This is a genomic window from Achromobacter sp. 2789STDY5608621 (assembly GCF_001299375.1).
Classification (GTDB): Bacteria; Pseudomonadota; Gammaproteobacteria; order Burkholderiales; family Burkholderiaceae_B; genus Achromobacter; species Achromobacter insuavis.
Genome location: NZ_CYTU01000027.1, coordinates 1 through 91,456, shown reverse-complemented (window position 1 = coordinate 91,456; position 91,456 = coordinate 1). Strand labels below are relative to the sequence as shown.

At 70.9% G+C, this 91,456-nt stretch carries 73 protein-coding genes; 34 read left to right on the top strand and 39 right to left on the bottom strand.

What is annotated here, in order from left to right; genetic code table 11:
- Window positions 1-55: 55 nt before the first annotated feature.
- The 5 genes from pdeM to AOZ53_RS22160 all read right to left on the bottom strand — a co-directional run bounded on the left by pdeM (window position 56) and on the right by AOZ53_RS22160 (window position 7,567).
- On the bottom strand, window positions 56-718 hold the full coding sequence (gene pdeM, locus AOZ53_RS22180; protein ID WP_054489378.1) for a ligase-associated DNA damage response endonuclease PdeM: 663 nt from the start codon (window positions 716-718) through the stop codon (window positions 56-58).
- A complete protein-coding gene (locus AOZ53_RS22175) occupies window positions 702-3,158 on the bottom strand; it encodes a ligase-associated DNA damage response DEXH box helicase (RefSeq protein ID WP_054489377.1) in 2,457 nt (818 codons plus the stop codon). The genes pdeM and AOZ53_RS22175 overlap by 17 nt, the downstream gene beginning before the upstream one ends.
- The gene (locus AOZ53_RS22170; RefSeq protein WP_054489375.1) at window positions 3,155-4,759 is read right to left on the bottom strand and encodes an ATP-dependent DNA ligase; all 1,605 of its coding nucleotides are present in this window, start codon (window positions 4,757-4,759) and stop codon (window positions 3,155-3,157) included. Before AOZ53_RS22170 ends, AOZ53_RS22175 begins: the two co-directional genes overlap by 4 nt.
- A gap of 48 nt (window positions 4,760-4,807) precedes the next feature.
- Window positions 4,808-5,812 (bottom strand): ligase-associated DNA damage response exonuclease, encoded by a 1,005-nt coding sequence (locus AOZ53_RS22165; protein WP_054489373.1) that lies wholly within the window; start codon window positions 5,810-5,812, stop codon window positions 4,808-4,810.
- Window positions 5,813-5,929: 117 nt separating this feature from the next.
- Window positions 5,930-7,567 carry an ABC transporter ATP-binding protein gene (locus AOZ53_RS22160; protein ID WP_054428793.1) on the bottom strand — a complete coding sequence of 546 codons (1,638 nt, stop codon included), beginning with the start codon at window positions 7,565-7,567 and terminating at the stop codon, window positions 5,930-5,932.
- Window positions 7,568-7,712: 145 nt separating this feature from the next.
- On the opposite strand from AOZ53_RS22160, the gene AOZ53_RS22155 reads away from it, so the two are divergent.
- The 10 genes from AOZ53_RS22155 (at window position 7,713) to AOZ53_RS22110 (ending at window position 21,592) form a co-directional block, all read left to right on the top strand.
- Window positions 7,713-9,791 (top strand): DUF8189 domain-containing protein, encoded by a 2,079-nt coding sequence (locus AOZ53_RS22155; RefSeq protein WP_054489371.1) that lies wholly within the window; start codon window positions 7,713-7,715, stop codon window positions 9,789-9,791.
- A 170-nt stretch (window positions 9,792-9,961) separates the two neighbouring features.
- The gene (locus tag AOZ53_RS22150; protein WP_054489368.1) at window positions 9,962-12,103 is read left to right on the top strand and encodes a hydantoinase/oxoprolinase family protein; all 2,142 of its coding nucleotides are present in this window, start codon (window positions 9,962-9,964) and stop codon (window positions 12,101-12,103) included.
- Window positions 12,100-13,803, top strand: a complete 1,704-nt coding sequence (locus AOZ53_RS22145) for a hydantoinase B/oxoprolinase family protein (protein ID WP_054489366.1) — start codon at window positions 12,100-12,102, stop codon at window positions 13,801-13,803. Before AOZ53_RS22150 ends, AOZ53_RS22145 begins: the two co-directional genes overlap by 4 nt.
- A gap of 70 nt (window positions 13,804-13,873) precedes the next feature.
- Window positions 13,874-15,460 carry an ABC transporter substrate-binding protein gene (locus tag AOZ53_RS22140; protein WP_054428797.1) on the top strand — a complete coding sequence of 529 codons (1,587 nt, stop codon included), beginning with the start codon at window positions 13,874-13,876 and terminating at the stop codon, window positions 15,458-15,460.
- Complete coding sequence (locus AOZ53_RS22135; protein ID WP_054489364.1) at window positions 15,457-16,440, top strand: ABC transporter permease; 984 nt, start codon at window positions 15,457-15,459, stop codon at window positions 16,438-16,440. Before AOZ53_RS22140 ends, AOZ53_RS22135 begins: the two co-directional genes overlap by 4 nt.
- A gap of 22 nt (window positions 16,441-16,462) precedes the next feature.
- Window positions 16,463-17,347 carry an ABC transporter permease gene (locus tag AOZ53_RS22130; RefSeq protein ID WP_054428799.1) on the top strand — a complete coding sequence of 295 codons (885 nt, stop codon included), beginning with the start codon at window positions 16,463-16,465 and terminating at the stop codon, window positions 17,345-17,347.
- Between the two features lie 121 nt (window positions 17,348-17,468).
- Entirely contained in the window at window positions 17,469-17,858 is a 390-nt protein-coding gene (locus tag AOZ53_RS22125; RefSeq protein WP_054489362.1) for a BlaI/MecI/CopY family transcriptional regulator, read from the top strand.
- Complete coding sequence (locus tag AOZ53_RS22120) at window positions 17,855-19,558, top strand: M56 family metallopeptidase (protein ID WP_054489360.1); 1,704 nt, start codon at window positions 17,855-17,857, stop codon at window positions 19,556-19,558. The genes AOZ53_RS22125 and AOZ53_RS22120 overlap by 4 nt, the downstream gene beginning before the upstream one ends.
- 38 nt (window positions 19,559-19,596) lie before the next feature.
- Window positions 19,597-20,424, top strand: a complete 828-nt coding sequence (gene blaOXA / locus AOZ53_RS22115) for an OXA-364 family class D beta-lactamase (RefSeq protein ID WP_054476513.1) — start codon at window positions 19,597-19,599, stop codon at window positions 20,422-20,424.
- A 13-nt stretch (window positions 20,425-20,437) separates the two neighbouring features.
- Complete coding sequence (locus AOZ53_RS22110) at window positions 20,438-21,592, top strand: acyltransferase family protein (RefSeq protein WP_082385735.1); 1,155 nt, start codon at window positions 20,438-20,440, stop codon at window positions 21,590-21,592.
- On the opposite strand, the gene AOZ53_RS22105 is transcribed toward AOZ53_RS22110, so the two are convergent.
- Window positions 21,570-23,195 (bottom strand): NRAMP family divalent metal transporter, encoded by a 1,626-nt coding sequence (locus tag AOZ53_RS22105; protein WP_054428803.1) that lies wholly within the window; start codon window positions 23,193-23,195, stop codon window positions 21,570-21,572. The two genes, AOZ53_RS22110 and AOZ53_RS22105, sit on opposite strands and share 23 nt — an antisense overlap.
- A gap of 416 nt (window positions 23,196-23,611) precedes the next feature.
- Here AOZ53_RS22105 and AOZ53_RS22100 point away from each other — a divergent pair, with 416 nt between their 5' ends.
- The 9 genes from AOZ53_RS22100 to AOZ53_RS22060 all read left to right on the top strand — a co-directional run bounded on the left by AOZ53_RS22100 (window position 23,612) and on the right by AOZ53_RS22060 (window position 30,422).
- Window positions 23,612-23,938: an ArsR/SmtB family transcription factor gene (locus tag AOZ53_RS22100; RefSeq protein ID WP_054489358.1), complete on the top strand. Its 327-nt coding sequence runs from the start codon at window positions 23,612-23,614 to the stop codon at window positions 23,936-23,938.
- A 15-nt stretch (window positions 23,939-23,953) separates the two neighbouring features.
- Window positions 23,954-24,454, top strand: a complete 501-nt coding sequence (locus AOZ53_RS22095; protein ID WP_054476369.1) for an arsenate reductase ArsC — start codon at window positions 23,954-23,956, stop codon at window positions 24,452-24,454.
- A gap of 4 nt (window positions 24,455-24,458) precedes the next feature.
- Complete coding sequence (gene arsB / locus AOZ53_RS22090) at window positions 24,459-25,538, top strand: ACR3 family arsenite efflux transporter (protein ID WP_054489354.1); 1,080 nt, start codon at window positions 24,459-24,461, stop codon at window positions 25,536-25,538.
- 3 nt (window positions 25,539-25,541) lie between these two features.
- On the top strand, window positions 25,542-26,714 hold the full coding sequence (locus AOZ53_RS22085) for an MFS transporter (RefSeq protein ID WP_054489352.1): 1,173 nt from the start codon (window positions 25,542-25,544) through the stop codon (window positions 26,712-26,714).
- A 29-nt stretch (window positions 26,715-26,743) separates the two neighbouring features.
- Window positions 26,744-27,472, top strand: coding sequence for an arsenical resistance protein ArsH (arsH, locus tag AOZ53_RS22080; protein ID WP_054489350.1), 729 nt, complete (start codon window positions 26,744-26,746; stop codon window positions 27,470-27,472).
- A gap of 98 nt (window positions 27,473-27,570) precedes the next feature.
- Window positions 27,571-28,047, top strand: coding sequence for a hypothetical protein (locus AOZ53_RS22075; protein ID WP_054428809.1), 477 nt, complete (start codon window positions 27,571-27,573; stop codon window positions 28,045-28,047).
- 138 nt (window positions 28,048-28,185) lie between these two features.
- Window positions 28,186-28,704, top strand: a complete 519-nt coding sequence (locus tag AOZ53_RS22070; RefSeq protein ID WP_054428810.1) for a sigma-70 family RNA polymerase sigma factor — start codon at window positions 28,186-28,188, stop codon at window positions 28,702-28,704.
- A 2-nt stretch (window positions 28,705-28,706) separates the two neighbouring features.
- On the top strand, window positions 28,707-29,459 hold the full coding sequence (locus AOZ53_RS22065) for an anti-sigma factor family protein (RefSeq protein ID WP_231689726.1): 753 nt from the start codon (window positions 28,707-28,709) through the stop codon (window positions 29,457-29,459).
- Window positions 29,460-29,654: 195 nt separating this feature from the next.
- Window positions 29,655-30,422, top strand: a complete 768-nt coding sequence (locus AOZ53_RS22060) for an alpha/beta fold hydrolase (RefSeq protein WP_054489348.1) — start codon at window positions 29,655-29,657, stop codon at window positions 30,420-30,422.
- 65 nt (window positions 30,423-30,487) lie between these two features.
- On the opposite strand, the gene dsbG is transcribed toward AOZ53_RS22060, so the two are convergent.
- From dsbG to AOZ53_RS22045, 3 genes are all read right to left on the bottom strand, one after another.
- Window positions 30,488-31,261 (bottom strand): thiol:disulfide interchange protein DsbG, encoded by a 774-nt coding sequence (gene dsbG / locus AOZ53_RS22055; protein ID WP_054489347.1) that lies wholly within the window; start codon window positions 31,259-31,261, stop codon window positions 30,488-30,490.
- 131 nt (window positions 31,262-31,392) lie between these two features.
- Complete coding sequence (locus AOZ53_RS22050) at window positions 31,393-31,893, bottom strand: hypothetical protein (protein WP_082385734.1); 501 nt, start codon at window positions 31,891-31,893, stop codon at window positions 31,393-31,395.
- A complete protein-coding gene (locus AOZ53_RS22045) occupies window positions 31,884-32,825 on the bottom strand; it encodes a DMT family transporter (protein WP_054428814.1) in 942 nt (313 codons plus the stop codon). Before AOZ53_RS22045 ends, AOZ53_RS22050 begins: the two co-directional genes overlap by 10 nt.
- Before the next feature lie 322 nt (window positions 32,826-33,147).
- On the opposite strand from AOZ53_RS22045, the gene AOZ53_RS22040 reads away from it, so the two are divergent.
- Window positions 33,148-34,053: a LysR family transcriptional regulator gene (locus AOZ53_RS22040; RefSeq protein ID WP_054489345.1), complete on the top strand. Its 906-nt coding sequence runs from the start codon at window positions 33,148-33,150 to the stop codon at window positions 34,051-34,053.
- A gap of 12 nt (window positions 34,054-34,065) precedes the next feature.
- On the opposite strand, the gene AOZ53_RS22035 is transcribed toward AOZ53_RS22040, so the two are convergent.
- Window positions 34,066-34,977 (bottom strand): LysR family transcriptional regulator, encoded by a 912-nt coding sequence (locus AOZ53_RS22035; protein WP_054476274.1) that lies wholly within the window; start codon window positions 34,975-34,977, stop codon window positions 34,066-34,068.
- A gap of 248 nt (window positions 34,978-35,225) precedes the next feature.
- Here AOZ53_RS22035 and AOZ53_RS22030 point away from each other — a divergent pair, with 248 nt between their 5' ends.
- The gene (locus tag AOZ53_RS22030; protein ID WP_054489343.1) at window positions 35,226-35,588 is read left to right on the top strand and encodes a hypothetical protein; all 363 of its coding nucleotides are present in this window, start codon (window positions 35,226-35,228) and stop codon (window positions 35,586-35,588) included.
- 2 nt (window positions 35,589-35,590) lie between these two features.
- Here the strand turns inward: AOZ53_RS22030 and AOZ53_RS22025 are convergent, their stop codons facing one another.
- The 6 genes from AOZ53_RS22025 to AOZ53_RS22000 all read right to left on the bottom strand — a co-directional run bounded on the left by AOZ53_RS22025 (window position 35,591) and on the right by AOZ53_RS22000 (window position 52,622).
- Complete coding sequence (locus AOZ53_RS22025; protein ID WP_054489341.1) at window positions 35,591-36,169, bottom strand: RNA polymerase sigma factor; 579 nt, start codon at window positions 36,167-36,169, stop codon at window positions 35,591-35,593.
- On the bottom strand, window positions 36,166-48,888 hold the full coding sequence (locus AOZ53_RS22020) for a filamentous haemagglutinin family protein (protein WP_082385733.1): 12,723 nt from the start codon (window positions 48,886-48,888) through the stop codon (window positions 36,166-36,168). Before AOZ53_RS22020 ends, AOZ53_RS22025 begins: the two co-directional genes overlap by 4 nt.
- Window positions 48,889-49,026: 138 nt before the next feature.
- The gene (locus tag AOZ53_RS22015) at window positions 49,027-49,983 is read right to left on the bottom strand and encodes a FecR family protein (protein ID WP_054489337.1); all 957 of its coding nucleotides are present in this window, start codon (window positions 49,981-49,983) and stop codon (window positions 49,027-49,029) included.
- Complete coding sequence (locus tag AOZ53_RS22010; RefSeq protein ID WP_054489335.1) at window positions 49,980-50,498, bottom strand: RNA polymerase sigma factor; 519 nt, start codon at window positions 50,496-50,498, stop codon at window positions 49,980-49,982. The genes AOZ53_RS22015 and AOZ53_RS22010 overlap by 4 nt, the downstream gene beginning before the upstream one ends.
- A 36-nt stretch (window positions 50,499-50,534) precedes the next feature.
- Entirely contained in the window at window positions 50,535-51,173 is a 639-nt protein-coding gene (locus tag AOZ53_RS22005; protein WP_197286510.1) for a secretin and TonB N-terminal domain-containing protein, read from the bottom strand.
- 177 nt (window positions 51,174-51,350) lie between these two features.
- Entirely contained in the window at window positions 51,351-52,622 is a 1,272-nt protein-coding gene (locus tag AOZ53_RS22000; protein ID WP_231690661.1) for a flavin monoamine oxidase family protein, read from the bottom strand.
- 307 nt (window positions 52,623-52,929) lie between these two features.
- Between AOZ53_RS22000 and AOZ53_RS21995 the strand changes: the two genes are divergently transcribed.
- Window positions 52,930-53,625 carry a response regulator gene (locus AOZ53_RS21995; protein WP_054489330.1) on the top strand — a complete coding sequence of 232 codons (696 nt, stop codon included), beginning with the start codon at window positions 52,930-52,932 and terminating at the stop codon, window positions 53,623-53,625.
- Window positions 53,622-54,824, top strand: a complete 1,203-nt coding sequence (locus AOZ53_RS21990; RefSeq protein WP_054489328.1) for a sensor histidine kinase — start codon at window positions 53,622-53,624, stop codon at window positions 54,822-54,824. Before AOZ53_RS21995 ends, AOZ53_RS21990 begins: the two co-directional genes overlap by 4 nt.
- Here the strand turns inward: AOZ53_RS21990 and AOZ53_RS21985 are convergent.
- Window positions 54,812-56,302 (bottom strand): serine hydrolase domain-containing protein, encoded by a 1,491-nt coding sequence (locus AOZ53_RS21985; RefSeq protein ID WP_054489326.1) that lies wholly within the window; start codon window positions 56,300-56,302, stop codon window positions 54,812-54,814. The genes AOZ53_RS21990 and AOZ53_RS21985 overlap by 13 nt on opposite strands.
- Window positions 56,303-56,642: 340 nt before the next feature.
- On the opposite strand from AOZ53_RS21985, the gene AOZ53_RS21980 reads away from it, so the two are divergent.
- From AOZ53_RS21980 to AOZ53_RS21960, 5 genes are all read left to right on the top strand, one after another.
- Window positions 56,643-57,845, top strand: coding sequence for a lipase family protein (locus AOZ53_RS21980; RefSeq protein WP_054489380.1), 1,203 nt, complete (start codon window positions 56,643-56,645; stop codon window positions 57,843-57,845).
- Window positions 57,846-58,074: 229 nt separating this feature from the next.
- Window positions 58,075-58,566, top strand: coding sequence for a sigma-70 family RNA polymerase sigma factor (locus AOZ53_RS21975; protein ID WP_054489324.1), 492 nt, complete (start codon window positions 58,075-58,077; stop codon window positions 58,564-58,566).
- A 6-nt stretch (window positions 58,567-58,572) separates the two neighbouring features.
- Entirely contained in the window at window positions 58,573-59,553 is a 981-nt protein-coding gene (locus AOZ53_RS21970; RefSeq protein ID WP_054489322.1) for a FecR domain-containing protein, read from the top strand.
- A gap of 115 nt (window positions 59,554-59,668) precedes the next feature.
- Window positions 59,669-62,032 (top strand): TonB-dependent siderophore receptor, encoded by a 2,364-nt coding sequence (locus AOZ53_RS21965; RefSeq protein WP_054489320.1) that lies wholly within the window; start codon window positions 59,669-59,671, stop codon window positions 62,030-62,032.
- A gap of 13 nt (window positions 62,033-62,045) precedes the next feature.
- Window positions 62,046-63,155, top strand: a complete 1,110-nt coding sequence (locus AOZ53_RS21960) for a PepSY-associated TM helix domain-containing protein (RefSeq protein ID WP_054489318.1) — start codon at window positions 62,046-62,048, stop codon at window positions 63,153-63,155.
- A 19-nt stretch (window positions 63,156-63,174) separates the two neighbouring features.
- Here the strand turns inward: AOZ53_RS21960 and AOZ53_RS21955 are convergent, their stop codons facing one another.
- Genes AOZ53_RS21955 through AOZ53_RS21930 form a run of 6 tightly spaced genes read right to left on the bottom strand, consistent with a single transcriptional unit; the run spans window position 63,175 to window position 68,788 of the window.
- Window positions 63,175-64,299 (bottom strand): aminotransferase class V-fold PLP-dependent enzyme, encoded by a 1,125-nt coding sequence (locus AOZ53_RS21955; protein WP_054489316.1) that lies wholly within the window; start codon window positions 64,297-64,299, stop codon window positions 63,175-63,177.
- Between the two features lie 30 nt (window positions 64,300-64,329).
- Window positions 64,330-64,737, bottom strand: coding sequence for a RidA family protein (locus tag AOZ53_RS21950; protein ID WP_054428823.1), 408 nt, complete (start codon window positions 64,735-64,737; stop codon window positions 64,330-64,332).
- Window positions 64,734-65,510 carry an amino acid ABC transporter ATP-binding protein gene (locus AOZ53_RS21945; RefSeq protein WP_197286509.1) on the bottom strand — a complete coding sequence of 259 codons (777 nt, stop codon included), beginning with the start codon at window positions 65,508-65,510 and terminating at the stop codon, window positions 64,734-64,736. The genes AOZ53_RS21950 and AOZ53_RS21945 overlap by 4 nt, the downstream gene beginning before the upstream one ends.
- Before the next feature lie 11 nt (window positions 65,511-65,521).
- Complete coding sequence (locus AOZ53_RS21940; RefSeq protein WP_180180190.1) at window positions 65,522-66,583, bottom strand: amino acid ABC transporter permease; 1,062 nt, start codon at window positions 66,581-66,583, stop codon at window positions 65,522-65,524.
- A gap of 4 nt (window positions 66,584-66,587) precedes the next feature.
- A complete protein-coding gene (locus AOZ53_RS21935; RefSeq protein ID WP_156333475.1) occupies window positions 66,588-67,763 on the bottom strand; it encodes an ABC transporter permease subunit in 1,176 nt (391 codons plus the stop codon).
- Window positions 67,764-67,771: 8 nt separating this feature from the next.
- Window positions 67,772-68,788, bottom strand: coding sequence for an amino acid ABC transporter substrate-binding protein (locus AOZ53_RS21930; protein ID WP_054428827.1), 1,017 nt, complete (start codon window positions 68,786-68,788; stop codon window positions 67,772-67,774).
- A gap of 176 nt (window positions 68,789-68,964) precedes the next feature.
- Between AOZ53_RS21930 and AOZ53_RS21925 the strand changes: the two genes are divergently transcribed.
- Window positions 68,965-69,924, top strand: coding sequence for a LysR family transcriptional regulator (locus AOZ53_RS21925; protein WP_054489311.1), 960 nt, complete (start codon window positions 68,965-68,967; stop codon window positions 69,922-69,924).
- 29 nt (window positions 69,925-69,953) lie between these two features.
- Window positions 69,954-70,385 carry a ribose 5-phosphate isomerase B gene (rpiB, locus tag AOZ53_RS21920; RefSeq protein ID WP_054489309.1) on the top strand — a complete coding sequence of 144 codons (432 nt, stop codon included), beginning with the start codon at window positions 69,954-69,956 and terminating at the stop codon, window positions 70,383-70,385.
- Between the two features lie 7 nt (window positions 70,386-70,392).
- Here rpiB and AOZ53_RS21915 read toward each other — a convergent pair whose 3' ends face one another.
- From AOZ53_RS21915 to AOZ53_RS21890, 6 genes are all read right to left on the bottom strand, one after another.
- Complete coding sequence (locus AOZ53_RS21915; protein ID WP_054428830.1) at window positions 70,393-71,175, bottom strand: anti-sigma factor family protein; 783 nt, start codon at window positions 71,173-71,175, stop codon at window positions 70,393-70,395.
- Window positions 71,172-71,696: an RNA polymerase sigma factor gene (locus AOZ53_RS21910; protein WP_054428831.1), complete on the bottom strand. Its 525-nt coding sequence runs from the start codon at window positions 71,694-71,696 to the stop codon at window positions 71,172-71,174. Before AOZ53_RS21910 ends, AOZ53_RS21915 begins: the two co-directional genes overlap by 4 nt.
- A 76-nt stretch (window positions 71,697-71,772) precedes the next feature.
- Window positions 71,773-73,254, bottom strand: a complete 1,482-nt coding sequence (locus tag AOZ53_RS21905; RefSeq protein WP_054489307.1) for a YncE family protein — start codon at window positions 73,252-73,254, stop codon at window positions 71,773-71,775.
- Window positions 73,244-73,699 carry a DUF305 domain-containing protein gene (locus AOZ53_RS21900; RefSeq protein ID WP_054428833.1) on the bottom strand — a complete coding sequence of 152 codons (456 nt, stop codon included), beginning with the start codon at window positions 73,697-73,699 and terminating at the stop codon, window positions 73,244-73,246. Before AOZ53_RS21900 ends, AOZ53_RS21905 begins: the two co-directional genes overlap by 11 nt.
- 67 nt (window positions 73,700-73,766) lie before the next feature.
- The gene (locus tag AOZ53_RS21895; protein ID WP_054489305.1) at window positions 73,767-75,215 is read right to left on the bottom strand and encodes an amidase; all 1,449 of its coding nucleotides are present in this window, start codon (window positions 75,213-75,215) and stop codon (window positions 73,767-73,769) included.
- A gap of 11 nt (window positions 75,216-75,226) precedes the next feature.
- On the bottom strand, window positions 75,227-76,219 hold the full coding sequence (locus AOZ53_RS21890; RefSeq protein WP_054489303.1) for a Bug family tripartite tricarboxylate transporter substrate binding protein: 993 nt from the start codon (window positions 76,217-76,219) through the stop codon (window positions 75,227-75,229).
- A 78-nt stretch (window positions 76,220-76,297) separates the two neighbouring features.
- On the opposite strand from AOZ53_RS21890, the gene AOZ53_RS21885 reads away from it, so the two are divergent.
- Both AOZ53_RS21885 and AOZ53_RS21880 read left to right on the top strand, forming a co-directional pair.
- A complete protein-coding gene (locus tag AOZ53_RS21885; protein WP_054479196.1) occupies window positions 76,298-77,248 on the top strand; it encodes a LysR family transcriptional regulator in 951 nt (316 codons plus the stop codon).
- A 60-nt stretch (window positions 77,249-77,308) separates the two neighbouring features.
- Window positions 77,309-78,100 carry an IclR family transcriptional regulator gene (locus AOZ53_RS21880; protein ID WP_054428837.1) on the top strand — a complete coding sequence of 264 codons (792 nt, stop codon included), beginning with the start codon at window positions 77,309-77,311 and terminating at the stop codon, window positions 78,098-78,100.
- 37 nt (window positions 78,101-78,137) lie between these two features.
- Here AOZ53_RS21880 and AOZ53_RS21875 read toward each other — a convergent pair whose 3' ends face one another.
- From AOZ53_RS21875 to AOZ53_RS21830, 10 genes are all read right to left on the bottom strand, one after another.
- On the bottom strand, window positions 78,138-79,709 hold the full coding sequence (locus AOZ53_RS21875) for an ABC transporter substrate-binding protein (protein WP_054489301.1): 1,572 nt from the start codon (window positions 79,707-79,709) through the stop codon (window positions 78,138-78,140).
- A gap of 96 nt (window positions 79,710-79,805) precedes the next feature.
- Window positions 79,806-81,008 (bottom strand): pyridoxal-phosphate-dependent aminotransferase family protein, encoded by a 1,203-nt coding sequence (locus AOZ53_RS21870; protein WP_231690469.1) that lies wholly within the window; start codon window positions 81,006-81,008, stop codon window positions 79,806-79,808.
- Window positions 81,005-81,742: a class II aldolase/adducin family protein gene (locus AOZ53_RS21865; RefSeq protein ID WP_054428839.1), complete on the bottom strand. Its 738-nt coding sequence runs from the start codon at window positions 81,740-81,742 to the stop codon at window positions 81,005-81,007. Before AOZ53_RS21865 ends, AOZ53_RS21870 begins: the two co-directional genes overlap by 4 nt.
- An 18-nt stretch (window positions 81,743-81,760) precedes the next feature.
- Window positions 81,761-82,744: an alpha/beta hydrolase fold domain-containing protein gene (locus tag AOZ53_RS21860; RefSeq protein WP_054428840.1), complete on the bottom strand. Its 984-nt coding sequence runs from the start codon at window positions 82,742-82,744 to the stop codon at window positions 81,761-81,763.
- A 47-nt stretch (window positions 82,745-82,791) separates the two neighbouring features.
- Window positions 82,792-83,718, bottom strand: coding sequence for a 2-hydroxyacid dehydrogenase (locus AOZ53_RS21855; RefSeq protein ID WP_054489299.1), 927 nt, complete (start codon window positions 83,716-83,718; stop codon window positions 82,792-82,794).
- Window positions 83,719-83,732: 14 nt separating this feature from the next.
- Complete coding sequence (locus tag AOZ53_RS21850) at window positions 83,733-85,382, bottom strand: ABC transporter ATP-binding protein (RefSeq protein ID WP_082380625.1); 1,650 nt, start codon at window positions 85,380-85,382, stop codon at window positions 83,733-83,735.
- A 5-nt stretch (window positions 85,383-85,387) separates the two neighbouring features.
- Window positions 85,388-86,251, bottom strand: a complete 864-nt coding sequence (locus AOZ53_RS21845) for an ABC transporter permease (RefSeq protein WP_054428843.1) — start codon at window positions 86,249-86,251, stop codon at window positions 85,388-85,390.
- Between the two features lie 12 nt (window positions 86,252-86,263).
- Window positions 86,264-87,205 (bottom strand): ABC transporter permease, encoded by a 942-nt coding sequence (locus AOZ53_RS21840; RefSeq protein ID WP_054489297.1) that lies wholly within the window; start codon window positions 87,203-87,205, stop codon window positions 86,264-86,266.
- A 15-nt stretch (window positions 87,206-87,220) separates the two neighbouring features.
- The gene (locus AOZ53_RS21835) at window positions 87,221-88,804 is read right to left on the bottom strand and encodes an ABC transporter substrate-binding protein (RefSeq protein ID WP_054428845.1); all 1,584 of its coding nucleotides are present in this window, start codon (window positions 88,802-88,804) and stop codon (window positions 87,221-87,223) included.
- A 60-nt stretch (window positions 88,805-88,864) separates the two neighbouring features.
- Entirely contained in the window at window positions 88,865-90,298 is a 1,434-nt protein-coding gene (locus tag AOZ53_RS21830; protein ID WP_054428846.1) for an amidase, read from the bottom strand.
- Window positions 90,299-90,645: 347 nt separating this feature from the next.
- On the opposite strand from AOZ53_RS21830, the gene AOZ53_RS21825 reads away from it, so the two are divergent.
- Entirely contained in the window at window positions 90,646-91,173 is a 528-nt protein-coding gene (locus AOZ53_RS21825) for a sigma-70 family RNA polymerase sigma factor (RefSeq protein WP_054489295.1), read from the top strand.
- 2 nt (window positions 91,174-91,175) lie between these two features.
- A partial coding sequence (locus AOZ53_RS21820; RefSeq protein WP_231690662.1) for a DUF4880 domain-containing protein occupies window positions 91,176-91,456 on the top strand: 281 nt, incomplete at its 3' end.

Sequence of the window (91,456 nt, the reverse complement as noted above, 5' to 3'; positions counted from 1 at the left end):
AGGCGCAGCAGGCGTAGCGGGCGCCCGCCTCCCGCGCGGTCCCGGACCCGGCCCGTCAACGCGGGCGCCCGCCGACCTCGATCGCGACGCCTTCGACGCAGGCGACGATGCGCCCGTCATCGCCGCTGGCGGGATGGCCGCCGGTGAAGTCCGAGAACGCCGGCAGGATCGCAAGGCCAGGGCGCAGCCAGAACGCCGGCCAACTGCGCGGCACGCCGCGCACGGACGTCTTCGGATGCACGTGGCCCGCGATGACGTGCAGGCCGGCTGGGGACGCCCGCGGAACATGGCTGAACAGGAACGGGCCGTCGATGCAGGTCTCGCCAAGCTGCCGCACGCCAAACGTCGGACCGTCCAGGGCGCGGTCATGATTGCCCGCCAGCACGGCGATCTCCAGTGCGGCCCGATCCCGCCGCCACGCCATCCACGTGTCGCGCCACCCCGCCTGCCCGGCGGGTCCGTGCAACAGGTCGCCCACGATCCACAGCTCGCGGGCGGCGGTGCGCGCGATCACCTCCGCCAGGCGGTCCAGGTCGCCGCGCGTGGCGCCGCTGGGCACCGCGATGCCCGCGCGCCGGAACACATGGCTCTTGCCCAGGTGCAGGTCGGCGATGATCAGGCGCGATCGCGCGGGCCAGAACAGCGCCCGCGTCCCCAGCAGCCACATCGGCTCGTCGCCCAACAGCGTCTGCAACGCGCCCTCAGGCAACGCGTTCATAGCGCTTCTCCAGTTGCTGCGCGGCACGCCTGACGCGCGCCTGCCAGGTCTCGGTGCTGAGTTGCCCGCGCATGCTTTCGGTCCACAGCGGGAACGACAAGGGCGTCAGCGCGCGCGGCTCGCACAGCGCCAGCTCGCGCCGCTGACAGTCGTGCAATGCCGCCAGCAGGCGCGGCGCCTCCAGTTGCAGCTCGAAGACCTCTCGCTCCGCTTGCGCCAGCAGCAGGTGGTCAGGGTCGTAGCGGCGCAGGACGTCGTAGAGCAGGCCGCTGGACGCCTGCACCTGGCGCAGCGAACGCGCCGCCTGGCCGGGCAGCGACGGCGTCAACAGGCCCGCCACGCGCGCGATCTCGCGGAACTGCCGACGCGCCATCTCGCCCAGGTTGACGCCATCGCGCAGGTCCTCGGCCATGTTGGCGGGGCTGAGCAGCTGGCGCAACAGCGCGTCGTCCAGCGCGGCCGGCTCGGCCAGCGTCAGCATCAGCCCGTAGTCGTTGACGGTGTAGGAAATCGTGTTGGTCTGCCTGCGGCCCCAGCGCAGCGCGATCATTGCCGCGATGCCTTCGTGCACGGCGCGGCCGGCGAACGGAAACAGGAACAGATGCATGCCGCGCCGCGTGCCGATGCGTTCTGCCACCAGCCGCCCCCGATCCGGCAATGCGCTGGCCTGCGCCTGGATCCGCAGCAGCGGCGCGACCGCGCGCATCTCCGGATGCGTGCCGGGGTGCGAATACAGGCTCTCCACTTCGCTGGCCAGCTGCGTCGACAAGGGCATGCGGCCGCCCTGCCAGGTCGCGACCGGACCATCGCCGCCCTTGGCGCGGCGCACGTAGGCGACCATGCCTTCCAGCCGCACCAGTTCCAGCGTGCGGCCGGCGAACTGGAAGCGGTCGCCGCGCCGCAGGCGCGCCAGGAAGCCTTCTTCCACCGAGCCCAGGCTGCCCCCGCGCAGGTACTTGACGGCCACGGCGCCGTCGGCGGTGATGGTGCCGATGGACAGGCGATGGCGGAACGCGACGCGCCGGTCGTGCACGCGATAGCGGCCGTCGTCGTCGCGCACGACCCGTTGATAATCCGGATACTTGGCCAGCGCGCGGCCGCCCTGCACGATGAAGTCCAGCACCGCCTGCCAGGTCGCGCGATCGAGCCCGGCATAGGCGTGCGTGCCGCGCACTTCCTGGTACAGCGCGTTGGCGTCGAAGCCGCCGCCGAGCGCCAGCGTGACGGCGTGCTGGGCCAGCACGTCCAGGCTGCCGACCGGCGGCGGCCGGGATTCGATCTCGCCGCGCGCGATGGCCTGCCGGGCGGCGGCGTACTCGATCAGTTCGAGCGCCTGCGCCGGCACGCACACCACGTTGCCGGACTCGCCCGGCCGGTGCCGGGCGCGGCCTGCGCGTTGCAACAGGCGCGCCACGCCCTTGGGGCTGCCGATCTGCAACACCTGGTCCACCGCCGGAAAATCCACGCCCAGGTCCAGGCTGGAGGTGGCCACCACGCAGCGCACCGCGCCGTCGCGCAGGCCCTGCTCCACCGCCGCGCGCAGCTTGGGATCGAGCGAACCGTGGTGCAGCGCCAGGGTGCCCGGCGCCTCCGGCCAGATCGATTCGAGCGCGCGATGCCAGAGCTCGGCCTGCGCGCGGGTGTTGGTGAACAGCAGTGTCGCGCGCACGTCGAACAGGCGCTTGAAGACCCGTTCCAGCTGCGACAGCCCCAGGTGCCCCGCCCACGGCAGGGCGCGGCTGCGTTCGGGCAACAAGGTCGATATCTGGATCCTGCGCGGCCGCGCGCCCGCCACCAGCGCGCTGTCGGGCGCGTGCGGCAGCAGCACGGCGCGGGCCTGGTCCAGGTTGCCCAGCGTGGCCGACAGGCCCCAGGTGCGCGCGCCGGGCGACAGGCGGCGCAGGCGCGCCAGGCACAGCTGCAGCAGCACGCCGCGCTTGTTGCCCAGCAGCTCGTGCCATTCGTCCACCACGATGCCGCGCAGAGCGCGAAAGCGCTGCGACGCATCGGCGTAGGACAGCAGCAGCGCCAGGGACTCGGGCGTGATGACCAGTACGTCCGCCTTGCCCTGCCGCGCCAGGCGCTTGTCGCGCGCGCTGGCGTCGCCGGTGCGCAGCGCCACTGTCCAGGTCAGGCCCTGGTCGGCCGCCGTCTGCGCCAGGGCGCGCGTGGTGTCGGCGGCCAGCGCCCGCAGCGGCGTGACCCACAGCACGCGCGGCCCCTCGCCCGCCGCCGCGGGCGCCGGCGCCGGGTCGGCCAGCGCCTCCAGCAGCGGGCCGCCGAATGCCGCCAGGGTCTTGCCGCTGCCGGTGGGCGTATGCAGCAGGCCGGATTCACCGGCCAGATAGCGCCGCCAGGTTTCGCGCTGGAACGCGGCGGGCTTCCAGCCGCGTGCCGCGAACCATGCCAGCAAGGGGCCGTCCCGCTTCGCGGCGCTCATCGCGCCAACGCCTTCAGGGTATCGAGCCGGTCGGCCTGGTCGGCGCGCTTGTCATGGCGCCAGCGCAGGATGCGGGGAAAGCGTACCGCCACGCCGGACTTGTGCCGCCGGGACAGGTTGACGCCCTCGAAGCCCAGCTCGAACACCTGCACCGGGTCGACCGAGCGCACCGGGCCGAAGCGTTCGCGCGTGTGGGCGCGCAGCCAGCGGTCCAGTTCAAGGATCTCCTTGTCGTCCAGGCCCGAGTAGGCCTTGGCGATGGGCACCAGCGCGTCGCCGTCCCACAGGCCGAAGGTGTAGTCGGTGTAGAGCGTGCTGCGGCGGCCGTGGCCGGACTGCGCGTACAGCAGCACCGCATCGATGGTGAGCGGATCGATCTTCCACTTCCACCAGTCGCCGCGCCGCCGGCCGGCCTGGTAGGGCGCGCCGCGGCGCTTGAGCATGAAGCCCTCCACGCCGCGCTCACGCGATTGCGCGCGCAACGCCTGGGCCTCGTCCCAGCTTGCCGGCGCCACCAGCGGCGACAGGCCCAGGCGCGGGTCGGCGCGCTCGCGCAACAGCGCTTCCAGCCGCGCGCGGCGCCCGGCCTGCGGCGCGTCGCGCAGGTCGGCGCCGTCCAGCTCCAGCAGGTCGTACGCGAGCAAGCGCACCGGCGCCTCGGCCAGCCACCGGGGCCCGGGCTTGAGCCGCTGGATGCGGGTCTGCAGGGCCGAGAACGGCATCGGATCGGCGCTGTCTTCCTGCCAGGCCAGCAATTCGCCGTCGATGACGCAATCCACCGCCAGCGCGGCCGCGGCGGCCTCGACTTCCGGGAAGCGGCCGTCCAGGCGCTCTTCGCCGCGCGACCACAACGCCACCTCGCCGCGCCGCCGGATCAGTTGCGCGCGGATGCCGTCCCACTTCCACTCCAGCAGCCAGTCGTCGATCGGACCCAGCAGCGCCGGGTCGCCCTCCAGCGGCGAGGCCAGGAAAAAGGGATAGGGCTGCTGGCGGTCTCCCGGCAGTTCGTCGGCGCTGAGCAGGTCGCGCAGAAACGCGGGGCTGGGCGACCATGCGCCCAGCATGCGCTGCGCGATGCGGGCGATGGGCACGCCCGACAACTCCGCCAGCGCCTGCTGCACCATGCGTTGCGACACGCCGACGCGCAGCGCGCCGGTCAGCAGCTTGTTGAAGACCAGGCGCTCGATGTAGGGCAGGCCCCGCCAGGCCGCGACGATGACTTCGCGGCGCTCGGCCTCGTCGCGGTTGGCGACCGGCACCAGGATCTCCTCGATCCAATCGGCCAGGCCGCGCTCGGGCGCGGCAATGCGCGGATCGGGCACCAGCAGCGCCAGCGTCTCGGCCAGGTCGCCGACCTGGTCGTAGCAGGCGTCCACCAGCCAGGGCGCGGTGTCGGAGGCGGTCGCGGCCCATGCGCGCAACTCGCCGACGGCGGCGATCTTGCGGCGCGCGCTGCTGATCTTGCCGCCCGCCAGCAGGTACAGGGCCCAGGCCGCGTCGCGCGGCGGCGCATCGCGGAAGTACGCCAGCAGCGCCGCGCGCTTGTCCAAGGTGGCGGTGCTGCGGTCCAGTTCCTGATACAACGCCGCGAATCGCTTCATGCCTGGGTCCGTTCCCCTGTCGCTACGAAAATGGCGCGGCGCGCCGTCCTAGTCGTCTTCGCCATATTGCGTGGCCAGCGTCTCGGCGGCGATGCCGGATTCATTCAGCGTGCGCACCAGCGCGTCGGTGTCGCCATGCGTGGCGATGACGCGGCGGGCGCCGGTCTGGCGGATCGTGCGCAGCAGATCGGGCCAGTCGGCATGGTCCGACACGACGAAGCCCCGGTCCATGTTGCGTCGGCGCCGGTTGCCGCGCAGCCGCATCCAGCCGGACGCGAAGCCGTGCTGCGCCTTGCGGAAGCGCCGCAGCCACGCGCTGCCGGCCGCCGACGGCGGCGCCAGCACCAGCTCGCCAGCAAATCCCGTGCCCGCGGCCGCCGGCGCGCTGTCCGCGTCGATGACCAGGCGCGTGTCGGGCAGCGCGATGCCGGCCTCGCGGTAGACGTCCACCCCCGCGGCAATCGCGCCATGCAGGTAGACGGGCCGGTCGACGAACGGCATCAGTTCGGCCAGCACCCGCTGCGCCTTGCCCAGCGCATAGCAGTAGAGAATGGCCGCCTCGCCGCGCGCGGCGCAATGGTCGCGCCACTGGACGATGTCGCGCGCCACCTCCACGGTGTCCGGCCAGCGATAGATCGGCAGGCCGAAGGTGGCTTCGGTGATGAAGGTGTCGCACGGCACCACCTCGAACGGCGCGCAGGTGGGATCGGGCTGGCGCTTGTAGTCGCCCGACACGACCCAGACCTGGCCGTCGACCTCGATGCGTACTTGCGCGGAGCCCAGCACGTGGCCCGCGGAATGCAGCGAAACGCGCGCCCGGCCCAGCGTGAACGGCTCGCCATAGGCGTGGACGCGGTAGTCCTGCTCACGCAGTCGCCATTGCAGGATGGGCAGGCCCTCGGCGCTGGTGTGGTAACAACCCATGCCGGCGCGGGCGTGGTCGCCATGGCCATGCGTGAGGACAGCCACGTCCACGGGGCGCCAGGGGTCGATGTAGAACCCGCCCGCGGCGCAGTACAGGCCCTCCGGACGCAATTGGACGATGTCGGCCATGGATGCTCTCCCGCCGGGATGGGCGCGACTCGCGCGGGGCGCGCGAAACGCGGCACGGCATCAGTCGGTTATACCGCGAATGCCGCGCCTGGCCAAAGCCGCCAGGCCGCCAGGCCGCTACGCCGCCCGCCGCGCGGCGGCCTCGGCCGGATCCCAACCCCGGCCCGGCACCGCCGCCAGCAATGCCTGGGTATAGGGATGCGAGGGTTGGCCGAAGACCTCGGCGCACGGCCCCTCCTCCACCACCTTGCCGTCCTTCATGACCGCAACGTGGTCGCACACCTGCGCCGCGACCCGCAGGTCGTGGGTGATGAACAGGATCGACAGGCCCAGTTGCTCGCGCAGGCGCGCCAGCAGCGCCAGCACCTGCGCCTGCACCGAGACGTCCAGCGCCGACACCGGCTCGTCGGCGATCAGCACGCGCGGCCGCATCGCCAAGGCCCGCGCCAATCCCACGCGTTGCCGCTGTCCGCCCGAGAACTCGTGCGGATAGCGGTTGATCGCGTCCGGCGACAGGCCGACCAGTTCGAACAATTCGCGCGCCTGGGCCCAGGCCTCGCGCCGCGGCATGCCATGCACGATGGGTCCGCGCGCGACGATCTCGCCCACGCGCTGGCGCGGATTGAGCGAGCCATAGGGGTCCTGGAACACCATCTGCACTCGCCGCGCATGCGCGCGCCGCGCGCCGGCGCCCTTGAAGGCCAGCGGTTCGCCCGCCAGCGTGACGGCGCCCGCGTCGGGCGGCGCCAGCCCCAGCAGGGTGCGCGCCAGGGTCGACTTGCCCGAGCCGCTTTCGCCGACGATGCCGAGCGTGCCGCCTTCGCGCAGCGTCAGCGACACGCCATCGAGCGCGCGCGTCTCGCGCCCCGGCTGGTTGAACCAGCCGCGCTTGCGGTAGGTCTTGGTCAGCGCCACCGTCGTGAGGATGGCGGGCGCGTCGGGCGCGACCGGCGTGCGCGCCGCGGCCGGCGCCAGCGGCGGCACCGCCGCGATCAGGGCGCGCGTGTACGGATGGCGCGGATGCCGCAGCACCTCGTCGGCGCGGCCGCTCTCCACCAGTTCGCCGCGCTGCATGACGGCGACGCGGTCGGCGATCTCGGCCACCACGCCGAAGTCATGGGTGATGAACAGCACCGCCGTGCCCTTGCGGCGTTGCAGGTCATGGATCAGGTGCAGGATCTGCGCCTGCGTGGTGACGTCGAGCGCCGTGGTCGGTTCGTCGGCGATCAGCAGCGCCGGCTCCAGCGCCAGCGCCATGGCGATCATGGCGCGCTGGCGCTGGCCGCCGGACAGTTCGTGCGGATACGCGCCCAGCGCCAGCGCCGGGTCCGGCAGACGCACCGAATCCAGCAGGCCCAGCGTGCGGCGGCGGATCTCGGCGCCGGACAGGCGCGTGTGGGTGCGGAACACTTCCGCGATCTGGTCGCCGATGGTGCGCAGCGGATTGAGCGCCGTCATCGGCTCCTGGAAGATCATGCCGATGCGCTGGCCGCGCAGGCGGCGCATCGCGGCCGGGGACAGGCGCAGCAGGTCCTCGCCTTCCCACAGCACCTGTCCGCCGCTGGCGCGCACGCCCTGCGGCAACAGGCCCAGGATGGCGCCGGCGGTCAGCGATTTTCCGGACCCGCTCTCGCCGACGACGCACACGATCTCGCCGGCGTTGACGGACAGGGACAGGTCATGGAGCGCGTGCGGCCGGTCGGCGCCGGCCGGCAGGTCCACCGTCAGGTTCTGGATGCGTAGCAGTTCGGTCATGGGAGGCCGATGGTAAAGCGCGCGGCGACAGCGGCTAACGACAGATCGGCGATTAGCAAATTCCCGCCGCGTGATCCCGCGGACCGGACTTGTTAAGATGCCCGCAACGGCAGATTCTTGCCCTTGCCCACAGGAGCAGCGCCCCTTGACGCGGATCCTCACGACCTTGCTCTCCCGCCTCGGCCAGGCGCTGCTGCTCGCCTGCCTGGCCTGCTCCGCCGCGTTTGCCGCCCCGCCCACCCTGGCGCAATGCAACGGCATCAAGGATCTGGCCGTCGTCGCCCACCTGGATGACGACCTGCTGTTCATGAACCCGGACATCGCGTCCAACGTCGCCGCCGGCGGCTGCGTGCGGGTGATCTACCTGACCGCCAGCGATGCCGGCGAGGGCGACACCTACATGCTGGGCCGGGAGCGCGGCGTGCGCGCGGCCTATGCCTACATGGCGCGCCAGCCCGACCTGTGGAAGGAAAGCGCGGGCCATGCGGGGCAACGGCAGATCGCGCGTTTCACCCTGTCCGGCAACCCGCGCGTGCAGCTGTGGCACCTGCGCCTGAAAGACCCGTGGCTGGGCAAGGGCTGGGGCAGCCTCACGCCGCTGAGCCGCACCGAGTCGGAACCGGGACAGACGGTGGACACGTTGGGGCCGTATCCGGAGGTCTACTCGCGCGAACAGCTGATCGACACCCTGGCCGAGCTGATCCGCCAGTACCAGCCGACCACGGTGCGGCACCTGGACGACACCATCAGCGTGCCCTACACGCAGCTGTGCTGGCGCTGCGCCGGCCACGGGCACCCTGACCATATCGCCAGCGCGCGGCTGGTCCGCGCCGCCATGCTGCGCGCGCCCGGCAACTACGCCGAGATCGGCTACATCGACTACCCCAGCCAGGAACGCGCCAGCAACCTCGCCGATAACGAGATCGCCAGCAAATCGATGATCTTCCAGCACTATGCCTGGAACGACTACCACTATTGCGCCGGCCCCACCGGCTGCAAGGAGCCGGCCGGTCCCGCGGCCGCCTGGGTGCAACGCGCCTACTACGTCTCGCGCCAGGACATGCCGCCGCAGATCTATCCGGACGGACGCAACGGCCTGGTGGTGTTCGCCGCCGGCGAGACCAACGCCGCCGCCAACCGCTGGGACTCCGGCCAGCGCCGCTGGCAGAGCCTGGGCGGCCGCACCGGTGGCCCGCTGGTGACATTCGGCCACGCCGACGGCACCGCCGGCCTGATGGCGCGCGATCCGCTGGGCGGCGTGTGGGCCAACAAGCAGCGCCACGATGGCACCTGGCAGGGCTGGCAGGCCCTGGCCGGCGTGCGCGTCAGCCAGATTCCGGCCGTGGCGCCGCGCGGCGAAGCCGCCGCCGTGGCGCTCGGCTACGACGGCCTGCTGCACTGGATCGCGCCGACCGGCATCGACGGCAGCTGGGCCCCGTGGCAAAGCCTGCCGCCGCTGGACGGCGCCACCGGCGCGCCCGCGGTCGTGCGCGGCGATGACGGCCGCTACATCGTCTTCGCGTCGGCCGGCGGCGGCCAGCTGTTCTACACGCGCCAGTTGCCGGCGCGCAAGGGCCAGCGCCCCGAGTGGCACTCCTGGCGCCGCGTGCAGGCGCCCCAGGCCGCCGGCGGACTGGCCGCGATCCGCAACCACGAGCACCGCGTCGAACTCTATTTCCGCCAGCGCGCCAACAATCACCTGACGCGGCTGGAAGAAGCCGGCGACACCACCGACCTGGACATGGAATGGAGCGCGCCGACCGACCTGGGCGTGCCCTACATCGGCCGCCCCGCCATCGACGCCGATGCGCAGGGCAACGTGATCGTGGCGATCCTGGAACGCGCTGACGGACCGCTCTGGCTAGTGGAACACGGCAAGCCGGCCAGGCTCGACGCCGAGGCCGCCTCGCCGCCGGCCATCCACCTCATCGACGGCACCTTGTACGTCGTCGCGCGCATGGCGGGCGGGCCCCAGCGCTACCAGGTGCTGTCGCGCCGCGACGGCGTCTGGGCCGCCAGCCTGACCCTGGACGGCATGCCCGCCACCGGCGGCGGCCCGTTCGCGACCCTGGCCGCGCGGCCCGCCGACCTGCCCAAGCTGGGCGCCAACGACGCCCAGAACGCGGTCGTGGTGCGGCCCTCCGCCACCGAACCCGGCACCCTGACACAGGAAGCGATGCCCACGCAGGCCTCGCGCGCCGCCACACCGACCCGCACGCAATGAAGGGCGGATTGCCGGCACGGTAGTCCGCCCGGCGATGGGCGACCGGCGGGACACCCGGCCGCGCGGGCTGGCGGCCGGCTAACGCGGAATCCGCATATCGACATGCGAAAAACGTCCTTCTGGCGGCTGCCGTGACTGCTTAGGATCAGGGTTTTTCCTTCCCTGCCCTCATGCCCCACTCCCCCTCTGAGTCCGCCTCGACGGCGCCGGTGCGCGTTGCCGTCGACGTCGGCGGCACGTTCACCGATATCGTCCTCGAACAGGAACCGCGACGCTGGTCGGCCAAGCTGCTGACCACGCCCGACGCGCCCGAAACCGCCGTGCTGCAAGGCATCGAAGAGCTGCTCGGCCAGGCCGGCCTGGCGTGGCCGCGGGTCGACCTGCTGATCCTGGGCACCACGCTGGCCACCAACGCGCTGATCGAGCGCAAGGGCGCCCGCACCGCGCTGCTGACGACCGCGGGTTTCCGCGACCTGGTCGAGATCGGCCTGGAAGACCGCTTCGCGCAGTACGACATCTTCCTGGACAAGCCCGAACCGCTGGTGCCGAGGCCCTGGCGCTTCGGCGTCACCGAGCGCGTCGATGCGCACGGCCAGGTGCTGACGCCGCTGGACGAGGCCCAGGTGGTCGCGCTGGCCGGCGAACTGACCCGCGCCGGCATCGAGAGCGTGGCGGTGTGCCTGCTGCACAGCTATGCCCACCCCGGCCACGAGCGCCGCATCCGCGAGCTGCTCAAGGCGCACGCGCCGCAGCTGTGGGTGTCGCTGTCTTCCGACGTCTGCGCCGAGATCCGCGAATATCCGCGCCTGTCCACGGTCAGCGCCAACGCCTATGTGCAGCCGCAGGTGTCCGGCTACCTGCGCCGGCTGAACGACGCGGCGCGCCAGCGCGGGCTGCGCGACGAACCGTTCCTGATGACCTCGGGCGGCGCCATCGCCACCCTGCAGACCGGCATCGACGAACCGGTGCGGCTGGTGGAATCGGGCCCCGCGGGCGGCGCCATCCTGGCCCAGCACATCGCCGAACAGACGGGCGCGGCGCGCGCGCTGTCGTTCGACATGGGCGGCACCACCGCCAAGATCTGCTACATCGACGACTTCGAGCCACAGGTCAGCCGCAGCTTCGAATTCGGCCGCGTGCACCGCCACTTGAAAGGCTCGGGCCTGCCGATCCGCATCCCGGTGATCGAGATGGTGGAGATCGGCGCCGGCGGCGGCTCGATCGCGCGCGTCAACCACCTGGGCGTAGTGCAGGTCGGCCCGGACAGCGCCGGCTCCTCGCCCGGCCCCGCCGCCTACGGCAATGGCGGCGAGCTGCCCACCGTGACCGACGCCCACGCGCTGATCGGCACCGTCACGCCCGAGCGCTTCGCGGTCGGCAAGGTCAGCCTGCAACCCGAGCGCGCGCGCCAGGCCATCGAGACGCACCTGGCCGGCCAGGCCGGGCTGGAGGCGCCACAGGCCGCCCAGGCCATCATCGAAGTGGTCAGCGAGAACATGGCCAACGCCGCCCGCGTGCACGCCTCCGAGTTGGGCAAGGCGGCCGAGGAGCACACGCTGATCGCCTTCGGCGGCGCCGCGCCGCTGCATGCCGCCGGACTGGCGCGCAAGCTCGGCATCGGCCGCGTCATCATCCCGGAATCGGCGGGCGTCGGTTCGGCGGTCGGCTTCCTGTGGGCGCCGATCGCCTACCAGGCGGTGCGCAGCTTCCACCAGCGGCTGGCCGACATCGACCATGCCGCGGTGCAGCGCCTGCTGGACGAACTGACCGCGGGGGTCGACACGGTGGTGCGGCGCGCCGCGCCCGACGCGCCGCTGCATCACAAGCGCGTGGTGTTCATGCGCTACAGCGGCCAGGGCCACGAGATTGCCGTGGACTTGCCGGACGGCCCCTTCGACGCCGCCGCCAGCGCGCGGCTGGGCGCCGCCTTCGCCGAACGCTACGCCCAGCTGTATGGCCGCAGCCTGCCGCACGTGGCGCCCGAGGCCGTCAGCTGGTCGGTCGCCGCCCAGGCCGGCGAGCGCCGCGCGCGGCCCCAGGACCACATCGCCAGCGGCCCGGGCACCGCCGCGCGCCAGGCCGGCACGCGCCGGCTGTATGACTTCGAGCGCAACGACTGGATCGAGGTGCCGACCTACGAACGCCAGGCGCTCGACGCCGAGCAGACACTGAGCGGCCCCGCCCTGGTCGTGGAAGACGAGACCACCACTTTCGTGCCCGCGGGCTTCGAGGCACGGCGCAGCCGGCTCGGCTCGCTGGTGCTCGATGACATCAAGGCGGCCGCCGCGCGCGCCGCAAAGGACCCCGCATGAGCACCCCGCAACACACGCCCCAGCAACGCATCCGCTTCCAGCTGGCCTGGAACCGGCTGCTGTCGGTGGTCGAGGAACAGGCCCAGGTGCTGATCCGCTCGGCCTTCGGCACCGCCACGCGCGAGGCCGGCGATCTGTCGGCCGGCGTTTTCCTGCCCGACGGCCGCATGATCGCCCAGGCCGTCACCGGCACGCCCGGCCACGTCAACGCCATGGCCGAATCGGTCAAGCACTTCCTCAAGGTGTTTCCGCCGGAGACCCTGAAGGACGGCGACGTGCTGCTGACCAACGACCCATGGAAGGGCACCGGCCACCTGTTCGACATGACCATGGTCTCGCCGGTGTTCCACGACGGCGCGCTGGTGGCGCTGTTCGCCTCGACCCTGCACGTGATCGACATCGGCGGCATCGGCAGCAGCGCCGACGGCCTGGAGGTCTATCACGAAGGCCTGTTCCTGCCGATCCTGCGCTTCTTCCACCAGCACCAGGTGGACCCCGGCGTGCTGGCCATCATCCGCGCCAACGTGCGTGAGCCGGAGCAGGTCGAGGGCGACCTGTACGCGCTGGTGGCCTGCAACGACATCGGCGGCCGCCGCCTGAAGTCGCTGCTGACCGAGTTCCAGCTGGCCGACCTGGAATCGCTGGGCGGCTACGTCATCGAGCAGTCGGCGCAGGCCATGCGCCAGGCCATCGCCGAATGGCCGCAGGGCACCTGGCACAACACGCTGGTGATCGACGGCTACGACGCGCCGATCACGCTGCAGGCCAGCGTGACGGTGGGCGATGGCAAGATCCTGGTGGACTTCGACGGCACCTCGCCCAGCGTGGCGCGCGGCATCAACGTGGTCAAGGCCTATACCGACGCCTACACCTCGTTCGGCATCCGCTGCCTGATCGGCGCCGACGTGCCCAACAACGCCGGCTCGCTGTCGCTGGTGGAGGTGGCGGCGCCCGAAGGCTCGATCCTGAACGCCCGCTTCCCGGCCGCCGTGACGGCGCGCCACATCATCGGCCAGCTGCTGCCCGACGCCGTGTTCGGCGCGCTGCGCCAGGCGCGGCCCGACCAGGTGCCGGCCGAGGGCGCCTCGTCGCTGTGGAACCTGCACCTGGTCGGCGGCGAACCGCTGGCCGGCGCCACGCAGGAGGAACAACAGGCGCTGCTGGCCGGCCCGCGCTTCAACGCGGTCAGTTTTTCCACCGGCGGCACCGGCGCGCGCCCCGGCAAGGACGGGCTGTCCGTCACCTCGTATCCCAGCGGCGTGCGCAACGTGTCGCTGGAGATCCTGGAAAGCGCCAATCCGCTGGTGTTCGAACAGAAGGAATACCGCGCCGATTCCGGCGGGCCGGGCACGGTGCGCGGCGGCCTGGGCCAGACCATCGTGGTGCGCCACGCCGATCCGCACGCGGCCATGATCATCGCCGCCGCCTTCGATCGCGTGGTGCATCCGGCCCGCGGCGCGCTCGGCGGGCAAGCGGGCGCCGGCGGCGCGCTGGGGCTGGCCTCCGGCACGGGCCTGCGCGCGAAGGGCCGCCAGCTGGTGCCGGCCGGCGAACGCCTGGTGGTGCACACCCCGGGCGGCGGCGGACTGGGCGACCCGGCCCGCCGCGACGCCGCGCGCGTCGAGCGCGACGTGCGCTACGGCCTGGTCAGCGTGGAGCAGGCCGGCAGCGCCTACCAGCACGACGGCGCGCCCGCCTGACCGCTCCCTTTTCCTGGATCGCCCCGGGCGCGTCCCGGGGCCCATCTCATCCCCTGTTTTCGCGACGATCATGAAGCCAACCCGCCGTTCCTTTCTCAGCCTGACCCTTGCCGGCCTGCTGCTGGCCGCCAGCCCGTACACCCATGCGGAACCCACCCGCGGCGGCACGCTGACGCTGCTGCTGCCGTCCGAACCCACCGCGCTGGTCACCGTGGGCAACGTCGCCACGCCGATCCTGAGCGTCAGCGCCAAGGTCACCGAAGGCCTGCTCAAGTACGACTACGACCTGAACCCCGAGCCGCAGCTGGCCACCGCCTGGAACATCAGCCCCGACGGCACCGTGTACACCTTCACGCTGCGCCAGGGCGTCAAGTGGCACGACGGCAAGCCGTTCACGGCGGCGGACGTGGCCTTCTCCATCGAGCTGCTCAAGAAGATCCACCCGCGCGGCCGCAACACCTTCGCCAACGTCACCGCCATCGAGACGCCCGACGACCACACCGTGGTGCTGCGCCTGTCCAAGCCGGCGCCCTACCTGATCCGCGCCTTCGTCGCGACCGAAACGCCGATCATCCCCAAGCACATCTACGAAGGCACCGATCCGCTGACCAACCCGGCCACCTCGGCGCCGATCGGCACCGGCCCGTACAAGTTCAAGGAATGGGTGCGCGGCAGCCACATCGTCTACGAGCGCAACCCGGACTACTGGGACAAGCCCAAGCCCTACATCGACCGCCTGATCGTGCGCATCGTCGCCGACCCGGCGGCGGCCGCCATCGCCTTCGAGACCGGCACGGTCGACCTGGGCTACCGCACGCCCGTGCCGCTGGCCGACCTGGCGCGTCTCAAGGCCGTGCCGTCGCTGCGCTTCGAGACCAAGGGCAACAGCTACTCCTACAACGTCACGCGCCTGGAATTCAACCTGGACGATCCGCACTTCAAGAACGAGAAGGTGCGCCAGGCGGTGGCCCACGCCATCGACCGCAACGTCATCCTGAAGGTGGTGAACTACGGCGTCGGCCAGGTGGCGTATTCGCCCATCGCGCCGGGCCTGAAGACCTACAACGACCCGACGCCCACGCCCTACCCCTTCGACCTGAAGCGCGCCAACGCGCTGCTGGACGAGGCCGGCTATCCCAAGGGCGCCGACGGCGTGCGCTTTCGCGTGACGCTGGACTACAACCCGATCGGCGCCGACGGCCCGCGCCTGGCCGACTACCTGCGCACCACGCTGGCGCGCGTCGGCGTCGCGGTGACGGTGCGGGCGCAGGACGCCTCGGCCTTCATCAAGCGCGTCTACACCGACCGCGACTTCGCCTTCACCACCAACGGCGCCAGCAACCTGTTCGACCCCACCGTCGGCGTGCAGCGGCTGTACTGGTCGAAGAACTTCATCAAGGGCGTGCCGTTCTCCAACGGCACGCACTACCAGAACCCGAAGGTGGACCAGTTGCTGGAAGCCGCCGCGGTCGAGAACGATCCGGCCCGCCGCGTGCAGCTGTTCAAGGAGTTCCAGCAGATCGTGGCGCGCGAGGTGCCCGACCTGAACCTGTACCAGCCGGAGTTCATCACCATCGCCAACCAGCGCGTGCATGACCACTCGCTGACGGCCGACGGCGTCGAGTCCAACCTGGCCGACGTCTATCTGCAGCCATGACGGCGCATCGTTCCCTGCGGGTGCTGGGCCGCTCGCTGCTGCAGGCCATCCCCACCGTCATCGGCGTGGTGCTGCTGAGCTTCTTCCTGCTGCAGGCGGTGCCGGGCGACGCCGCCGACGTGATCGCGGCGGAGTCCGGCTCGGCCACCGAGGCCAGCGTGGCGGCGCTGCGCAGCCACTTCGGGCTGGACCAGCCGGTGCTGCAGCAGCTGGGCGCCTACCTGCGCGACCTGGCCACGCTCAACCTGGGCGTGTCGCCGCGCTACAACCTGCCGGTGTCCGAGCTGATCTTCAGCCGGCTGGGCAACACGGTGCTGCTGATGGGCAGCGCGCTGGCCTGTGCGCTGGCGGCCGGCATCGCGCTGGGCGCGGTCATGGCCAGCTTCGCCGGCCGCTGGCTCGACCGCGTGCTGTCGCTGGCGGCGCTGCTGCTGTATTCCACGCCCGGCTTCTGGCTCGGGCTGATGGCCATCATCCTGCTGTCGGTGAAGCTGGGCTGGCTGCCGCCCGGCGGCGTGTCCACCATCGGCTCGGGCGCCACCGGCTGGGCCTACGCGCTCGACGTGGCGCGCCACCTGGTGCTGCCGACGCTGGCGCTGACCGGCTTCTACGTCGCCATCTTCGCCCGCCTGACGCGCGCCTCGATGCTGGAGGTGAACCGCCAGGACTTCGTGCGCACCGCCCACGCCAAGGGCCTGACGCCGCGCGCCGTGGCGCTGCGCCACGTGCTGCGCAACGCGCTGATTCCCGTCACCACCGTGGCCGGCCTGAACGTCGGCACGCTGCTGGGCGGCGCGGTGGTGGTGGAGACCGTGTTCAGCTGGCCCGGCCTGGGCCGGCTGGCCTACGAGTCCGTGATGGCGCGCGACTACGTGGTGCTGCTGGGCATCCTGGTGCTGTCGTCACTGCTGGTGATCCTGGCCAACATCATCGTCGACCTGCTGCAGACCCTGCTCGACCCGCGCATCCGCGTGCGCTGACCCCTTCATTTCCCGATTCACGATGACCGTTCAATCCGCTTCCGCGCCGGCGCCGGCCGCCCCCCTGCCCCGGCTGCGCCGCGGCGCGCTGGGCCGCCTGCTGGCCAACCCGGCCGCCGTGGCCGGCGCGCTGCTGCTGCTCCTGATCCTGCTGGCCGCGCTCACCGCGCCGTGGGTGTTTCCGCACGACCCGCTCGACATGGTGGGGCCGCCCATCCTGTGGCCGGGGCAGGACCACGAATTCTGGCTGGGCACCGACACCATGGGCCGCGACGTGGCCGCCGGCCTGGCGCATGGCGCGCGGGTGTCGCTGACCGTGGGCGTCACCGCGGCGCTGCTGAGCCTGGTGATCGGCATCGCCATCGGCGCGGCGGCCGGCTACTTCGGCGGCTGGGTCGACGTGGTGTTGATGCGCGTGACCGAGCTGCTGCAGACCATTCCGGCCTTCTTGCTGGTGGTGGTCATCGTGGCGATCGCGCGGCCCTCGGTGACGGTGATCGCGCTGTCGATCGGCGTGGCCTCCTGGCCGGTGGTGGCGCGGCTGGTGCGGGCCGAATTCCGCACCCTGCGCGAATCCGAGTTCGTGCAGGCGGCCCGCAGCCTGGGCTTCAGCCACGCCCGCATCGCCCTGCTGGAGATCCTGCCCAATGCCCTGCCACCGGTGATCGTGACGACGTCGGTGCTGGTGGCCAACGCCATCCTGATGGAATCGGCGCTGTCGTTCATGAACATGGGCGATCCCAATGCGGTGTCGTGGGGCAGCATGATCGGCGACGCCCGCGAGATGCTGCGCACCGCCTGGTACCTGGCGGCGCTGCCGGGCGTGTCCATCATCCTGACGGTGCTGTCGCTGAACCTGCTGGGCGATGCCCTGAACGACGCCTTCAATCCGCGACTGTCGCGCTGAGGCCTCGTCGGCCCGGCGCGGCGGCGGCGCGTCGGCGGCGAAAGGGGCGGAAGAAACGGAAGTAGACAAACTTTTCTAGAACATTTATTCTAGATCGGCCTTTTGTCGACTTCCCCGCTTCATGACCGCCTCCCCTTCCGCCACCGCCAAGCCCACCAGCGCCGAACTCGACGTGTTGCAGGCGCTCTGGGAAACCGGCCCCGCCACCGTCAAGCAGGTCCACGCCGCGATGGCGGCCGGGCGCGACAGCCTGACCTACGCCAACGTGCTGCGGCTGATGCAGATCATGCACGGCAAGGGCCTGCTGACGCGCGACGAAAGCGAACGCTCGCACGTCTACGCCGCCGCCCAGAGCCAGAAGGCGACCCAGGGCGGCCTGATCAAGGACCTGATCGGCAAGGCCTTCGCCGGCTCCGGCAAGGCGCTGGTGCTGGCCGCCCTGCGCGAAGGCCATGTCAGCAGGAAGGACCGCGCGGAAATCGAAGCCCTGCTGCGCGACGACAAGCTGTGACCGACTTTCTGCTGGCCACGGCCTGGACCCTGGGCGGCAGCCTGCCGGCGCTGGCCTGGAAGATCCTGTGCCTGCACGCCGCCACGCTGGCGCTGCTGGCGCTGACGCGCCCCGACGATGCCCGGCTGCGCTACGCGCTGCTGGGCGCGGCGTTGTTCGCCGGCGTGGGCCTGGGCGTGACCGACGTGGCGCTCGCCTGGCGCGGCCTGCCGCCCCCGCTGCCCGCCGCGGCCGCGACGGAAGCGGCCGCCACGGTCTGGCCGCTGTGGCTGGCGCTGGCCTGGCTGGCCGGCTGCGCGCTGGCGGCGCTGCGGCTGCTGTTCGGACTGGCCTGGTTGCGCGGCGTGCTGCGCGCCAGCCAGCCCTGGCAAGATCCCGCCTGGCAGGCGCGCGTGGCGGACATGGCGCACCGCCTGCGGCTGTCGCGCACGGTCGGCCTGCGCGTGGCGCGCCACCTGTCCACGCCGGTCACCGCCGGCTGGCTCAAGCCGGTGATCCTGGTGCCGGCCTCGCTCGTCACCGGCATGCCGGCGGACCTGCTGGCCGCGCTGCTGGCGCATGAGCTGGCCCACGTGCGGCGCCACGATTACCTGGTCAACCTGCTGCAGCACGCGGCCGAGGTGCTGCTGTTCTTCCATCCGTCGATCTGGTGGCTGTCGCGCCGCCTGCGGATCGAGCGCGAGCGCATTGCCGACCAGATGGCCGCGGCCCTGATCGGCGGCCCCATGCCGCTGGCGCGCGCCCTGCACGCGCTGGAACGCGCCAACGATGCGCCGGCGCCGGTGGCGCCCGCCGCGCGCGACGGCGACCTGCTCGACCGCATCCGCCGCCTGGTGCGTCCCGACACGCTCGCCGCCCGCCGCGCGGTGGCCCTGCCCGTGCTGGCCATGTCGTGCGCGCTGGCCGGCTTCGGCGCCTGGTCGGCGCTGACGACGGGGCCGGCGCAGCCGCTGTCCGCGCAGCAGGCGCAACGCCTCATGGCGCGCCTGCCCGCGGTCCAGGCGCTGATCGCGGCCAGCGGCGCCTCCCACGTGCTGGTGCTGGACACCCGTTCGGGCGCGACGCTGCTCGGCCGCGCCGAGAACGACGCCGTGCCGATCGCCTCGCTGACCAAGCTGATGACCGCCATGGTGGTGCTGGACACCGCGCCGGACCTGTCGCGCGCCATCCGCATCGATGAGCGCGACGCGCGCGCCACCGCCGCGGGCGCCGCCTCGCCGCTGCCGGTGGGCGCCAGCGTGACGCTGGACACGTTGCTCAAGCTGGCGTTGATGGCCTCGGACAACCGCGCCGCCCACGCCCTGGCCCGCACCTATCCGGGCGGCGAGGCGGCCTTCGCCCAGGCCCTGCGGCGCAAGACCGCGGCGCTGCATCTGGAACACACCACGCTGGAAGAGCCGACCGGCCTGTCGTCCGCCAATCGCGCCAGCGCCGCCGACGTCGGCCGCATCGTCAGCGCGGCCGCCGCGTATCCGCAGATCGCGCGCGACACCACCACGCCCGCCGAGACGGTGGCCGCCGCCGGCGGCTCGCTGCGCTATCGCAACACCAATCCGCTGGTCGGCGCGCAGGGCTGGGACATCCGCCTGTCCAAGACCGGCGCCTCGACCGAGGCCGGACGCTGCCTGGCCATGCGCATCCACATCGACGACCGCGACCTGACGCTGGTCCTGCTCAACGGCCGCGCCGACCGCGCCTGAACGCACTTTCCGTTTTTCCCCACCACGCTTCATCGATCATGACCGTTCGACGTTTTTCGTGCGCCCTGGGCGCAGCCCTTTCCCTGTCCGCGCTGGCGGGCGCCCCCGCCCGCGCCGCGGTTTTGTGCACCGTGGTGGCCGACGCCGCCGACGGCCGCATCGTGTTCCAGCAAGGCACGCAGGCGGCCTGCGCCGAGCGCTACACGCCGGCCTCGACCTTCAAGCTGCCGATCGCGCTGATGGGCGTGGACGCGGGCATCCTGCAAGGCCCGCACGCGCCGGTCTGGAACTACCAGCCGGGCTACCCCGACTGGGGCGGCGACGCCTGGCGCCAGCCGACGGACCCGGCGCGCTGGATCAAGTATTCGGTGGTCTGGTATTCGCAGCTGACCGCCAGGGCGCTGGGGCAGGAGCGCTTCCAGCGCTACGCCTCGGCCTTCCAGTACGGCAACGAGGACGTCTCGGGCGAGCCCGGCAAGCACAACGGCCTGGATGGCGCGTGGATCAACTCGTCGCTGCGCATTTCGCCGCTGGAGCAACTGGCGTTCCTGCGCAAGCTGGTCAACCGGCAATTGCCGCTCAAGCCCGCGGCCTACGATCTGGCCGAGACGCTGTTCGACGTCGGCGAGGCCGGCGGCTGGCGCCTGTATGGCAAGACCGGCACCGGCTCGCCGGGCAGCAACGGCGTCTACACACCGGACAACGCCTACGGCTGGTTCGTCGGCTGGGCGCGCAAGGACGGCCGCCAGCTGGTGTTCGCCCGCCTGCTGCAGGACGAGAAGGCCACCAGGCCCAACGCCGGCCTGCGCGCCCGCGATGACCTGATGCGCGACTGGCCGGCCATGGCCGACGCGCCCCGCCAGTAGGCCGGCGCCGAGCATGAACGCCGCCCCCCGCGATGACGCCATCGACATGCTGCGCGGCCTGTCGATCCTGCTGGTGCTGCTGCATCATTTCAACATCGCCTATCCGCTGCGCGACACGGCGCTGGCCGGGCTGCCCGGCTGGCCGCTGCCGCTGGCGCTGGCGCGCAACGGCAATTACGGCGTGACGATCTTCTTCGTTATCTCGGGGTTTCTCATCACCCGCAACGCGCTGGAGCGCTGGGGCCGCCTGGACGCCATCCGGCCGGCGCCGTTCTGGCGGCTGCGCGTGGCGCGGCTGCTGCCGACGCTGGCATTGACGCTGGCGGCGGTGGACGCGCTGGCGCTCGCTGGCCTGCCGCTGTTCGGCAACCGGGCCGGCAGCGCGGTCTCGCTCTGGACCACCAATGCCGCCGCGCTCGGCGCCTGGATGAACGTGCTGGTCATCCGCGAAGGATGGATCAACTACGCGCTGGGCGTGATGTGGTCGCTGTCGGTGGAGATGGCCTTCTACCTGCTGTTTCCGCTGGCCTGCGCGCTGCTGCGGCGCGAGGCGCGGCTGGCGCCGCTGGCCGCCGCGCTCGTGATCGCCGGGCCGCTCTACCGGCTGGCCCACCAGGGAGACAGCGAGGCCTACCTGTATGGCTACCTGGCCTGCTTCGATGCCATCGCCATCGGCTGCGTCGCCGCGGCGCTGTCGCGCGGCCGCGCATGGCCGGCATCGCGCTGGCCCGGGATCCGCCCGCTCGTCGGCAGCGCCATGGCGCTGCTCTACCTGGCATGGCCGATCAGCCAGAGCAACGTCCTCGGCGCCAGCGCCATGGCGCTGGGCGCGGCCCTGCTGCTGCCGGGCCAGCCCGCGACGGGGCCGGCCGCGCCCGGCCTGGCGCGGCGCGCGCTGATGCGTTGCGGACGCGACTGCTACGAGATCTACCTGCTGCATCTGCTGGTGCTGGGCCTGCTGCGCACCTGGCTGCCCGCCGCGCAAGCATCGGGCGACGCCCGGCTCGGGCTGCTGCTGGCCTACTTCGGCGGCGCATGCCTGCTGGGCGCGCTGGTGTCGCGCCATTACTCCACGCCGCTGAACCGGCGCCTGCGGCAATGGCTCGGCGTCGCGCCGGCCGGCCCGCGCCAGCCGGCTGGCGACCTCAGCCCGCGGCGACCTCGATGACCTTGTAGATCACCATGCCGACCGCGACCACCAGATAGGTCCGCAGCACGCCCATCCACAGGCGGTTGGAGAACGACAGCGAGAGCGGCTTGAGACGGTGCAGCGGCGGCATGCGCCAGGTATCGCGGTCACCGCGGCGCAGCACGCTGGCCGCCTGGCTGCGGCCCGCGCCCCGCGCAACGAGCTGGGACGCGAACACCACGCCGGCGCCGATCACGCTGCCGCCGGCCAGCACCATCGTGATCGCGCGACCGGAGATGTCCGGCCACATCACGGCGGCGGTGAGGATGATGGACAGCATCACCAGCACCGACACGATCACGCCGGTGAACAGGTTGGTGAAGCGCGTGTTGACCCACGGCCCCAGCACTTCCTTGTCATTGCACAGCAGCAGCAGGAACACCGAGGCGCTCGGCAGCAGCACGCCGGCCAGGGTCTGCACCGCGTTGGTCAGCACCCCGAGCGGCACGCCCGGGATCAGCACCAGGGCCGCGGCGCCGGCGATCAGCAGGCCGTAGATGGCGTAGAAGGCCTTGGCGTCGGTCGGCTTGCGATGCAGCGAGTGCTTCAGGCTCAGCACGTCGGCCACCGCATAGGCCGTCGACAGCGACACGGCCGCCGCCCCGATCAGGCTGGCATCGAGCAAGGTCACCGCGAACAGAATGCCGGGCAGCCGGCCGTGATAGTTGGCGATGGCGGTGGCCACCGCGCCGGCATCCTCGAAGTTGCCGAACTCGGGACGGCCCGCGAAGGTGGCGGCGGCGACGGCGATGATCGCCACCGCGCCGATCACCACCAGCACGATGCCCAGCCACAGGTCGGCGCGCTCGTAGCGGATGAAGCGCGGCGTCACGCGCTTGTCGATGACGTAGCTCTGCTGGAAGAACAATTGCCACGGCGCCACCGTGGTGCCGACGATGCCGATGATGAGCAGCATCACGTCGCTGAGCTTGCCGTCCTTCGGCAGCCCGGGCACCAGGAAGTCGAAGCCGATCTGCGCCACGGGCGGATGCACCATCAGCAACAGCGGCACCAGCAACAGGCTGCCGAACACCAGCACCAGCGAGAACCGCTCGAACCGGCGGAAATCGCCGGTGCTGACCGCGATCATGATGAGGGCCGCGGCGCAGACCACGCCGAGCAGTTTCGGTATCCCCAGGAAATCCAGGGCCAGCGAGATGCCGATGAATTCCGTGACGATCGTCAACGCGTTCAACACGAACAGATCGATGGCGCTGAACGCGCCCCAGAACTTGCCGAACCGCTCCAGGATCAGGCGGGCATGGCCCACGCCCGTCACCGCGCCCAGGCGCAGCACCATCTCCTGGTTCACATACAGCACCGGCACCAGCAGCGCCAGCGTCCACAGCAGGGTGGTGCCGTAGTTCTGGCCCGCCTGCGCATAGGTGCTGAACGCGCCGGCGTCGTTGTCGCCCACCATGACGATGAGGCCAGGCCCCAGGATCGCCAGCAGGGTCCGGAACCGGTGCCACCAGTTCCTGCGTTTTTCAATATCGCCTTCCTTGATGGTGCCGAAGGCGCCTCGGATATCGCCAATATGCGCGTCGTCCAGGACGGCCGCGTCTTTCACTTTGTTCTGCATGAATCCAGTTCCTGATCATGTACTGCCAGTCATAGCCATTGCCTGGTCATGCGAACACGTTCATCCGCCACGCCGAAGGAAGACCCGTGGGCTCCTTTGCGTCGCGCAGGCGATCACGGGCCCGCCCCGGCCGCGCGGCGCGTCCATCGACGCCGGCGGACCGTGGAGGGATTCCACGCCCCGGATGACACCATGCCGAAAGTCTCCGCATGCCATGGCATCGAAATCGATAAGTCGCTACTGTCGGGGTCTGACATATCCCTCCTTCCTCTTGAGTTGGCGCGATTAAAAACCTTGGAGTGACTCTAAGGTCAAGGCCCGGCGCGCGCGGCATGACAGCTGTCGCCGCGCGGCCACAAGCCTTTGCCATAAAAGAAAAATCCACAATAATTCAATAATCGTTGTATTATCGAATCATGAATGAAGACCAAGCCATCTCCGCCCTCGGCGCCCTCGCCCATGCCCAACGCCTGCGCACCTTCCGCGCGCTGGTCGTGGCCGGCCTGCCCGGCCTCACCCCCAGCGTTCTCGCGGACCAGCTGGGCATCGCCCGCAATGCGCTGTCGTTCCACCTGAAGGAGCTGGCGCACGCCGGCCTGGTCACGGTCGAACAACAGGGCCGCAACCTGATCTACCGCGCCGACTACTCGCGCATGAACGGCCTGCTTGGCTATCTCACCGAACACTGCTGCCAGGGCGCCCCCTGCGACGTCACCGATCCCGACGCCTGCACCACCTGCTGACCAGGAGTTATCCCCATGTCATCCGTTCCCTTCAACGTGCTGTTTCTCTGCACCGGCAATTCCGCCCGCTCGATCCTGGCCGAAGGCCTGCTCAGGGGCCTGGGCGGGGAGCGCTTTCGCGCCTACTCCGCCGGCAGCGCGCCCAAGGGCGAGGTCCATCCGCTCGCGCTCGCCACGCTGCAGGCCTATGCATTGCCGACGGACGGCTACCGCAGCAAGCCCTGGGACGAATTCGCCGGGCCGGGCGCGCCGGCGATGGACTTCATCATCACCGTCTGCGACAACGCCGCCGGCGAAGCCTGCCCCGTCTGGCCGGGCCATCCGGCCACGGCGCACTGGGGCGTTCCCGACCCCGCGGCCGAAACCGGCGACGAGGCCCGCCGCCTGAAGGCCTTCCACGACGCCGCGCGCACGCTCAAGCGCCGCATCGAACTGTTCCTGTCCCTGCCGCTGGACAAGCTCGACGCCCTGTCGCTGCTGGCCGAGCTGCGCGGCATCGGCGCATCGCGGGAGTAAAGCCATGTCGCTCTCCAGACAGCAGGCGCCCGCCCAGCGGCCGCCCGCGGGGTTGAGTGTTTTCGAACGCTATCTCACGCTCTGGGTCGTGCTCTGCATCGTGCTGGGCATCACGCTGGGGCAGCTCATGCCGTCCCTGTTCCAGGCCATCGGCCGGCTCGAAGTCGCCCAGGTCAACCTGCCGGTGGGGTTGCTGATCTGGGTGATGATCATCCCGATGCTGCTCAAGGTCGACTTCGGCGCGATGGGCCAGGTCCGCCGCCACTGGCGCGGCATCGGCGTGACGCTGTTCATCAACTGGGCGGTCAAGCCGTTCTCGATGGCGCTGCTGGGCTGGCTGTTCATCCGCCAGGTGTTCGCGCCCTGGCTGCCGGCCGACCAGCTCGACAGCTACATCGCCGGCCTGATCCTGCTGGCCGCGGCGCCGTGCACCGCCATGGTGTTCGTGTGGAGCCGGCTGACCGGCGGCGACGCGACGTTCACGCTGTCGCAGGTCGCGCTCAACGACACCATCATGGTGTTCGCCTTCGCGCCCGTCGTCGGCCTGCTGCTGGGCCTGTCGGCCATCACCGTGCCGTGGGACACGCTGCTGGTGTCGGTCGGGCTGTACATCGTGATTCCGGTCATTCTCGCGCAGCTGTGGCGCCGCGCGCTGCAACGGCGCGGCCAGGCCGCCTTCGACGCGGCCCTGGCCCGGATCGCGCCGTTCTCCATGGCGGCGCTGCTGCTGACGCTGGTGCTGCTGTTCGCCTTCCAGGGCCGCGCCATCCTCGCCCAGCCGCTGGTGATCGCCATGCTGGCGGTGCCGATCCTGATCCAGGTGCTGTTCAATTCGGGCCTGGCGTACTGGCTCAACCGCCGCGTCGGCGAACGCCACGAGATCGCCGGTCCGTCGGCCTTGATCGGCGCGTCCAACTTCTTCGAGCTTGCCGTGGCGGCCGCGATCAGCCTGTTCGGCTTCCAGTCCGGCGCGGCGCTGGCCACGGTGGTGGGCGTGCTGATCGAGGTGCCGGTGATGCTGCTGGTGGTGCGCGTGGTCAACCAGAGCAAGGGCTGGTACGACGCCGGCCCGGGACGGCGCTGAGCCATGGCCGGCGCCGCGCTGCGCGTGGTCGGCGCGCTGGGCACGGCCCAGACCCTGGCCTGGGCCTCGTCGTATTACCTGCCGGCCATGCTGGCCGCGCCCATGGCGCGCGACCTCGGCATCCCGACGGCCGCCGTCTATGCGGCCTTCTCCGGCGCGATGACGGTCTCGGCGCTGACGGGCCCCGGGTCCGGCCGGCTGATCGACCGCCACGGCGGCGTGGTGCTGGCCGCGACCAGCGTGCTGTTCGCCTGCGGCCTGGCCCTGCTCGGCCTGGCGCAGGGCGTGTGGTCGATGACCGCGGCCTGGCTGGTGCTCGGCGTGGCCATGGGGGCCGGCCTGTACGAAGCGGCCTTCGCCAGCCTGGTGCGCCTGTATGGCCATGACGCGCGCGGCGCGATCACCGGCATCACCCTGATCGCCGGCTTCGCCAGCACCGTCGGCTGGCCCCTGTCGGCCTGGATGGACAGCCATCTCGGCTGGCGCGGCGCGTGCTTCGGCTGGGCCGCGCTGCACCTGCTGATCGGCCTGCCGCTGAATGCCTGGCTGCCCAAGGCCGCGGTCCGGCCCGCCGCCGCCCAGCGCGACGCGGCGCCGCCGGCGCAGGCCGCTACGTCGCCGCGCCAGGCGGGACGCGCCACCGCCTTGCTGGCCTTCGTCTTCGCCGCCACCTGGTTCATCAGCACCGCCATGGCCACGCACCTGCCGCGCCTGCTGGAGCACGCCGGCGTCGGCCTGACCGCGGCAGTGGCCGCGGGCGCGCTCATCGGCCCGGCCCAGGTCGCCGGCCGCCTGTTCGAATTCGGGCTGCTGCGCGGCGTGCATCCGCTGCGGTCGGCGCGCCTGGCGGCCCTGGCCCACCCCGCCGGCGTGGCGGTACTGCTGGCCGCCGGTCCGATCGCCGCGCCCGCGTTCACGCTGCTGCACGGCGCCGGCAACGGCATCCTGACCATCGCCAAGGGCACCCTGCCGCTGGCGCTGTTCGGCCCGCAAGGCTACGGCGCGCGCCAGGGCTGGCTGATGATGCCGGCGCGCATCGCGCAGGCGCTGGCGCCGTTCGCCTTCGGCCTGGCCCTAGACGCCTGGGGCGTGCGGGCGCTGTGGCTGTCCGGCGCGATCGGCGTGGCCGCCTGGGCGGCGCTGCTGGCGCTGCGGGCGCCGCGCCATCCCCACTGAGATTTCCATCCTGCATCACGAGGCATTGCATGCATTCCACGTCGCCCTCCGATCTTCCCAACCTCGACGCCGCGCTGTTCGAGGCGCCGGACCGGACGCGCCTGTTGTCGCCCGAACGCGCCGCGCATGCGCCGCGCTTCCTGCTGCTGTACGGCTCGTTGCGCGAGCGCTCGTACAGCCGCCTGACCGCCGAGGAGGCCGCGCGGCTGCTGCGCGCGCTGGGCGGCGAGACCCGGCTGTTCGACCCCGCCGGGCTGCCGCTGGTCGATGACGCCGGCAGCGAAGACCACCCCAAGGTGCGCGAGCTGCATGCGCTGGTCCAATGGGCCGAGGGCATGGTCTGGAGCTCGCCCGAGCGCCATGGCGCCATGACCGGCCTGATGAAAACGCAGATCGACTGGATTCCGCTGTCGGTCGGCGCCGTACGGCCGACCCAGGGCAAGACGCTCGCCGTCATGCAGGTCTCCGGCGGCTCGCAGTCCTTCAACGCGGTGAACCAGATGCGCATCCTGGGCCGCTGGATGCGCATGCTGACCATCCCCAACCAGTCGTCGGTGGCCAGGGCCTACCAGGAATTCGACGACGCCGGCCGCATGAAACCGTCGCCGTACTACGACCGCATCGTCGACGTGGTCGAGGAGCTGATGAAGTTCACCCTGCTCACGCGCGACGCCTCGCCCTATCTGACGGACCGCTACAGCGAGCGCAAGGAAAGCGCGCAGGCGTTGTCGGCGCGGATGAGGCAGGCGGCGATCTGACGCGCCGGGCCGATGCCGCCGTGGCGCGGCTGGCCGTGGGATCCGTCACGGCGGACCGCATAGAATGACGGCACCTTTCCAGCCGGCCGCCTCCTTCCATGCCGCACCCGCCCGAACCCTACCTGCCCCGCCGCATCGAACCGCTTGGCGCCTGGCGCCTGGCCGGCCATGCCATCAAGGCGTATGGCATCCACCACGCGCCGGCGCATCCGGCGCCGCTGCTCACGGAGGCGGTCGCCGCCGCCGCGCGGGCCGCGGTTGGCGCGACGCTGGCCGACCACGCGCAGGACGCGCGCAGCCATGGCCTCGGCTTCTGCATGGTGCACGTGGGCCAGGAAGCCGTCTGGCTGCTGGTGGACTGGTGGATCACCGGCGGCATCGTCTGCCAGCGCATGCTGTCGGCGCCCCTGGCCCGGCCCGATGTCTTCACCCCGGTCACCGCGCCGGCGCTGGCCTGCGTGTGGGAACTGGCGGTGACCGGCCATGAGCGCAATGCCTGGATCCGGCACATGCTGACGGCCCGCCCCGATGCGGCGGCGTATCTCGACGACGTCTTGCCAGCGGGACGCTATTGAACCGTCCCCGACCGAGATGAACGCGCCCCGCGTTCCCGCGGCCGCCGCCCAAATGTAATATTCACGCCAAGGCCGGGAATAATCCCGACCGTCAGTCGTCTTACGGCAACCCTGGACCCGTGAAAGGCTTGTTTCCCCATGACTGGCGGCTTTACCGACGATGATCTGCGCGAGGTGCTGCCGCGGCTGCGCCGCTTCGCGCTGTCGCTGACCCACGACGTGGCCAACGCCGACGACCTGGTGCAGTCGTGCATGGAGCGCGCGCTGTCGCGGGCCGGCGGCCGCCGCGCCGACGGCGACCTGCGCGCCTGGCTGTTCTCGATCCTGTACCGGTGCTTCCTGGACGGCCAGCGGCGCGGCAAGCGTTACGCCCGCATCCTCGACTTCTTCAGCGGCGCGCCCGAGCCGGTGGCGCCGTCCGCCGAGGACGTGGCCCTGGCCCGCGCCGCGCTGGGCGACCTGGCGCGCCTGTCGGCCGACCAGCAGAGCCTGTTGCTGCTGGTGTCGGTGGAGGGCCTGGGCTACCAGGAGGCCGCCGACGTGCTCGATATCCCCATCGGTACGGTAATGTCCCGGCTGTCGCGGGCGCGCAAGGCGCTGCGCGAGATCACGGAAGGCCATGTGGCCGCCAAGCCTGCCCTGCGATTGATGAAATGACCATGCCGACTCCCAGCGATCAAGAACTGCATGCCTACGCCGACGGCCAACTCGATGCCGAGCGCCGCCGCGAGGTCGAGCGCTATCTGGCCGACCACCCCGACGCCGCCCGCGAGGTCGACGCGATCCGCCAGCAGACCGACGGCCTGCGCCGCCAGCACGCCGACCTGGGCCGCTTCGCGCCGCCGCCGCGGCTCGACCCGACGCAGATCCGCCTGGCCCAGGCGGCGCGCCGGCGCCGCGCCATGGCGCTGGCGGCCTCGCTGGTGCTGACGCTGGGGCTGGGCAGCGTGGGTGGCTGGCAGATGCGCGACGCCGCCATCCGCGCCAGCTACCTGCCGATGGCCGACGCGGTGCAGGCCTACCGCATGTTCGCCTCGGACGCGGCGCCCTCGATGGTCGACTTCCGTTCCAGCCAGCCGGCCGAATTGCAGGCCTGGCTGAACCGGCACTTCGTGCAGCCGGCGCCGTTGCCCGACTTCAACGCCTTCGGCTTCCAGCCGGTGGGCGGACGCCTGATGTCCTCGGAGTACGGGCCGGCGGCGATGGTGCTATACCAGAACCCGGCGGGCGAGTCGGTGCTGTACTACGTGCGCCCGCCCGGCGGCGTGGTCAATTTCGGCGACGGCAAGCGGCGCGACGGCGACCTGACGGCGCAGTACTGGAAACAGGGGCGCTACTTCTACGGCGTGGTCAGCCCGAGCGATACGCCCGCCGCGCGCGCGGTGCAGCAGGCGGTGGCGCCGGACGCCTGAGCCAGCCGAACCAGGCCGGACCGCCGCAAAAGACCCACGCGCCAGCCGCCCCGAACCGGGCGGCTTTTTCTTTCATGTCCCGGGAATAAGCCCGAGGCCCGTTCGTCTTACGGCGGACAGGCAGACGCCGGCGACATCGCGCCGGACGCCCCAGGCCTGCATGCCTCTTATCGACCGAGAACCGAAGGATATCCCATGAAGATCAAGCATTCCCTCATCGCCGCCGCGCTCGCCCTGGCCGGCGCCGGCCTCGCCCACACCGCGTCGGCCGCCGAGGCCGCCCCCATCCGCAATGTCGTGCTAGTGCACGGCGCCTATGCCGACGGCTCGAGCTGGTCGGCCGTGATCGAGCGCCTGCAGAAGGCCGGCCTGCACGTGACGTCGGTGCAGAATCCGCTGACCTCGCTGGCCGACGATGCCGCCGCCACGCAACGCGCCCTGGCGCTGCAGGACGGCCCGACGATCCTGGTGGGTCACTCGTGGGCCGGCACCGTGATCAGCCAGGCGGGCAATGATCCCAAGGTGGCCGGGCTGGTGTACGTGGCGGCGCGCGCGCCCGACGCCGGCGAAGACTACGCCGCGCTGGCCGCCAGGTTCCCCACCCCGCCCGCCAGCGCCGGGCTGGTCAAGTCGGGCGGCTACGCGCAATTGAACGAACAGGCCTTCCTGCATGATTTCGCCGGCGACCTCGACCCGGTCCAGGCGCGCGTGCTGTACGCCGAACAGGGCCGCATCTCGGACACGTTGTTCGCCTCGCGCACCACCGAGGCCGCCTGGCGCCACAAACCGACGTGGTACGCGGTCTCGACCAACGACCGCACCACCTCGCCCGAGCTGGAACGCTTTTTGGCCAAGCGCATGAACGCCCACACCATCGAACTGGCGTCGGGCCACCTGTCGCTGCTGTCGCATCCCGACGAGATCACCGATCTGATCCTGCAGGCCGCCGGCCGCAAGGGCTGAACCGACAGGTCCGGCCGCCTTGCGCCGGACCGCCCCGCGGCGATCACGACGCCGAACGGGCCGCGTCAACGCGGCCCGAACACCTCGGCCAGCTTGGCGGCCTGCGGCATGCCGTTGTACTTCTTGATCGCCCCGGCGTCGTCGCGCACGACGATGCCGGGCGTGCCGCGAAAGCCCAGCGACACCATCAAGGCCTGGTTGTCGTCGAGCATCTTGCCGATGTTGTCGGGCACGCTCTTGGCCGGGGTGATGCCGCCGGCGTTGAACTTGTGCTCGTTCTCCAGCAGGGCCGCCGACGGATCGGCGGCGCCGAGGATGGCCGCGGCCTTGGCCGGGCTGTCCTGACGGATCACGCCCACCAGCACGTGGCGCAACTGCACCTTGCCGGAATCGACCCACGGCCGCGCCGCTTCCCAGAACTTGTGGCAATAGGGGCAGTTGGCGTCGCTGAAGGTGTAGATGATGCGCGGCGCATCCTTCTTGCCGTCGAGCACCCAGGTCGATTTCTCGAGCTGCGCCCAGGCCTGGTCGCCCATCGGCTTGCTGACCAGCGCTTCCAGCTTGGCTTCGTCGAGCGGCTTGCCTTCGGCGTCCAGGCGGGCGCCGACGATGGCGTTGCCGTCGCGGGTGACGTAGATCGCCACCGGCTGGTCGCCCGCCACGCCGGCGAACGCGCGCAGGTCGCCGCCGACCTTGAACTCTTCCACGACGCGCAGCCCGCGCGCCTCCAGCGCCTTGAGCACGGCGGGCCGGTCCGGGCCCTGGGCGTGGCTGCCGGTGGCCGCCAGCAAGGCGGCGACGGCAAAAAGGAAGCGGCTGGGCGCGTGCAATCGAATCATGGGTACTCCTGGTCTCTGCGGAAATGGGGCGACGGGCGTGGCCGCCGTCAGCGCCTGAGGGTTGCATGATACCCACAGCACTGTCATTTCATCGTACAGGGGCGCCAGGCCGCCCCACGGCGCGGACGGCGCTACGGCAGCAGGCCGGCCTGCTGCAGGCGCCAACGTGGAATCTCGTACTCGTACGACGCGGTGGCCAGCGTGTCGTACTGGCTGAACCAGGGGCCGACATAGCGCTCGATATCGGCCGGCAAGACCGCCAGCCAGCGCGCCAGGTCGTCGGGCGAACACAGCTCGATCACCGCGCCGCTGCCTAACGTGGCCTCGCCGACCAGCCCCTGCCCCGGCGCCAGGCAGGCGCGGCGGTAAAGCCGCCCCTTGTCCCACACGTCCGGCGGCACGTAGACCGGCCATTCACGCTCGCACGGGACCGACACGTAAAGCCCCAGCGACACCAGCTGGCGATTCTCGAACGAGTCGCGGTAACGCAGCAGTTCCACGCCCTGCTCGACGCCGTCGGCCAGCGCCCGCCACAGGCAACGCTTGCGCCGCTTCTTCCAGCCCGCGAACGCGGGCTGCGCGCGCAGGGTCTGCATGAACGCCTGCTCGATCGGCTCGAAATCTATCGGCATGCACGACTCCCATGGCTGCGCCGCTCCGCCCGGCGTCGGCCCAGATGCATCAGCGTCATGCCCGAAATGGCCAGGGCAGCGCCCAGGAACAGGCTCGGGCTGGTCGCCTCGCCCAGCCACAGGCTGGAGAACAGCACGCCGAACACCGGCACCAACGTGATGTAGCCGGAGGCCGCGCCGGCGCCCAGCACCTTGACGCCCTCGAAGTACCAGGCGTAGGCGATGGCCGTGGCGCCGAAGGCCAGGGCGGCCAGGCTGCCCCAGGCCTTGAGCGGCGCATTGCCGAGCGCCTGCCAGGCGGCGGGACCTTCGAAGCCGAGACTGGCCAGGAGCAGCATCAGCGCGCCGATCACGGTGGTGACCGTGGTGGTGGTCAGCGCGTCCATGCCCTTTAGCACCAGCCGGCCGATCAGTGTATAGGCGACCCAGCAGGCGACGCAGCCGAGCAGCAGCAGTTCACCGATGCCGAGCGTGCCCGGCAGGGCGGCGCTGGAGCCGCCGCTGATGGCGATGTAGGCGCCGATGGCCGACAGCACCATGCCGGCCAGGATGGCCGGGTTCAGGTGCTCGCGGAACAGGATGGCGGCCAGCAGCAGCGTGGCGCCGGGATTCAGCGTCACCACGATGGCGGCCTTGCCGGCTGGCACCAACTGCAGGCTCAACATAAAGAAGCTCGAATAGCCAAACACGCCGGCCATGGCGGCGGCGGTCAGGCCGAACCACTGGCGTCCGCTCAGTTTGCGCAGGTCGCGCAACGCCGATGCGCGATGCATCCATAGCAGCAGGACCACGCTGGCGAACAAAAACCGCAGGCTGGCCGCCGCCAGCGGCGCCATCGATTGGGCCACCACCTTGCCCCACGACCACGACGCGCCCCACAGCGCCGCCATGCCGACCAGCCGCAGGTGCGTGGCCATCAATGTGTTTTTCATGTGTGGTTCTTGAAGAAAACTAAATTGAAAATGAGCGGAGTGAATTCTAGACTGCCCCGACATCGCCCATGCAAGCTGGCATGCGGCCGTTGCCCCCTGGCACGTTCGATGGGGTGCGCATCCTCGATGCTTTCGCGCATCCTGGCCGGTTATTGCGCCACCCAGCTGCTGGGTAACGGCGCAACGCCGGCTGGGGGCTGCCGGCCCAGATGGACGCGCACGCCCGGAAACCGGCAATGGGAGCGAACATGGGCGCGGTCCTGCATGAGAGGAATCAGTCTAGAATTCACATGATTCAATCTCAATTGAATTTGAATTCAATATGAATTCCACTCTCGGTCCCAACGCGCCCACGCTGCGCCAGCTGGAATTGCTGTTATCCCTGGCCGGCGCCGACGGCATCGCCAGCGCCGGCGCCAGGATCGGCATGACCGCGTCGGCCACCAGCCACGCGCTGCGCGCGCTGGAGTCCACGCTGGGCGTGATGCTGATCGACCGCAACGCGCCGCAGCTCGAACTGAGCCACGCCGGACAGCAGATCCTGCCGCACGTGCGCGACCTGTTCGCGGCCCTGCAGCTGATACAGGCCACCGCCAGCGCCAGCGAGGGGCTCAAAAGCGGCGTGCTGAAGATCGGCTCGTTCGGCCTGAGTTCGTCGCTGCGGCTGCTGCCGCCGCTGCTGCGGCAATTCCGCCAGCGCTATCCCGGCATCGACCTGCGCGTGTTCGAGAAGGCCGACGCCGACATCGAGCAGGACCTGATCGAACGCCGCCTGGAGATCGGCGTGGTCACGCTGCCCAGGCCACAGTTCGACACCCTGGCCATCGCCCACGACGAGCTGGTCGCGGTGGTGCCCGCGGACCACGCGCTGGCCGCCGCCGACACGATCGAGGTCAGGCGGCTGGCGCAGTTCCCCTTCATCCTGACCCACGCGGGTTCGCAGGGCCTGGTGGCCAGGATGTTCAGCCGCGCCGACGTCACGCTCAAGGTGACGCACGAGCTGTCGCAGATGCTGTCCATCCTCGACTTCGTCGCGCGCGGCGAAGGCATCTCGGTGGTGGCGGCGCTGGCCCTGCCCGCGAAATACGATGGCGTGGTCTACAAGCCGCTGACGCCGCAGACCTCGCGTCGGGTCGGGCTGGCCTGCCTCAACGAGGGCCGGCTCTCGCCGGCGGCCGCGGCGTTCTGGAAACTGGCCAAGTCGCTGGCCCGCAAGCGCCCCGCCTGAGAAGGCGCGCGCCTACATCACGGGAAAGGTCAGGCCCGGCGCGGCCTCGCGCACCATCGCCCAGAAGGCGTGCGCGGCCGGCGACAGTTTCCTTTCGTTCAGACAGGCCAGGCCGATGCGGCGCTTGGCGGCCGGGCTGATCTTGCGGTAGACCAGGCCGTCGTAACGCCGCGGCAGCACCAGCGACGCCAGCACCGAGATGCCCTGGCCGCGCGCGACGAATTCCAGGATCGACATGATCTGCGACAGGTCGTGCGCGATCCGCGGCGCGATGCCCGCGCGCTCGAACATGCGCGTGATCACCGGCTGGGAGCCGGCGCGCGTCATGATGAGCGGATAGTCGGCCAGATCCTTGACGCCAATCACGGCGAGCCGCGCCAGCGGATGGCCCACGGGCAGCACCACCATGAGTTCGTCGGTGACCAGCGGCAGGGTGTCGAAGTCCGGCTTGGGCAGCGCGACCACGCCGATCTCGATGCGGCGCTCGACCAGCGCCCGCTCCATCTCCGGGTCGGGCTTCTCGGTCACGAACACGTCCACGCCCGGATAGCGCGCCTTGAACATCTCCAGCAGCGGCGGCAGGATGTTCAGCGACGAGCTGGCCCCCAGCGACCCCAGCGTCAGCAGGCCGGCGCGCAGGCCCGCGCTGGCGCTGGCGGTGGCGCGCACCACCTGCAACGAAGTGAAGATGTCGCGCACGTGCGGCAGGATCTGCTGCGCCGCGTAGGTCAGCTGCACGCCGCTGACATTGCGGTCGAGCAAGGGCGCGCCCAGCGTCAGTTCCAGCGTCTTCAGCGCGTGGCTGGTGGCCGACGGCGTCATGCCCAGGCGCGCGCCGGCGCTGGCGATATTGTCGGAGGACGCCAGCGCGATGAACAATTCCAGCTGCTTGAGCGACAGCGATTTGGCGGCCTTGTCGGTCATCCCCGGCGGTTCCCCGATGTTGAGAAAAAACTCATATCGCGATGAGTCGCTTGAAACTGCGTATCGAGTATACGGCGGCGTGGCGGCATCCCCCCCTCCCCCGCATGCGCAGGCGGGACGGCAATGCCGGATGCGCCAGCCGGTCGTCAAACAGCAAGTAAGGGCCAGGTTCACCGCCAAATTCGGCACATTGAGGACGACGCCCCCGCCGTCTAATGCCGGGTGAACCAATCACCGGAGAATGGACTGTGAACAAAGTCGAATCGACAGGCAGCGCCCTGGGCGCCTGGGCCGGCAAGCCGGCCATGGCCGCCGGCGCCGGCGGCAAATCGTTCGCCGCGACGCTGCAGGACGCGCAGGACGCGGACGCCAGCCGCCACAAGCTGGGCCTGGCCGCCCAGGGGCCGTCCGACGCCGAGCAGGAATTGCAGGATTACCTGACGATGTCGCCGGCGGAACGCCTGTTCACGCAGATCCTGCAGTCGCTCGGCATCACCAAGGAACAATATGCCGCGATGACGCCCGCGCAGAAGGAAGAAGTCGCCAGAAAGGTGCAGGAACGCATCAAGGAACTGGCCAAGCAGGAACAGGGCGCGGCCGGGCCGGTCTGACCTCACGCAGGCTGCGCGGACAGGCGGCTGGCGCGCGCCCAGGACGGCGCGGCCAGCGCCTGGCGGGCCCGCTTCACTTCCCCGCCGACACGATCCACGCTGATGCCATAGCGCGTCGCCACCTCGCGCGGCGACAGGTCCTCGACGCTGCGCGCCAGCAGGATCGCCTGGCGCCGGCTCGGCAGCCCCTGCATCGCGCGCAGGCACGACAACAGTTCGGAACGGGCCTCGGCCACCTGAGCCGGCCCCGGCGCCTCGTCGGCGTAGACGCCTTGCTCGTCGCCCTCCTGGCCAATCTCCCGCCAGCCCTGGCGCATGCCGTCGATGGCCAGGTTGCAGGCCATGCGAAAGACATAGGCCCCGGGGTTGCTCACCTCGCGCGCTCCGCAGGAAGCCAGGCGCAGCCAGGCGTCGTGCAGGCTGTCGCCCGCCAGGTCCTCGCAGCCCAGGTAGGTCACGAGGCGACAGCGCAGGTCGTCGTAGTGGCTGGCGATGAAGCGCTGCAGCGCGGTCGGCTCGCCCGCGTTGGCGGCGCGCGCCCCGCCCGGGGCCGGGCGCGCGTCGAACAGGGCGGCGGTCATGGCTGCCAGTTGCGCCGTTCGGTCGGCGTCAGCGCGGCCTGCTGCGCCGTCGTCAACGGCCCGTCGCCGACCATCTGGAACACGCTGTCCGCGCGGTAGAGCGGATCCTGGCCGGCGTTGGCCGCGGGGCCTGGCGGCCGCGCGCCGGCCGGCGGCTGCTCGTCGCCGTAGCCCAGGATCTGCACCGAGATGATCGAGGGCATCGACTGCCGCGCCGCGGCCCGGTCGCGCTGCATCACGTCCTGCGCCGCGCTGGAGGCCGACGAGGCCGCGGCGCTGGCGCTGGACAGGGCATTGGTGTTGACCGTCGCCGCCACCGGCACGCCCTTGCTGTCGCCCTGCACCTGGATGTTAGCCGCGTTGACCACGTGCAGCGCCGCCACGTTGACGTTGCCCGACACCCGAATGCCGGCCTCGCCCGCGTCAATGGTGCCCAGTGGCGCGATCAGGTCGACATCGCCCGCCGGCACCTCGGGAATCGGCGCCAGCGTGCCGATTCCCGCGCCGCTGGAAGGCACCGTGGGCGACAGCGTGACGTTGCCGTAGGCGTCATAGACGCGCTTGGGCGGCGTGTACAGCACGGTGGTCTTGGCGCCGCGACCGGCGTTGATGTCGCCCTCGGCCGACCACGCCTGGATGTGGCCGCCGAAGGTGGTCATGATGCGGCTCTGTCCCAGCAGCACGCTGCCCAGCGCATAGAGCTGGATGTCGCCCTGCCCCTGCGTGACGATGCCGGCGCTGGCAGGCGGCGCCACGCCCTCGACCCCCAGCACCTGCTGCCCGCCCGGCGTGAGCAGCTGGATGTTGCCGCCGAAATTGGTGCGCAGCCCGGCGCCGCCGAACATGGTGAAGGCGCCGTCATAGCGGATCGGCGCGCCGTTGGCATCGACCGCCGGGAACAGCGCGGCGATGGCGCGGCGGCCGCGCAGGTAGCTGCCGAAGCGCGCGCTGGCGTCGTCGTTGTACTCGCGCCCGCCGAGCTTGAGTTCGGCAAAGAACAGCTGGCGCGCATAGATGCCGCGCTCGGCCGACGGCAGCGCCTCGAGCGCGGCGCGCGCGCCGGCCTCGCCGCCCGCGTAGCCGTGTCGGGTACGCAGCCAGTTCACCAGGTAGAGCCCGCTGTCCTGCGCGAAATCGCGGGCCAGGTCGCGCCGTGCCCGGTCGGGATCGGCGTCGCGCAGCGACTGCTGGCGCGCCAGTTCCGCCAGCGCTCCGGCTTCGTCGCCGCTGTAGCCGAAGCGCTCGCGCAGCCAGTCGGCCAGCGTCAGCTCGCCTCCATAGGCCCGCGCCACCTTGTCGGGACGCGAGGCCAGGCCGGCCCCCGCCGGCAGGGCCCGCTCGGCGTCCAGATAGCGCGCCAGGAAGCCCTCGTAATCGGGCCCCGCCGCGCCGACGCCGGCCAGCACCGCGATGTCGGCGCCCGGCCGGGCGTCGCCGCGCACGATGGCGCCCAGGCTGCGCACGCTGGCCGCGTCGTCCTGCCGCACCTGGCGGGCGGCTTGCACCAGCAAGGTGCCGGGACCGGCCACCTGCGCGTTGGCGTAGACGATGTCGCGGCCCGCCAGGATCAGCGACAGGTCGCGCGAATCGTTGTGCAGCGCCGTCACGTCCAGCTTCAGGATGTCGCGGCCGGCGCGCACCGAGACCGGCAAGGCCGCCTCGTGCCAGGACAGCACGCGGCGTTCCGGCTCGTTGGCGATATTGACCAGGGTCGAGACGCCGCCGCTCCTGAGGCCGACGATATCGCCATTCACGGCATAGAACCTCGCGACCGGACCGTTGTCCGGATGCAGGCTGCGATCGGTGGCGGTGTTGGGGCCGAACACGAACAACGGCTTGCTGCTCGCGGATTCGGCCACCACGCCGCCGTCCGCCGCCCGGTTGCCGAGCTGCGGCGCGCCGCCGCCGTCGAGGGCGTAGGCCGTGAACGCGGGCCGCATCGGGGTCGGCAGGGCCGTGTCGGCGCCCGACATCGACACCGCATGGCCGCCCTGGGCCAGGATGGAGCCGGCCGACAGCAGTTCGAGCTGGCCGCCGGCCGACGGCGCCAGCAGCAGGATGGTGTTGGCGGTGGCGGCGTTGCCGACGCCGGGCGCCAGCACGATATTGCCGCCTGCGGCCACGGCGCGCAGGATGGACGGATAGACGTAATAGTTGGCCTTGGCCTGGCCGCCCGGGCTCTCTGCCGCCACTTCGCTGCCCAAGGAGAGGCTGTTGGACGCCGACATCGGCGACAGGTTGCCCCCCGCCGAGAACAGGTTGACCGCCGTCGCCGGCGTCCAGAGCGTGAACCAGGATTCCGCGCCGCCCGGCGTCGCCGTGGTGGCGCCGGCCTTCAGGTAGGGGCTGCTATTGAGGGGCGCCACGCGGCCCGGGTCGCTGACGGCGCCCAGCACCAGGTCGCCCCGGGTGTCGATCCAGGCGGTGGCGTCGCCCAGCACCAGGCGCGGCGCGCCGAGCGGCACGCCGCCCGCCAGCGCGAACGGATCGGGCGCGCGCAGTCCGGCGCCATCGCCGAACTTCGGCGACAGGCCGCCGACCTGGCCGGCATCCAGGACCAGCCGGCCGCGCAGGTTAACCAGCACGCCGTTCAGATCCAGGTTATCGCCGCCGCCCGAGCCGCTGGTGAACAGCGTCGACATCTGCGTGGCCCGCAGGCCGGGATTGAGGCTGCCGCCGACGCGCAGGTCGAGATCGCCGCCGCCGGTCAGCACCAGCTTGCCATCGACCAGCCGGCCGGTGCCGCCGACCGCGGCGCTCAGGCCCTGCGTGCGCGGCACGACGCCGCCCTGCGCCGCCAGCGCGTCGCCGCGCGCATCGCGCACGCCGGCATCGCGCCCGGCGCTGATGCTGACGTTGCCGCCGCCCAGTGTGCCGAAGCCGGTGAAGCCGACCAGGCGCGGTTCGCGCTCGGAGACGCTGCCGCCCGACACGTAGGTGCCGAAGTTGATCCACCAGGCCGGCGCGATATCCGCCACGCCGGGCATGCCGATCACGCCCTGGCGCCACAGCCAGTTGCCGGTCGTCGCGCTGGCGTAATGGGCCCGGCCGCCCAGCGTGTCATCCTTGCCCGCGGTCAGCGTTTCCCTGGCCCAGGCGTCGCCGTGGATGTCACGGCCGGCCTGCACCACCAGGTTGCCGCCGCCGTCGGGATACCAGGCGCGGTAGGCGGCCATGGCCGCGTCGTACTTGTGGTCGTCCAGGATCATGCCCAGCGGGCCGCCGAACTTGCCGTCATGGCCACGCGCCAGGTTGTAGTCGGCGTCGCGCGCGCCCAGCGACGTGGGCGCGCCGGCCGTGTAGACGCCATACATCGACGTCATGGCCACGTCGCGGCCAGCCAGCAGGGTCAGGTCGCCGGCGCCGGTGCGCAGCACGCTGAACGCCGGCGAGCCGAAGCCGTAGCGATACTCGCGGGTGATGGTGGTCTCGGCCTTGCCGCCGACGCAATAACTGGCGTCGACGCAGACCTCGTCCGCGGTCTTGCCCAGCAGCGCGGCCAGTTCGTCGACCGTGCGGCCGGCCCAGCTGGCGTCGCCATGCCAGCGCACCGACCCCGCTTCGGACACCCGGCGCGGCGCCGGCGCGCAATACGCGGGCGACATGCCGCACAGGTCGGCCTCGCCGCCGAAGCCCATTTCCGCGGCGACTTCCTTGGCCAGCCGGCCGATCAGGCTTTCCGATTCGCCCCAGTCCTCGACAAACTGGCGCGTGATGATCAGGTCGCCGATGAAGACGGTCGTGATCGTTTCCTTGGCGCGCGCCGCGACGCCATGGTGCGTATCGGCCAGCACGATGTCGCCGGTGCCCAGCACGTTGCGCGCGCGCAGGTCGGCCGAGGCGAGGTCGGCGCCCGCCACCAGCGTCAGATCCCAGGCGGTCGCGCCCGGCCCCAGCATGGGCGCCAGCGCCCAGTTGCGCCCCTGCTTGCCGTCGGGTCCCTGCGGCCGCAGGTTCACCGGCTCGCCATTGAGCAGGACCACGCGGGTCTGGCTGGGGATGATCGCGCCTTGCGCCAGGGTCACGCGGGTCGCGGCCTCCAGCATCGCCGGCAGCGCCACGCCCTTGGGCCAGATGAAAGCGCGCATCGCGGCCTGCGAGCGCAGCACGAAGCCGGCGCCCAGCTTGGCGCCCGCCTGCAGCGCAAGCGCATTGGCCAGCACCGTGCCAGCCCGCAGCACGCTGCCGTCGGCCGCGGTCACGTCGCCGGTCAGCACCAGGCCGGCAGGCAGGGTCACCGGTGCGTCCAGCGTCATGGCGACCGGCAGCACCGTGCCCGCGGGCAGGGTCGTGGCCTTGGCCGACAGGTCGTAGTTCAGCGCCCGGCCGGCCGGGAAGCGCGTGCCGGCTTCCAGGCTGATGCCCCCGATCGGCACCACCAGGTCCTCGCCGAACGGCGTGACCGGGGTGAGCGGCGTGGTGGGCAAGCGGCCCTCGACCAGCTTCCAGCCGGAAGCGTCGTCGGGGGAATCAGGCGGCGGCGCGAAGCCGTCGTTGATGCTGCCGTACAGGTTCAGGTTGCCGCCGGCGCGCAACACCAGCACGCCCGGTTCGCCATAGCCGCGCAAAGCCGGCGTGAACCGGTCGGCATTGGGGCCATAGCGGTGGTTCGACAGGTCCAGGTCGCCGACCACGCTCAAATCGCCATCGGCGGCGGCGCTCGCGACCTCCACGCCAGGCCGCAGACGGTAGCCGGCCAGGCCCGCCAGGCGCGCGCCCAGCGCCGCGTTGCCCAGCGCGGCATGCATGAAGGCCTGGCTCTCGCGGTCGATGCCGTCGAGATAGCCCTGCGTGATTTCCTGCGGACGCTTGCCGTTGACGTCCGGTGCGCTGGCCAGCGGCGCGTCGTCGTAACGGCGGAAAGCGTTCACCGCCACGGTCCGGGCGCCCAGGATGGAAGGCGCGCCCGCCACCACCAGCGCCACGTCGTTGGCGCCGTCGCCGGAACCGGCCATCGCGCCGCGCTCGGCGCCGCCTCCCAGGCGGCGTGCGTTCAGGTCGAGCGTGCCGCGCGCGACGCCATCCTGGCGCGGCGATTCGGTGCCCGCGCGCAGGTCCACGCGCGCGCCGGCGCCCAAGGTCAGCGTGCCTTCGCGCGCGGTCAGGTCGACGATGGCGCGGTTGGCGCTGTCGATGACCTGGCCGTAACTGTCGACGCGCAGGCCGGTGGCGTGGGTGTCGAGCAGGCCGTTGACGATCAGGTCGCGCCTGGCGGCCAGGCGGATGCTGCCGACCTGTTGGCCGCTGGCGTCGATGCGGCCATTGACCGTCAGGCTGCCGCCGTCGAGCACGATCTCCACATGGCGCGCCCGCACCTCGTCGCCGACGGTGAGATCGCCCTGCTTGATCTGGAAGCGGCGCGCGCCGGTCACGCCGCCATTGTTCAGGCGGGTGTTCAGGCCGGCGAAATCCACCAGCGATTGCGCCCGCAGCACGATTTCGGCGCTGTCGTACGGCACCAGCGTGCCGCCCGCGTCGTACAGGCCCGAGGCCGAGCCGAGCACGGCGCCGGCCAGGTCGATGCGGCCCGCGTCGGCGCCCAGCGCGATGGCCTGCAGGCGGCCGCCGCGGTTGTGGCGCGCCGACAGGTCCACGACCGATCCTGCCGCCAGCGTGATGTTGCCCGCCACGCTGTGCAATTCCAGGTCGCCGCCCCAGCTGTAGCGGGCGACATCGAACAGCGGCACCTCGCGGCCGGCCAGGTCGATGCGCGCGCCGGCGCCCAGGGCGATGTCGCCGTCGGCCTTGATGGCCAGCTTGCCCGAGGGCAGCACCACCGCGGTATCCACGGCGACGCTGCCGCCGGACAGGCTGAGGCTGGCGCCCAGCGCCTTGCGCGCTTCGGGCGCCACGCCGGTGCCCGTGACACGCAGCGCGCCGCCCGCCTTGAATGCCAGGTCGGCGCCGGCCTCGCCGGTCAGCAGCGGCGTGCGAATCAGCAGGTCGCCGCCGCGATAGCGCCAGCCGTCGGCGGCGGTGTAGCCGTCCTGCTCGTGGTAGACCGCGACGCCGCCCTTGGCGCTGCCGGTGATCATGCGCGCGGCGTCCAGGGTGACGGCCGAGAAGCCCAGCGCCAGCCGGTTGGCCGCCACCATCGGCGACGGCAGCTGCAGCGGCGACGCTTCCAGCCGGATGACGTCGGCGGCGATGTTCAACCGGCCGTGCCCCAACTGGTCCAGGATGGCGCCGCCCGGCGCCTGCGGTTTCGACGAGCCCAACGGCACGTTGCCGCTGCGGTCGGCCGGGATCGACCCGGCCCAGATGAATTCGTTCGCGGCGATGGTCGCCACGTCCCCCGCCGCGCCATAACCGTAGATGGCGGGCGCGCCCAGCACCAGGCGCTGCAGCGACCGACCGCCCGCGCCGCGCGCGTCGAGCGCCACGCTGCCGTAGACGTTGACCGATTCGCCCGCGGTCAGGATCAGGCTTTCCAGCGCCGGCGCGCCCAGCGCGCTGTTGCCGCGCAGCAGGTTGGCCAGCACATTCTGGTTCAGGCCCATGCCGGGCGGCAGCTTGCCGGCGGCGCCGGCCCGCGCCAGCGCTTCGGCGCTGCCCAGGTTGACGGCCGAGACGCTCAGCGCCAGGTTGCGGGTGCCGTACAGCACCGAGTCCCGCAAGGTAAAGGCGCCGTTGGTCGCCGCGCTGATCGACCCTTCGGACAGCAGACGCGTCGAGCCGGCGCAATTGGCCAGGCAGGCGCCCACGTCGATGGCCGCCGGCGCGCTGTCGCCCACCGGCAGCAGATTCACCAGGCCGTTGGACAGCGCCAGGACGCCGCCGAAGTCGGTGACGTAGTAAAGACCGTCGCGCGCATCGCGCGATACCGCGCCGCGCCCCAAGGTGGTCAGGGTCGCGCCGGATTCCACCACGATGCCGCCGCCGCTGCCCGAGGTGTACAGGAACAGCTCCGGCGCCGACAGTTCGACGCCGCTGCGCACCAGCAGGGTGCCGGTCGGCCCCGACAGGCGCATGCCCGCGGCGGAGTTGATCTTGCTCGCGCCCAGGAACATGGCGGCGGGCGCCAGCGCGTTGAGGTCGGCGGCCGACACGGCCGCGGCCTGCGCCCCCAGCGTGGGCGCCTGGCCCGGCGCCAGGATCTCCAACCCGGCCGCCGGGCCGGTCACCACCAGGGCGCCGGCGTAGCCGCCGCTGTCTGACGGCACGCCGAAGCGGGTACTGCCGGCAAAGCGCAAGGCGGCCTGGCCGTCCATGCCGGCGCCGGCCTTCAGCGCCAGTTGCAGCGTGCCGGCGTCGACGGTCAGGCCGGCGCGCATCACGCCCGTGCGCGCGGCGTCGGCCACCACGAAGCGGTTATAGGAAGTCTCGTTGTACTGCGCATGGCGCCGCACCACGTCGCCCGGCGTGATCAGCAGCCGGTTGGCCAGCACCGCCTGCTGGCCGGTGCCGCGGGTGCCGAGCCAGCCGCTGGCAACCCAGCTGCCGCCGCGCGTGCGCGCCGCCGGCGCATCGGCGAAGCCCTGCGCGCCCAGCTCGACGCGGAAGGCGCCGGGCAGCAGCGCATAGGTGGAAGGCAGCAGGGTGTATGTGCCCGCGGGCAGACCGGGCACGCCGGCGCCAAGGGTGACGCGCCGCCCCACCGCCGGGTCGCCCGCGCCCGCGTCCGGCGCCAGCGGCGCATAGCCGGCGCCATACCCCGGCACGATCGCATAGACCGCGCTGCCAGGATTGCTGAAGCTGAACCCGGGGTTGGCGTCGGCCAGCGCATGACGCAGCACGTCCACCGAACCGCCGCGGCCGCGCACGAACGCCGCGCCGGTGAGTTCTCCGCCGCCGGACAGGTCCAGCACCGCGCCCTCGTCCACCTCGGCGCGTTTCACGGCCAGCAGGATCTCGCGGCGCAGGCCGCCCAGGATGTCGCCTTCCACGCCGACCGGCCGCACTTCCTGGCCGCCGTAGAGATACTTGACGCCGTCGACCGTGCCGCCATAAGGCATGAGCAGGCCCTGTGCGCTGATGGAGGTCAGGCTGCCCGGCAGGAAGCGCACCACGCCGGCCGGCCCCAGGTCGTTGTCGAACACGATGCGGCCCAGCGGCGCCCGCACGACGCCGCCCTGCTCGACGCGCGCGCCGGCGAACGAGATGCTGCCGAACACCGAATCAGGCGCCTGCGGCTGCGTGCCGGCGGTGCGGCGCAGGGTCAGGACCGCGTCCGGATCGTAGGCCGTGACATTGCCGGACGGCGAGCTGGCCTGGTAAGTGCCGACCTCCAGGCGACCCGTTGCGCCCGTGCCGGGGTAGATCTGCGCGGCGGTCACCGTCATGCGGTGCGGCGCGCGCAGCTGGCTGCGCCAGGCCAGGCTGGAGAAGTCCGCCATCGCCAACAGGCGCAGGTCGCCGTTCACGTCCACCTGCACGTCTTCGAAGCCCAGCATGTCGTGCTTGCCGCGCACATCCAGCAGATCGGCCGCCAGCGCCAGACGGTGGCCATTCTGCAGGCGCCACAGGTCCCTGGGCGCGATCTGCAGCAACGTGTCGCCACCGCCCAGGGGCGCATAGGCCGTTTCATTCAAGCGCAGGTAGGGCGCGCTCAGGCGCACCACGCTGCCGGCCGGCGCATTCGCATACGGCGACAGCGTGCCGGTCAGGCGCAGGCTCTGGCCCATCGCCAGGTCCAGGTCGCCCTCGGTGCGCACGCTGGCGTACAGCGCCAGGTTGTCAAAGCCGCCCGCCGCGATCCGGTCCACGCCCAGGCGCGCCTTGCCATAGGCCAGCAAGGCGCTGGCCTGGCCGGGCAACAGGCCGTCGGCCAGCGCGCTGGCGCCCTGGTGCTGCACCAGCGTCAGCAGGCGTTCGGCCTGCACCGCCGGAGCGGGCGACGCGGCGCGCAGGTAGAAGGCGCCGCCCAGCGACACGCCCAGCGTGCCGCCCGCCGCGCCGGCTGCCCCCGCGGCCGCGCGCAGCGTGCCGTCCAGATGCAGGCTGTTGGCCGAGGCCAGCACGATGCGGCCGCCGTCGCCGCCCACCTGCACCGCGCCACGGCCCGGCAGGTCCAGCACGGCTTGCGCGCCCGAGGCGTCCAGCACGGCGCCCGGACGCACGATCAAATGCGCGTCGATCGGCCGCGATCCGGCGTAGCTGTTGCCTTCCCAATCCAGCCGGCCGCCGATCTCGATGGCGCCGCCTGCCTGCACCACGCCGTAGCGCCGGCCCTGCGCGTCCAGCGCGACCTGGCTGCTCCCCGATGCGTCCAGCACCGCGTGCTCGCCGATCCAGACCGAACGCGGGTTGGCCGTCGGCGCATACGGCTGCTCGACCAGCCGCGCATCCTGCAGCGAGATCAGCCCGCCACGCGCCTCCAGCCGGCCCAGCACGGTGATCTGGCCGGCGCCCTTCAACGACAGCGAACGACCCGCGTCGACGCTAACCCGCGCGCCTTCGCCCACCAGGATCGCGCCGCCGACCGCGTTGCGATCGGAGCTCAGCGCCAGATCGGCGCCGACGCGTTGCGTGAGCCGGCCGCGCACGGGATCTTCGGCATAGAGCGGCGGCGTCCACAACGACAGCACGTCGGCGGGCGCCAGGCCCGAGCCCGGCGCCTGCGCCGTGCCCATCTCCAGCCGCAGCACCGGCATCAGCACATCGATGGCCGCGCCGTCGGCGACCGTCACGCCCTGGTGGCCGTTGACCTCATAACGGCCGAAGCCGCTGCGGAACAAGGACGGGTCCAGGCGCAGCGCGGTCGCGTCCGCGCCGGCCTCGCCGCCCAGCACGATGCGTCCGCCGCTCACGACGGACAGCGTGCCGCCGCCCGTCACGCCATAGCCGCGCACCTCGCCCGCCAGGGTCAGGTTGCCGCCGCTGCCTCCCAGCTGGCTCATCGTATTGGCGGCCAGCGTCACGCTGCCGCCTTTGCCGCCCGCCAGCTTGCCGGTCGGCAGCACCGACGCGCCCGCGGCCACGTCCACGACGCTGCCCGCTTCCACGATCACGTCGCCCGTGCCGCGCAGCGCCACGCGGCCGCCATCGCGCGTCGGCAGGCCCGTCAAGCCTGCGCCGTCGCGCAGCAGGTTGGCCCAGGTGCCGCGCGCGTCCAGCGTGACGCCGTCCAGGATGCGCAGCCAGGCGCGCGAGTTGGCCGCCGGCGCCTGCGCGATCTCCTCGATCCGGCCCGGCGTGCCCGGCTGCAGCAGCACGTTGCCGATCTGGATCAGGCCACTGCGGCTGGTGATGTCGGCCCGGATGTCGATGCGCGGCGCATAGAGTGTGATCTCGCCGCCATCGGCGCCGCGCAACGCGCCATCGACCACGATCTCGCGGCTGGCGGCGATACGCAGCCCGCCCAGGCCGAAGCCGTTGAGCAGATCCGTGTCGAGGAACAGCTTGCCGGCGCGGTCCTGCGGCAACGCGGCCTGCAGGTCCAGGCCGTCGGCGATGCGCGATTGGCCCGTTCCCAGCCGCACCTCGGCCACGGTATCCGCGGTCGCGCCCAGTTGGTAATGGACCTGGCGCGTCACGCTGTCGTAGTAGCGCAGGTTGTTGCCGACCACCAGCTGCGCGCGGCGCGCCACGGCGCGTTGCGACTGGCTGTAGCCGTCCAGCCCGGCCTGCGGCGCGCGGTCCTGGCGCACGCCTTGATAGGTATCGGAAACCAGCGTGCCTTCCAGCACCGCGCTGCGGGTCGAGACCACCAGCGCGCCGGCATCGCGGCCCACCGTGTAGCCATCCTCGTAGCGCGTGGCGGGTGCCAGCAGCGGGTTGTAGAAGCGGCGCGTGGCTTGCTCGCCCCAGCGTTCCGAGCGTTGTTCGTAGCCGCGGTACAGGCCGGTGTAGAGCATGTCCGCCGGCGCGCGGTCGGCCACGTACAGGCGCCCGTCCTCGCCGCGCAGCCAGGTCTGGCGCAGGGTGCCGCCCTGCACGTCGAGCGTGCCGCCCGACAGGTTGATCGCCGAGCCCGCCTGCGTGACGACCTCCGCGCCCTCGAAACGTACCTGCCCGCCCTGCGCCAGCCAGTGGCTGGCGGGCACCGCCAGATTGCCGAGATAGCCGGCCACTTCCAGCAGGCCGCCGCCGCTGTACCAGCGGTCGGCGTCGGTGCCGCCGCTGCCCGCGGCCACGCGGATCAGGTCGCGGCGGTCCAGCCAGACATCGCTGTTGGTCAACAGGCCGCTGTCGCGATTGAGCGGCGAGTCGCGCTGCTCGTTGCCCTGCAGGTTGATCTTGATGTTGTTCGACTCCATCGCGACCGCCACGCCAATGGCCCCGCTGACGTCGATCTGCGCGCTGTCGCGCACCAGGCTGCGCCCGGCCGCCTTGACCGCCACCTGGCCGCCCGTGGCCAGCGTCAGCGAGCCGGACTGGAAGTCCACGGCGCCGCTGCTCTGGATCTGCACCAGCGACAATTCGCGCCGGTTGGCGTCGGTGGGCGCCAGGGTCGGCCCGCCGCTGACGCTGGGCAGCATCAGGTTGTCGCGCTGGCCGTCCAGCGCGGTGGCGCCGTCGGCGTCGACCAGGATCGCGGTGGTCGCGGCGGACGCGAGGGTCACGGCGCCGTTGGCGCCGGAGGCATTCAGATGGATGGTGCCGCGTGCATCGACCGAGGTGGTCGCGGCCAGCACGCCGGCCTGTTCGACCTGGCGCGCGGCCAGCGTGATGTCGCCCAGCGGCGCCAGCACCAACCCGCGGTTGCGCACGATACCGTCGCCGGACGGCAGCACTTCGTTGCCGCGCGTGGTCGAGGACACATTGCCTTCGGTGCCCTGTCCGCGGCGGATGACGAAGCTGTCGCCCGCGGCCAGCGCAGCCTGGCCGCGTGGCGTGGCGATGGTGCCGGCATTGTCGACTTCGCGGCCCAGCAGCAGCACGTAGCCGCCCGACTGCGTCACGCTCGACGGGCGGTTGGTCTCGATGCTGGCGCCCGGTCGCAGCTCCACCTTGCCCAGGGCGCTGGCGAAGGTGGGCGTGTTGTCGTCGGCGCTGTAGAGCCCCTTGTCCAGGAACTGCGCGTCGGTGATGCGCGCCGCCGCCGCCACCAGGTTGCGCACGTTCACCTGCGAGGCGCCGTCGAACACCACGCCGTTGCGGTTGACGATCATCACCGTGCCGTTGGCCTGGATCTGCCCCTGGATCACCGAGGGCCGCGCCTTCGGATCGTTGACGCGGTTCAGCACGGCCCAGGACGCATCCTGGCGGAACTCGACCGTGGTGCGCTGGCCGACGTTGAAGGTCTCCCAGTTCAGGATCGCCTTGTCGCCGGTCTGCTCGATGGTGACCTTGGCGCGGCCGGCGGCGGCGGTCTGCACCGGCGCCCTGGCGTTGCGCCAGCCCGCGGTCAGCGGATTGGCGTCGACCTTCAGGCCGCCCTCGGCCAGGCCGTCCGGCACGGCGCCGCCCGCGGCCAGCGCGGCCTCGCGCGCCGCGCGCTGCGCCGCCTGCTGCGCGGCGATCGACGCGGCGGTGCGCCCCAGGTTGCCGACCGAGCGCTGCAACTGCTCGCGCGCGGCTTGCGCCTGGCGGTCGCCGCCGGGCAGCGAAGTCGCCGGCAAGCCATTGGGCAGGCGGCCGGTGGCCAGGGTATTGGCCTGCGTCGCGTTCTTGGCCGCGAACCAGCCGCTGCTGAAGGCGGCGGGCTGGGCCTGCGCGCCCGCACCGACGAACGCGAGCGAGGCCAACGCCAACGCCAGCGGCGTGCGGCGCGGCGCGATGCCACGGGCGGAGGAGCGGGAAGAAAGGCGGGAAGCGAAGCGGGAAGGGCCGGGCATGGAAACGGACTCAGGTAAGGGACCGGATGACGCGTCCCCGCATGGGAGCGGGACGTGCGCCTGCGTTACTTCCTGTCGTGTTTTCCCATCCCGGACCCGAACCGCTTTTTTCGTGAAGTTTTTGTTGCAGCGCTTATTTCAGCTCAATATCACGACACCCTTGGGCAGCGTGCTGACGCGCGCGCCGAAGGCCTCGCTGATGCGGTCGATCGCCAGGTCCAGCCGCGCGATCTGGAACCGCCCGCTGACCCGCCGCGCCGCCAGCGCGTCGCCCAGCACCAGGATGCGGCCCGGCCGGTAGCGGTTGATCTCGGCCACCGCGTCGGCCAGCGGCATGTCGCGGAACACAAGCACGCCCTCGCGCCAGCCCATGGCCTGTTCCAGGTCGGCGCGCATCGGCGCCATGACTGTGTCGGCGTCGTAGCCGGCCTGCTGCCCCGCCTCCAGCGCCAAGTCGGCGCGCGGATGGCGGATCGCGACGCGGCCCGACAGGCACGTCACCGTGACGTGGTCGCCGATGCGGCGCACGCCCACCGCCGCCGCGTCCACCACCATTTCACCCGCGCCGGCCGCCACGGTCAGGGCCTGTTGCGCCTGCGGGCAACGGATGGCGGCCTGCCCTTCCAGCAAGGCCAGGCGCCGCTGCCCATCCGAGACATTCATGCGCGTGTGCGCATCCAGTTCGACCACGGCCTGCCCGCCCCAATCGACGGTGCGCTGCTCGCCCACGCCGGTGCTGTAGTCCGCGCCCAGCCCGGCCAGCGTCGACCACCACCCCAGCGGCGCCAACGCGACCGCGGCGGTGGCCGTGCCCACGCCCGCCACGCCCATGCGCAGGAATCGCCGGCGTCCGGACGGGGCCGGCGCCGCGCGCGGATGAAGGGCGCGGAACTCGCGGCCCGCCTCGCCCAGTTCGGCCCACGCGCGGCGCGCCCGTTCAAAGGCCGCGGCGTGCGCGTCACTGCGCGCGCACCATTCGCGCAGCGCCAGGGCGTCGCGGCGGGTGGCGTGGCCGGACTGGATGCGCCGCACCCAGGTGTCGGCCTCGAGCTCCAGCGCCTCGGCGGCGGAGGTGAAATAACGGCTGATGTTCATCGTTCCAGTCTCGGGGACGGCAGTCGCGCGCGGCAATACGCCTGCGCCTTCTGCAATTCGCGCTCCACCATGCGCACCGAAATGCCGTACCGCAGCGCCAGATCCTTCTGCGGCGTACCATCCAGCCGGTGCGCCAGCAGGATGTCGCGCTGACGCACCGGCAGGCGCTCCAGCGCCGCCAGCAGGACCTGAAGCGTCTGCCGGTCCTCCGTGATCTGCGCCGGGCCCGGCGCCGAATCCGGCGTCAGGCCGAGAATCTCATCGGTCTCTGCGGACGTCAGACGCTCGTCGCCCGAGCGCGCGTAGTCGACGGCGATATGGAACGCCATGCGGTACAGATAGGCTTCGGGCTGGCGCACGCTGTCGGGCGCGGCCACCGCGTCCAGCTTCAGGTAGACGTCCTGCAGCGCGTCGCTGGCCAGCTCGTCGTTGCCCAGACGGGCGGCGAGACGGCGCTTGAGCCGGTCGTAGTGGGTGACCAGCGATTTGCGCAAGGCGGCCAGGCCGACGTCCATCACGCCCCCCGTCCCGACTTGCGCGCGCCCGCCGCCTCACGATGCAAGGCAGTCTCCGTCGGCAGCGCTCGCTTGCGGCCGGATGACGAACGTGACCGGCTGGTTCACGCCCGGCGGCGCGGGCTCGTCCAGCCGCAAGCGCTCCAGCCGCTGCGCCAGCAACGCATCGCGCTGGGCTGATCCAGTCGAATCCAGCAGGCGCACGCGGCGGACCTGGCCGGCATCGCCGAACCACAGGCTGATCGCCGCGCGATAGTGTCCCGGACGCACGGCCGGATCGCCGCACAGCAAAGCGCGCATGGCGACCTGCAGCTTGCCGTAGAAGCGCTTGCGCGCCGCCAGGGCCTGCGTCGGTTGCGGGGCGGCGGCCGGGGCGTCGGCGGCGATGATGAAAGTGTCGGGGGAACCGTAGCGGGCCTGCAGGCCGGAATCCCGCAGCAGCAGCCGCAGAGCCGACTCGGCGGTGTAGTTGCCCACCACGCTGCTTGACCGGCGGCCTTTGGTCAGGCGGCTGTCGTACAGCCCGGAATGACCGGTGCTGGCAGTGAACCGTTGCAACGCCTCCGCCAGCGGCAAGGCGGGAATGTCGAAAAAAAGCAGATCGCCGCCGCCCTGGGCGCGCGCGGCCTGCCCGTGCACGCCCAGGGCGGCGGCGAGCAGGAGGCAGCGAGTCACGAACCAGGCGCCGCGGGCGCGTCGGAAGGGAGTCATGGCAGGAATAGTCGAACACAGCCGCGATGTTCACCGCGATGACGGCAGGCGCCAGAGCTGCTGCATCGTAGTCGGCGTTTGTGACCGAACCGTGACGCTCGTTCAGCCGGCGTTCAACATTTCCCGCGACTGACCGTCACGCTAGATCCTGGCGGCCTCGCGCCAGCCGGACAGCAAAGCGCCGTGGACAGTGCCGCTGTAGTGTTCGTGCGTGGCCTCGCCGGCGAAGTGCACGCGGTTGTCGACCGGATCCGCCAGCGCCTGCCGATCGCCGGCGCGGCATCCCAACGCCGGGAAGGAATAACTGCCGCGCGCAAACGGATCGGAGGCCCAGCGCGTGATGCGATGACCGACCGGCGCCTCCACCCGCGCGCCGAAGATGCTGGCCAGCCGCTCGACAGCATCGCGGACGATCTCGTCATCGCCCATCTGTTCGAAGCGGCGCGCCGCATCGCCGCCGATCAGCGCGCACAGGACCGGCGCCTGCACGATCCGGTCCATGACGTACCAGTTGGCCCACATGCCATGGCGCGTGCCGCGCTGCGAAAATGCCGGCACGTCGTCCCAGAAGGCGCGCGGGAACCGCAGGTAGAGCTTGTTGTAGACGCCCATTCCCAGGCGCTCGATCGCCTCGCGCTTCTGCGCGGGCAGCGCCGGCGTGAAGCGGACCGACGGCTCCTTCAGGACGCCGAGCGGCAAGGTCACCATGACCCGGTCGGCCTCGAACAGGCCCTGTCGGGTATGAATGCGCACGCGCGGCTCGCGGTAGTCGATCTCGTCGACGGCATGGCCCAGCCTCACGTCCAGCCCGCGCGCCAGGTGATCGGTCAATTGGCCGTAGCCCTGCGGGAACACGACCTCGCGCCCGCCGAAGCCGCCGCTCTCGTCCAGCCCCCACGCCGCCACTTCGCCGATGCTGGCACCGTAATCGTCCTCGATGATCCGGCTCTGCAACTCCAGCACGTTTTCCCGGCGCGCCCCGTCCAGGCCGCCCGCGTCGAGCGCCTGGCGCAGCGCGGCGTCGAGCGACAACGCCTCGGACGCCGTTTCGGCCAGCGCCGACAGACGCGCCGAGATGGCCTCCTGATCCTCGCTCAAACGCTCGACCTGCGCCGCCGGCACTGGCCTGCCGCTGGCTTCGTACAACGGCGCCGAGCGGGTATTGGCGGCGAGGTCGCCGAAGTCGTAGACCGTCGTGGCAACGTCGTATTTCCTGGCCAGGCGGGCGACCGGATTGGCCCGCACGCCGTGGATCCAGGACGCGCCCAGATCCACCGGCGAGTCCGCCCAGGAACGGTCGGTCCAGATCCGTCCGCCGAGGCGGTCACGGGCTTCCAGCACCACGACCTCGTGGCCCGCGGCCCGCAGCCGGCTCGCCGCCGCCAGGCCGGCCATGCCGGCGCCGATGACCACGACTTGTTTGAACGTCGTGGACCGCGACATGGCGAACGCGCCATGCCGGGGCAACATGCCCAGCGAGGAAAACATGAAGGCTTGCAGCAGATTCCTGCGGCGCGGCGTAAGGGGGGGCATGGCGTGTCTCCGAAAGGCCCGCCCATCGTTGCCGGCGCGGGGGACCGGCGGCGGGCGGCCTGGATACTGTCACGCGCGCCTGAAGATTCCGTGCGCGCTGCATGAAGATTGCGTGAAGCGGGAAAGACGGCTGGACGCGGCCGCCGCGAGGCCTTGCGCCAGGAGTCGCCTGGGCTAGAATCCGCGCATGGCCAACTCCAAAATACTGATCGTCGAGGACGACGCCTCGATCGCCGACGTGCTCGACGCCTATCTGCGGCACGATGGCTACGCGACGGCCATCGCGCGCGATGGCGACCAGGCCATCCAGCTGCACGACAGCTGGAAGCCCGATCTGGTCCTGCTCGACTATCTGCTGCCGGTGCGCAACGGTGATGCGGTCCTGGGCCTGTTACGCCAACGCGGCAACGTGGCGGTCATCATGGTCACCGCGCTTGATGACGAAGCGGAGAAGCTGGGCGCCCTGCGCTATGGCGCAGACGACTACATCGTCAAGCCCTTCAACCCGAAGGAGGTCGTGGCGCGCGTGCAGGCGGTGCTGCGGCGCACCCAGCGCGTGGACAAACCGACGCTGCTGCGCGGTGATGGGCTGGCGCTGGACCTGCAGGCGGTGCAGGCCTATGCCGAACGCCCCGCCCCCGCGCACAACGAACCGATCGACCTGACGCTGACCGAATTCAACCTGCTGGCCACGCTGATGAGCGCCCCGGCCAAGGCGTTCTCGCGCATCGAACTGCTCGATGCCTGCCTGCCCGAAAGCGATTCGCTCGAACGCGTAATCGACACGCACATCCGCAACATCCGCCGCAAGCTGCAAGCCCATGGCGTCACGCATGTGCCGCATTCGGTCAGGGGCGTGGGCTACCGCTTCTCGCGCGCATGATGCCCCTGCGCCGGTTGCGCCCGTCGTCGCTGCGTCCCTCGTCGTTTCGCGCCTGGGTCAGCCTGCGCATGATCGCGCTGGCGATCGCCACCGCCGTCTTCGTCAGCTTCGGCATGTGGTACCGCTACGAACTCTGGTACGAGGGCAACGAAGCGCGGCTGCCGCCCGAACTGCGCACCGAGGTCCGGACGCTGGAGCAGGACCCCACGGCCAACGCGCGCCGGCTCGGCGAGATATACGTCCAGTACTACTCCGAACCGACGGCGCGTGACGACCTATTGGTCTTCTTCGGGCTGCTCCTGGCCGTCACGCCGTTCATCGTCATGTTCGGCCTCTGGTCGGCAAAACGGTTGTCGCAGTCGGTCACCCACGTCACGCGCGCGGCCAGGTCGGTCGCCGAGGGCGACTTCAGCGTCCGCGCGCGGGCGATGCCGGGCACGCCCATCGAGATCCAGCAGTTGGTGCGCGACTTCAACGCCATGGCCGACCGCCTGCAGAAATATGAACGCGAGTTGCGCGACTCCAGCGCCGCCATCGCACACGAAATCCGCACCCCGCTCACCGGCGTCACGGGTCGCCTGCAAGGCATCGCCGACGGCGTGTTTCCCTGCGACCTCGAACAGGTCGGCATGGCGATCGTGCAGCTGGAGCAGCTCAACCGCCTGGTCAGCGACCTGCGCATCTATTCGCTGGCGCTGGCCGGCCAGCTGCAACTGCACCCCGATCGCTTCGCGCTACGCGAACTGGTCGATGAACGCATCCGCTGGGCGGCGCCGCAACTGGCCGCGCAAGCCATGCAGGCGGTCAACGGCCTGCCCGCCGACCTGGCTGTCACGGCCGACCGCGACCGCATCGGCCAGGTCATCACCGCGCTGATCGACAACGCGCTGCGCTACGCCGCCGAGGGCGGCGTCATCGAGTTCCGCTGCGAACAGGCGGGCCCCCTGCTGACGCTGCGCATGCTGGACCGCGGCCCAGGCATGCCGGCCGCTGACCTGCCGCGCCTGTTCGACCGCTTCTGGCGCGCCGAGCCTTCGCGCGCACGCCACGCCGGCGGCAGCGGCCTGGGGCTGGCCATCGCCGCCGCCATCAGCGAAGCGCATCAGGGCGCCATCGAGGCCGCCAACCGGCCGGACGGCGGGCTCGAGATCCGGCTGACCCTGCCCCAGGACGGCCCGCGCCCGCTTCAGGCCGGTTGATCCGCCCGCGCAACCACCGTGTCGTAGCCCAGCGCGCCGCTATTGATGTTCACCATGCGGGTATAGCGCAGCGTGTCGCCCTCGAACTCGCACAGCACCGTGTCGCGGAACGCGGTCTCCGGCAGGATCCACGTCATGTGCAGGCGGCGCTCGTCGAGCCAGGCGGCGCGCGCGACCACCACGCAATCGGGGATGTGATAACCGTGATGCAGGTCGCGCCCCGGCATGTCGGTCACGCCCTCGATCCAGCGGTCCCAGCCGGCCACGATCGTATGGGGGCCGTCGGCATCCGTCAGCGTGAAGCGGCAGCCCTCGGCGGACAGGTCCAGTTCGATGCCGGTGATGCCCTGGGCATTGTCGGCGGCCGTGAAGCGCAGGCGACGCGGCTGCGCGGGCGCCTGACCGGCCTGGAACGGCGCCTTCCACGGCGCGGCCGCATCCTCGTGCTGCCAGGCCGCCAGGCGCGCGGCCAGGCGGGCATCCTTGGCGGCGTCGGGGTTCGACACGCCAAACGCCGCCGGGAAATGCGCGTTCATGTGCGGCACCAGGCGCGAACTGCCCTTCATCGCGCCGATCACCGCCAGCACCGCGCCATGCTCGGGATAGACGCGCACCATCTGCACGAACTTGCCGATGCCGGCGTAGGTCGCATCGTCATACACCCACCACTGATAACCATAGCCGGCGGACGGCCCCTGCGCGCGGGTCGCGGCGCGCACCCAGTCCGGCGGCAGCACCTGGCGGCCCTGCCAGGCGCCGTCCTGCAGGTGCAGGATGCCCAGCTTGAGCAGGTCCGCCGTCGTCGCCACCAGGCCGTTGCCGCCGGGGTTGACGCCGTCCGGCCCCACGTCCCAGGCTTCGCCGGCGATGCCCAGCGGCTCGAACAGGCGCGGCTTGAGATAGTCGTGCATGGTCTGGCCGGTCAGGCGCGTCAGGATGGCCGACAGCATGTAGCTGGCGGCGCTGGTGTAGACGAAGCGCTCGCCCGGCGCGTACGCCAGCGGGATCTTGAAGAACTCGCGCACCCAGCTGGTCTTGATGCCACGCCAGACCGCGCCCGAGGTCTCCGATTCATGGCCGACGCTCATGGTCAGCAGGTGCTCGACCGTCATCGCCTCCAGGCCTGGCTGGCGGGCCTCCTCGGCGAACTCCGGGAAGAAGCCGATGACGGGCGCGTCCAGGCGCAGCAAGCCTTCCCGCACCGCCAGGCCGATGGCGCTGGCCGTGAAACTCTTGGCCACCGAATGCAGATTGCGCGGCCGGTGCGCGGCGTAGGGCCAGCGCCATCCCTCGGCCGCCACCGCGCCATCACGGAACAGCATGAAGCCATGCAGGTCCAGCCCGGCCTGTTCGACGTCGTCGAGAAAGCCGATCACGGCATCGGGATCGACGCCGGCGGCGCTGGCGGTCTTGCGGGGCAGGCCGTCGTGACGGGCCGTGGGGTCGGTGGCGGGAGCGGCGTCGAGCGGTGCGGACATGGGCGATGGCAAGGTGGACGTCCGGCGCGGGCGGACGCATGGGGTGGCGTCGGACCGTCAGGGACGTCATGCAGGCGCGCGCCGTCCCGACGGCATCGCGGGAAATTTTCGCACAAATTGGCGCCAAAACACATACGCCGATGTCTTGCGCCGACGCCGCGCGCCGGACGGCCCGGGCGCGGAATCCCGCGCCCGGGAGCCGGCCGCGCCGCGTTCCGGAACCGACTGAAAGAACTCCCTGGGCCGTCCGCCCGCCTTCCTGGCGGCGGGCCGCGCAAGTCCTCCTACACTTTTCAGACGCCGCGCACCGTTGCCCGCGGACGAGATCGAGGACCCGCGCATGACCGTGATACCGAACCGCTGGCTGATCGCCGGCCTTTGCGCCGCGCTGGCCGCGACGCCTGTTGCCGCGCAGGTCGTGTCCGACGCGGGCGATGGCGGCGTGCCCGCCTTCTACCGCTGGGACGCGCCGTTGCCCGGCCGGCCGGGCGAATTGCTGCGCGCCGAGGCCTTGACCGCCCGCCAGAGCCTGGCGCAGGCCGGCCAGAACATCCGCCTGTTGTACAGCTCGACCGATGGCGTGGGCGGCCAGGCCCCGATCGCGGTGTCCGGCGCGCTCTACCTGCCGCACGGCACGCCGCCGGCCGGCGGCTGGCCGCTGCTCGCCTGGGCCCATGGCACCGTCGGCATCGCCGACGTCTGCGCGCCGTCGTTCGCGGGGCGCGGCGAACGCGATACGCGCTATCTCGATTACTGGCTGGCGCAGGGCTATGCCATCGTCGCCACGGACTACCAGGGCCTCGGCACCCCGGGCGCGCATCCTTACGTGCATGTGCGGTCCGAGGCCTACAGCATCCTCGACAGCATCCGCGCCGTCCAGAAGCACTACCCGGTCTCCGCCCGCACGGTGCTGATCGGCCAGTCGCAAGGCGGCGGCGCGGTGGTGGCCACGGCCACCTTCGCCAAGGATTACGCCCCCGAACTCGACATCGCCGGCGCCGTGGGCACCGGCGTCAACCTGTCGGCGCGCGACTACGCGGCGCCGATGAACAACACCAAGCGGGTCGCCTATTTCCTGGTGTACCTGAACGCGATCCAGCTGGTCGATCCCGCGATCAAGCCGGAGGAATACGTGTCCGACAAGGCCCTGCCGGCCTTCGAGCTGACCCGCACGGCCTGCTTTCCGCAGGTCGAGCAGCGGGTCCGCTTCGATCACCTGGACAAGGACAACAGCTTCCGCCAGGACCTCTCGGCCGTCACGCGCAAGCTGGCCGGCTTCAAGCATCCGCCCACCCTGCACACGGAGATCCCCATTTTCTGGGGCACCGGCGGCAAGGACACCGACGTCTTTCCCGAGGCCCAGCAATCGGGCGTGTCGGCGGCCTGCGCGGCCGGCAGCCGCGTCGAGTGGCATGTCTATCCGGCGTTCGACCACTCCGCTACGGTGAACGGATCGCTGCCCGACTCCACGGCCTTCATCAAGCGCGCCTTCGCGGGCGAGACGATCGAAGGCAATTGCGCGGCGCCGCCCGCATTGCCCTGAGCCGGCTGCCTGTTCATGCCATCGAGCGCCGTGATCCGGCTCCTTTTTTTCTTCGCCGACGCACCAAAAACGTGCATGGCGCGTCGCATGGCAATCACGCAACACGTCGCGGCTGCGGTTCGAAACTGCGAACAATTCTTGGTATCATTTCCTGCATATCGGCCGCTGGACCTGGCACAGGGACGCGGGTTCCTCGTGTCCTCCCCGCTGCTCGCGGGGACTCCCAAGCATGTCCAATCCCCTCCAGCTATTCTGCGAAGATCACTACGATTGGCTTTGCCAGTGGTGGCGGCATCGGCTTGGCCATGGCGATGAGGCGGCCGACCTGGCGCACGACACGTTCATCCGCGTCCTGCGCAAACCCCACGAAGTCAGCGCGCTGCGGCAACCGCGCGCCTACCTGACGACCATCGCGCGGGGCCTGCTCAACGATCATTGGCGCCGCCGTTCGCTGGAGCGCGCCTGGCTGGAGGCCGTGGCGGCCCTGCCGCCCGGGATGGAAACCTCGCCCGATGTCCTGCTGGGCGTGCAGCAGGCCCTGCAGCAGCTGGACCAGATGCTCGCCAACCTGGCGCCCCAGGCGCGCGAGGTCTTCGTCCTGTCGCAACTGGAAGGGCTTTCGTACGCCGAGATCGCCGCCCGCACCGGACTGAGCGACCGCACCGTGAAACGCTACATGGCACAGGGCTTCGAGATCTGCCTGACCCTGATGGAACACTGATCCGCCATGGCCGCCATCAACACCCCGTCCCCGGACGCCACGGTCATCCGCGAGGCCGCCCGCTGGCTGGTGCGCCTGCATTCGGGCGAGGCCGGACCGGAAGACCATGCGGCTTTCGAGCGCTGGCGCCAGGGCAACCCCGAACGCGAAATCGCCTGGCAGCGCGCGCAGCGCCTGAGCCAGCAATTCAACGCGGTGCCGCCCGCCCTGGGCGTGCCCCTGCTGACGCGGCAACGCCGCGCCAACCGCCGCGCGGTGCTGCGCACGGTCGCGGCGCTGGGCGTGACGCTGCCCGCGGCCTGGCTGGGCTATCGCCTGGCCGCCGTGCCTGACGGCGGCCAGGCCTACCGCACCGCGGTCGGCGGCCACCAGGACCTGACGCTGGCGGACGGCAGCCAGGTGCAGATGAACACCGATACCGACGTCGACGTGCGCTTCTCCGAGCACACCCGGACGCTGCAATTGCGCGCCGGGGAAGTCTACGTCCGCACCGCGTCCGACCCCATGGGCACGGCGCGGCCCTTCATCATCGAAACCCCCCAGGGACGCCTGCGCGCCCTCGGCACCCGCTTCGTGGTGCGGCGGCCGGAGGACGATGACGCGACGACCGCGCTGACGGTGCTGGAACATCGCGTCGAGGTCACCCTGCGCAATGGCGGCGCCCCCCGCATCGTCAACGCCGGCGAGTCGCTGCGCTTCACCGCGAACGCCTTCCTGCCGGGCCAGCCCGCCAGCCCCGAGGCGCCGGGATGGACGCGCGGCGTCATCGAGGCCAACAACATGCGGCTGGACGCCTTCCTGGCGGAAGTCTCGCGCTACCGGCGCGGCGTCGTCCGCTGCGATCCGGCCGTGGCCGGCCTGCGCGTCTCGGGCGTGTTCCGCCTGCAGGACACGGACGCGGTGCTGGCGATCGTGGCCAGGACGCTGGGGTTGCGGGTGGTCGAGCGCACGCGCTATTGGGTGACGCTGTCGAGCCCGGCCGCGTGACCTGCCCTCCGGCCAGCAGTTTCATTTGGTTTCAATTCAGCTTCCCTTCCCTTGTCCCTTTTTCCATCGGTCGTCCGGCATAGCGGGCATTGATGATCAACCAGGGACGTGAACCGTGGCCTTTCGACTCCAATCCCCCCGCGCCCGCCAATCGGGACAAGGCGCCCGCCTGGCGGCGCTGACCTTCGCCCTGGCGGCCGCCTTTGCCGCCGCGCCGCCGGCGCGGGCCCAGGCGGCGCAGCAGGCCACGGCGCGCGACTTCCACATCGCCGCGGGGCAACTCGACCAGGCCCTGAACGCCTTCGCCAAGGCGGGCGGCATCACGGTGTCGTTCCGTCCCGAGGACGCAGCGGGCCAGACCACCCGCGGCCTGCAGGGCAGCTACACGATCGACGCGGGCCTGGCGCAACTGCTGGCTGGCACCGGCCTGAGCGCGGAGCCGCAGCCGGGCCAGGGCTATGTGGTGCGCCCGCCGCGCGCCGCCGGCGCCAACACCCTGGAAGCGATCCAGGTCAGCGCCGACTGGCTCGGCACCGGCCTGGAGAACAGCGTCCAGACCTTCGGCGGCGCCCGCACCCTGCTGCGCAGCGACGACATCAACAACAGCGGCGCGACCAGCGTGGCCGACGTCCTGCGGCGCGTGCCCGGGGTGCAGATCAGCGGCAGCACCAGCGCCAGCGGCAGCTCGGTGGGCCTGCACGTCGGCATCCGCGGCCTGAACCCGCGCAACTCGTTCCGCACCACCATGCTGCTGGACGGCATCCCGATGGCCATGGCGCCCTACGGCCAGCCGAACCTGGTGATGTCGCCGACCAGCCTGGGCAACATCGAATCGATCGACGTGGTGCGCGGCGGCGGCGCGGTGCGCTACGGCCCGCAGAACGTGGGCGGCGTGATCAACTTCAAGACGCGCTCGATCCCCAACACCGGCGGCCTGACCGCCGATGCCTCGGCGCGCTACAACATCTTCAGCCACGGCGGCACCAACACCCAGTACACCGGCTTTCTCGGCACGCAGTTCGACAACGGCCTGGGCGTGGCGCTGATGTACTCCGGCATGGACGGCGAGCAATGGCGCGACAGCAGCCATGACCGCTACAACGACGTCGCGCTCAAGTGGCGCTTCGCGCTGACCCCGACCTCGGAGATCTACGGCAAGTTCTCGCACTACGACGTCAAGTCGATGACCCCGGGCGGCCTGACGGTGGCCCAGTACCGCGACGATCCGTTCCAGAACACCCGCCCCACCGACTACTGGAAGGGCCAGCGCGACCAGGTCGACGTCGGCTACCTGAACTCGCTGTCGGACACGCAGGAATTCGAGGTGCGCGTCTACCACTACGACAGCTCGCGCCAGAGCTCGCTGATCAACACCGCCACCGGCCGCAACGACTTCCAGCCGCGCAACAACCAGGTGCTGGGCATCGAGCCGCGCTATACCCAGCGCGTCGAATGGGGCCCCACCACGCACGACATCACCGTCGGCTACCGCTACATCCGCGAGACCGGCCAGGACCGGCGCTATTCGGAATCGCTGGCGACCGGCCGCCAGGTCGGCGTCACGCAGGTGTTCGACAACGAGACCGAAGCCCACTCGTTCTACCTGGACGACCGCATCGCCCTGGGCAACTGGCGCCTGACGCCGGGCGTGCGCTACGAGCGCATCCACAGCAACCGCAATCCCAGCGGCACCACCGACGACACGCCGTTCGACGTGCGCAACAACCGCGCGCTGCCGTCGATGAACGTCGCCTACCTGGTCGACGACGCGCTCACGCTCTACACCAACTACAGCACCTCGTTCGGCGCCGTGCAGTACACCCAGCTGAACTCGATGTCGGCGACCAACCCGCTGAACCCCGAGGTCGCCAAGACGCTGGAGGCCGGCCTGCGTTATTCGGGCGAACAGGTCCATACCGAATTCACCGCGTTCAACCTGCGCTTCGACAACCAGATCCTGTCGATCCCCGGCACCAACCCGGCCGTGTTCCGCAACCTGGGCGCGACCACGCACAACGGCGTCGAGTTCGCGATCGACTACGACTTCGACAAGGCCGGCCCGCTCGCCGGCCTGAACGTCTACGCCAACTACACCTACGTGCGCGCCATCCAGAAGTCCGGTGAATTCGAGGGCAACGACGTGCCGTTCTACTCGCGCCAGACCGGCACGCTGGGCGGGCGCTACAGCCTGCGCGACTGGACCTTCAACGTCTTCACCACGATGCAGAGCGGCCAGTACTCCGACACCGCCAACACCGAACGCGAGACCGCCGACGCCAGCAACGGCCGCGTGCCGGGCTTCAGCGTCTGGAACGCCCAGCTCAGCTACAAGATTCCGCAATGGAAGGGCAGCGAACTGGCGTTCGGCGTGAACAACGTGTTCGACCGCCGCTACTACACCCGCAACGTCGACAGCAACGCCGGCCGCATGGTCGGGGCGCCCCGCATGGTCTACGTGCAGGCGCGCCTGGCGTACTGAGCGCGGCCCGCACATGGCGCGCCGCCTGTGGCTGTTCTGCCACCGCTGGATCGCGCTCGGCCTGGGCGGGATCCTGATCCTGTCCGGCTTGAGCGGCGCGCTGCTGGTGGTGGCTCGTCCGCTCGACCAGTGGCTGCACCCGGCGTATTTCGTCGCGGCCGGCGCCGCGACGGCGCAGCCGGCCTCGCTGGAATCGATGCGCGCCACGCTCGCGGCCGAGTTCGGCCCGCAGGCCGCATTCACGTTCAGGCCGCCGCGCGAACCCGGCGAAACCGTGCAGGTCCGCGTGCGCGCGGCCTGGCGCGGCACGGTCTATCTGGATCCCGCCAGCGGCCGCGAACAGGGCCGGCGCGGCGACAACGACGGCTTCGTCGCCGTGGCCTACAACCTGCACAGCGCCCTGCTGCTCGACCGCACCGGCAAGGCCGTGCTGGCCTGGGCGGCGCTGGCCTATCTGCTATTGATGCTGTCGGGACTGGTGCTGTGGTGGCCGCGCAAGTGGCCGCCGTCGTTGCGCATGGTGTTCGACAAGGGCGCCCTGCGCGCGCTGTTCGACGTGCACCGCAACGGCGGCGCGCTGCTGGCGCTGGCGCTGGCGGTCTGTATCGCCAGCGGCGCCTACCTGGCCTGGCGTCCGATCGGCGGCTGGATCACCGCCGCCAGCGGCCAGCCGCGCGTCGCCGCGCCCAAGCTGGCGCCCGGCGACGCGCCGATGCGGCCGCTGGACGAGCTGGCGGCCGCGGCCCGGGCGGCATTTCCCGGCGCCACGATCGGCTTCCTGCTCTACACCCCGCACCCCGACCGCCCGCTGGCGGTGCGCATGCGGGTGCCCGACGATCCGCACCCCAACGGCCGCTCGACGGTCTGGCTCGATCCGCGCAACGCGACCGTGGCGGCGGCGCACCGCTGGAACGAACTCGATCCCGGCGTGCGCATCAATTCGATCCTGTATCCGCTGCACACCGGCGAGCTGGGCGGCGTGGCGGGCGAAGCCGCCGTCGCCCTGCTGGGCCTGGCGCTGGGCGCGCTCGGCATCAGCGGGTTCTGGCTGTGGTGGCGGCGCCGCGCGCTGCGGCGCGTGCAGGCGCCAGCCAGCCAGCGCGTTGCCCGCGCGCCGCGTTGAGCGCGCGTCAACGCAGCGCCTACGCGGCGACCTCGGCCAGGGCCTTGGCCAGCCCCGCCTCGACCCGGTCCACGTCGGCCGTGCCGTTGTAGCCATGAAAGCTGATGCGCAGGCGGCCACGTCCGTTCCAGGTCAGCACCTGCTCGCGGTCCAACGCTTCATGCAGCGCGCGGGCGTCGGCACGGGCAATGCAGACACTGGCGCCATGCCGGGCGGGATCGGCCGGCGTCGACGGCTCGATGCCCAACGCCGCCAGCCGGCCGAGCAGGTCGGTGGTCAGGCGCTGCACGTGCGCCTGGACGGCGGCGGCCTCGAACTGCGCCAGGTAGTCGAGCGCGCTGGACAGCACGTACAGGCTGGCGTGGGCCGGATTGCCGCGGGTGAAACGCAGCGCGTCGCCGCGCAGCGTGATGCCGGCGTCGAAGCGGGTGTTGTCGTTGGCCAGCGAGTACCAGCCGGCGGTGGCTGGCGCCCAATCCGGCTGGCGGCGACGGTTCCAGCAAGCGGTGGCGACGCCGGTCATGCCCAGCATCCATTTGTAGCTGGCGCTGAAGGCGAAGTCCGCCACCTCGGCGTCAATCGGCAGATAGCCCGAGGCCTGGGTGAAGTCGACGATCAACAGCGCGCCCACCGCGTCCGCCGCCCGCCGCAGCGGGCCGAGATCGAAGCGCTCGCCATTCAGGTACGAGACGTAGCTGACCAGGATCACGCGCGTGCGCTCATCGACCCGGGCCGCGACGCCGGCGGCGCTGGCGGGGTCGGCGAACCGTACCTGGTAGGGCGCGTCGCGTCGCGCCAGGAACGGCGCCACCAGCGAGGGATATTCGGTGGCCATGGCGCAGATGTTGTCGCCCGGGCGCCAATCGATGCTTTCCAGCACCAGCGACACGCCCTCGGCGACGCAGCCCACCCAGCCGATATCGCCGGCCGGCATGCCCCATAGCGCCGCCACCTGCTGGCGCGCGCGCTCGACCTGCGCCTCCTGCGCGGCGCGGCCGCGGGCGCCGCTGGATTTGTCGCGGACATAGCGGCCATAGGCCTCGTCATGCCGGCGCAGGAACGCCGTCTCGCCGGCGGCGCACACGTGGGAAACACCCTCGGGGATGCGGAAGTCGCGAGGGTCGAACAGCGGATGAACGGTCATAGTGGTGAAAGGGGCAGGAAGAAATGGCGCTCAGGCGAGCGCGATGGCGTTCAATTCGATCAGCGCGCCGTCGCGCAGCGGACTGATCGGCACGACGGTGCGGGCGGGGCGATGCTCGCCGAAGTAGTCGGCGCAGGCCTGGTTGACGACCGGCCACAGGGCGCTGTCGCACAGGAACACCTGCAGCGACACCACCCTGCCCGCCTCCGAACCCGCGGCGCGCAGTACCGCATCGAGACTGCGCAGCACGCGCGCGATCTGCGCCGCGCCATCGGCGCCGACGATGCGGCCGGACTCGGGATCGACCGGCAGCAGGCCGCAGACATGCACCATGCCCGCGACCACGATGGCCTGCGAATAATGGCCGCGCGGCGTCGGCGCGCCGTCCGTGACGACGCGGCGCAGCGCGGGCGGCGCGAGGTGGGCGGCGGCGCTCACGCGTGCTCCTGAGTCGGCCGCATCAGCTTGCCCAGGAAGGCCTGCAGGCGCGGCGAACGCGGATTGTCGAACAGTTCGTCCGGCGCGCCCTCCTCCACGATCTGGCCCTGGTCCATGAAGACCAGGCGATCGGCCACCTTGCGGGCAAAGCCCATCTCGTGCGTGACGCACAGCATGGTCATGCCGCTATCGGCCAGCTCCATCATGGTGTCGAGCACCTCGTTGACCATCTCCGGGTCCAGCGCCGAGGTCGGTTCGTCGAACAGCATGACGCGCGGCTGCATGCACAGGGCGCGCGCGATCGCCACGCGCTGCTGCTGGCCGCCGGACAGCTGGCTCGGATACTTGCCGGCCTGGTCCGGGATGCGCACTTTTTCCAGGTACTGCATGGCGGTGCGCTCGGCGCTGGCGCGGTCCAGGCCGCGCACGCGCATCGGCGCCAGGATGCAGTTCTCCAGGATGGTCAGGTGCGGGAACAGGTGAAAGCCCTGGAACACCATGCCGACCTCGCGGCGGATGCTGCGCAGCACCTTCGGGTCGTCGGACAGCGCGATGCCTTCCACCGTGATGCTGCCGCGCTGGTGCGCCTCCAGTTGATTGATGCAGCGGATCAGCGTCGACTTGCCCGAGCCCGACGGGCCGCAGATGACCAGTTTCTCGCCCGGCGCGACATCCAGCGTGATGCCGCGCAGCACATGCATGCGGCCATACCATTTCTCGACGTCCTTGAGCCGGATGGCCAGGGCGGCGCCTTGATTGTCGTGTTGAACCATCGTGTTCTCCATTACGGCGTCTGCCCCGCGGCGGGCGCGGGCGCTGTGGCCCCGCCGCGGCGCCCTTCCAGCCAGGCCGAATAGCGGCTCATGGCGAAGCAGATGCAAAAGTAGGTGGCGGCGGCGAAGGCATAGCCCTCGACGTCGAAGCCGAGCCATTCGGCGTCGCGCGAGCCGGCGGACACCGCCCGCAGGAAATCGGTCAGGCCGATGATCACCACCAGCGAGGTGTCCTTGAAAAAGCTGACCACGGTGTTGACCTGCATCGGCAGCGAACTGCGGACGCATTGCGGCAGGATCACGTCGCGCATCGTCTGCCAGTAGCCCATGCCGAGCGCGTGGGCCGCCTCCGTCTGGCCGCGCGGCATGGCCAGCAGCGCGCCGCGAAAGCCCTCGGCGAAATAGGCCGCGGCCACGAAGCTGTAGGCGATGTAGGCGCGCAGCAGCTTGCCCGGCGTGGCCGCTTCCGGCAGCAGCAGCGGCAGCGTCACGCTGGCCATGAACAGAATGGCCACGAACGGCACCCCGCGCAGGCCCTCGATGAACACCACCGCCACGTAGCGCAGCAGCGGAATGCTGCCGGTGCGGGCCAGCGCCAGCAGGATGCCCAGCGGGTAGCCCAGCGCCAGGCCGTAGGCGGCCAGCAGCAGCGTCAGCGGCAGGCCGCCCCAGCTGTCCGAGGCGACCGGCGCCAGGCCGGCCCCGCCCCCCATCAGCCACAGCACCACGGCCACGCTGGCCGCCCACACCGCCAGCAGCGGCGCGCGCCAGAAACGCGGCAACAGGCTGGCGGCGATCACCAGGGCCAGAATGGCCATGGCGATGCCGGCCCGCCACTGCTGCGCCGGCGGGAAGAAGCCGAACAGGAAGAAATCCAGCTTGACGCCGACGTAGCTCCAGCAGGCTCCGGCGGCGGCGCGGCAGGCCTGGGCGTCGCCCGTCCAGACCGCGTCGGCGATGGCCCAGCGCCAGACCGGCGCGGCCAGGCTGTAGAGAATGAGCAGGCTGCAGACCGTCAACAGGGTGCGCCCGGCCGTGCCGAAATACGGCCGCAGGAAAAGAGGCAATGTCATGGAATCATCCTTTGCGGCGCAGCCGTGCATACCAGAGGTTCAACGCCCATGAGGTCCCCAGCGTCAGCACCAGATAGGCGCCGGCCAGCAGCAAGACCCCTTCGATGGCATGCCCGGTGATATTGATGGTCGTGAACACCGACCAGAACAGGTCCGGATAGCCGATGGCGATGGCCAGGCTGGAGTTCTTGATCAGCGACACGTATTGCGCGATCAGCGCCGGCGCCATCATGCGCAGGGCTTGCGGAAACACCACCTCGCGCATCGTCGTCAGGCCCGACAGGCCCAGCGCCTGCGAGGCTTCCCACTGGCCGCGCGCGACCGAGTCCACCCCATTGCGCACGATCTCGGCGATGAAGGCCGCGAAGTACAGCGTCAGGGCGATCAGCATGGCGGCGAATTCCGGCGACAGGCTGGCGCCGCCCTGGAAGTTGAAGCCGCGCCGCACCGGCACGCTGACTTCGAACACGCCCAGCGCCGCGCAACACGACGCCAGGACGGCCAGGCCCGCCGCCGCCGCCCCGCCCATCCACAGCGCGCGGCCCGCGCCCGGCCGCAAGCGGCGCAAGCCGGCCCGCGCCGCCAGCGCGGCGGCCAGCGCGGCGGCCACACAGGCCGCCAGCGCCATGCCCTGCCCGGCCACCAGATGCAGCGACGGGAAATAGATGCCGCGCTGGCTCAGCGTCAGGCCGCCCCATTGCAGCGCCTTGGCGGCAGGCGGCAGCTTGAGCAGCACGGCCGACCACAGCAGGATCTGCATCAGCAGCGGCGTGTTGCGCAGCAGTTCCACATAGCCCAGCGTCAGGCCGCGCACCAGCGGATTGACGCTGCGGCGCGCCAGCCCGATGGCCACGCCCAGCACCGTGGCGCAGACACCGGCCAGCACCACCAGCATCACCGTGTTCAGCGCGCCGGTCAGGATGGCGTAGGCGATCGAGTCGGTCGGCGCGTACGGCAACAGCGACACGCCGATCTGGAAGCCCGCGGGCCGCTGCAGGAAGTCGAAGCCGACCGTCAGCCCCAGCCGCTGCAGGTTATCGCGCAGGATGAAGCCGCTGGCGATCACCAGCAGCGCCAGCGCCGCGCCCACCGCGCATTGCCACAGCTTGCGGCGCAGGGCGCCGGGCGTCTGGCCGCCGGCGCGCAGCGGCGCCGGCGCCATCGTCGTCGCATCCGTCATGGCGTGGCTCACAGGAACGGCGGGGCGTATTGCAGACCGCCGTCGGTCCACAGCTTGTTCAGGCCGCGCGGCAGCTTGAGCGGCGATTTCTCGCCCAGCGAACGGTCATAGATCTGCCCGTAGTTGCCGACCTGTTTGACGATCTGGTAGGCCCAGTCGTCCGCCAGCCCCAGCTGCTTGCTCAGGCCGGGCGTCTTGCCCAGCAGGCGCGCGACCTCGGCGTTGGCGCCGTCGGCCCGCTTGGCCTCGACGTTGGCGCTGTCGACGCCGTTTTCCTCGGCCAGCAGCGTCGCGTAGATGGTCCACTTGACGATGTTGAGCCACTGGTCGTCGCCCTGGCGCACGATCGGACCCAGCGGCGACTTGGCCAGCACTTCGGGCAGGATGACGTAATCGTCGGGCTTGGGCGCGACCGAGCGATTGGCGGCCAGCTGGGCGCGGTCGCCCACGTAGACGTCGCAGCGGCCCTCGAAGAACGCGCGGCGCAGGGCGTCGGCGTTGTCGATCGAGATCGGCTTGTAGCGCATGCCGTTGGCCTGGTAGAACGTGGCGATGTTCTGTTCGGTATTGCTGCCCGGCAGCAGGCAGATGCTGGCGCCGTCCAGCTCCTTGACCGAGGTCACGCCCATGTCCTTGCGCACCATGAAGCCCTGGCCGTCATAGACCGTGATGCCGGCCCACAGCAAGCCCAGCTGCGAATCGCGCGTGAAGGTCTGGGTGGTCTGGCGGATCAGCACGTCGACGTCGCCCGATTGCAGCACGGAAAAGCGGTTCAGCGGCGAAGTCGCCACGAAGGTGACCTTGTTGGCGTCGCCGAGCGTGGCGGCGGCGATGGCGCGGCAGAAGTCGACGTCGATGCCGCGCAGCGTGCCCTGGCTGTCGGGCGAGCCGAAGCCCGGCATGTCGTTCAGGGCGCCGCAGCGCAGGGTGCCGCGGCTCTTGACGGTGTCCAGCGTGGACGCCGCGTGCGTGGAAACGGAAATGACAGCCAGCGCGAGGCCGGCCAGAAGACTGGGCAGACGCATGAATTCCCCTTGTATATGTGTCGTCCCGGCGGAAGCGGGAACGTGCAGGCAGTGTAGGGAGCGCCATGGCGCGGACCTAGCCGATTGCGCTACTATCAGCCATGCATTATTTGCATACCTTGCAGCAGGCGCGGTCGTGTCGACCCGATATGCATGGCGCAACGGATCGGTCGATCATGAATACGCAGCAACTCGAATACCTCAGGGAGGCCGTGCGGGCGGGCAGTTTTTCCCGGGCCGCCGACACCCTGGGCCTGAACCAGTCCGTCCTGAGCCGGCAGGTGGCAGCGCTGGAACAGGAAATGGGCTGTCCGCTGCTGCGGCGCCATGGCCGCGGCGTGATCCCCACCGCCGCCGGCGAACGCCTGCTGGAACTGGCCGACGGCTTCCTGCAGCAGGTGGCCCAGATCAAGGCCGAGGGCAAGGCCGCCGACCGCGACCTGGCCGGTGTCTTCAAGCTGGGGGTGCCGATGTTCTTCTCGCAGTCGATCGCCCCCAAGCTGATGGCCAGCGTGCAGCGCCAGTACCCCGCCCTCACCTTCGTCGTGCGCGAAGGACACAGCGGCGATCTGCATGACTGGCTGCTCGCCGGCGAGCTTTCCGCCGCCGTCATCTATGAACCGAAGCGGCCGCGCCAGCTGGCGGGCGACCTGCTGTTCCTGGAACCCGTCTACGTGGTCGGCTCGCGCGACCTGGCGCGGCGCCATGGGCTGGATCTGGACCAGGGCCTGACCCTGGAGCAGCTGGCGCGGCTGCCGCTGCTGATTCCCACGCGGCGCCATGGCACCCGCCTGGACCTGGACCACGCGATGAAGCAGCTGCAGCTGACGCCGCACATCGTGCACGAGGTCGACGCCTTGGGCGCGCGCATGCTGCTGGTGCGCGACGGCGTCGGCGTCACCATCTTCGAATCGGCCGGTCTGCTGAGCGAGCGGCGCGATCCGCACCTGTTCGTGGTGCCCGTCGTGGCGCCGCCCTTCTTCCACAAACTGATGTGGGTCGACGGCCGCGAGCAGCAGGCCGGCGCCCCCTGGCGCGCCTTCACCCACGCCGTCAAGCGCGACATCGTGCAACTGCGCGCCGGTCTCGGCGATGTCGACATGCCAACAACGGACCCGCGCCTGCCGCGGCCCTGAACCCTCACCGAGCCACCGGGAACCCCAGAATGAAAATCGCCATCGCCGCCGACCACGCCGGATACGACCTCAAGGAAAAACTGAAGCAGTCATTCGCGTCGATCGACTGGCTCGACCTGGGCACCCACAGCGAGGAATCCGTGGACTATCCCGCCTATGGCTTCGCCATGGGACAGGCCATCACCGACGGCCGCGCCCGCCTGGGCGTCGTGATCTGCGGCTCGGGCATCGGCATCTCGATCGCGGCCAACCGCTACGCGGCAGTCAGGGCGGCGCTCTGCGCCAACGCCACCATGGCGCGGCTGAGCCGCCAGCACAACGACGCCAACGTGCTGGCGCTGGGCAGCCGGATCATCGGCCTGGACGTCGCGCGCGACTGCGTCGGCGCGTTCCTCGACACGCCGTTCGAAGGCGGGCGCCACCAGCGCCGCGCCGACATGCTGGCCACGCCCGAGCGCTGACGCCCCGCTAGCCGGCGCCGCGCGGCGCCGTCAACTGACGCCGCGTCTCGTCGGCCAGGCGATGGATGCTGTCGGGGTCCAGGCTGGACATCAGGCTGTAGCCCAGCCCCTGGTCGGCCCACGAGTAGCCCGCCACGCCGTCCTGCCGGTGCGGCACCATCTTCATGTCGCCCTCGACCTTCATCGGCCGCACCAGCATGGTCACGCGCGTGCCGCGGTCATCGTCGTACATGAACAGGGCGGCCGGACCGTGCTCGGTCGCGACCAGGCGTCCGCCCATGTAGCGGTAGCCCGACTGGCTCAGGTCCGGCACCGACACCGCATGGTTCAAGCGCTGCGACACCCAGCTCACCAATTCGGGCGTGCTGTCGGCGCGCAGCTCCACCGGCCGGGTGCGATCCGCCGCATAGACCTGGTAGCTGCTGGCCGCCTCGCGCGCCAGCGCCGCGACACCGGCCTGGTCGGCCGGGCCGCGCAGGAACCAGCCGCCGCTGCCGCCCAGGGTGAAGGCCAGCGCCACCGACGCCGCGATCTTCCACGGCACGCGGCGGGCGGAGCGATGCGCATCGACCAGCCGCGACAGGTTGAGCGCGGCCGGGATCGGCTCCTGAGCGATCGGCGCCAGCGCGGCGCGCAGGTCCTCGCGTTGCGCCAGGTAGCCCTGCACGCGGCGGGCCGCCTCGGGATGCGTGTCCAGGTACTGTTCGACGCGCGCGCGCATGTCGGCGTCCAGCGCGCCATCGACATACGCCAGCAGGTCATCCTCGAGTAAAGGTCGGTCCATGTTCATTTGACTCTCCGCAAGGCGGGACGAGCGGGCGCGGCAACGTCGCCCTGTATCAGGTTCAGCAGTTTTTCACGGCCGCGCGACAGGCGCGACATCACCGTGCCGATCGGCACGTCGAGCACCTTGGCCGTCTCGGCATAGGACAGGCCCTCCACCGACACCAGCAGCAGCACGCTGCTCTGCTCCTTGGGCAGGGTGTCCAGGGCGCGCAGCAACTCGCCATAGCGCAAGCCGTCTTCCTGCGTGGCGCGGGTGGTCAGGACGGCCTCGTCGATCTCATCCAGCGGCAGGTGATGGCCGCGCGCGCGGGTCTGCCGCAATACGTTCATCGCCAGGTTGTGCAGGATGGCGAACACCCAGCTGCGCGTGCTGCCGGCGTCGCGCCGCTTGTGCCATTGCGCGATGACGCGTTCCAGGCAGTCCTGGACCAGGTCGTCGGCCACCGCCTGGTCGCGCAGCAGCGCCCTGGCGTAGCGGCGCATCGCCGGAATCATCGGCTCAATCAGTTGGACCAGATCGTCCATACGGGGACTCTCTCCATGCTTGCCTTGCATTATCGCGCCGGCCGCGCATGGCCACGGGGCCATGCGCGGCCGGCGTTCACAGCGCCTGGACCTGCACCGGCGCGCCCGGCTTGCCGTCGCGCAGCGGGGCGATCACCAGGTAGCGACGCGCGTCCGTCGCCGCGCCGGCGCCCTGCACGATCTGGCGGATCGGCCCGATGGCGTTGACGATGGCCGACCCGGCCGGGTTGGTCATGAAGTTCGACAGCGCTTGCAGCTGACCCGACCCATCGGCTTGCTCCGACAGCGCCAGCACGTACGGCTGCTTCGGTTGCAGGCCGGTGGCCGAGGCCTGCAGCACCTGCGTCAGGCCCTGGTCGAACAGGGTGACGCTGGTCGGGGCCGACGCCGCCAGCTGCCGCTTGCCGTCGGCCCACGCCTGCAGCTCCAGGTGCGCGGCCTGCCCGGCCACGCCCAGGGGCTGCAGGTTCTGCAGGCCGTCGCCCTGCGGCACGGCGTCCGGCACATAGTTGATGGCCTGCGGCGCCTGGCCGATCGGCACGTTGGCGACCACCTTGTTGGTCGCCGTGTCGATGGCGGCCAACTGGTCGGCATTCTCCAGGCCGACGTAGACGCGGCTGCCGTCACCCGACGGCCACACACCGTGCGGCAGCTTGCCCACGCCGATCGTCGCCACGCGCGAGAAGTCATCCGTGCGGTAGACCTGCACCTGGTTCAAGCCGCCCACCGTGATGTAGGCGTAGGTCGCCTTGTCCTTGCCAGTGCGGGCGAAATTCACGTGGTTGGTGATGGGGCCGGTATCGAGGGTCTTGAGCAGCTTGAACGGCGGGCGCGCGTCGAACACCTGCGTCTTGCCCACGTCCTTGAGCGTGAACCACACCTGCCGGCCGTCCGGCGTGGCGGCGATGTTGGGGCAGAACGGACTGGCCTGCGCGACCTTGCCCACGATCTTGTGGTCGCTCACGGTCACCACCACGGTCTCCGGATTGAACGACGAACAGATGTAGCCGTACTTCCCGTCCGGCGAAAAGATCTGCATGCCCGGGCCGGCCGCCGTCTTGATGCGGTCGGTTTCCTTGAACGTCGCGGCGTCGATCACCGAGACGTAGTCCTCGCCGCGCACCGTGACCCAGACTTCCTTGCCGTCGGGCGTGTAGAAGGCCTCGTGCGGCGAGCGGCCCACGTAGGTGGTGTGCTTGACCGTGTTGGTCTGCGTATCGATGAAGGTGACCGAATTCGAGCCGATGGACACCACCGCCAGCGTGCGGTGATCAGGCGCGAAGCCCATGCCGTGGACCAGCACCTGGCCCTTGTACAGCGGACTGAAGTTGCCGGGCGCCGGATCGCCCAGCCGGATCACGCCCAGCAGCTTGTTGTCCACCGGGTCGGTGACCGAGACGGTGTTGGAAAACTGTTCGGCGGCATAGATTCGGTCGCGGTGCGACATCGGAATGTCGGTCGCTGCCGCCGCGGCGGGCGCCTGCCCGGCGAACACGGCCGGGGCCAGGGCCAGCGCGACGGCGCCGGCCAGGAGATTGAGGGATGAACTACTGGGCATGGGAAGCTCCGTGGTGGGACTGGGCGGGGGCTGGGGCCGGCCGCAGATCGGCGGGCTGGTCGGGCGCGGGACGCGATTCGGGCAGCGGCTGGCCCAGCGCCAGGCGCATGGCGGCGATTTCCTGCTGCTGCTCGACAATGATTTCCTGCGCGAGGCGGCGCAGCTGTTCGTTCTTGCCATAGCGCAGTTCGGCCATGGCCATGTCGATGGCGCCCTGGTGATGCGGCGCCATCATGGCGACGAAATCCTGGTCGATGTCGCCGCTGGGATGGGGCGCCATCGCGTCCATCATGCGGTTCATGGCGGCGTCGTTTTCGGCCAGGAACGCCGCTTCCTCGGCGGATGGGGCGGACTGCGACCAGGCCTGGCCACTGCCGGCGCCCGCCAGCAGGGTCAGCGCGCAGGCGAGCGCGCGCCTGCGCCACAGGTGATGGATTCCGGACATGGCGGCTCCTGTCTGTTGCGGGGTCCCCAATGGACCCTCATCAGCGCAGACAATCGAGCCGGGCGGTTTATTCCACGGGGTGCGAAGCCGCGCTGCCGGCCACGGCCACCGGCGGCAGCGGCGTGGCGGCCTGCTCGAACGCCTCGGCCGCGTGCAGCAGGTCCAGGTCGCCGTGCAGCGGCGCCACCAGCTGCAACCCGAGGGGCAGGCCATCCGTCCCCAATCCACAGGGCACGCTGATCGCCGGGTGCCCGGTCAGGTTGAACAGCATGGTCCACGGATACCAGTGGGCGCGGATGTCCTCATAGGCGCGGCCATCGATGTCGAGCGTGTCGAAGATGTCGGTGCCCAGCGGCAAGGCGGTGCGCGACATCGTCGGCATCGCCAGCAGGTCGGCCTGGCCGAACAGCGCCTGCACCTGGCGGTAAAGCGTGGTGCGGGCGAACATGGCCTCCTGGTACTGCTGCGCGCTGAACTGCGCGGCCGAGGCGACCTGGCGCTGGAACGTGGGGCTGTAGGCGTGCGGCTCGCGCGCGATCAGCGGCAGGAAGCGCGTGCGCCAGACCGTGTGGTTGATGACGCGCCAGACCGGCTCGATATCGAAGGCGGCGCCGTCAAACGGCTCCACCTGCGCGCCCACGTCGGCCAGGCGCGCCAGCGCCGCCTCGAACACGCGGCGCGCATCGGCGGCCACCGGCCGCCCGGGCGGCGCGAGACAGTAGCGGATGCGCTTGCCGCGCAACGCCTCGGCGCGGGCGACAGCGCCGTAGTCCGCCGCCGGCACACCCAGCGACCAGGGGTCGCAGGCATGCGGCCCGGCCATGGCCGCCATCATCAACCGGGTATCCGCGACCGTGCGCGTGGTGGGCGTGACGTAGGTCTGGTTGCCGATGGCGTCCTGCGCCTGGCTGTGGGGAATCGCGCCCAGGCTCTGCTTGAAGCCGACCACGCCGTTGCACGCGGCGGGGATGCGGGTGGAGCCGCCGCCATCGGTGGCCACGGCCAGCGCGGTGATGCCTGCCGCCGTCGCGGCCGCCGCCCCGCCGCTCGACCCGCCGCAGGTGCGGTCCAGGTTCCACGGGTTGCGGGTATGGCCGAACAGCGGCGAGTCGGTCATCGACTTGGAGCCGAACTCGGGCGTGGTGGTCTTGCCGATCAGGATCGCGCCCTGCGCGCGCAGGCGCGCCACCGCGACCGCATCCTCGGCCGGCACGTTGTCGCGGAACGGCACCGCGCCGAACGTGGTCCTGACGCCCGCGGTATTGACCAGATCCTTCACCGTGAGCGGCAGGCCGTGCAGCAGGCCCACCGGCTCGCCGCGCATCAGGGCCGCCTCGGCGGCGCGGGCCTCGTCCATGGCACGCTCGAAGCACAGCGTGATGAAGCAGTTCAGCAGCGGCTGCAGCCGCTGCGCCCGCGCGAGCGCCGCGCCCACCAGTTCCACTGGCGACACGGACCGGTCACGGATGCGGCGCGCGGCCTCGACCGCGCTCAACGCGCAAAGGGAATCGTCCATGGATGCGCCGCCTATTCGTCGAAGGCGATGCCGGCGGCCTTGACGATCGGCGCCCAGTGCGCGCGCTCCACGCCGATGCGACGCTTGGCCTCCTGCGCGTCCCGCGGCTCGACCACGAAGCCGGCGGCCTGCAGCCGTTCGATCAATGCGGGCTGCTTGCCGGCGGCGACAAAGGCCTGCTCCAGGCTCGCCACGGTGGCGTCCGGCGTGGCGGCCGGCGCATAGATGCCGTACCAGCTGGCGGCATGCTGGTACTGCGGGAAGCCCTGCTCCAGCAAGGTCGGCACGTCCGGCAGCATGGGCAGGCGGCGGCCGCCCGCCACGCCCAGGAACTTGATCTTGCCGGCGTTGTACAGCGGCAGCATGCTGGCCACGGCATCCCAGCCCATGGAGACCTCGCCGCCGGCCACGTCCACCAGCATCGGCGCCGCGCCGCGATACAGCACGGGCACGACCTCCAGGCCGTTCTGGCCGCCCATCTCGATCGTGCCCAGCTGGCCGGGGCTGCCTTGCGTCGCCAGGCCCAGGGTCGCCTTGGCGCGCGCCTGCCGGGCCCATTTCACATACTCGGCCATGCCGCCATAGGGTTGCGTGGCGCCCGCGACCGCAGCGGTGGGCACGTCCGCCAGCAACGCCACCGGACGCAGGTCATGGTCCGGGTCGTATCCCAGCTTGCGGTAGGTCAACGGGAAGATCACGAACATCGGCGACGACCCGAGGTACAGCGTCAGGCCGTCCGGCTTGGCGCGCTTGACCACGTCGAAGCCCAGCCGTCCCGAGGCGCCGGGGCGGTTCTCGACGATGACGTTGCCATAGCCCGCCGTCTGCAATTGCTCGGCATAGGCGCGGGCCACGGCGTCGGCCGCGCCGCCGGCGGCGTAACCGACCACCAGCCGCACAAGCTTGTCGCCGCCGGCCGGCGTCTGGGCCAGGACGTGGGAGGGCAGGCCTGCCGTCGTCGCGACGGCTAGGAGGAAGGCGAGCAAGCGGGTGCGGTCAAACATGGCGTTCTCCTTGTGCGCCTATGATCGGGCCGGCTGGGGTTACCGTATAGTGAATTATTCGCTCAAGGGGTTGAGAAAATGGTCAAGCCGCCAACCGTCGAATCGCTGGCCGCGCGCCTGAAGCTGCGGCACCTGCAGATCGCGCTGGCGCTGCGCGACGCGCCCTCGGCCAAAGAGGTCGCGACGGCGGCCAACGTCAGTGAATCCGCCGTCTCCAAGACCCTGGCTGAACTGGAATCTCAGCTGGGCTTCAAGCTGTTCGAGCGCGTTGGCAACGCCAGGCGCCTGACGGAAATGGGCCGCCAGGTCCTGCCGATGATGGAGCTGGTGCTGGCGCAGGCGCGCGGCCTGGCCCAGAGCGTCATGGACGTGCGCGACGGCCGCCAGGGCGACCTGCGCATCGGCGTGGCCACCGACATGGGCAAGCTCAGTCTGGCGCCCTTGATCCATGCCTTCAACCAGGCGCGGCCGGGCGTCGCGCTCGACGTGCAGTCCGGCGGCTATCGCGCCATGGCCGATCTGCTGCTCGACGACAAGCTGGACGCGCTGGTGTGCTACGACAGCGCCGAACTGATCGCCTCCGGCCTGGGCCGCCTGCGCCTGGTGCCGCCGCAGCCGCTGGTGGTGGTGGCCAACGCCAGGCTGTCACCGTTGGCCGGCAAGCGCCGGCTGACGCTCAAGGACCTGCACGGGCAGCCCTGGTGCAAGCCGCGTCCGGGCACGATGATGCACGATCGGCTGACCGCGTTGTTCCTGGCCGGCGACCTGGGCCTGCCGCCTCTCGGCATCCAGGCAAGCGACCTGTTGCTCACCGACGAGTTCATCCGCGGCACGGATTACCTGGTGATGCTGCCGCTGGCGGCGGCGCAGCGCCTGACCGCCTCGGACAACGCCGTGATCCTGCCGGTTGACCTGCGGGCGCACAACCCACCCACCATGCTGGCATGGCAACGCGCCGCCGAAGGGCAGCCCACGCTGCAACAGTTCCTGCGTTTCTGCGACGAACAAGTATCTGTAGGAAATACCTAAGAATCTTTATACAATTCTTTTCGTCCCCGCCCGGCGCGGGCTCCCGAGCGACTTTCCGTCATGAGCCGTCCCGATCCCCTGTTCGTCCAATCCCTGGCCAAGGGCTTCGAATTGCTGGAAGCCTTTGCCAACCACCCGTCCACCATGAGCATGAACGAGCTCATGGAGATCACCGGCTTCGACCGCAGCACCACGCAGCGCATGACGCATACGCTGGTGACGCTCGGCTACCTGGAACGCGGCGCCGGCGGCAAGGGCTACACGCCGGGCAAGAAGATCCTGCAGCGCAGCTTCGACTACATGCGCAGCGTGCCGCTGCTGGAGCGCGCCACGCCGCTGATTGCCGAGATGCAGCGCGAGACCAACGAGCGCGTCGAGCTGAGTCTGTTCAACGACCTGTTCATCATTTTCGCGCTGCGCCGCCAGACCAAGCGCCAGACCTTCAGCAGCACGCTGGCCGGCCGCGACCTGCCCATGGTGCAGACGGCCGGCGGCCGCGCCATCATGTCGCACCTGCCGGACGACGAGGTCGAGGACATCCTGGCGCGCTCGGCCGACATGCCGCGCGCCACCATCCCCACCACGCCCAAGACCGACAACGATCCCGACCGCATCCGCGCGCTGGTGCGGCAGGCGCGCCATGACGGCTACGCCACCGCGATCGAGGAAAGCCTGCTGGGCGAACTGAACCTGGCCACCGCCATCCTGGACCACCGCCACCGCCCGGTGGCGGCCATCCAGATCGCCGGGCTGGTGTCCGAATGGGCTTCGCCCGAGGAATTCGCGCGGCGCTATTCGCCGCTGCTGATGACCGCCGCGCGCGCGCTGAGCGGCAAGGTCGGCATGTCCTGACGGCCCGCCAGGGGCCGCCGGGACCGCCGGCCGCCCCTCAGTTGCCGCGCCAGAACAGCGGCAGCGGCGCCGCCACCATGTCCTTGAACTTGGCGTCGTAGGCCTTGAACTCCGAATAGCCGCCCAGCGGCACGAACATCACCTGCTCATAGGCGCGCTGCTGGATCTCGGTGGCGATGCGCTTGCGGTCATCCTGGCTCGACACCGATTCGAATTCGGCGCGCAGCTGCTGGATCCGCTCGTCGCGGGTCCAGCCGGGATAGCCGCCGTCGCCGCGCCCGTCCAGGTTGGGGTTCACGATCGGGTTGAGCAGGTCCATGCTGGTCAGGCTGGAATGGAAGATGCTCCAGCCGCCATCGGCCAGCGGCGCGTCCTTGCCGCGCCGCGACAGCAGCGTGGCCCAGTCCATCGACTGCACCTCGACGTTCATGCCGATGGCGCGCAACGCCTGCGCGGTGACTGGCGCCAGTCCCGACAGGCTGCGCACGTCGGTCGGATGCAGCACCACGATCTTCTCGCCGGCATAGCCGCTCTCCTTCAGCAGGGCGCGGGCCCGCGCCAGGTCGACGGGCTTCGTCTGCGTCGCGCCGACTTCCGTCTGGTAGGCCGAGAGACAGCTGAGCATGGCGCCGCACAGCTTGTAGAACTTCGGGTCGCCCAGCGAGGCGTCCAGGTAGTCCGCCTGGTACAGCGCGGCCAGCACCGCGCGGCGCACCTTGACGTTGTCCAGCGGCGGCTGCTTCCAGTTCATGCGCAGCGTGTAGGTCTCGGTGCTCTCGCCGTAGCTGCGCACGGTCACGTTCCTGACGCCCTCCAGCTGCGGCAGCAGGTCCGGCGCGACGTTCTCGACGAAGTCGATCTCGCCCTGGCGCAACGCATTCACCGCGGTCTGCGCGTCCGGCACGTTGACGACGTCGATGCGGTCGAACAGCGCCACCTTGCCGCCGGCGAAGCGGCTGGCCGGCTCCTGGCGCGGCACGTAGTCCGTGTTCTTCAGGTAGACGGCCTTCACGCCCGCCTGGAATTCGCCCGCCACGAACTTGTAGGGCCCCGAACCGATGGTCTCCTTGATGGCCTCGGACGCCGGGGTCCGGGCGATGCGACTGGGCATGATGAACGGCACCGGCGAGCCCGGCTTGGCCAGCGCGTCCAGCAACAGGCCATAGGGCTGCTTGAGCACGATGCGGAAGGTGTCGGGCGTCGGGCTGTCCATGCGCTCGGTGACCGCCGCCAGGCGCGTGCCCAGCGGGTCGCGCTGCGCCCAGCGGGCCAGCGAGGCCACCACGTCCTCCCCGGTGACGGGCACCCCGTCATGGAACTTCAAACCCGGACGCAGCGTGAACACATAGGTCAGCTTGTCCGGCGACACGGTCCAGCTCGCCACCATCTGCGGCTGCGGCCGCGAGGCCGCGTCCAGCGAGAACAGCGTGTCGTACACCAGATAGCCATGATTGCGGGTGATGTAGGCGTTGGTCAGCACCGGATCCAGCACGCGCAGCGGCGCGTGCATCACGACCTTGGCATTGACGGGATCGGCCTGCGCCGCGCTCAGGGGCAATGCCGCCGCGATGGCCGTCAGCACGGCCGCGATCAAACCACGTTGTCTCATTTTCTTGTCCTGATGGGGAGTAAGGAGGGAACAGCGGGCGTAGCAAGGAGCCGCATGGCGCCGATCCCGACGGCCACGCGCTCCGACAACAAGGATTCAGCCGTCCAGCGCCTCGATCGCGCGCGACAGCGCGCCGTCGCCGATGGCGATGCCGCAGGCGCGCAGCGCGGCCTCGACCCCGGCCAGCGCGCCCAGCGCCATGGCGGGATGCACGTCGCCGAGATGGCCGATGCGGAACATGCGGCCGGCGTACGGCCCCAGCCCGCCCGCCACCGCCACGTGGAAGCGCTCGCGGGCAACGGTGCGCATGGCCTCGATATCGACGCCGGGCTGCACGGCGATGGTGGTGACCGACACCGCGCGCGCCGCCGGGTCGGCGACGAACAGCGACAGCGCCCCGGCCCGCGACCAGGCGTCGACGGCGGCATGCACCGCCGCGGCCACCCGGCGGTGGCGCGCGAACACCGCGTCCTCGCCTTCGGCCGCGATCAGCCCGAGCGCGGCGCGCAGGCCGGCCAGCAGGCCCTGCGGCGGCGTGCCGCAGAACTTGCGGTACAGCAGGTCGCTCTTGCGCTTGTTCCAGTCCCAATAGGCGCGCGGCGCGGGATTGTCGCGGGCGACCTGCAGGGCGCGCGCGTCGACGGCCGTGAACGACAGTCCGGGCGGCCCCATCAGCGCCTTCTGCGACGCGCCGATGGCCACGTTCACGCCCCACTCGTCCATGCGGAACGGCGTGGCCCCGAGCGAGGCGATCACGTCGGCCACCAGCAGCGCCGGATGGCCGCTGGCGTCCATCGCCCGGCGCACCGCCGCGATATCGCTGGTGACGCCGCTGGCCGTGTCGGTGTGCACCGCGAACACCGCGACGATGCGGCGTTCGGTGTCGGCACGCAGCGCCGCCTCGACCAAGGCGGGGTCCAGCGCCTGCCCCGGCCGCGTGGGCGTGCGCAGCGCCTCGACGCCCAGCGCCTCCGCGTGCACCGCCCAGGCCTCGGCGAAATGGCCGCTGCCCGCCACCAGCACCCGCGCGCCAGGCGCGGCCAGGTTGACGATGGTGGCCTCCCAGGCGCCGTGGCCGTTGGCCGCGTACATCAACACGTCCGCCTGGCCGGTGCCGAGCAGCCGCGCCAGGCCGCGCTCGCAATCGGCGATCAGCGTCGCCAGGCGCGGATCGGACAGGTCCATGCACTGGCGCGCCATCGCCTCGCGCACCGCATCGGGCACGTGCGTGGGGCCGGGGGTATGCAGAAACTGCGGGCCGGCCAGGAAGCCGCGCTCCGTCGTCAGGCTGTCTTTCATGTGGGTGTCTCCTGGTCCGGTTCCAGCAGCCGTCGCGCGGCGCTCCAGACGCGTTGGGTATAGATGGGCGCCGTGGGCCGCTCGTACTGGCCGGCGGTGCGTTCGCACACCGCCTCGGACGGCAGGACCAGCGGCGCGCCGCAGGACTGCGCCTTGACCTGCGCCTGGCAGGCGCGCTCCAGGTAATAGATGTTGACGAACGCCTCGGCCACCGACGACCCGGCGGCCAGCAGGCCGTGGTTGCGCAGGATCATGGCCTTGTGCGGCCCGAGGCTGGCGACCAGGCTCTCGCGCTCCTCCAGATCGAGCGCGATGCCCTGGTAGTCGTGGTAGCCCAGCCGCTTGTAGAAGCGCAAGGCGTGCTGGGTGATGGGCAGCAGGCCGTCGCGCTGGCAGGCCACGGCGATGCCGTCGGCGGTGTGCGTGTGCACCACGCAGGCCAGGTCATGGCGCGCGGCATGCACGGCCGAATGGATGGTGAAACCGGCGGCGTTGACCACCTGGCTCTCGGCATCGCCCGGGTCCACCGGGTTGCCGTCCAGGTCGATTTTCACCAGGTCCTGCGGCCGCATCTCATGGAACAGCACGCCATAGCGGTTGATCAGGAAATGCGGCTTGTCGCCAGGCACGCGCGCGCTGATGTGGGTATCGATCAGGTCCGTCATGCGAAAGTGCGCGACCAGGCGGTACAACGCCGCCAGTTCATCGCGCACCCGGGCTTCTTCTTGGTTCATGGATCGCTCCGGTTGGGGTCAGGCCCTGGCGTGCAGCCAGCGCGCCGTGTCGTCGAAGGCCTCGCCCGCGACGTCGGCGATCGACACCGCCTCGAGGAAGCTGTGGGCGGTGCCGGGGTAGACCTTGGCGGCGACGTCCACCTCGGCCGCGCGCAGCTTGCGCTCCAGCTCGACGCTGTCGTCGTGCAGCGGATCGCACTCGGTCACCACCATCCACACCGGCGGCAGCGCCTTCAGGTCGGCGCGCAGGATGTCCACGCGCGGATCGAAGAAGTCCTTGCCGTGGCGGATGTGCATGCCGCGGAACCAGATCATCATGTGCAGCGACAGGCCGTAGTCGCCGGCGCCGTAGCGCACCACCGAATTGCGGAACAGGTTGCTGCCGAAGCCGCCGTAGTTCAGCACCAGGCCCTTGATCAGCCGCGGCTGGCCTTCGTCGCGCAGCGTCAGCGCCGTGCCCATCGACAGGTTGGCGCCGGCCGAGTCGCCGCCGACGAACAGCTGGTCGGCGTCGATCTCCAGCGCCTCCGCGCGGGCGACGACCCAGCGCACCACGTCCACGCATTCCTCCAGCGGCTGCGGGAACTTGGCCTCCGGCGCGCGGGTGTAGTCCACGCCGACCACCACCACGCCCGCGCGCTCGGCGTACTCGCGCATCACGCGGTCGTGCGTGTCGATGCTGAACAGCACGAAGCCGCCGCCGTGGATGTAGATGAAGGCGCCGGGCAGGCGGCGCTCGGCCGGATAATAGACGCGCACGCGCACGTCGCCGTGGCGCGTGGCCACCTGGTGTTCCTCGGTGCGAGCCATGGCGGGGCCGCCTTGCGCCCAGGGCAGGCGCACTTTCTCGGCGTTGGCGCGGCCCTGCTCGATCGACAGCGTGTCGCGGCGCGGATACTGCGCCGCGTCCGCCGCCATGCGCCGCAGGAACTCGGCGATCTGCGGATCCAGGGGAGCCGGCGAACCGGTGGGAATGGTGAAGGCGGGATCTTCGAAGTGCATGGAGCGTCTCGTGGTCTGGGGGTCTGTGGGGAAATGGAAGGGCGGGATCAGTAACCGCGCGCGGGGTCCACGGTGTTGGCCAGCGCCGCGCCCTGGCCCAGCCGCCGGATGTTGGCGACGACCTGTTCGGCCACGGTGGCCGCCGCGGGCATCGTCGCCATGTGCGGCGTGACGATCACGCCGGGCGTGGACCACAGCGGATCGGTCGGCGCCAACGGCTCGTGCGCGAACACGTCGAGCACCGCGCCGCGCAGCTGGCCGCTGGCCAGCGCCTCGATCAGGTCGGGCGCGACCAGGTGCTCGCCGCGCCCGCAGTTGACCACCGCGGCGCCGCGTGGCAACGCGGCGAAGGTCTCGCGATTGAGGATGCCGCGGGTGGCGTCGGTGAGCGGCACCAGGCAGATCAGCACGTCGGTGTCGGCCAGGAATTGGGCGAAGCCCGCCTCGCCGGCATAGGTCCGCACGCCATCGAGCAGACGCGGGCGGCGCGACCAGCCGTTGACGCGGTAGCCCATGCCGGGCAGCACGGCGGCGATGGCGCTGCCCAGCTCGCCCAGCCCCATCAGGCCCACGCGGCATTCCGAGGCGGGCGTCTGCGGCGGCCGCTGCCAGCGCGCCTGGCGCTGGTTGGCGAGCGCCACGTCGAGCTTGCGGTGGAACGTCAGCACGCACCACAGCACGTACTGCAGCATGCCCTGCGCCAGTTGCGGATCCACCACCCGGCACACCGGCAGGCCGCGCGTGCGCTGGCCGTCGAGCAGGTTGTCGACGCCGGCGGCGATGCTGTGGATCAGCTTCAGGTTGGGCATGTCGTCGTAGACGCCGACCGGCGGGTTCCAGCACACCGCGACGTCGGCCTCCAGGCTGCGCGGGTCGGGCCAGACGGCCACGTCCAGCGCCGGGTCCAGGCCCTGCAACAGCGGCTGGAAGTAAGACAGGTTGGCCGACCGGCTCAACAGGGCAACGCGTGTCATCGTCAAAGGTTCCTTCAGGCGCCGGCCAGCGACAGGGCCGGGGCGCGGCTGCCCAACCCGTCCTTGCCGGGAATGGCGGCCAGCAGCTCCTGCGTGTAGCCGCAGCCGGGCCGGGTGAAAATCTGCTCGGCCGGGCCGATCTCCATGACGCGGCCGCGCTGCATCACGGCGATGCGGTGGCACAGCCGGGCCGCCACCCGCAGGTCGTGGGTGATGAAGATCATGCTCAGGTCGAGCTGTTCGCGGATCCGCTCCAGCAGGTCCAGGATCTGCGCCTGCACCGACACGTCCAGCGCCGACACCGCCTCGTCGGCGATCAGGATCTCCGGCTCCATCATCAGGGCGCGCGCGATCGAGATGCGCTGGCGCTGGCCGCCGGAGAACTCATGCGGATAGCGCTCCAGCGCGCTCGGATCGATGCTGACCAGCGCCAGCATGTCGCGCATGCGCGCCTCTACCCGGGCGCGGTCCTCGCCATAGTTCATCGGGCCCTCGGCCAGCGTGGCCGCGATGGTCAGGCGCGGGTTGAAGGACCGGTACGGGTCCTGGAACACCATCTGGATGCGCTTGCACCACTCGCGCCACGCGGCCCGCGACAGACGCGAGACGTCCTGCCCGTTCATGACGATGCGGCCGGACGTGGGCCGGGCGAAATGCGCCAGGCAGCGGCCCAGCGTGGTCTTGCCGGAGCCGGATTCGCCGACGATGCCCAGGGTCTCGCCGCGCGCCAGCGACAGCGACACGCCATCGAGCGCGTTCACCTCGCGGCGCTTGGCCTTGAACAGGCTGGACGTCACGAAGCGCATGCCGAGGTTTTCCACCGCGATGACCGGATCGCCGCCGGCCAGCGGCGCGCCCGCGCCGAAATGGCCCTTGGGCACCGCGTCGATCAGCTTGCGGGTGTAGGCATGGCGCGGGTTGGCCAGCACCTCGGCGGCGGTGCCGGCCTCGACGATGCGGCCCTGCTGCATGACGATGACGCGGTCGGCGATCTCGGCCACCACGTCGAAGTCGTGGGTGATGAACAGGATGCCGGTATCGTGGCGCTCGCGCAGGCCGTGCAGCAGGCGCAGCACCTGCGCCTGCGAGGTCACGTCCAGCGCGGTGGTGGGCTCGTCGGCGATGATCAGCGCCGGCTCCAGCGCCAGCGCCATGGCGATCATCACGCGCTGGCGCTGGCCGCCGGAAAGCTGGTGCGGATAGGCGTGCCGCAAGGTCTCGGGCGACGGCAGGCGCATGTCGGCAAGCAGCGCCAGCACGCGCTGGTCGATCTCGCGGCGCGACAGCGACGGGCCGTGGAACTGGAAGATTTCCGCGATCTGGTCGCCGACCTGCATCAGCGGGTTGAGCGCGGTCATGGGTTCCTGGAAGATCATGGCCATGCGGTCGCCGCGCAGCTCGCGCAGTTCGGCCAGCGGCGCGCGGGTGATGTCGCGGCCGGACAGCAGGATCTGGCCGCTTTCCAGCGTCAGCACGTTCTTGGGCAGCAGGCCCATGACGGCGCTGGCCGTCACCGACTTGCCCGAGCCCGACTCGCCGACGATGCAGACGATCTCGCGCGGGCCGACGGTCAGGTTGATGCCTTCGGCGGCATAGCGGCGGTCGCCCGCGCCGGGCAGGCTGACCTTGAGGTCGCGGATTTCCAGGATGGGTGCGGAGGACATGTGCATCAGCCCTTGCGTTGCCGCGCCATGCGCGGGTCCAGGCGGTCGCGCAGCGCGTCGCCGAACAGGTTCACGGACAGGATCAGCAGCGCCAGGTAGATGCCCGGGAACAGGACGATCCACGGCGCGCGCTGGAAGAACGGGCGGCCCTCGGAAATGATGCTGCCCAGGCTCGGGATCTCGGGCGGAAAGCCCAGGCCCAGGAAGCCCAGCACCGCCTCGATCAGGATGGCCGAGGCGCAGATGAACGTGGCCTGCACCACCAGCGGGTTGATGGTGCTGGGCAGCACGTGGCGCCACAGCACCCGCCAGGTGCGCGTGCCCATGCCGAGCGAGGCTTCCACGTAGGGCTCCTCGCGCACCGACAGCACCACGCTGCGCACCAGCCGCGCCACCCGCGGAATCTCGGGAATGGCGATCGCGGTCACCATGGTCGGGATGGTCGCGCCGCCCAGCGCCACCATGGCGATGGCCAGCAGCAGGCCGGGAATCGCCATGATGCCGTCGATGATGCGCATGACGATCGCGTCCAGCCCGCGGAAGTAGCCGGCCAGCAGGCCCAGCAGCAGGCCCGCGCAGATCGAGATCACGCTGACCAGCGCCGCCAGCGTGATCGACAGCCGGCCGCCGTACAGCACCCGCGAGAACAGGTCGCGGCCGAGCGAATCGGTGCCCAGCCAGAAATCGGCGCTGATCGGCTTCAGGCGCAACCGCGGCGCCAGCGCGGCCGGGTCGTGCCAGGTGATGAGCGGCGCCAGCATCGACAGGCCGACCAGCGCCACCAGCAGCGTCAGCCCGGCCAGCATCAGCGGATCGCGCGCCAGCACCGGCCAGAAGGAACGGGGATGAACCAGGGTGTTCGTATTCATGGAGATCCGGCCTCAGTAGCGGATGCGCGGATCGAGCACCACGTACAGCAGGTCGATCGCCAGGTTGATGAAGACGTACACGAACGAGAAGAACAGGATCGTGCCCTGCACCACCGGATAGTCGCGCGCCAGCACGGCGTCGACGATCAGGCGGCCGACGCCGGGGATGTTGAAGATGGTCTCGGTCACCACCACGCCGCTGATCAGCGTGGTGAGGGCCAGGCCGATCACCGTCACGATCGGCACCGCCGCGTTGCGCAGCGCGTGGCGGTACAGCACGTAGCGTTCGGGCACGCCCTTGGCCCGCGCGGTGCGCACGAAGTCCTCGCCCAGCACCTCCAGCATGCTGCCGCGGGTGATGCGCGTGATCAGCGCCACGAACACCGTGGCCAGCGTCACGGTCGGCAGCACCATGTGGTACAGGAAGGTGCCGAAGCCGGCCGCCAGGCCCGCGTAACCCTGCACCGGCAGCCAGTTCAGCTTGACCGAGAACACCAGGATCAGCAGGTAGCCGACGACGAAGGCCGGCACCGAGAACGCCAGCACCGTCACCGCCAGCGTCACCCGGTCGATCAGCCGCCGGTGCCACCAGGCCGAGAACACCCCCAGCGGAATCGCCGCGCAGACCGTCAGCAGGATGGCGCACAGCGCCAGCGCCAGGGTCGGGCCGAGCCGCTGGCCGATCAGCGTGGCCACGGGCTCGCGGGAAATGATGGATGCGCCCAGGTCGCCCTTGAGCAGCGCGCCCATGGCCAGCGCGTACTGCGTCAGCAGCGGCTGGTCCAGCCCCATCTGCGCGCGCACCTCGCTCACCGCCTGCTCGCTGGCCATGTCGCCGGCGATGATGCGGGCCGGATCGCCCGGCGCCAGCCGCAGCAGCAGGAACACCACCGTGGCCACCACCAGCATGACCGGGATGGCGGCCAGCAATCGCTTGAAGATCAGATTCAGCATGACGATTCCCCGGCGCTACTTCGGCGAGGTCCAGAACAGGGGAATCGGCGCATCCACCATGTCGGCGAACTTGGCGTCGTAGCCCTTGAACTTGGAATAGCCGCCCAGGGGAACGTAGATCACCTGCTCATAATTGCGGCGCTGGATCGCGGCGGCCGCCTCGCGGCGCGCGTCCTCGGTCTTGGCCTGGGCGAACTGGTCGCGCAGGCGCTCCATCTCGGCGTCGTGGGTCCAGCCGGGATAGGTCGAGTCGGCGCGGCTGTCCAGGTTCGGGTTGGCCACCGGCGAGGTCAGGTCCAGGCTGGAGAGGTTCGACTGGAAGATGCTCCAGCCGCCCTGCGCCACCGGCTCCTTCTTGCTGCGGCGGCTGAGCAGCGTGGCCCAGTCCATCGACTGGATCTCGACGTTCATGCCGATGCTGCGCAGGGCCTGCGCGGTGACCGGCGCGATGTTGGCGAAGATCGGCAGGTCGGTCGGGTGCAGCACCACCACCTTCTCGCCCGCGTAGCCGCTTTCCTTGAGCAGCTGGCGCGCGCGCGCCAGGTCGGGCGCCTGGGTCTGCGTCGCGCCGTCTTCCGAGGCATAGGGCGAGACACAGGTCAGCACCGCGCCGCAGACCTGGTAGATCGCCGGATCGCCGATCTGCGCGTCCAGGTAATCGACCTCGCTCAGCGCCGCCAGCGCGGCGCGGCGCACCTTGACGTTGTCGAACGGCGGCTGCAGCCAGTTCATGCGCAGCGTGAACATGTTCGAGTTCTTGCCATACGACTTCAGGGTGATGCCCTTGGCGTCCTTGAGTTGCGGCATCAGGTCCGGCGGCACGTCTTCCATGAAGTCGATCTCGCCGTTGCGCAGCGCGTTCACGGCGGTCTGGCTGTCCGGGATGTTCACCAGTTCGAGCCGGTCGATCTTGGCCAGCTTGCCGCCGGCGAAGGCGCTGGCGGGCTCCTGGCGCGGCACGTAGTCGGCGAACTTCACATAGGTGGCCTTCACGCCCGCCTGGAAGTCGGCCTGCACGAATTTGTAGGGGCCGGAGCCGATCACCTCGGTGATCGCCTGCGAGGCCGGCACGGACGCGATGCGCCGCGGCATGATGAACGGCACCGGCGAGCTTTCCTTGGCCAGCGATTCCAGCACCAGGCCATAGGGGGCACTCAGCTTTAGCGTGAAGGTGTCGGCGGCCGGCGCGGCCAGCGCCGCCGTCACGCTTTTCAGGCGGTTGCCGATGGTCGGGTCGCCAGCCTCCCAGCGCTGCAGCGACGCCACCACGTCGGCCGCGGTGACCGGCGCGCCGTCGTGGAACGTCAGGCCCGGCCGCAGCTTGAAGGTGTATTCCAGCCCGTCCGCCGACACCGTCCAGGACGCCACCATCTGCGGTTGGGGATGGCCCGTCGCGTCCATCGAGAACAGTGTGTCGTACACCAGATAGCCGTGGTTGCGCGTCACGTAGGCCGAGGTCAGGATCGGGTCGAGCACGCGCAGCGGCGCGTGCATCACGAACCGGGCGGTGGTCTGCGCCTGGCTGGCGCCCGGCACGGCCGCGAGCGGCGCCGCCACGGCCAGCAGCAGTGCGGCGGAAAACAGGATGGATCGCTTCATTTCTTCCCCTTGTATGGTGTGGAACGACGCTGCCGCCCGCGCGGCGCGCCGCGATGCGGATCAGGGCAGCAGGATCTGCCGACCGGCCCAGGGCGCCGCGCGTTCGAGCTCGGCCGCCAGCCGCAGGATCTGGTCCTCGCGGCCAAAATGCCCGATCAGCTGGCTGGCCACCGGCACGCCCGCGGCCGTCCAGTCCAGCGGCAGGCTGGCCGCCGGCTGGCCCGAGGCATTGATCACCGCCAGGAAGGTCGCGTAGCGCGACACCTTTTCGCGGAACGCCCAGAACCCGCCTTCCAGCGCCAGGTCGCCCAGCACCGCCGGCAGCTGCGCCAGCGTCGGCGTCAGCACCAGGTCGACGCCCGTCATGGCCGACTCGATGGCGCGGCCGATCGCATGGAAGCGGTTGATCGAATCCACGTACTGCGTGGACGACAGCCCGCGCCCGATCGACAGCCCGTCGCGGATCACCGGCTCCAGGTCATCGTCGCGCAGGTCGCGGCCCAGCGCGGCCAGCCGCGCCTGCACCGCCAGCACGATGTTGGTGGCCAGCACCGTGCCGTGGGCGCGCACGAATCCGGAATAGTCCAGGTCGGGCAGCGGCGCCTCCACCACCTCGTGACCCAGTTCGCGGCACAGCCGCGCGGTGCGGTCGACGGCGGCCAGGCATTCCGGCGCGATGGCGATGCCGTTCCAGGCCTGCCGCCAGACGGCGATGCGCAGCGGTTCGCGGCGCTGCTCGCGCACCGAGTCCAGGTACGAGCCGGGCTGCGGCGGCGCGGCGTAGGGCGCGCCCGGCGCGTAGCCGCCGATGCCGTCCAGCGCCGCCGCCGTGTCGCGCACGCTGCGGGTGATGACGCCCTCGCAGGCCATGCCGCCCCAGCCTTCGCCGCGCGCCGGCCCCATCGGCACCCGGCCGCGGCTCGGCTTCAGGCCGAACACGCCGCAGCAGGCCGCGGGAATGCGGATCGAACCGCCGCCGTCGCTGCCATGCGCCACCGGCACGATGGCCGCGGCCACCGCCGCCGCCGCGCCGCCGCTGGAGCCACCGACCGAGCGGTCCAGCGCGCGCGGGTTCAAGGTCGCGCCGCCATTGCGGCGGGCTTCGGTGGACGGCCCCATGCACAGTTCCGACACCGTGGTGCGGGCGAAGGGCACCAGCCCCGAGGCCTCGAAGCGCTCGGCCAGCGTGGCATCGAACGGGTACGACACGTCGTCGAACAGATGCGATCCCAGACTGGAAGGGAAGCGCCGGCTGGGTAGCCCCGAGTCCTTCAGCAGGAACGGGATGCCGCGGAAGATTCCGCGCTGGCGCCATTCGGCGGCCAGGGCCTTGCCCGTTTCCGGCTGCACGTAGGTCAACGCGTTCAGCGGCTTGCCGCGCCGCTCCGCCAGTTGCAAGGCGCAGTCCATCAACTCGGCGGGCTGCACTTCCTTGCGCGCCAGCAATGCCGCCAGATCCAGGCCGTCCAGCCCTTCGTACTCGTCAATCCGCATGCGGTTCCCCAGCTTGGACGGTCCTCGCACCCACCCGAATCGGGCGTCCGGCCGTCGATATTCATCTACGCCACAAGTATTGATTAGCAATACTTCGATAGCACATATAAATATTCTAGCCACGGATTCGCCGCGCAAGCAATGCGCCGCGGATCAGGGATTTCCCGTGCGCATCCCCCGCCAGGCGCGGCAGCGCCGCAGCCGGAACGAGGCGGCGCGCGCCCGCTGTTCCGCCTGCGGCGCGTTGTGTGAGGCGGCACGTTTACGCTACGATGATTAATTCTCATTTTCGATTCAAAGCCCGCGCCGCCAGCCGACGGCGCCGGCCCCCTCCCAGCCCTGATCCCGTGAGCGCCTCCGACTGCCCGACCCCTGCCGCCGCGCAGGCCCTCTATTGCGATCACCACCGCTGGCTGCGCAGCTGGCTGCACCGCCGGCTCGGCAATGCCGCCGACGCCGCGGATCTGGCGCATGACACCTTCATCCGGCTGCTGAGCAAGACGGTATTTCCCCGCTTCGGCAGCGTGGCGGAAGCCCGCGCCTATCTGCGCACGGTGGGCAACGCGTTGTGCGTGGATCTGTGGCGCCACCGCGAGGTCGAGCGCGCCTGGCTCGATGCGCTGGCCGCGCAACCCGAGCCGGTCACGGCCTCGGCGGAGCACCTGGCCATCGTCATCGAGACCCTGCTCGACATCGGCCGCATGCTGGGCCGCCTGCCGCACAAGGCCGCCGCCGCGTTCGTGATGGCGCAGGTCGATGGCATGCCGTATCGCGAGATCGCCGTCGAGCTGGGCGTTTCCGAACGCATGATCAAGAAGTACATGGCCCAGGCGATGCTGGAATGCGCGCTGATCGAAGCCGGATTGAAGGCTTGACCATGCTGGCCGGCGACGCGTCTTCCGTGCCCGCAGACAATGGCGACGACGCCGACGAGCGCGGCGTCACCGTCGAACATCTCAAGCAGGCCGCCGACTGGTACGCGACGCTGGGCGATGCGGCCGTCTCCGACCAGGAACGCGCCGCGTGGCGCGCCTGGCTCGCCGGCTCCCCCGCCCACGGCCAGGCGTGGCAACACATCGAGGCGGTCAGCCGCAAGTTCATGCCATTGCGGGAGACCAGCGCCGGCGGCGCCGCGGCCGCGGCGGGCGTCGCCGCCGC

Coding starts and splice junctions, on each gene's coding strand:
- pdeM (WP_054489378.1), bottom strand. CDS start 718: ATGAACGCGTTGCCTGAGGGCGCGTTGCAGACGCTGTTGGGCGACGAG.
- AOZ53_RS22175 (WP_054489377.1), bottom strand. CDS start 3,158: ATGAGCGCCGCGAAGCGGGACGGCCCCTTGCTGGCATGGTTCGCGGCA.
- AOZ53_RS22170 (WP_054489375.1), bottom strand. CDS start 4,759: ATGAAGCGATTCGCGGCGTTGTATCAGGAACTGGACCGCAGCACCGCC.
- AOZ53_RS22165 (WP_054489373.1), bottom strand. CDS start 5,812: ATGGCCGACATCGTCCAATTGCGTCCGGAGGGCCTGTACTGCGCCGCG.
- AOZ53_RS22160 (WP_054428793.1), bottom strand. CDS start 7,567: ATGACCGAACTGCTACGCATCCAGAACCTGACGGTGGACCTGCCGGCC.
- AOZ53_RS22150 (WP_054489368.1), top strand. CDS start 9,962: ATGCCCCACTCCCCCTCTGAGTCCGCCTCGACGGCGCCGGTGCGCGTT.
- AOZ53_RS22145 (WP_054489366.1), top strand. CDS start 12,100: ATGAGCACCCCGCAACACACGCCCCAGCAACGCATCCGCTTCCAGCTG.
- AOZ53_RS22140 (WP_054428797.1), top strand. CDS start 13,874: ATGAAGCCAACCCGCCGTTCCTTTCTCAGCCTGACCCTTGCCGGCCTG.
- AOZ53_RS22135 (WP_054489364.1), top strand. CDS start 15,457: ATGACGGCGCATCGTTCCCTGCGGGTGCTGGGCCGCTCGCTGCTGCAG.
- AOZ53_RS22130 (WP_054428799.1), top strand. CDS start 16,463: ATGACCGTTCAATCCGCTTCCGCGCCGGCGCCGGCCGCCCCCCTGCCC.
- AOZ53_RS22125 (WP_054489362.1), top strand. CDS start 17,469: ATGACCGCCTCCCCTTCCGCCACCGCCAAGCCCACCAGCGCCGAACTC.
- blaOXA (WP_054476513.1), top strand. CDS start 19,597: ATGACCGTTCGACGTTTTTCGTGCGCCCTGGGCGCAGCCCTTTCCCTG.
- AOZ53_RS22110 (WP_082385735.1), top strand. CDS start 20,438: ATGAACGCCGCCCCCCGCGATGACGCCATCGACATGCTGCGCGGCCTG.
- AOZ53_RS22105 (WP_054428803.1), bottom strand. CDS start 23,195: ATGCAGAACAAAGTGAAAGACGCGGCCGTCCTGGACGACGCGCATATT.
- AOZ53_RS22100 (WP_054489358.1), top strand. CDS start 23,612: ATGAATGAAGACCAAGCCATCTCCGCCCTCGGCGCCCTCGCCCATGCC.
- AOZ53_RS22095 (WP_054476369.1), top strand. CDS start 23,954: ATGTCATCCGTTCCCTTCAACGTGCTGTTTCTCTGCACCGGCAATTCC.
- arsB (WP_054489354.1), top strand. CDS start 24,459: ATGTCGCTCTCCAGACAGCAGGCGCCCGCCCAGCGGCCGCCCGCGGGG.
- AOZ53_RS22085 (WP_054489352.1), top strand. CDS start 25,542: ATGGCCGGCGCCGCGCTGCGCGTGGTCGGCGCGCTGGGCACGGCCCAG.
- arsH (WP_054489350.1), top strand. CDS start 26,744: ATGCATTCCACGTCGCCCTCCGATCTTCCCAACCTCGACGCCGCGCTG.
- AOZ53_RS22075 (WP_054428809.1), top strand. CDS start 27,571: ATGCCGCACCCGCCCGAACCCTACCTGCCCCGCCGCATCGAACCGCTT.
- AOZ53_RS22070 (WP_054428810.1), top strand. CDS start 28,186: ATGACTGGCGGCTTTACCGACGATGATCTGCGCGAGGTGCTGCCGCGG.
- AOZ53_RS22065 (WP_231689726.1), top strand. CDS start 28,707: ATGCCGACTCCCAGCGATCAAGAACTGCATGCCTACGCCGACGGCCAA.
- AOZ53_RS22060 (WP_054489348.1), top strand. CDS start 29,655: ATGAAGATCAAGCATTCCCTCATCGCCGCCGCGCTCGCCCTGGCCGGC.
- dsbG (WP_054489347.1), bottom strand. CDS start 31,261: ATGATTCGATTGCACGCGCCCAGCCGCTTCCTTTTTGCCGTCGCCGCC.
- AOZ53_RS22050 (WP_082385734.1), bottom strand. CDS start 31,893: ATGCCGATAGATTTCGAGCCGATCGAGCAGGCGTTCATGCAGACCCTG.
- AOZ53_RS22045 (WP_054428814.1), bottom strand. CDS start 32,825: ATGAAAAACACATTGATGGCCACGCACCTGCGGCTGGTCGGCATGGCG.
- AOZ53_RS22040 (WP_054489345.1), top strand. CDS start 33,148: ATGAATTCCACTCTCGGTCCCAACGCGCCCACGCTGCGCCAGCTGGAA.
- AOZ53_RS22035 (WP_054476274.1), bottom strand. CDS start 34,977: ATGACCGACAAGGCCGCCAAATCGCTGTCGCTCAAGCAGCTGGAATTG.
- AOZ53_RS22025 (WP_054489341.1), bottom strand. CDS start 36,169: ATGACCGCCGCCCTGTTCGACGCGCGCCCGGCCCCGGGCGGGGCGCGC.
- AOZ53_RS22020 (WP_082385733.1), bottom strand. CDS start 48,888: ATGCCCGGCCCTTCCCGCTTCGCTTCCCGCCTTTCTTCCCGCTCCTCC.
- AOZ53_RS22015 (WP_054489337.1), bottom strand. CDS start 49,983: ATGAACATCAGCCGTTATTTCACCTCCGCCGCCGAGGCGCTGGAGCTC.
- AOZ53_RS22010 (WP_054489335.1), bottom strand. CDS start 50,498: ATGGACGTCGGCCTGGCCGCCTTGCGCAAATCGCTGGTCACCCACTAC.
- AOZ53_RS21995 (WP_054489330.1), top strand. CDS start 52,930: ATGGCCAACTCCAAAATACTGATCGTCGAGGACGACGCCTCGATCGCC.
- AOZ53_RS21990 (WP_054489328.1), top strand. CDS start 53,622: ATGATGCCCCTGCGCCGGTTGCGCCCGTCGTCGCTGCGTCCCTCGTCG.
- AOZ53_RS21985 (WP_054489326.1), bottom strand. CDS start 56,302: ATGTCCGCACCGCTCGACGCCGCTCCCGCCACCGACCCCACGGCCCGT.
- AOZ53_RS21980 (WP_054489380.1), top strand. CDS start 56,643: ATGACCGTGATACCGAACCGCTGGCTGATCGCCGGCCTTTGCGCCGCG.
- AOZ53_RS21975 (WP_054489324.1), top strand. CDS start 58,075: ATGTCCAATCCCCTCCAGCTATTCTGCGAAGATCACTACGATTGGCTT.
- AOZ53_RS21970 (WP_054489322.1), top strand. CDS start 58,573: ATGGCCGCCATCAACACCCCGTCCCCGGACGCCACGGTCATCCGCGAG.
- AOZ53_RS21960 (WP_054489318.1), top strand. CDS start 62,046: ATGGCGCGCCGCCTGTGGCTGTTCTGCCACCGCTGGATCGCGCTCGGC.
- AOZ53_RS21955 (WP_054489316.1), bottom strand. CDS start 64,299: ATGACCGTTCATCCGCTGTTCGACCCTCGCGACTTCCGCATCCCCGAG.
- AOZ53_RS21945 (WP_197286509.1), bottom strand. CDS start 65,510: ATGGTTCAACACGACAATCAAGGCGCCGCCCTGGCCATCCGGCTCAAG.
- AOZ53_RS21940 (WP_180180190.1), bottom strand. CDS start 66,583: ATGACATTGCCTCTTTTCCTGCGGCCGTATTTCGGCACGGCCGGGCGC.
- AOZ53_RS21935 (WP_156333475.1), bottom strand. CDS start 67,763: ATGACGGATGCGACGACGATGGCGCCGGCGCCGCTGCGCGCCGGCGGC.
- AOZ53_RS21930 (WP_054428827.1), bottom strand. CDS start 68,788: ATGCGTCTGCCCAGTCTTCTGGCCGGCCTCGCGCTGGCTGTCATTTCC.
- AOZ53_RS21925 (WP_054489311.1), top strand. CDS start 68,965: ATGAATACGCAGCAACTCGAATACCTCAGGGAGGCCGTGCGGGCGGGC.
- rpiB (WP_054489309.1), top strand. CDS start 69,954: ATGAAAATCGCCATCGCCGCCGACCACGCCGGATACGACCTCAAGGAA.
- AOZ53_RS21915 (WP_054428830.1), bottom strand. CDS start 71,175: ATGAACATGGACCGACCTTTACTCGAGGATGACCTGCTGGCGTATGTC.
- AOZ53_RS21910 (WP_054428831.1), bottom strand. CDS start 71,696: ATGGACGATCTGGTCCAACTGATTGAGCCGATGATTCCGGCGATGCGC.
- AOZ53_RS21905 (WP_054489307.1), bottom strand. CDS start 73,254: ATGCCCAGTAGTTCATCCCTCAATCTCCTGGCCGGCGCCGTCGCGCTG.
- AOZ53_RS21900 (WP_054428833.1), bottom strand. CDS start 73,699: ATGTCCGGAATCCATCACCTGTGGCGCAGGCGCGCGCTCGCCTGCGCG.
- AOZ53_RS21895 (WP_054489305.1), bottom strand. CDS start 75,215: ATGGACGATTCCCTTTGCGCGTTGAGCGCGGTCGAGGCCGCGCGCCGC.
- AOZ53_RS21890 (WP_054489303.1), bottom strand. CDS start 76,219: ATGTTTGACCGCACCCGCTTGCTCGCCTTCCTCCTAGCCGTCGCGACG.
- AOZ53_RS21885 (WP_054479196.1), top strand. CDS start 76,298: ATGGTCAAGCCGCCAACCGTCGAATCGCTGGCCGCGCGCCTGAAGCTG.
- AOZ53_RS21880 (WP_054428837.1), top strand. CDS start 77,309: ATGAGCCGTCCCGATCCCCTGTTCGTCCAATCCCTGGCCAAGGGCTTC.
- AOZ53_RS21875 (WP_054489301.1), bottom strand. CDS start 79,709: ATGAGACAACGTGGTTTGATCGCGGCCGTGCTGACGGCCATCGCGGCG.
- AOZ53_RS21870 (WP_231690469.1), bottom strand. CDS start 81,008: ATGAAAGACAGCCTGACGACGGAGCGCGGCTTCCTGGCCGGCCCGCAG.
- AOZ53_RS21865 (WP_054428839.1), bottom strand. CDS start 81,742: ATGAACCAAGAAGAAGCCCGGGTGCGCGATGAACTGGCGGCGTTGTAC.
- AOZ53_RS21860 (WP_054428840.1), bottom strand. CDS start 82,744: ATGCACTTCGAAGATCCCGCCTTCACCATTCCCACCGGTTCGCCGGCT.
- AOZ53_RS21855 (WP_054489299.1), bottom strand. CDS start 83,718: ATGACACGCGTTGCCCTGTTGAGCCGGTCGGCCAACCTGTCTTACTTC.
- AOZ53_RS21850 (WP_082380625.1), bottom strand. CDS start 85,382: ATGTCCTCCGCACCCATCCTGGAAATCCGCGACCTCAAGGTCAGCCTG.
- AOZ53_RS21845 (WP_054428843.1), bottom strand. CDS start 86,251: ATGAATACGAACACCCTGGTTCATCCCCGTTCCTTCTGGCCGGTGCTG.
- AOZ53_RS21840 (WP_054489297.1), bottom strand. CDS start 87,205: ATGCTGAATCTGATCTTCAAGCGATTGCTGGCCGCCATCCCGGTCATG.
- AOZ53_RS21835 (WP_054428845.1), bottom strand. CDS start 88,804: ATGAAGCGATCCATCCTGTTTTCCGCCGCACTGCTGCTGGCCGTGGCG.
- AOZ53_RS21830 (WP_054428846.1), bottom strand. CDS start 90,298: ATGCGGATTGACGAGTACGAAGGGCTGGACGGCCTGGATCTGGCGGCA.